The following is a 111,016-nucleotide window of genomic DNA, read 5'->3' as shown; positions in this document are numbered from 1 at the left end:
CGCCGCGGTGCAGGCGCTGTCCGACTCCACCGAAGACTTCGCCGCCCGGCGCATGGATCGCAGTATCCGCAAGGCGCTGGCCGGCCGTAAACTGGACGAAATCGCCTGACCGCATCATGCCCAAGCTGACCGTATTGCCTCACCCCGACGTCTGCCCCGAGGGCGCAGTCATCGAAGACGCGCCCAAGGGCGTATCCATCTGCCGCGTGCTGCTGGACAACCACATCGATATCGAGCACGCGTGCGAGTTGTCCTGTGCCTGCACGACGTGCCATGTGGTCGTGCGGCAGGGCTTTTCATCGCTCGAAGACGCTTCCGACAGCGAAGAAGACCTGCTGGACCGCGCCTGGGGCCTGACCTCCACGTCGCGGCTGTCCTGCCAGGCGAAGATCGCCGACCAGGACCTGACGGTCGAGATTCCGAAGTACACCATCAATCACGCCAAAGAGGCGCACTGAGATGAAGTGGACCGACACCTACGACATCGCCGCGGCCTTGGCCGATGCGCATCCCGAGGTCGACCCCAAGACCCTGCGCTTCACGCAACTGCGTGAGTGGGTGATGGCGCTGCCGGGATTCGACGACGAGCCCTCGCGCAGCGGCGAGAAGATTCTCGAGGCCATCCAGATGGCATGGATCGAGGAAGCGGACTAGACGCACGTGTTGCCGTGGGGCGTGTCGCCGCATCGAGTCGGCACGCAACCCTGGCCCATCCGTGCGATGCGCGGCGATTACGATTGGCCCGAACCGGATACCGGTTCGGGCCTTAATGAGATGGTCAGCCCGATCCCCACGAAGCGGTACGCTGAGTGGGGATTGTTCTTTCTGGGAGACCCTCATGAACGACGTCACGCTGATTGGCATTGATCTGGGTAAGCACAGTTTTCACCTGCACGGCCAGGATGGTTCAGGCAGGATGGTGTTTCGCAAGAAGCTCACGCGCAGCCAGATGTTTACGCTGTTGGGCAACACGCCGGCCTGCGCGGTGGTGATGGAAGCCTGCGCCGGGGCGCACTGGGTGGCGCGTCGGGTCCAGGCACTGGGCCATCATGCCAAGCTGATCTCTCCGCAGTTCGTCAAACCCTTTTTGCAAGGCAACAAGAACGACTTTGCCGACGCGCAGGCGATCTGTGAGGCGGCCAGCCGTCCGAGCATGCGGTTCGTGAGTCCGCGCAACGAGGCTCAGCCGCTTGCAAAAATCGGGCTGACCATAGATTGCTTTGCGCGTACGGAATGTGATCGCTGTCGGGCGATCCACCGCGCTAATATCGTTCGCAATTCCCTTTCGCCATTCTTTCCTCCCGGGCCTACGCCATGACTGCTCGCCTGCGTTTCGGACTTGCCGTGAACCGCCTGCACCACGAGACGGCCGACGCCGCGCTGTTCGACTGGCTGCGCGCCAGCGGCGCCGGCATCCGTGAACTGGGCATGGAGCTGCACACGGTGGGACGTACCTTCGACGCCATCCAGCGCGAACAGATGCTGCAGGGCTATCGCGGGCTGATCCGCTATCCCTATGGCCGCGAGGGCGGGTTGATGAAGCTGGTGGCCCGCGTGACAGAAGGGCGGGACGGCGCCGAACCTTTCGATGGGGCCATCTACCTCATCGATCCCGTCGATCCTTCGTCCATATTCCCCGAGGCCCTGGCGTTGAAGCGCCAGTGCATCACGCACGGCCGGCCGTTCGTGTCGACGTTGGCGGGCGCCATCGAATGGGTGGAGGTGGAGCGCGTGCTGGCCGGACTGACGCCAGATCCCGCCGTGTCGCGCCATTTCGACTTCGGCCGCCAGACGCTGGCGCTGATCGCGCACGACGCGCTGAAGGACGAGATGGTGGCGTTCGCCGCCGACCATTTCGACCTGCTGTCGCGCTTTTCGCGGCGCGTGGCGACGGGCACCACCGGCGGCCTGCTGAACGACCTGGCGTGGTCGCGCGGCTGGCCCGCCGACCGGCCGTGGGTACATCGCTATCTGAGCGGGCCCCTGGGCGGCGATGCGCAGATAGCCGAACTGGTGCTGGAGCAGCAGTGCCAGCGCGTGGTGTTTTTCGAGGACCCGCACGTGGCGCGGCAGCACGAGGCCGACATCCAGCTGCTGGAGCGCGCCGTGCGCGTGGTCACGGCGCAGGCCACGTGCGCGACCTCGCCCGCGGTGGCCAGGCGCTGGGCTGTCGCCGCGGCGCAGCGTGCCGCCAGCCATGGATAGCGTCTTCAGGTCCCGGTGAAGCGCGCCGGGCGCTTCTCGCGGAAGGCGCGCACGCCTTCTGCGAAATCGTCGCGCTGCACCGTCCGCAGGAACGTGGACGTTTCGTCGGCCAGTTGCGTTTCCAGGCTGGCGTGTGCGGCATGCCGCAACAGCGACTTGGCCGCGGCGATGCCATGGGGCGCGTGCGCGGCAAGCTCCCGCGCATAAGCCTCGGCCGATGCGCGCCCCTGGCCCGTGGGGGCCAGGCGGGTCAGCAGGCCCCAGTCCAACGCCTCGCGGGCAGAGAAGGGTTCGGTCCGCAGCAGCAGGTCGAGCGCGCGCCGCGGTCCCAGTGCCTGCATCAGGCTATGCGTCATACCCGCATCGGGCGTGGCGCCCAGCTTCAGGTAGGCGGTCATGAAACGGGTGTCGTCATCCGCGATGGCCAGGTCGCATGCCAGCACCAGCGACAGACCCGCGCCCGCGGCCATGCCGTGTGCGTCGGCAAGCCAGAGCTTGTCCATGCGTGCGATGCGGGCGATGAAATCGTTGAGCGGCGTGAACAGATCGAGCAGCGTGGCGCGTACCTCGGCGGGCTCGTGCTGGAACATGGCGATGTCGCCGCCCGCGCAGAATGCCCGGCCCGCGCCGCGCACCACGACCACGCGCAGCTCGGGTTGCGTTTCGATGAATTGCGCGGCGCGCTGCAGGTCTTGCGCCATCGCCACGTTCACCGCGTTCATCGACTCGGCGCGATTCAGCGTGAGCGTGGCGATGGCGCCGTCGGACTCGAACAGCAGTGTGTGGCAGGCCGGAAAAGCAGGGATCATGGCTGTCTCCGTTTATCGGGTAAGTACCATCTGTCGATCCAAAAAAGCCGATGCTAAGGTTTGGACCGAGCGCTTGCTTGGTTTCTCTTTTGCTGCGGCAACCCTGGCAGAAGCGCCTTCGCGATGGCATACGCGGGGGCGATCCCACCGGCAAAGCGTAACGCATAGAACGATTGTCCGGCGCTGCACTGGCGTAGGTAAAGACAGGTTCGTTGCATCCACCTGCCCAGCGGGTTCGCCAGGACGACGAAGCTTCGCATCACCGTGCGAGGAGACGACAGGTGGATCAGTCCGACACGCCTTCCCTGTTGGAGGTGGAGGGGGTCACGCTGGCGTTCGGCGGCGTCAAGGCGCTGACCGACGTGGGATTTCGCGTCGACGCCGGCACCATCACCACGGTCATCGGCCCCAATGGCGCGGGCAAGACGTCGCTGTTCAACACCATATCGGGCTTCTACCGGCCCGCCGCGGGGCGCGTCCGCTTCATGGGGCAGGACATCACCCGCCTGCACGCGCCGCAGCGCGCGCGGCTGGGCCTGGCGCGCAGCTTCCAGAACATCGCGCTGTTCCGCGGCATGACCGTGCTGGACAACATCAAGCTGGGACGGCATGCGCACCTGCGCTGCAACGTGTTCGATGCCCTGCTGTACGTGGGGCGTGCACGGCGCGAAGAAATGGCGCTGCGCGCGGACATCGAAGAGCGCATCATCGACTTCCTCGAGATAGACCACATCCGACATGCGCCGGTCGCCGCGCTGTCGTATGGCCTGCAGAAGCGTGTGGAGCTGGCCCGCGCGCTGGCCATGCAGCCCAAGGTGCTGATGCTGGACGAGCCGGTGGCCGGCATGAACCGCGAGGAAACCGAGGACATGGCGCGCTTCATCCTGGATGCGCGGGCGGAGTGGGGCCTGACCGTGCTGATGGTGGAGCACGACATGGGCATGGTGATGGACCTGTCCGACCACGTGGTGGTGCTGAACTTCGGACAGGTCATAGCCGACGGCACGCCGGCGCAGGTGCAGGCTGATCCGGAAGTCATCAAGGCCTACCTGGGAGCGGGCGATGTCGGCGAACTGCGACGGCGCCTGCGGGAGGCGGCCTGATGGACCTGCTGTTCCTGCTCGAAGTCACGCTGGCAGGCCTGGGCAGCGGCGGCCTGTACGCGCTGGCGGCGCTGGCCTTCGTCATCGTCTACAAGGCCACGCGAGTGGTGAACATCGCCATCGGCGAGTTCCTGATGCTGGGGGCCTACATTTTCTATGCCTTCGCGGCCAGCATGGAATGGCCCTTCTGGGCCGCCATCCTGGGCGCCGTGGCGCTGTCGGGCGTGCTGGGCGCGGTGGTCGAGCGCCTGGCCATCCGCCCCATGCTCGGAGAGCCGCCGATATCGGTGTTCATGGTGACTGTCGGCCTGGCCTCCATCCTGGTGGGCGCCGTGGAACTGATCTGGACGGCGGACCAGCGGCGGCTGCCCGAATTCATGCCGCGCTCCCCCGTGATGGTGGGCGAGGCCTTCGTCGCGCCCAAGGTCTTCTACGGCTTCTGGGTGGCGGTGGCGCTGGTGCTGCTGGTGCTGGCTGTGTTTCGCTGGTGGCGGGGCGGCGTGGCGCTGCGCGCCACCGCATCCGACCAGGGCGCGGCCTATGCCATGGGCATCAATGTGCCGCGCGTGTTCTCGCTGTCCTGGGTGGCGGCCGGCGCGATGGCCGCCGTCTCGGGCGTGATCGTGGGCGCCATCGGCGGCATCTCCTCGTCCATGGGCGTGTTCGGGCTGTCCGTGCTGGTGGTGGTGATCGTGGGCGGGCTCGACAGCGTGGCCGGCGCGCTGGTGGGCGGCGTCTTCATCGGCTTGCTCGAGGCGTGGGCTGGCGCCTACCTGGGCGGCGAATACAAACTGCTGGCCACATTCCTGGTGCTGGTGGCGGTGCTGATGCTGCGGCCGTACGGGCTGTTCGGCACGCGCGAAATCGAGAGGCTCTGACCATGCGCATCGCGACCGCGAAGCAGACCTACCTGGCCGACGAGGCGCTGTTCGACACACGCACCCAGCACGTATGGCTGGCGCTGCTCGTGGCCGGCCTGGTGCTGTTTCCGTTCTTCGCCAATGCGTACTGGCTATACCTGGCTTGCCTGGTCTCCATCAACGTCGCCAGCGCGACGGGGCTGAACATCCTGACGGGTTATACCGGGCTGGTCAGCCTGGGACAGGCCGCCTTCATGGGGCTGGGCGCGTACACCGTCGCGGTGCTGGAGACGCGGCTGGGCACGCCGCTGCTGCTGAACCTGCTGGCCGCCGGTGCGGTGGCCATGGGGGGCGGGCTGCTGGTGGGCATACCGTCGCTGCGCGTGAAGGGACTGTATCTGGCCATCGCCACCATCGCGGCCTCGTTCATCGCGCACTTCATCTTCGCCAACTGGGAATTCACCGGCGGCACCAACGGGCTGCAGGTGCCGCCCGCACGGGTGCTGGGCGTGCCCCTGGACACGTCGTTCCGGATCTATTGGCTGATCGTGCCCGTGACGGCGCTGATGGTGCTGGGCGCCGCCAACCTGTTCCGCACGCGCGTGGGCCGGGCCTTCATCGCGATTCGCGACCGGGACATCTCGGCCGAGGTGCTGGGCATACGGCTGCTGCGCTACAAGCTGCTGTCCTTCGGGCTGTCGTCGTTCTATGCCGGGGTGGCGGGCGGGATGTGGGCGTATTTCTTCCGCGTGGTCACGCCGGAGAGCTTCCCGCTGATCATGTCGATCTTCTTCCTGGCGGCCATCATCGTGGGCGGCATGGGCTCCATCCTGGGCGGGATACTGGGCGCGGTCTTCATGACCATGGTGCCCGAGTTCCTGAAGCTGGTGGTGGACTGGCTGCCCGTGGGCGGCGATGCGCTGCGGCTGATATCGCCGATCCGCACCATCGTGTTCGGCCTGTTGATCGTGGTCTTTCTGATCTTCGAGCCGCATGGGCTCGCGGAAATGTGGCGGCGCACGCGCCGCTATTTTCACCTCTGGCCATTTCGCACTTAGCGATGACGCGCGGCCGGCAACGATAACCAGGAGACAAACCATGAAGCGCATCCGGGCAGGTAGCGGTGTATCGAGGTTGCTGGCCGCGCTGGGGATGGCGGCCGCGCTGGCGGCGCCGGCCGCCTACGCGCAGTCGCAGGCGCAGGCGCAGGAACTTGTGCTGGGCGGCTCCATTCCGATGAGCGGCGTGTTCGCGTTCGCGGGACAGGGCATCCACGCGGGCATCACCGACTACGTCAAGGTGATCAACGAGCAGGGCGGGATCAAGGGCCGCAAGCTGCGCTACGTGCCCGAGGACACGGCCTACAAGGTGGACGCGTCGGTGGCGGCCTTCAAGAAGATCACCAGCCAGAACAAGGTGGACTTCTACTACGGCGATTCCACCGGGTTCTCGAAGACGATCAATGCCGAGCTGAACCGGGCCGGCACCATCCTGATGACGGGCGCCTCGTTCGCCACCGAGCTGAACGATCCCGCCAAATATCCGGCGCAGTTCATGCTGGGTCCCGACTACACCGAGATGTTCGGCATCCTGCTGCGCTACATCGCCAAGGAGCAGCCGGGCGCCAAGGTGGCGTTCGTCTATTCCGATACCGAGTTCGGCCGCGACCCCATCGCCAGTTCCCGCGCCGTGGCCGAGAAGCTCGGGCTGAAGGTGGCCGCCGAGATCATGACGCCGCCGGGCAGCGTGGACGTATCCACCGAGGTGATCAAGCTGCGCCGGGTGGATCCCGACTACACCATCTTCCACGGCTACGTGCTGGCGCCCATCCCGGAGTTCGTGGGGCAGGGCAAGCGCATGGGATTGAAGACGCGCTACATGGGCACGTTCTGGACCATGGACAACTCCACCGTGATGCAGATGGGCGAGGATGCGGAAGGGTTCATGGGCGTGATGCCTTATCGCTATTACTACGACGAGGCCGCCGATGCGCCCATGCTGAAGAAGATCCGCGAGTTGCGGCCACAGTACCAGAGCACGGGCTATATGCAGGGCTTCCTGGCGGCGATGCTGTTCTCGGAGGTCGCCAAGCGCACGCTGGACGCCGGCAAGGAACTGAACGCGGCCAACATGAAGGCGGCTTTGGAAGGCATCAAGGACTTCGACACGGGCGGGCTGATCGGCGTGCCGATCTCCATCAAGGGCAATTCCATTCCGGTGGGGCGCGTGTATCGGGCCGACGCAAAGCAGAAGAAGATGGTGCCCGCCTCCGACTGGATCGTGCTGCGGTGAGGCGCCCGTGAACACGCATGCGGCGGGCGAAAAGGCGGTCGGGGTTCCGGCGGCCGGCGGTCCGGGGGCCGGCCATCCGGCGGCCGGTGATTCGGCCGGCGTACGGGCCGGCGCGCCGCCGGTGCTCGACATCAACAACATCGAGGTGGTCTACAACAAGGCGGTGCAGGTGCTGCGCGGCCTGTCGCTGGCGGTGCCGGCCGGCAGCATCGTGGCGCTGCTGGGCAGCAACGGCGCCGGCAAGTCCACCACGCTGAAGGCTGTGTCGCGCCTGCTCGAACTCGAGGACGGCGAACTGGTGCGCGGCGCCATCCGCTTCGACGGGCGCGACACCGCGGGCGCCCGACCGCAGAACCTGGTGCGCGCGGGCCTGGCGCACGTGATGGAGGGCCGCAGGGTGTTCGAGGACCTGACGGTGGAAGAGAACCTGATCGCCGCCACCTATGCGCTCGCCGGACGGTCCGCGGCGCCGGCGGATTTCGACGTGGTCTACGGCTACTTTCCGCGACTGCACGAGCGACGCCGCGGCCTGGCGGGCTACCTGTCGGGCGGCGAGCAGCAGATGCTGGCCATCGGCCGCGCGCTGGTCGCCCAGCCCAAGCTGATGCTGCTGGACGAGCCCTCGCTGGGGCTGTCGCCCATGCTGGTCGAGAGCATTTTCTCCATCATCGCCCGCATCAACGCGGAGCAGGGCGTGTCGATGCTGCTGGTGGAACAGAACGCGTCGGTGGCGCTGGCCGTGGCGCACTACGGCTACATCATGGAGACCGGCAAGGTGGTGATCGACGGCAGCGCGCAACGGCTGGCCGCCGATCCGGACGTGCGCGAGTTCTACCTGGGCGTGGGCGGAGCCGGCGAGGCGCGCGGCTATCGCGACATCAAGCACTACAAGCGGCGCAAGCGGTGGCTGTCATGAAACAGCCAGCCGAGAGCGCCGCCGGGCAGGGCTGGCCCGCGCTTACGCTGGTGCAGATGCTGCGCGAGCAGGCAAGGCGCCGGCCGGCCGCCATTGCCATCCGGCAGAAGGACTTCGGCATCTGGCAGCCGCTTACCTGGGATGGCTACTGGACGCGTGCACGCCGCGTGGGGCTGGGCCTGGCGGCGCTGGGGCTGGCGCCCGGAGGCCGGGTCGCCATCATCTCGGAAAACCGCGTCGAGTGGCTGCTGGCGCAGATGGGGGCGGGCGCCGTGGGCGCCGTGCCGGTCGGGGTGTACTCGACCAGCCCGGCGGCCGAGATGGGCTACGTGCTGGAACATGCCGACGTGGAGCTGGCGGTGTGCGAGGATCAGGAGCAGACCGACAAGGTACTGCAGGTGGCGGCGCGCCTGCCTCGGCTGCGCAGGATCGTGGTGATGGAAACCAAGGGACTGCGCTCGTATCCGTCGCAGCAGCGCGCGCTGCTGGTCACCTACGCCGAACTCGAGGCCGAGGGCGCGCGGCGCGAGGCCGCGCAACTGGCTGCCCTGGACGCCGCCCTCGACGCGCAGTCGCTGGATGAGGTGGGCTTGATGATCTATACCTCGGGGTCGACCGGCAAGCCCAAGGGCGCCATGATCACTTATCGCAACATGCGCGGCGTCGCGCCGGGCATCGCCGAGCGCCTGGACATGGACGCGGCCACCGTGCACCTGTCGTACCTGCCGTTGTGCCACGTGGCCGAGCAGATGCTGTCGACCTTCGTGCCCGTGTACCTGGGCTCGCAGGTCAATTTCGGCGAATCGATACGCACCGTGCAGGAGGACCTGCGCGAGGTCGCGCCCACGGTATTCCTGGGCGTGCCGCGCATCTGGGAGAAGCTGCATGCCGCCATCTCGATCAAGATGCAGGAGGCGGGCAGGCCGCAGCAGTGGCTGTACCGGCGCTGCATGGCGGCCTGCGCGCCTTTCCACGAGAAGTCGCCGCGCCAGCGCAGCCTGCGCGAGCGCCTGGTGTATGCCTGCTGCTACTGGGTGATGCTGAGGGCGCTGCAGAACTTCATCGGTCTGCGACGCGTGCGCACCGCCATGACCGGAGCCGCGCCCATTTCCCCAGAGGTGGTGCGCTACTTCCGCACGCTGGGGGTGCCGCTGCTCGAGGTGTACGGCCTGACCGAGTCCACCGGCATGGTGTTCGGACAGCATCCCGACCGCGTGAAGGTGGGGACGGTGGGCGAGTCCATCGCGGGGGTGCAGTGGCGCGTGGGCGCGAAGGGCGAATTGCAGATACGCGGCGACATGGTGTTCGCCGGCTATTACAAGAATCCGGAGGCGAGCGCCGATACGGTGCGCGGCGGGTGGCTGCATACGGGCGACGTCGTGGCCGAGCAGGACGGACGGGTGCGCATCGTCGACCGCCTGAAGGACATCATGATCACCGCGGGAGGCAAGAACCTGACGCCGTCGGAGATCGAGAACGCGGTCAAGGGCAGTCCGTATATCAAGGAGTGCATCGTCATCGCCGATGGGCGGCGCTACGTCACGGCGCTGATCCAGCTGGAGTACGACACGGTGGGCAAATGGGCCGAATCGCGCGGCATCGCTTTCACCCATTTCCGGTCGCTGGCCGAGCATGCGCGCGTGCGCGAGCTGGTGCAGGACGAAGTGGCGCGCGCCAACGCGGGGCTGGCGCCCGTGGCGCAGATCAAGCGTTTCCACCTGCTGACCAAGGAGCTGGACCACGACGACGGTGAGGTCACGGCGACGATGAAGGTGCGCCGCGCCAGCATCTACCAGGCCTATGCGACGGAGATCGAGTCGCTTTATCGGGAGGCGGCGGCATGAACCGGGGCGTCCGCCATGGCATAGCCGCTCTCGCCTCGACCCACGGGCTGTAGCGGCATGGTCAGGCACGAGGCGGACATGGATGTGCTGGCCGGCCGCGACGACGGCGCCGACTCGCAGCGCAGGATCGAGGTGATCCTGACCGCGGGCCGGCTGTTTCGCGCGTACGGCTACGAGCGCACCACGGTGCGCGAACTGGGCCGCGCCGTGGGACTGCAATCGGGCAGCCTGTTCCATCATTTCCGCAGCAAGGAAGAGATACTGGTGGCCGTGATGAACAACGGCATCCAGGAGGTGCTGGACTGCGGCGAGCAGGCGCTGGCCCGCTATGCCGCGCCGGCCGACCGCCTGGCGGCGCTGTTCAGGGTGCACATGTGGAGCATGCTGCACGGCGCGGGCGGCGACGCCATGAACGCGCTGGTGTACGAATGGCGCAGCCTGTCGGCGCCCAGCCAGGCGGCGGTGAAGCGGCTGAGCGACCGCTATGAGGCGATGTGGCAGCAGGTGGTGGGCGCGGCCGTCGACGCCGGCCTGCTGAAAGGCGATTCGCGCGTCATCAAGCGCTGCGTGCTGGGGGCGATGAACCTGACCGTGCAGTGGTATCGCGCGGATGGGCGCCTGGCGCCAGGGGAGTTCATCGACGCCATGCTGCAGGCCGCGCTGCCATCGCTGCCGCCGGGGGCGGGCAAATGGCCGGTGGGCTGATCGCCGTGGCGCTGGCCGGCCTCTAGCCGCGCCGTTTCAGCAGCGCGGCGCCGCCGCAGGCCAGGGACAGCGCCAACAATACGCCGGCCACCGGCAGCAGGGTGCTGCGTTCCTGGCCGCCCGACGACAGTTCGCCCAGCCAGAAGGCCACGCAGGCGCACGCGGCCACCAGCAGGCCCACGGCCGCCAGCAGCAGGATCACGTAGGCGCGCTGCTGCGCGCCTGGCGAGGCGGCCAGGGGGCCGCGCCGCGGCAGCACCACGTACATCAGCAGCACCAGGAACGCGACGATGACGAGCAGCTTGCCGATCATGGCGATGCGTCAGTCTTCGCGGCGCAGGTGCGGGAACAGGATGACGTCGCGGATGCTGGGGCTGTCCGTCAGCAGCATGACCAGGCGGTCGATGCCGATGCCGCAGCCGCCGGTGGGCGGCATGCCGTATTCCAGCGCCCGGATGTAGTCCGCGTCGTAGTACATCGCCTCTTCGTCGCCGGCGTCCTTGGCCTCGACCTGGGCGCGGAAGCGCTCGGCCTGGTCCTCGGGGTCGTTCAGCTCGGAGAAGCCGTTGGCGATCTCGCGGCCCGTCATGAAGAGTTCGAAGCGCTCGGTGATGCCTTCACGCGTGTCGGATGCGCGCGCCAGCGGCGAGACCTCGATGGGATAGTCGATGATGTACGTGGGATTCCACAGCTTGGCCTCGGCCGTCTCTTCGAACAGCGCCAGCTGCAGCGCGCCCAGGCCGGCGCGCGACAGCACGGCGCCGTCCACGTCGGCGCCCAGCTTCTTCAGCTCGGCGCGCACGAAGGCCGGGTCGTCCAGCTGCTGCTGGGTGTAGCCGGGCGCGTACTTGAGGATCGCTTCGCAGATGGTCAGGCGGTCGAACGGCTTGGACAGGTCCAGCTCGCGGTCCTGGTAGGTGAGCACGGCGCTGCCGGTCGCGGCGATGGCGGCGCGGCGGATCAGCTCTTCGGTGAAGTCCATCAGCCAGCGGTAGTCCGCATAGGCCGCGTAGAACTCCATCATCGTGAATTCGGGGTTGTGCCGCGGGCTGACGCCCTCGTTGCGGAAGTTGCGGTTGACCTCGAACACGCGCTCGAAGCCGCCGACGATCAGGCGCTTCAGGTAGAGCTCGGGCGCGATGCGCAGGAACATCTCCATGTCCAGCGCGTTGTGATGCGTGCGGAACGGCTTGGCCGCGGCGCCGCCCGGAATGGGGTGCAGCATGGGCGTCTCGACTTCGAGAAAGCCCGCCTCGAGCATGAACTGGCGGATGCTGCCCACGGCCTTGCTGCGCGCCTCGAAGGTGCGTCGCGTGGCGTCGGTCATGATGAGATCGACGTAGCGCTGGCGGTAGCGCAGCTCCTGGTCGGACACGCCGTGGAACTTGTCCGGCAGCGGACGCAGCGACTTGGACAGCAGCCGCGCGCTGGCGGCATGCACCGACAGTTCGCCCTTGTTGGTCTTGAAGACCTTGCCCTCGATGGCGATGATGTCGCCGATGTCCCACTGCTTGAAGGCCGCGTAGACCTCTTCGCCCAGCGCGCCGCGTTCCAGGTAGATCTGGATGCGGCCGCTGCCGTCCTGCAGCGTGGCGAAGCTGGCCTTGCCCATGACGCGCTTGAGCATCATGCGGCCAGCCACCTTGACCTGCGCGGCGGTGGCTTCCAGGGCGGGCTGGTCCAGCTCGTCGTACTTGGCGTGCAGGTCGGCGGCGCGGGCGTCGGGTACGAAGTCGTTCGGATAGGCGACACCGGCCTCGCGCAGTTTGGCCAGCTTGGCGCGCCGTTCGGCGATCAAGCGGTTCTCGTCCTGGGCGGAGGCGTCGGGCGTGTGGTCGGTCATGGCGGGTTCAGCGGTAATTGCGGATGTCGTCGATTTCGGTGGCGCCGAAGTCGTCGCGGTCGAGGTAGGCAAGGATGCGGGCGGCGACGTCGCCGGGCGCGGCGAGTTGGCCGGCCGTCTTGAATTCCTGGAACCTGGCCAGCGCCGGGAAGCTGGCCGGGTCGCTGCCGCGGATGGCTTCCTGCATGTCGGTATCGACGATGCCCGGCGCCAGCGATACGGCGCGCACGCCGTCGCCGCCTTGCTCCGCCTTCAGCACGCGGGTGTACATGTCGAGCGCGGCCTTGGTCGCGCAGTACACGCCCCAGCCGGCGCTGGGATTGCGGCCCGCGCCCGACGAGATGTTGAGCACGCGGCGGTCGGCCTGCAGGCCTTGCACGGCCTGCACGAAGCGCGCGGTCAGCAGCATGACGGCGCTGACGTTGAGATTGAAGGCGGCGCTGATGGCGGCGGGGTCGGTCAGCCCCGCGCACGGGGCCACAGGCTGCACCGTACCCGCGTTGTTGATCAGCAGGTAGCGGCGCGCGTCGCGCGGCAGCGACGCGGCGATGCGGGCGCCCGCGGCGTCGGCCGCGGCCAGGTCGGACAAGTCGACCTTGATCTGCTCCAGTTCGGCGCCCTGCGCGTTGGCATGGGCCGCAAGATCGGCGTCGTCGCGCCGCGCCAGCGTGACCAGGCGCACGCCCGGACGGGCCAGGCCGCGCGCCAGCGCGGCGCCGATGCCGCGCGATGCGCCGGTAAGAATGGCTATGGTGTCGGTCATGCAGGGGCCTCTGTGGGGCAGGGGTTAGACGCCTTGCTTCAGGCTTGCCTGGATGAAGGGATCCAGGTCGCCGTCCAGCACTTTCTGCGTGTTGGAGATTTCGACGTTGGTGCGCAGGTCCTTGATGCGGCTCTGGTCCAGCACGTACGAGCGGATCTGGTGGCCCCAGCCCACGTCGGTCTTGGAGTCTTCCAGCTTCTGCTGCTCGGCCATGCGGTTGCGCATCTCCAGCTCGTACAGGCGCGACTTCAGCATCTGCATGGCTTCGGCGCGGTTGCGGTGCTGCGAACGGTCGTTCTGGCACTGCACCACGATGCCGGACGGCATGTGCGTGATGCGCACGGCCGAGTCGGTCTTGTTGATGTGCTGGCCGCCCGCGCCGCTGGCGCGGTAGGTGTCCACGCGCAGGTCGGCCGGGTTGATCTCGATCTCGAACGAATCGTCGACCTCGGGATACACGAACACGCTGGCGAACGAGGTGTGGCGGCCGCCGGACGAGTCGAAGGGGCTCTTGCGCACCAGGCGGTGCACGCCGGTCTCGGTGCGCAGGTAGCCGAACGCGTATTCGCCTTCGAGCTTGATGGTGGCCGACTTGATGCCCGCCACTTCGCCCTCGGATTCTTCCAGCACCTCGGCCTTGAAGCCCTTGCGCTCGGCATACTTCAGGTACTGGCGCAGCAGCATGGAGGCCCAGTCTTGAGCCTCGGTACCGCCGGCGCCGGCCTGGATGTCCAGGAAGCAGTTCAGCGGATCGGCCGGGTTGGCGAACATGCGGCGGAATTCCAGCGCTTCCAGGCGTTCCTGGAAGGCGTCGGCGTCTTTCTCGATGGCTTCGAGGGTGGCGTCGTCATCGTCGGCCGCCGCCAGCTCGAACAGCTCGCGCGCATCGGCCACGCCATTGCCCAGTTCGGTCAGCGTGCTTACGACGTCTTCGAGGGATTTCTTCTCACGGCCCAGGTCCTGGGCGTGCTTGGGGTCGTTCCAGACGGCCGGATCTTCGAGTTCGGCGTTTACGACCTGCAGGCGTTCGGCTTTGGCATCGTAGTCAAAGATACCCCCGTAACGCCAGCTCGCGCTGCGCGTAGTCGGCAAGGCGGGCGGCGATCTGGTTCTGGCGTTCGGCTTCCATGGCGATCCTTGATGACTTTTATGCGAAACCGGGCATTTTACCGTGTCCTGCAGGTGCTGTTCTCTGGCGTTGGGTGCGGCTTGGGTCTTTGTGGGGTCCGGGTGTGGTGCTTGAGTGGAAGATGCTGGTTGCGTGGAGGGTGATGCGGCGGTTTGGGTTCTTATGGCGCCGCGTGCGTATCTGCGAAGTCCCGTCCTCGCGCTGCCACGCTGCGGGCGCGACTTCTCCGACACGCACGCGGGTCACATGTACCTAATTCGGCGATTTACCCCTCTGCTCATTCGGCGGGTTCCGCTGTTGTTCCGGGGCCTGCCGCTGGCGTTGACGAGCATCAGGCGGTCATTGCAGCGGGCGATGCGCTGGTCGTCCTGCCACACGACCGCCCATTGCCGATGACAGGGGTTTGCAATGTGGGCGCCGCGACGGCTTGAGCCTGGGGCATGGCGGAGGGTTCGCGCCCGCAGCGCGGAGCGCGAGGACGAGAATCCGCAGTCATGGCCCAGGCGCTCAAGAACCCGGATCCCACCCATATCACGCCCCGCCTTATCAAAGGGAAGAACTACCGCAGCTTGGATGTTCAGGAAAACGTCAACATTCACCGTCTAGGCTGACAGAGCGACCGGCGGCATGGCCGGGAAGCGAGACAACAACGAGGAGACAGAGATGGAGAATGCAATGGCCTCCGGCGCCGGATCGTCCGTATCGGCCAGCGAAGAGGACCGCGTCTATCGCAAGATCGGCTGGCGCATCGTGCCGTTCCTGGTGCTGTGCTACGTGGTGGCCTATCTGGATCGCGTGAACGTGGGCTTCGCCAAGCTGCAGATGCTGCAGGACCTGAGCCTGAGCGATACGGTGTATGGGCTGGGGGCCGGCATATTCTTCATCGGTTACTTCATCTTCGAGATACCCAGCAACATCATCCTGCACCGCGTGGGCGCCAAGGTGTGGATCGCCCGCATCATGATCACCTGGGGCGTCATCTCGGCGGCCATGATGTTCACCAACTCGGCCACCATGTTCTACGTGCTCCGCTTCCTGCTGGGCGTGGCCGAGGCGGGGTTCTTTCCAGGCATCATCCTGTACCTCACCTATTGGTATCCCAACGCGCGGCGCGGGCGCATCACCACGTTCTTCATGATGGCGCTGCCATTGTCGGGGCTGATCGGCGGGCCGGTGTCTGGCTGGATCATGGATACCTTCCATGGCCAGCACGGCCTGAGCGGCTGGCAGTGGCTGTTCCTGCTGGAAGGCATCCCCTCGGTGGTGGTGGGGATCCTGGTGCTGTTCCTGCTGGACGACCGCATCGACAAGGCCCGGTGGCTGACCGACAGCGAGAAAGCCCTGCTGACTCGCAACATCCAGGCCGAGGAACGCGTGAAAGAAGACCCGCCGATCCGTGCCGCGCTGGCCAAGCCGCGCGTGTGGGCGATGGCGCTGACGTACTTCTCGTTCGTGATGGGGCTGTACGGCGTGGGGTTCTGGATGCCCACGCTGATCAAGGGCACGGGCGTGCAGAGCCCGCTGATGATAGGCCTGCTCACCGCCATTCCCAACCTGTTCGCGGTGATCGGCATGTTCTTGATCTCGCGCAATTCGGACCGCACCCGCGAACGCCGCTGGCACATCGCCGTCCCGGCCCTGTGCGGCGCGGCCGGCCTGGTCATGTCCGCGGTGTGGGGCGGCAATACCGCGCTGGCCATGCTGGCGCTGACCGTCGCCAACATCGGCATCTGCACCATCCTGCCCCTGTTCTGGAGCCAGCCCACGGCGGTACTGGGCGGCACCGCCGCCGCGGCCGGCATCGCGCTGATCAACTCGGTGGGCAATCTGGCGGGCTTCGTCAGTCCCTACCTGGTGGGCTGGCTGAAGGACCTGACCGGCACCACCAACACCGGCCTGTATGTTCTGGCCGCCAGCCTGACGCTGGGCGCCCTCATCGCACTATCGCAGCCGGGACGACTGGTGAACAAGTGAAACCGGCCAGCTCATGGTGAGCGCACGGCGACATGTGCGGACGTCGCGCGCCGCGATCGCCGCATTGCGTTGCCCTGAGCCGCATCGGCCCCGGAGAAGTCTCGCCCGGAGCGCGGCCAGCGCGAGGACGAGACTTCGCAGGGACCGATGCGGCGCCAGAAGAACTCAACCCGACGCACGCATCGACCACCAGCCCCGACACCGCTCTATTCAGCGTGCTCGACTACCAATTGCACTGACACCATCCCGTTCCAGACATTCTGCTCGAGTCGATAAGCCACCTGCACCTGCTCCGGCAGCGGCTGATCCCGCCCGAACCAGATGGCGTCGAAGCGCTGGTGTCCGCGCTCCAGCGACAGTTTCAGGTGCTTCTCGCCTACCAGGCGCTGCGCGCGCACGTGGAACTCGTCCAGGAACAGCGGGGCGGCGAAGCCGGCGCCCCATACCTGTTGCTGCAGCAGGCCGGCCACTTCGGCGTTCGCATACCCCGATTCGAGCGCGCCATCGGTTTCCAGCTGCGGCTCGAAGCGGTCGCGGCCGGTCAGTTCCCGCACGGCCGCGTCGAACGCCGGCGCGAAGGCCGCGAAGTCGTCGCGGCCCAGCGTCAGGCCCGCCGCCATGGCGTGGCCGCCGAACTTGCGGATCAGGTTGGGATGGCGCTTGGAGACCAGGTCGAGCGCGTCGCGCAGATGCACGTCGGGGATCGAGCGGCCCGAGCCGCGGATCTCGTCGTCGCCGGCCGGCGCGAAGGCGAGGGTGGGGCGCCAGAATTTCTCTTTCAGGCGCGAGGCCACCAGCCCCACCACGCCCTGGTGCCAGCCCGGGTCGAACACGCAGACGGTCGCGCCGGGCGCGGCCTGCGGGTCGGCCATGGCGGCCAGCGCCTGCTCGCGCATCTCGGCCTCGATGGTGCGGCGCTCGCGATTGATCTGGTCCAGCTGGCGCGCCATGTCCAGGGCCTCGGCCTCGTCGTCCGTAGTCAGGCAGGCGATGCCCAGGCTCATGTCGGCCAGGCGGCCGGCGGCATTGATGCGCGGCCCCAGCGCGAAGCCCAGGTCGAAGCCGCTGGCGGTGCGCGGCTCGCGCCCGGCAACCGCGAACAGCGCGCGCAGGCCCGGCTGCATGCGGCCGGCGCGCATGCGCTGCAGCCCTTGCGTGACCAGCAGGCGGTTGTTGGCGTCCAGCTTCACCACGTCGGCCACCGTGCCCAGGGCCACCAGGTCCGACAGCGCGTCCAGCCGCGGGCCGCCATCGGCAGGGTATACGCCGCGGCGGCGCAGTTCGGCGCGCAGCGCCAGCATCATGTAGAAGATCACGCCCACGCCCGCCAGGTTCTTGGACGGGAAGCCGCAGCCCGGCTGGTTGGGATTGACGATGGCCAGCGCGTCCGGCAGCGTGTCGCCGGGCAGGTGATGGTCGGTGACCACGACCCCGATGCCGGCGGCGTTCGCGGCGGCCACGCCGTCCACGCTGGCGATGCCGTTGTCCACCGTGATGATGATGTCGGGTTTGCCGCTGCGATGCCGGCAGGCCAGTTCGATGACGGCCGGCGACAGGCCATAGCCCGTCTCGAAGCGGTTGGGCACCAGGAAGTCGACGTCGGCGCCCATGGCGGCCAGCGCGCGCAGGCCCACTGCGCAGGCCGTGGCGCCGTCGCAGTCGTAGTCGGCGACGATCAGCAGCTTCTTGCGCTGCTGGATGGCGTCGGCCAGCACGGCGGCCGCGTGGCCGGATTGCGTGAGGTGCGCGGGCGGCAGCAGCGAAGGCCACACCAGGCGCGTCTGGTCGGGATGCGAGACGCCGCGCGCCGCCCACAGGCGGCACAGCAGGGGATGGATGCCCGCGGCTTCCAGCAGCTTGCAGGCTGCGGCGTCGGTCGGGCGTACGGTCAGACGGGGCGAGACCACCAGGTATTCCAGTCGTGCTTGGGCGCCGGCAGCCATTTCAGCAGGCCGGCGCGCGGTTTCAGGGTGAGCCGGACGCGGCGATCCTCGCCCAGCAACAGCAGTTCGGCAGGCCGGGCGGGCAGGCCGGACTTGCCCGTGGCCAATGGCTCGATGTGCGCGGCATCCAGGCGGGCCAGGGCATCCAGCCAGCTTGCCCAGTCGCCGGCGCGATGCGCGCCGTTCAGCTCGGTGGCCACGTGCACGTCCGGGGCCGCCGGCTGCACCGGCCAGGGCTCCGCGCCGCCGTACAGCCACAGGCCGTTCACCGGGGGGACGCCGCGCGCGGCGCGGGCCTCGTTCACCGGGTGTTCGTGCCAGGCCATCTGGATCTCGTTGAGCAGACGGCGCCAGGGGCGCATGGCCGCGTCCTGCGGCCACCAACTGTTCAGGCTGTGGCCCGCCACGGCGTGCGGGCTGCCAGTGTGCGGGCGCAGCCCCGGGGGCAGGTGCACGCGCCAACGCTGAGGGGACAGCGGTTCCGCGGCGAAGTCCGTGCCTTCGAACAGCGGCGCCACCTCGGCATACAGCGCTTCGGCTTCCTCGGCGTGCAGGTCCATCTGGTCCGGATCCAGCATCGCGGCCTGGTCGGTGCCCAGGCCCAGATGGACCAGTTCGGCCAGCCAGACGCCCGGCGATTGCGCACCGGCGGCTGCCGAGGCGCCGCCGCTTTCCAGTCCGTCAGGGCGGGCATGGGATTGCGGCAGGGCCAGCAGCGGACCCAGCCCCGCGCCGCGCGGCAGGCCCGGCTGGTCTTGATAGCCCGCCTGTTCCAGCTGCCAGGCCTCGTAGGGCGTGCAGCCGTGGGCGTGCACGTCGAAGGCCTGCGCATGCGCATGGCCGGCCTGCAGCCAGGCATGCAGGGCCGGCGCCTGTTGCGGCAGGCGCTTGGCCAGTTCGGCGGCAACAGTGGCGGGGGGCAGTGCGCCGGGAATCACGATCAGCATGGGCGGCATTGTAGTGCGGCGCTTCTGGCGCCGGAAACGATGCGGAGCGATGCGCCGATGGCAGCGCCGCGACGTTTGGTTACGCGCCGTCGGGTAGGGGGCCCGATTTGCGGGCATACTGCGCGTGGCTCCCGGGGGAACCTGCAAGGCGCGACTCGGGACCAACGGATTAAAAGTCCGCTGTCCTCCTTCGCAAGCTGTCCTCACACTTGATGCAATAATCCGCTCGTGCTGAAAACACCCTATGAACTCTGGGTAGGCGCCCGCTACGCGGGCATGGCCTCCATGCGCGGGCGGCGCGGCCGCCGCGATCGCTTCATTTCGTTCATCGCCGCGTCGTCCATGGCCGGCATCGCGCTGGGCGTGGCCGCGCTGATCGTGGTGCTGTCGGTGATGAACGGCTTCCAGAAGGAAGTGCGCGACCGCATGCTGTCGGTGCTGCCGCACATCGAACTCTACATCCCGGGCGCGGCGCCCGAGCGCGTGCTGGCGCAGTGGCAGCGGTTCGCCGGCGACGCGCGCGCCAACCCCTCCGTGACGGGACAGGCGCCGTTCGTGGCCGCGCAGGGGATGCTGGTGCGCGGCCAGACGGTGCGGGGCGTGCAGGTGCGCGGCATCGATCCGGCGGGCGAAGGGGCGGTGTCCGACATTCCGCGCCAGATGATCAGCGGCAAGCTGGATGCGCTGGCGCCCGGCAGCTATGGCGTGGTGCTGGGCGCAGAACTGGCCAAGGGCATGGGCGTGAAGGTGGGCGATACGGTGCTGATGCTCGCGCCGCAAAGCAGTACGGGCGCCGCGCCCGTGCGTCCCGATGCGAACGCGAATGCCGCCGCGCCCCTGGGCGGCTTCGCCCCGCGCATGCGGCAGTTCACCGTGGCCGGCATCTTCTCTTCGGGCCATTTCGAATACGACTCCGGGCTGGTGTTCGTCAACGACCGCGATGCGGCGGTGGTGTTCGCCGACAGCGGCACGGCCGGCGTGCGGCTGCGCGTGACGGACATGCAGCGCGCGCCGCAGGTCGCGGCCGAGCTGCGCAAGACGCTGCCGCCCTACGTCATGGCAAGCGACTGGACGCGCAACAACCGCACCTGGTTCGCCGCCGTGCAGACCCAGAAGCGCATGATGTTCCTGATCCTGGCGCTGATCGTGGCCGTGGCTGCCTTCAACCTGCTGGCGTCTCTGGTGATGGCCGTGAAGGACAAGCGCTCGGACGTCGCCATCCTGCGCACGCTGGGCGCGCGGCCAGGCGAGATCGCCCGCATCTTCCTGGTGCAGGGCGCATTGATCGGCGTGATCGGCACCTTCACGGGCGTGGCGGGCGGCATGGCCATCGCCTACAACATCGACGTCATCGTGCCGTTCCTCGAACGCCTGCTGGGCATCCATTTCCTGGCGCGCGAGGTCTATTTCATCAACGAGCTGCCGTCCGATCCGCAAGTGGGCGACATCGTCGCCATCGGCGTCACGGCGCTGGCGCTGTCGCTGCTGGCCACGCTCTACCCCAGCTGGCGCGCCTCGCGCCTGCAGCCTGCCCAGGTGCTGCGCCAGGACTGATTCCATGGATGCCATAATTTCGCCGTGCTGAAAATTCCCTACGAATTCTGGATCGGCGCCCGCTATGCGGGACTGGCCTCGATGCGTGGCCGGCGCGGACGCCGCGATCGCTTCGTCTCCTTCATCGCCGGCTCTTCCATGGTGGGCATCGCGCTGGGCGTGGCCGCGCTGATCGTGGTGCTGTCCGTGATGAACGGCTTCCAGAAAGACGTTCGCGACCGCATGCTGTCCGTGCTGCCGCACATCGAGCTCTCCGTCCCGGGCGAGGCCTCGGAGGGCGTGCTGGCGCAGTGGCGGCAACTGGCCGACCAGGCACGCGAGAATCCCGCCGTCGTCGGCCAGGCGCCCTTCGTGGCCGCGCAGGGCATGCTGGTGCGCGGCCAGGGGCTGCGCGGCGTGCAGGTGCGCGGCATCGATCCGGCCAGCGAAGGTTCCGTGTCCGACGTGCCTCGGCAGATGACGCGCGGCAGGCTGGATGCGCTGACGCCCGGCAGCTATGGCGTCGTGCTGGGCGACGAACTGGCCAACGGGCTGGGCGTGGATGTCGGCGATACGGTGCTGATGCTGGCACCGCAAGGCTCCATCAGCCCGGCCGGCTTCACCCCGCGCATGCGGCAGTTCACCGTGGTGGGCGTGTTCGCTTCGGGCCACTACGAATACGATTCCGCGCTGGCCTTCGTCAACACCGAGGACGCGGCCCGCCTGTTCCGCGACAGCGGCACGGCAGGGGTCCGGCTGCGCGTGAACGACATGCAGCGCGCGCCCGAGATCGCGGCCCAGCTGAAGCAGGCGCTGCCCCAGGGCGTCGTGGCCAGCGACTGGACCCAGAGCAACCGCACCTGGTTCGCGGCCGTGCAGACCGAGAAGCTGATGATGTTCCTGATCCTGACGCTGATCGTGGCAGTGGCCGCCTTCAACCTGCTGTCCTCGCTGGTGATGGCGGTGAAGGACAAGCAATCGGACATCGCCATCCTGCGCACACTGGGCGCTGGTCCCGGCGAGGTGGCCCGCGTCTTTCTCGTGCAGGGCGCGCTGATCGGCGTGATCGGCACCTGCGTGGGCGTGGCGGGCGGAATCCTCATCGCGTACAACATCGACGCCATCGTGCCGTTCATCGAGCGCCTGCTGGGCTTCCAGCTCATGCCCAGCGAGATCTACCTCATCAGCGCGCTGCCGTCCGATCCCCAGGCCGGCGACATCGTCACCATCGGCATCACGTCGTTGGTGCTGTCGCTGCTTGCCACGCTCTATCCCAGCTGGCGCGCCTCGCGCCTGCAACCGGCACAGGTGTTGCGCCATGACTGACAGCAAGAATTCCTCCCACGCCGACAAGACCACGCCTGCCCTGCATGCCGAGAATCTGGCCAAGGTCTACGACGAGGGCCCGGCCCGCATCGAGGTGCTGGGCGGCGTGTCGCTGACCGTGCAGCGGGGCGAGATGGTCGCCATCGTCGGCGCCTCGGGCTCGGGCAAGAGCACGCTGCTGCACATCCTGGGCCTGCTCGACGTGCCGACCAGCGGCAGCATCACGGTCGATGGCGTGGCCGCGGCGGGCCTCAGCGAAAGCGCCAAGAGCCAGCTGCGCAACCGCAGCCTGGGCTTCGTGTATCAGTTCCATCATCTGCTGCCCGAGTTCTCGGCGCTGGACAACGTGGCCATGCCGCTCATCGTGCGTCGCGAATCGCGCGACTCGGCGCGCCTGGCCGCGCGCGAGGTGCTGGCCCAGGTGGGCCTGGCCCAGCGCGAGGGACATTTCCCCGGGCAGCTGTCCGGCGGCGAGCGCCAGCGCGTGGCGCTGGCGCGCGCGTTGGTGTCGCGGCCGGCCTGCGTGCTGGCCGACGAGCCCACAGGCAATCTCGACCGCCACACCGCGCATGGCATGTTCGACCTGCTGGCGCGCGTGAACCGCGAATCGGGCACCGCCTTCGTCATCGTGACGCACGACCGCGAGCTGGCAGCGCGGGCCGACCGGCAGCTGCACATGGAACGCGGTAAGCTGGTGCTGGACCGCGCTCCCGGCTGACCATGCCGCACGGCGGTCCGACCTGACTGGCCCCGGCAGGGGCGCAACTCCTTTCGTATGCTTGCCGGGAGCGCGCATGCCATGCTGATCGACACGCACTGCCATCTGGACGCGTCGGAATTCGACCAGGACCGCGACGACGTCGCGCGCCAGGCCTGCCAGGCCGGCGTGCGGGCCATCGTCATTCCCGCCATCGCCAGGTTCAACTTCGACACCGTGCGCAATCTGGCGCACGGCATCGAGGGCGGGGCCTATGCGCTGGGCATCCATCCGCTGTTCGTGCGCCAGTCGCGCGACGAAGACCTGGACGCGCTGCGCCGGGCGGTGGCGGCGGCCATGGACGATCCGCGCTTCGTGGCCATCGGCGAGATCGGGCTGGACTTCTTCGTGCAGGACATCGCCAGCGGCGCGGCCCGTGAACGCCAGGAACACTTCTACGCCGCCCAGCTCGACCTGGCCGCCGATTTCGATCTGCCGGTGCTGCTGCACGTACGCCGTTCGCAGGACATCGTGCTGAAGCACCTGCGCCGCAAGACCAGGCTGCGCGGCGGCATCGCCCATGCCTTCAATGGCAGCGCGCAGCAGGCCCAGGGCTTCATCGACCAGGGGTGTGCGCTGGGCATCGGCGGGGCAATGACGTTCCCGCGTGCGTTGCAGATACGGCGCCATGCCGCCGATCTGGCGCTGGAGCACCTCGTGCTGGAAACCGATGCGCCCGACATCCCGCCCGCGTGGCTGCGCGAGCCGGACCGGCGCAACGCGCCGCACCAGATCGAGCGCATCGCGCGGACGCTCGCCGAACTGCGGGGCGACTCCACGGAGCAGGTGCGGGCCGGGACGAGCGCGACGGCTTTGCGCGTATTGCCGCGCCTGGCGGCGGTGGCGCACGGCAGGGGCTGACGTCCCCCGGTATGGAAGTGGAAGCGGGCCGCGCGTCGCCAGGCGCGCGCTGACGAGGCCGGGCCGCGCCCCGCGGCGCTTCTGGTCGCCGCCTCAGGCGCCTTGGTCAGGCGCCTTGGTCAGCCGCTTCGGCCCCGCCGATTGCGGCAGTTCGATGCGTACCAGCAGGCCGCGCGGCTTGCGGTTCTCCGCGCCGATCGTGCCGCCGTGCGCCGCCACGGCGGCGCGCGCGATGCTCAATCCCAGGCCCGCGCCTTGCCCGCGCGGCGAACCGGGCACGCGGAAGAACGGCTCGAACAGATTGCCGATCTGGTCGGGCGGCACGCCGGGACCGTTGTCTTCGACATCCAGGCGCAGCCGGCCGTCCTGCGCCGTCAGCGAGACATGGATGGCGGCGGCTGGGCCGGCGTAGCGCAGGGCGTTGCGCAACACATTGTCGACCGCGCTGGTCAGGCTGCGCGGGTCGGCGGCTAGCCATAGCGGCCCGGGCGCCGTCCACGCGATGCCGATGCGCAGCTCGCCGGCCTCGAAGCGCGCGTCTTCGACCACCGCGTCCACCACGCGGGTGAGGTCTACCCGTTCGATGGGCGCGGCCATCGCCGCCATGCGCGCCAGTTGCAGCGTGTGCCCCACCAGGCCGTCCAGCCGTTCGCATTCGCGTTCGATGCGGTCCAGCTGCAGCGCCAGGCTGTCGTCCCGGCGGCGCGCCAGTTCGGTGGCCAGCCGCAGCCTGGCCAGCGGCGAGCGCAACTCGTGCGCCACGGTATGCAGCAACTGCTCGCGCGTATCGACCAGCGACTGCAGCCGGGCGGCCATGCCGTTGAAGTCGCGCGCCAGCAGCCCGAGTTCATCGCGGCGTCGTCCCAGTTCCGGCGGCGTGCGCGATTCGAGGCGCCCATGCGCCAGCGACTGCGAGGTCTGACGCAAGGCCCGCAGCGGACGCGTGATGTGCCGGGTGAGCGCCCAGCACAGCGGCGCGGTCACCGCCAGCGCGAAGGCCAGCAGGGCCACGACGACCGGCGTGAAGTTCAGCAGCTCCCAGTGCGAGGAGTCGAAGGGCAGGTACAGCATCAGCAGGGGCGCGCCGTCAGGCAGCCTGAGCCATTGCGGGTCCCACCACGAGGCCCGCACGCTGGTCTGCTCGCGCGCCTGCTGCTGTTCCTCCCAATGCGCTACGCCGTCCTGCGAGGCGCGGTAGGCCCGCAGCCAGTCGTCCAGCCTGCGGGGCAGGGCGCGCCCCAGGATGTCGTGGTTCCGCTCGTCCACCACGTAGATCGCCAGCGCGGAATAGCTGGCTTCCATGGCCGTAATCCAGCGCTCCATGCCGGCCGCGCCCTGAGTCCTGGCCACCTGCTGGGCCTCCAGCGCCAGGCCGCCCGGACTCAGCCCGTCCAGCGAGTTGACGCGGTACCAGGCGGCGGCCGCGGTGAGCATCATGCCGCACGCGACGATGACCGCCATCGCGCCCCACACCGTCAGGAAGGCGCGCCAGAACAGCGAGCGAACGATGAACGGCCCCACTCAGGCGACGCTCGCCAGGATGTAGCCGACCCCGCGCATGTTGCGGATCGCCGGCGCGCCGGGATGGCTGTCCAGGCGCAGCTTCTTGCGCAATGTGCTGATGTGCGTGTCGATGCTGCGGTCATAGCGGTCGGGCGTGCGGCCCAGCGCGTACTGGCCGATCTGCTCGCGGCTGGTGACCTGGCCGGGCGCGCGCATCAGCACCTCGAGAATGCGCTGCTCGGCGCCCGTCAGCGTCACCACTTCGTCGCCGATGCGGGCCGCGCCGCTGGCGAGATCCAGCGACAGCGGGCCCAACACCAGCGTCACGGCGGCGACGGCGGGCGTCTCCTGGAAGCGCCGCAGGACGGCCGTCATGCGCGCCTGCAGCTCGCGCGGGCTGAAGGGTTTGGCCAGATAGTCGTCGGCGCCGAGTTCCAGCCCCAGCACGCGGTCGGTTTCGCCGCCGTGGGCGGTGAACATGATGACCGGGCGACGCGAATTCGCGCGGTATTGCCGCAGCAGGTCGAGTCCGCTGCCATCGGGCAGCATCAGGTCGAGCAGGGTCAGGTCGAAGTCGTCTCGCGCCAGCAGCGGCAGCGCCTGCGCGCCGGTGTGGGCGAACGCCAACTGATAGCGGTTGGGTTCCAGGTATTCGCGCAGCATCTGCGCCAGTTCGACATCGTCGTCAATGAGCAGGATGCGGCGCATCGGGACGGGAGGGGGAAAGGCCATCGCGTGATACGTCGTGCGGCCGCCAGTGTGTGCCAAGGCGGCGCGGCAGTGTGTGAAGAAGTGCAAAGAAGATAAAAGTTGCGGAAAGCCCGTTGCCGGTCCCCGCCTAGCCAAATTCTAATATGAGAATCGTTTTCATTAATAACTGCATTATCACGGGGATCCGCTCGACGCGAGGCGCGCGGACCGATGCAACGGGAGAAGAAGGAAATGAGCAGCAAGAATACGGCCCGGCGCCAGTACACGCGCCTGGCCGCCGCCCTGTGCGCCGCGGGCTTCGGCGCGGGGGCGGGCGCCGCCTGGGCGCAAGACGCCGCCGCCACGCAGACCATGGAGACGGTGGTGGTGACGGCCACCGGCTATGAGCAGCAGATCCAGGATGCTCCGGCCTCCATCAGCGTGATCACTCGCGAGGACCTGGAAAAGAAGTTTTACCGCGACGTGACGGACGCGCTGCTCGAAGTGCCGGGCGTGGTGATCACGGGCGGCGGCGACAGCCAGGACATCAGCCTGCGCGGCATGGGCGCCAAGTACACGCTGATCCTGATCGACGGCAAGCGCCAGAACTCCCGCGAGACCCGCACGAACTCGGATTCTTCCGGCGTCGAGAACGGCTGGACGCCGCCGATCTCCGCCATCGAGCGCATCGAGGTCGTGCGCGGCCCGATGTCTTCGCTGTATGGCTCGGACGCCATGGGCGGCGTGGTCAACATTATCACCCGTAAGGTGCCGCAGGCCTGGGGCGGCGAGATCCGGATGGACACGACCATCCAGGAGAGCAGCAAGTCGGGCGACATCTACCAGGGCAACTTCTACCTGGCCGGCCCCATCAAGAACGACCTGCTGGGCCTGCAGATCTATGGGCAGGCATCGCAGCGCGACGAGGACGACATCTACAACGGTTTCCGCCAGCGCAACGCCAACACGGTGACCGCCAAGCTGGCGCTGACGCCGAACCGCAATCACGACATCATCGTCGAAGCCACCAGCTCGCGGCAGAAGCGCGAGAACACGCTGGGCAAGACAGTGGAACCGCTGGCGCCCGGCGAAAGCTGCGCCCGCACCGGCTGCCCGGCCTCGTCCGAGACCGACTACCGCAGCAACAAGTGGGCGCTGTCGCACACCGGCCGCTGGGGCTGGGGCGTGTCGGATTCGTATGTGCAGCAGGAAGAATTCGACAACCGCTCGCGCCAGATGAAGATCAAGAACCTGGACCTGCAGAGCACGTGGACGCTGCCGCTGGGCAGCCACATGCTGACGGTGGGCGGCGCCTTCCTGGAGCAGCGCCTGAACGATCAGACGGGCAACCAGCTGGCCGGCGGCCCGAACAAGGTAGAGCGCTATCAATGGGCGCTGTTCGCCGAGGACGAATGGCGCCTGACGGAGAGCTTTGCCCTGACCGGCGGGCTGCGCATGGACAAGGACGAGAACTTCGGCGACCACTTCAGCCCGCGCCTGTACGGCGTGTGGCATATGGCCGAGCGCTGGACCTTGAAGGGCGGCGTGTCCACGGGTTTCCGCGCGCCGGACCTGCGCCAGACCGTGGCGGGCTGGGGCCAGGTCAGCCGCGGCGGGAACATGTACGGCAATCCGGACCTGACGCCCGAGAAGTCGATCACCGAGGAACTGGGCCTCATCTATGATGACGGCCAGGGCTTCAACGCGGGCCTGACGCTGTTCAACAACGACTTCAAGGACAAGATCACGCGAGTGCCTTGCCCGATCTCGCAGTGCACCGAAGGGCCCAACCAGTTCGGCTCCGATCCCACGACCTACATGAACGTGGACGAGGCGGTCTCGCGCGGGGTCGAGGCCAGCATGCGGCTGCCGATCAACCGCGCGTGGTCGCTCACCGCCAGCTACACCTACACGAAGTCCGAGCAGAAGTCGGGCCAGTACAAGGGCCAGCCGCTGAACCAGCTGCCCAAGCACCTGTTCACCACCACGGTGAACTGGCAGGCATCCGATGCCCTCGAAGCCTGGGCGCGCCTGAACTTCCGCGGCCGGGAAAGCCAGCCCATCACCGGGCCGTCGTCCACGTCGGTTGTGGCGCCGTCCTATACGTTCTTCGACCTGGGCGGGTCGTACCAGGCCACCAAGAATGTGTCCGTGTACGCGGGCATCTACAACCTATTCGACAAGACCGTGGGCTATGACGACTACGGCTACGTGGAAGACGGCCGCCGCTACTGGCTGGGCGTGGGAGTGAAATTCTGATGTTCCAAGGAGATGATTCGATGACGATGCATGCACGCCGCTGGCTGGCCGGGGCAGGGGTTGCGATGGGGCTGGCGCTGGCGCCGGCCATCGCGGCGGCCCAGGCCACGGTGCCGGTCAAGCACGCACGCGGCGACACCGCCGTGCCGGCCAATCCCGCCAAGACCGTGGTGCTGGACCTGGCCTTGCTGGACACCCTGCACGAGCTTGGCGTGGAGGTGGCGGGCGTGCCCGCCGCCGCCAAGCTGCCTCCGCAGCTGGCGCAATACGCTGACAAGCGCTACCTGAAAGTGGGCTCGATGTTCGAGCCCAACTACGAGGCGATCCACGCGGCCGCGCCGCAGGTCATCCTGGTGGCCGGCCGCTCCGCGCCCAAGTATGACCAGCTGGCCAGGCTGGCGCCCACGCTCGACCTGACGGTCGATCCCAAGGACCTGCTGGGCAGCGTGGTGCGCAACACCGAGCTGCTGGGCGGGCTCTACGGCAAGCAGGACCAGGCGGCGCAGAAGGTGACGGCGCTGCGCGACGCCGTCGAGGCCTTGAAGACCAAGGCGGCCGGCGCGGGCACCGGCCTGGTCATCCTGACCACCGGCGGCAAGATGAGCGCCTACGGTCCGGGTTCGCGCTTCGGCGTGATCCACGATGCCTTCGGCATCAAGCCGGCCGTGCCGGACCTCAACGTGTCCAACCACGGCCAGGCCGTGTCGTTCGAGTTCATCGCGAAGACCGACCCGGACTGGCTTTTCGTCATCGACCGCGACGCGGCCATCGGCCGCGAGGGCGTTTCGGCGCAGCGCATGCTGGACAACGAACTGGTGCGTTCGACCAAGGCCTGGCGTACCGGGCACGTGGTGTACCTTAACGCCTACAACTGGTATCTGCTGGGCAGCGCGGGCCTGACCGCCATGCAGCAGAACGTGGATCAGTTGGCAGAGGCACTGGCCAAGGGACTGTAGTTCGATGATGGCGGTAGCAAGGAGGGGCCGGTGACGTTGCGGTCCTGGTTGCAAGGGTGGGGCGGGCTGGCGCTGGTGTCGGTGGTGCTCGTGGTTCTGTGCGTGGTCAGCATCGGGCTGGGCGCGATCGAGTTCTCGTACGGCGCGCTGTTGGGCGGGCCGGACGCCGCACGCACGTGGAAGCTGCTGTTGGTCAGCCGCCTGCCCCGCACGCTGGCGCTGCTGCTGGCCGGCATGTCGCTGGCGGTGGCGGGCCTCATCATCCAGATGCTGGTGCGCAACCGCTACGTCGAACCCTCTACCGCGGGCACCATGGAGTCCGCGACGCTCGGCATCCTGTTCGTCACGCTGGTGATGCCGGACATTCCCGTCTTTGCCAAGATGCTGGTGGCCACGGTGTTCGCGTTGGGCGGCACGCTGCTGTTCCTGGCGCTGCTGCGCCGCGTACCGCTGCGCACGCCGTTCATCGTCCCGCTGATCGGCCTGGTGCTGGGTGGCGTGATCCATGCGGCCACCACCTTCGTGGCCTATCGCTATGACCTGCTGCAGTCGCTGCACGCCTGGACCATCGCGGACTTTTCCAGCGTGCTGCGCGGCCGCTATGAACTGTTGTGGCTGGGATTCGCGCTGACGTGCGCGGCCTGGCTGGCGGCCGACCGCTACACCGTGGCCGGCATGGGCCGCGCCGTCGCGTCCAACCTGGGCCTGAACCATGCCCGGCTGACGTTGACCGGCCTGCTCATCGTGTCGGCCATCTCGTCGATGACGGTCGTGACGGCGGGCACCATTCCCTTCCTGGGCCTGATCGTGCCCAATGCCGTCAGCCTGCTGATGGGCGACAACATGCGGCGCGCGATCCCGTGGGTGGCCGCGCTGGGCGGCGCGTTCGTGCTGGCCTGCGACATCATCGGTCGCCTGGTGCTGTACCCGTACGAGGTGCCCATAGGCACCGTGGTCGGCGTGATCGGCAGCGCGCTGTTCCTGTGCCTGCTGCGCGGCAGGAAGACCCGCTTTGCCTGACATGCTAAGAATCCTTACTCCCAAGGCGCGCGTGGCCTGGCTGGGCGCGCTGGCGCTGGCCTGCTGCGTGGCCTTCATGACGCTGGGCGCCAACGGCCAGTGGTCCTTCGTCATTCCGTTTCGCGGCGGCAAGCTGCTGACCATGCTGCTGGTCGCATACTGCGTGGCCATGTCGTCGGTGCTGTTCCAGACCATCACGCACAACCGCATCCTCACCCCGGCCATCATGGGTTTCGATGCGCTGTATGTGCTGATCCAGACCTTGATCGTGTATGGCTTCGGGCTGTCGGCCATGGCCACGGACGATCCGCTGTGGAAGTTCCTGCTGGAGGCGGGCGCCATGACGGCCTTCGCGTGCCTGCTGTTCCGCTGGCTGTTCTCCGGCGCGGTGCGCAGCCTGCATTTGATGATGCTGGTGGGCATCGTGTTCGGGTTGTTGTTCCGCAGCCTGTCGGGCTTCGCGATCCGGCTGATCGACCCCAACGAATTCCTGGTGCTGCAGGACCGCATGTTCGCCAGCTTCAACACGGCGCGCACCGGCCTCTTGCCCATCGCGGCGGCGACGGCGCTGTGCGTCACGCTGGCGCTGTGGCACATGCGGCGGCGCTACGACGTGCTGGCCCTGGGCCGCGACATGGCCATCAACCTGGGCGTGGACTATCGGCGCACGCTGATGGCCACGCTGGCCTGCATCGCGGTGCTGGTGGCCGTGTCCACCGCGCTGGTGGGCCCGGTCACGTTCTTCGGCCTGCTGGTCAGCAACCTGGCCTACCACGCCATGGGCAGCGACCGGCACCGGCACACCGTACCCGCCGCGGTGCTGCTGGGCGTGCTGTTTCTGGTCGGCGGGCAGGCGCTGCTGGAGCGCGTGCTGCAGCTGAATACCACGGTCAGCGTGGTCATCGAATTCCTGGGCGGCCTGATGTTCCTGTTCCTCGTTCTGCGCAGGGGGCGCCGATGATAGAGATCCAAGCAGTCAGCAAGCGCTACGAAGACACGGTGGTGGTGGACGACGTCACGTTGAGCCTGCCCGCCGGCGGCGTCACCGCCATCATCGGGCCCAACGGGGCGGGCAAGTCCACGCTGCTGTCCATGGCAAGCCGCCTGCTGGCGCCCTCGTCGGGGCAGGTGCTGGTGGACGGACTGGACGTGGCGCGCGCGGACAGCCGCGAGCTGGCGCGCCGCCTGGCCATCCTGCGCCAGGACAACCACCTGCCGCTGCGCCTGACCGTGCGCGACCTGGTGGCGTTCGGCCGATATCCGTACACCGGCGGGCGGCCGACGCTGGACGACAAGGCGCACATCGACCGGGCGATCTCGTACCTGGCGCTGGAGCCGCTGGCGGAACGCTACCTGGACGAACTCTCGGGCGGCCAGCGCCAGCGCGCCTTCGTGGCCATGGTGCTGTGCCAGGACACGCGCTATCTGCTGCTGGACGAGCCGCTGAACAGCCTGGACATGAAGCACGCCGTGGCGATGATGGGCATCTTGCGGCGCGCCGCCGACGAACTGGGCAAGACCGTGGTGCTGGTGCTGCACGACATCAATTTCGCCTCCAGCTACGCCGACCGCATCGTGGCGCTGAAGGATGGGCGGGTGGCGTATCACGGCACGCCGCAGGAGATCATCCGGCCGGACGTGCTGGAGGCGCTGTACGAGCTGCCGATCCAGGTGCACGAGCTGGACGGACGGAGGGTCTGCACGTATTACCGGTAGAATCGGGCGGCGCTCGATCCACCGGAATACGCATGTCCCTCATCGAATTCACGCTCGCCCAAGGCAGCTCCTACATCGAAGTCAACCAGTTGCTGAAGGCCACCGGAGTCTGCGACAGCGGCGGCGCCGGCAAGGCGCTGGTGGCGCAGGGCCTGGTCCGCGTGGGAGGCGTGGTGGAAACGCGCAAGACGGCCAAGATCCGCGGCGGGCAGATCGTCACCTGCGGCGACGTGCGCATCGTCGTGCGCCAGGCCGAGGGCGACGAAGCCTGATCCGATCGCTTCGATCACTTCGATCGCGCACCGCAACCAGCGAGCCACCGCCATGAAACTCAAGATGTCCCGGAACTCCGTCTTCGCCGTGCTGCTGCGCTCGCCGTGGTGGATGAGCGCCGGCGTGGCGGTGCTGCTGTGCGGCGGCGCGGTGGCGGCGCTGCCCAAGGATATGGTCTGGTTCGGCGTGTTCGGGGCGGTGCCGTTCGCGGTCATTTCCATCATCGCCGCGTACCGGCAGTTGACGCGGCCTTCCGAGGCGCGGGTGCAGGCCGTGGCCGAAGCTACCAGCGCGATGTCGTGGGCGGAGTTCGCCGGCACGGTCGAGGCCGGCTTCAAGAGCGATGGATGCGAGGTCCAGCGGCTGAATCTGCCGGGCATCGATTTTTCATTGACCAAGGACGGCAACGTGGCGCTGGTCAGCGCCAAGCGGTGGAAGGCCGCGCGCATCGGCGTCGAGCCCTTGCGCGAACTGCAGGCCGCGCGCGGGCAGCGCGGCGCGCGCGAGGCGATTTTCATCGCGCTGGGCCAGGTGTCGGACAACGCCTGGCAGTATGCCAAGGCGCAAGGGATGTCGGTGATGGGCGCGGCGGAGCTGGCGAAGCTGTTGCGGCGGCAGAAGCTCTAGCATCGCCTGGCCGCCGCGTCCCATGCGTATTTACGGAATGAGCCCACGGTCGACCGCAATCGCGATTTTTCCTCGAATGCCGTTGTTGGGACTTTCCAGCCGGGCATGGGCGAGCGGAATATCGGCAAGCGAATAGACGGCGCCGACGTGTGGCCGCAGCTGACCGCGCTCTATCAGTGCACGCAGCTCATCGAGCTTGCCGCGGTGTTGTCTTGTGAAGACGAAGTGATAACTGGCGTTCTTGCCCCAGGCCTGGATGAGGTTCTGCGGCTTTGCAATGTCCACGATCGTGACGACGCGGCCCAGTTGCGCGAGCGCGTCGGGACTGCGCGACAATGTGTCTCCGCCGATGGTGTCGAACACGACATCGACGCCGCGGCCACCCGTTTCCCGCATGATGGCGTCGACATAATCCTCTTTTTCGTAGTCGATGGGCACATCGGCCCCCAGGCTGCGTGCGAACTCGAAGTTTGCTTCGCGCACGGTCGTGAACACTCTTGCTCCCATGGCTTTTGCCAGCTGGATCGCCACATGACCGACGCCTCCCGCGCCGCCGTGCACCAGAATGCTTTCGCCGACTCTCAGCGCCGCGCGTACGATCAGTGCTTCCCACACCGTCCCGCCAACCAAGCTCAGGCTTGCCGCTTCGAGATGGCTCAGCGAGGCAGGTTTCTTGCCGATAATGCTTTCGGCGGCGACGTGGTATTCGGCATAACTTCCCGATCCGTCGAATATCTGCGGGGTATACCAGACTTCGTCTCCCGGGGAGAAGGACGTCACACCCGGCCCGACTGCTTCGACGACGCCGGATACGTCGTGCCCGGTAATGGCCGGCAGTTGCACCAGCTCGGGATAATCGCCGCGTCGAACCTGGTAATCCAATGGATTGATGGACGTGGCATGTACCCGGACCAGAATCTGGCCGGCATGCGGCACCGGCTTGGGTACCTCGGAAAGTTCGAACGATTCCGGGCCGCCGAATGACTTGAGAACTATCGCTTTCATTGCATTCCTCGTTTCTAGAAAAAGGGATATCGGGAATTACCGATATTTTAGGGCAAAAAAATTACAGCTCTTTCCCGATGCGTGCGGCAAGCGCCTTGATGGCTGCTTCGTTCCGCTTGTAGTAGGTCCATTGGCCGATGCGCCTGGCTTCGACCAGGCCCGCTCGTTGCAGCGTTGCCAGGTAGTCAGAAACCGTCGACTGGGACAGCCCCACGCCTTCTTGAATGCTGCTGACGCACACGCCCACCGTATGAACGTCCCCTTCATCCTGCGGGGGGAAGTTCTTGGCCGGATCCTTCAAACCCTTAAGGATTTCAAGGCGGGTCCGGTTCGACAGGGCTTTGAATATTTCGAGCAGGTCCATGGCGACACTATATCGAGGTTTTCCGATATGTCAATACGGGGGCGATCGCTGTAGCGGCGATCTGCTTCCACAGTTTGCCAGTCACGCTGTCCGCGGGGAGGCGGCTGCGGAGACAGACGTTCTGGCTTATCGGCAGGGATCGAATCGTCCCGGTCCTTGCCCGAGGCCGCGATTGCTCCGATAAGCTGCCTGGCTTTCGGAGCCTTGCCATCATCGCCGGCCGTCTCTTCCTTGTCGCTTTCATGCTGGGCAGCGCGGCCATCCACACCTTGGCGCGGCTGCCGGCCTGCGCGTGGCTGTGGGCTGCGGCATCGGCGGCCCTGGTTTCAATCGCCGGGGCCTTCGTCTGGCGCCATCGCGCCGGCCGTCTCTCCTGCGTCGCGGCCGCGGGGCTGCTGGCGGGCATGGCCAACGCGGGCCTTCAGGCCCAGGCCAGGCTGCACGACGCACTGGCCGACGCGCACAACGACCAGGTCACCCGGCTTACCGTGTTGGTGGTCAGCCTGCCGCGCGACGATGCCGGCCAGCGCCGCTTCGTGGCCGAGGCCGATGCCAGCCGGCCCGCGGGCGTTCCCGCGCGGCTGCGCGTCACCTGGAATGGTCCGCCCGGCGAGGTCGATCGCCTGCCGGAAGTCCTGCCCGGGCAGCGCTGGCGCATGGCCCTGGTGCTGCGCCGCCCCTATGGCCCTTCGAACCCGCATGCCTGGGATGCCGAGCTGCGAGACTTCGCCGAAGGCGTGCGCGCCGTCGGCACGGTGCGCGGACGTCCGCAACTGGTGGAGGACGATCCATGGGCCACGCCCGGCGTAGCCATCGAGCGGCTGCGCCAGCACATACGAACCGGCATGCGCGAGGCGATGCAAGGTCATCGCTACGGCCCGGTGCTGATCGCGCTGGCCATCGGCGACCAGGCCGGCGTGGCGCGGGAAGACTGGCAGGTCTTCAATCGCACCGGCATCACGCATCTGGTCTCGATCAGCGGCATGCACGTCACCATGATGGCCGCGGCGGGCGGGCTGCTGGCCACCTGGCTATGGCGGCGGGTGCGCTGGCGCGGCGTCGGACTGGCCGAATACCTGCCCGCCCAACTGGCCGGCGGCGTCGCCGCGCTGGTGGTGGCGCTGGCCTATTGCCTGCTGGCGGGCTGGGGCGTGCCGGCGCGCCGTACATTCTTCATGCTGGCAGTGGTGGCGCTGGCGGGCCTGTCGCGGCTGCCGCTGGGCGCGTCGCGCGTGCTGCTGCTGGCGGGCGGCTGCGTGGTGGCACTGGATCCGTGGGCGCTGCTGGCGCCGGGCTTCTGGCTGTCGTTCGGCGCGGTGGCGGTGCTGATGCGCGTGGCCGAGAACCACAGGCCGCCGCCGCGCGGCCCGCGCGAGCGGGTGAGGGCGACACTGCGCGAGTTCGTGCGGGTGCAAGGGGCCATCACCCTGGCCTTGACGCCGCTGCTGGCGTTCCTGATGCACCAGGTGTCGCTGGCTTCGCCGCTTGCCAATGCCATCGCCATCCCCATCGTGGGCACGGTGGTCACGCAGCTGGCCCTGCTGTGCGGCGCGCTGGCCGCGATACCGGGCGCGCAGCCGGCGGCGTGGCTGGCGGGATGGATAGGGCATGCGTTGTTCGCCGCGGTGATGGTGCCCGTGGCCTGGATCGGGCAGGCCGACTGGGCTGCGCTGGACGTGGCCGCCGCGCCATGGCCTCTGATGATGCTGGCGCTGGCGGGATGCGTGTGGGCGCTGCAGGCGCCGGGCTGGCCGCTGCGGCACCTGGGCTGGCTGTGCGCGCTGCCCCTGCTGTGCTGGCGTCCCGAGCGGCCGCCGCCCGGCGACTGGCGCATGACGGCGCTGGACGTGGGGCAGGGCACCGCCATCGTCGTCGAGACCGCCACGCGCGTGCTGGTGTACGACGCTGGGCCGCGCCGCCACGACGGCACCGATGCCGCCGAGCGCGTACTGGTGCCGTACCTGCATGCGCGCGGCGTGCGCGCGTTGGACGCCTTGGTCATCTCGCATGCCGACCTGGACCATGCCGGCGGCTTGCGCAGCGTGCTGGCCGCCATGCCGGTGGCCGTGTCGTATGCCTCGTTCGACATCAGCGCGCACCTGCGGCGCGAGGGCGCGAAGCGGCCCGACGGCTGGAATGAGGCGCCACCCATGCCGCATGACATGCAAGCCTGCGAAGCCGGCATGGAATGGAAAGTCGATGAAGTGACGTTCCGCTTCGTGCATCCGCCCGCGGCCGGCGGTCGCGGCGGTGTCCGCGCCGCTGCCCGCGCCAGCGACGACAACGCCCGCAGCTGCGTGCTGCTGGTCCAGGGACGCACGCACGCCATGCTGCTGCCGGGCGACGCCGGCACGGCGCAAGAGGCGTTGTATGCGGCCGAGCTGCCGTCGCTGGACCTGGTGGCGGCGCCGCATCACGGATCGAACACGTCTTCCGGCAATGCGCTGGTGCGGGCGGCCGAGGGCGCGCACGTCATCGTGCAGGCGGGGCACCTGAATCGCTTCCGACATCCGGCCGCGGCGGTCGTGGCGCGCTGGCGCGCGGCCGGCGCGACGTTGTGGCGCACGGATCTGCAGGGCGCGATCCTGGCCCGGTCGTCGCCCGACGGCCTGCGCGTGTGGGCGCAGCGCGACGCCGCGCGGCGCTACTGGCATGCGCCGCTTGACGAGCGCGCAGAGGCTAGCGCAGGTCCGCCTGGATGAGACCGACCACCTGCGCCGCGGTCGCGCCCGACAGGGTCCAGCCCAGGTGGCCGTGCCCGGTGTTGTAGTACACGCCCGGCCTGCGCCCGCGGCGCACGCGCGGCATCATGTCGGGCATCATGGGGCGCAGCCCCGCCCACGGCACCACGCGCGAGGTGTCGATGGAAAAGTTCGCGCGCGCCCAGCGCACCAGCGGGGCGATGCGGTCGGCGCGGATGTCCAGGTTGTGGCCATTGAACTCCGCGGTGCCCGCGACGCGGAACCGGTCCTCGCCCAGCCGTGACGTGACGATTTTCGCGCGTTCGTCCAGCAGGCTGGTCCAGGGTGCGTCGTGCACGCTCTGCGCGTCGTTCAGGTGCACCGTGATCGAATAGCCCTTGACTGGGTACACATTCAGCCGATCGCCGGCCATGGCCGCCAGGCCACGACTGCCGACGCCGCCGCAGATGACCACGGCATCGGCGTCCAGGCGTTCGGCATCCCCCGCCGGCTGGTCGGTGCCGGCGTCCAGCGGCAAGACGTCGACCTGCACGCCTCGGCCGGCGAAGCGCAGGGCATGGGTCTCGTGGCCATACAGGAAGCGCACGCCATGCCGCTTGCACGCATCGGCCAGGCCGCGCGTGAACTTGTGGATGTCGCCGGTGGCATCGGACGGCGTGTAGTAGCCGCCGAAGTACGTCCCGGTCAATGCCGGTTCGATCCGCCGAATCTCGTCGGGCGTGACCGCGCGCCGCTCCAGCCCGCCTTGGCTGAGCAGCGTATTGCCCCGGCCCGCTGCTTCGAAGCTCTCTCGGTCATGATAGAAATGCAGGATGCCGCGCCTCTCCAGGTCGAAGGCGATGCCTTCCTGCTCGGCCATGGCGAACAGGTGGCGGCGCGCCTCGATAGCCATCTGCGCGGTCGCGATCGTGTTGTGACGATACTTCCGCATGGCCCACAGGAACTCGGCGAGCCAGCTGTACTTGTGCCAGGATGGCGTGGGGTTCAGCAGCAGGGGCGCGTCCTTGCGGAACATCCAGCGCAGGCCCTTGGCCAACGTGGCGGGGTGGTTCCAGACTTCGGCGTTGCAGGCCGACAGCTGGCCGCCATTGGCGAACGATGTGTCCATGGCGGCGTACAGGCGGCGGTCGATGACGCTGACATCGTGGCCTGCCTGCCGGAGCAGATAGGCGGTCGTGACGCCGGTGATGCCGGCGCCGATCACGGCGATATGGGACATTTCTGTACCTTGACGAAAAGAAGGGCGGTGGCCCGTTGGCCATCGCGCCCCATCTGTCTTGGTACCTGAGAGCTTGAACCGCGTCGCGCGGTATCCCCTTCGGTGGACGCGATGCGTCTCTCTCCAGATCGTCTGGCCCGCGCAGTCCTTTTGCCTGAGAGTTTCCGGGGCGGTTGCTCCGTCGGCGCCAGCGGCATCGCTGGACTCTTCTGCGCGGCCTTGATACGACCCGTGCAGCATATCGAAAGGGCTTGGAGCGCGGCAAGTCTTTTCTGCCACGGCGCATGCGCAAGCGCGTGCGGATTGATGAGGAAAACTCAATGCTGGTCTATGAAAACCTCGTCTTGCCCCGCGCGCGCCGACGCTACCATTTCATGCATGGCACGGTCCCGTGCGGCCACTTCGAAGCGTGGACGGCCCCGCCCGAATTCCCCCATGCCCAGCCTCTTATCCATGCAACCCAGAGCCCGGGCGTACCGGGTCGAACCAAGGTGAAATCATGCTCGACAAGTACCTGCCCAACAGGCTGATGCGCGCCGGCGCGCTGCCCGCCCTGTTGCTCATCGCCGCGTTCGCGTCCCAGGCGGCCGCCCAGCCGGCGGCATTTCCCGCGCCCGGCCGCCCGATCCACCTCGTGTCGCCCAGCCCGCCCGGCGGCGGCACGGACACCACGGCCCGGCTGCTGGCCGCCAAGGTGTCGCAATCCACGGGCTGGCAGTTCGTGATCGAGAACCGGCCCGGCGCCGGCAACATGATCGGCCTGGTCTATGGCGCGCGCGCCGCGCCCGACGGCCACACGATAGTCCTGGGCGAGACGAGCAACCTGGTGTCCGCGAAGTACCTGTACAGCAAGCTGCAGATCGACCCCGAAACCGACGTGGCGCCCGTCGCCCTGGTCGGCACCGGAACGCTGGCGTTGGTGGTGTCCACCAGCAAGCCCTACCAGTCCATCGCGGATGTCGTGGCGGCCGCCCGGCAGTCCGAGTTGACGTATGCGACCTCGGGCAACGGAACGGTGGGCCACCTGGTGTCGGCCAGCTGGGCCAGGCAGAGCGGCGCGAAGCTGGTGCACGTGCCGTACAAGGGCGCCGGTCCGGCCATGACAGACCTGCTCGGCGGCCAGGTCGACATCTACTTTTCGTCGCTGTCGGCGGCCGCGCCGCTGATCAAATCCGGCAAGCTGCGCGCGCTGGCCGTGACTTCCGCCCAACGCAACGCCGATTTTCCGCAGGTGCCCACGCTGGCCGAGGCCGGGTTCCCGGGGCTGGACTACTACGTGTTCTACGGTGTCGTCGCGCCGGCCGGGACGCCGCCCGAGACCATCGGCACGTTGAATCGCGAGATCAACCGGACGCTTGCGACGCCGGAGATGAAAAAGGAACTGGCGGACAAGGGCGTGGAAGTGCGGATCACCGGCACGCCGGCCGAGTTCGATGCCTTCCTGGCCGCGGAGCGCGCGAAGTGGCGCAAGGTCATCCAGGAGACGGGCGTCACCATCGACTGACGCGGCGCGGCGGATCAGGCGTCGGAGCGGCAGGTGGCGACGAAGGCGTCCATGACGGCCGAGATCCTGCGGTTGCCTTCGTCCGTCCGCCGCCATGCCAGTGCGATCTGCCGGTGCGGCGCGTGCCTGCCCAGGTCGACTTCCTGGACGCCGTAGGCTGCCGCCAGCGGCCGGCGTGGCCGAGGGATGACCGTGACGCCCATGCCCAACGACACCAGCGACACCAGGGCGTCCATGGACCTCAGCTCCATGCGGAACGCCGCGCCGGGCACGATGCTGCGCACGTGGCGCGCCGCGACTTGGCCGCCGGGCAGGCCGGTATCGTAGGCGACCCAGCCGTGGGCCTTGACCAGGGCCTGCGGGCTGCGTTCCGCGGCGCCGGGAGGCGCGAGCATGACGTAGGGTTGCCGCACGAGGTCGCCCCAGGCCAGGCGGCTGGAGCCGCCGCCGCCGGGACGCACCACGAGCGCGACGTCGATCCTGCCGGCCCGCAGTTCCTTGAGGATTTCGTTGGTGTCGTTCAGCGGAGGAATCTTGACGTCGAGCTTGGGATGCCGTTGTTGCAGCGTCAGCAGCGCCTGGGGCAGCAGGTCGCTCTGCATGCTGGTGATGGCGCCCAGCCGCAGCCTGCCTTCGATGGCGATCGAGGGCCGCGTGCGCAGCGAGGCGATCGTGTCCGCAAACTCGTCGGCCGCGGCGGCGATCTGCAGCGCGAAGGGCGTGGGCTTGATGACGCGTGTGCTGCGGTCGAACAGCGGCTGTCCGAAGAACTGCTCGAGCTGCTTGACCTGCAGGCTGACGGCGCTGGGGCTGCATCCCACCGCTTCGCCGGCGGCGGTGAAGCTGCCGTGGACGAGGATGGCGCGCAGCGTCTCGAGGGATCGCAGATTCATGGAAGCACCGGAGCAGGAACATGGAGACGGGGCGCCGATAAGGTACCCCAGGAGCCATGCGTACGCATAGCAGGCCGCAGGCACAGCGCAATTCGCGGCCCGCGCGGACTTTCAGCAGGGGCCCGTGCCCCGCATACTTGGCGGTCCGGCTGGACAGGACCGCACCACGACAGGCAGCCACAATGAACCAGAACACGAACGTACCGAACCACGCCATCGACCTGCGCAGCGATACCGTCACGCTGCCCACCGCAGACATGTACGAGGCGATCGCGACGGCCCGGCTGGGCGACGACGGGCTCGACGCAGACCCCACCGCCCGCGAACTCGAGGCGGCCACGGCAGAGCTGCTGGGCAAGGAAGATGGCGTGTACTTTCCAAGCTGCACCATGGCCAACCTGGCCACGATCATGGTGCAGGCGGCCCGCCAGGACATCGTGCTGGCGCAGGAGGATTCGCACATCTACGGGGCGGAGCGCGGCGGCGCCGTGCTGACGGGAGCCTTTTACCAACCCATCCGCGGCGAGTGCGGCGCGATGGACCTGGACCTGTTGTCCGACGCCCTGGACTCGCGGCGCAGCAAGCTGCGCACCGCGCTGGTGTGCCTGGAGAACACGCACAATAGCGCCGGCGGCACGGTGCTGCCGGTCGAGTACATGCGCGACGTCGCCGCCCTGGCGCGCGCGGCGGGCGCCGCCGTGCACCTGGACGGCGCGCGCATGTTCAACGCGGCCGCGTATCTGGGGGTGCCCGCCTCGGCGCTGGCCGAGCATGCCGACACGGTGGCCGTGTGCCTGTCCAAGGGACTGGGCGCGCCGATGGGCGCGGTGCTGGCCTGCCCCGCCGCACTGGCCGGCAGGATCCGCACCATGCGCCGCGCGTTGGGCGGCGGCCAGCGCCAGGTGGGCATCGCGGCCGCCGCCGGCCTGGTCGCTATACGGTCCATGGTGGCGCGACTGGGCGAGGATCACGAGACCGCCGCGCGCCTGAGCGCGCAATTGCGTGAGCAGGCGCCGGCGCTGCGCGTCAGCGTGCCGCAGACCAATATCGTCATGGTGGATACGTCGCAGACCGGCCGTCCGGCCCAGCAATGGGCGGCCGATCTCGCGCAGTCGGGCGTGCTGGTGCGGCCGTGGAGCCGCAACGTCCTGCGCTGCGTCACGCACCGGCACATCGTGTCGACGGACGTCGACCAGGCCTGCCAGGTCTTCGCTGCGCTGGCAGTTCAGGGGCGATAGGCGCGCCTTCGGTGTTCAGGGCGGCGGGTGCAGCACGCCTTCCGCGTCGCGCGCCTCGCGGCGGATTTGCGCCAACGCCACGCGTTCCGCCTCGAGGACCGGCCGGCTCAGCTTGCGCAAAATGCCGATCTGCCGGTAAGGCTTGGGTTCGCCGATGGGCCGGTAGGCGACCTTGCGCATGTTCAGCGACGGCAGCGACAGGGCCGGCAGTATCGTGATGCCCAGGCGCGCAGAAGCCATGTTGATGGCCGTGACCATGCTGACCACTTCGTGGACCGGCTGGCGCGGCATGCCGGTGACGAGGATCGAGGCCTCGACCAGTCGGCGCACGCTGGATTTCTGCGGCAGCAGGATCAGCGGATGCGCGGCCAACTCCGCCCATTCGACCTGCCGGCTCTTGCGCAGCGCATGACCGGCCGCGAAGACCGCGACCAGCTCGTCCACGAACAGTGGCTCGAACGAGAGGTCGTCGCTGGCGTGGGTGAACATGCCGACCCCGAAGTCGACCTCCCGGTTCATCACGCGCTCGACGAGCACGTCGTTCTGGTCCTCGATCATCTGCACCGAAATGCTGGCGTGGCGCTCGCGCAGCGCGGCCAGCGCCCGCGTGCCGATGCCGAAGGCGAGCGAATGCAGGATAGAGAAGGCCACCCGTCCGCGGTGGCCGAGCGCCAGGGCACGCATCTCTTCATGGGCATGGTCCAGGTCCTGCAACGGCCGGCGCACGCTGTGCAACAACTGCTGGCCGGCCGGCGTGAGGTCGACGCGGCGGGTGGTGCGGTCGAACAGCGCCACCCCCAGCGTGGCCTCGAGTTCGCGTATGGCCTGCGAAAAGGCCGGTGGACTCATCGCCATGTGCGAAGCCGCGAGGGCGAAGGATCCCAGGTCGGCAGCGGCGACGAAACCCTCGAGCTGACGCAGCTTCAGTTTATTAGGCATTTCTTAATAATAGCTTCGAAAATTCCAATAGTCATGAGATGCCTTTCGTCGCAAGATGGCGGCTCGCCTGTGGGCCGCCGTCAAACGGTGTCCCGAACCTGGAACAACGGGAATCATGGAAAAGTATTGGATAGGCATCGACACGGGGGGGACGTTCACCGACCTGGTGCTGCGCGACACCGATAGCAGCGTGTGCGTGTACCACAAGGTGCCGACGCGTACGCAGGACCCGGCGCAGGGCATCCTGGACGGCATACGCGAACTGCTGGAACTGGGCCGCGTGGCCCCGGCCGATGTCGATTTCGTCGTGCTGGGTACGACGCTCGCCACGAACGCAGTGCTGGAGGGCACCTGGGCGCGCACCGGCATGCTGACCACGCGCGGCTTCGCCGACGTGCTGGACATTGCGCGCCAGCGCCGGCCCCACTACTTCAATCTGGACATACCCAAGCCCGTGCCGCCGTCGGCCCGGGTCGACCGCTTCGAAGTGACGGAGCGCCTGGGCTGCGACGGCCAGGCCCTCGCCGCCCTGGACGAAGACGCGGTGCGGCGGGCCGTCGCGGCGCTGAAGGAACGCGACGTCGGCGCGGTGGCGGTGTGCTTCATGCATGCCTATGCCAACCCCGAACATGAGCAGCGCGCGCTGGCCATCGTGCGCGAGCAGTGGCCGCAGGCCTATGTGTGCGCGTCGGCGGACGTGCTGCCCGAACTGCGCGAGTACGAACGCTTCGTCACCACCGCGGTGAACGCGAGCCTGATGCCCGTGATGGACCGCTACCTGGAGCGCTTCGAACTCGGCGTCAAGGAGATCGGCGTGCAGCGTGCGGCGCGCGTCATGCAGTCCAATGGCGGCGCGGTCACCACGCGCACCGTCCGCAAGCTGCCCATCAATACGTTCTTCTCCGGCCCGGCCGGCGGCGTGATGGCGACGGTGGCCACCGGCGCAGACGTCGGGGAACGCGGCCTGATCGCGTTCGACATGGGCGGGACCAGCACCGACGTATGCCTGGTGAAGGACCTGGCCCCCGCCATGAAGAGCGAGCGCCCCATGCGCGGCCTGCCGGTCCGTGCCCCGACATTCGACATCCACACGATCGGGGCCGGCGGCGGCAGTCTGGCATGGCTGGATGCCGGGGGCATGTTGAAAGTGGGACCGAAGAGTGCGGGCGCGTATCCCGGCCCGGCCGCCTACGGACGCGGCGGCACGCTGCCGACGGTGACCGATGCCAACGTGCTGCTGGGCAGGCTCAGTCCCGTGTCGCTGCTGGACGGCCGCATGGACGTGTTCCCCGCGAATGCCGAGACCGCGATCCGCGAGATCGTGGCCGAGCCGCTGGGCATGACCGTGGCGGACGCCGCGGTCGGCATCCTGAAAATCGCCACTGTGCACATGACGGGCGCCGTGCGCGTGATTTCGGTGGAGCAGGGCGAGGACCCGCGCGAGTACGCGCTGGTGGCCTTCGGCGGCGCGGGGCCGCTGCACGCGGCCGAGGTGGCCCTGTCCGCGGGCATGTCGCGCGTCATCGTGCCTCCCCGTCCCGGCCTGCTGTCCGCGCAGGGGCTGCTGCAATCGGACCAGCGCGGCGACTTCTGCATGACGTGCCTCGTCGCGGCGGAGCCGGCGCAGCTCGGCCGCGTGAACGCCGGCTTCGAGGCGCTGCAGGCGCGGATGCAGGCGTGGCTGCAGGACGAGTCGGCTGGGGAGGGCGCCCAGGTGCAGCGCACCTGGCAGATCGACATGCGCTATGCCGGGCAGAGCTCGGAACTGACGCTGCCGTTGTCCACACCTGTGGTCGATGCGCAGATGCTGGATGGATTGCGCCAGATCTTCCACGACCGGCACGAGGCGATGCTGGGCTACAAGCTGCCCACCCACGACGTCCAGATCGTCAATGTGCGGGGGGCGGTGGTCATCCGCTCGGACAAGCCCGCCACCGCCGGCATCGCCGGAGACGGCGAGCTGCAGGCGGCCATCTCGGGGCACCGGTCGGTGTGGTTCGAGGCCACCGGCTTTGTCCGCACGCCGATCATCAAGCGCGACCGGCTGTTCGCGGGCGCCGCGTTCACCGGCCCGGCCGTGGTCGAGCAGATGGACACGACGACGGTGGTGCCGCCCGGCGCGCGGGCCAGCGTCGACCGGTACGGCTATCTGCACCTTGACCTTTCCGACATCATCAACACGCAAGGATTCCAGGCATGAACAAGCCCATCGATCCGATCCGCGCCGAGGTCGTCGCGCGCTACCTGCTTGGCGTCACCGAAGAGATGGGCGCGGCCCTGACGCGCGCCGCGTTCTCGCCCAACATCAAGGAGCGCCATGACTGCTCCACCGCCGTGTTCGATGCGGACGGCAACATCATCGCGCTGCCGCAGCGCGTGCCGATCCACCTGGGCTCGATGGTCGGCGTAGTGGACGCGATCCTGCAGAAGGTGTCGCGCAGCGACATACGGCCTGGGGACATGTTCATCGCGAACGACCCGTATCACGGCGGCGGCTCGCACCTGCCGGACATCAACATGATCGCGCCGGTGTTCCACGAGGGCGCCATCGTGGCCTTCGTGGCCAACATCGCGCACCATGCGGACGTCGGCGGCATGGTGCCCGGTTCCGAGGCGGCGGTCTGCACCTCTATTTTCCAGGAAGGTCTGCGCATTCCGCCCGTGCGGCTGGTGTCGGGCGGTGCGCTCAACGGCGACATCCTGGACATCCTGCTGCTGAACACCCGCACGCCCGAAGAGCGTTCGGGCGACATTCGCGCGCAGATCGCCGCGAACACGGTGGGCATCCGCTCGGTGCAGGCCTTGTTCGAGCGCTACGGCACGCAGGAACTGCAGGATACGATCCGCGGCTATCTCGATTTCACCGAGCGCCGCTTCACCCGCGCAATCCAGGAGCTGCCCGAGGGCACATACGTGTCCAGCGATTTCCTGGACGGCAACGAAGAGGGCGAGACGGCCGAGATCAAGCTGGCGCTGACCGTCGGGCGCGGCCGGCTGGTGCTGGATTTCGCAGGGTCGGCACCGCAGCTGCAGTCGGCGCGCAACATCCCGTACCGGGCGCTGATCGCCACCGTCTATACGGTGCTCAAGAGCATGCTCGACCCGGAGATCGCGGCCAACGCCGGGTACTTCCGCACCATCGAGGTCCGGATTCCGGAAGGCACCGTCGTCGGCCCGGTGGCGCCGGCCGCCATCGGGGCGCGCGCGATCTCGTGCGCCGTGCTCGGCGACGTCATTGCCACGGCGCTGTCGCAGGCCATGCCGGGCAAGGCGCTCGCCCGCAGCGGGCCGCACCAGCTTATCGTGCTGGCCGGCGACGACCCGCGCACCGGCAAGTACTTCGTGAACTACGAGACGCTGGCCGGCGGCATGGGCGCGCGCTCGTACCGCGACGGCATGGACGCGGTGCGGGTGCATGCGTCCGGGTCGTCCAACTTGCCGGTCGAGGCGCTGGAACAGGCCTATCCGTTTCTCATCGAACGCTACGAGATCAACGCGGACAGCGCGGGCGCCGGGCGGTACCGTGGCGGCGCGGGCATCCTGCGCGATTACCGCATCCTGGGCGAGAACGTCGTGCTGAGCCTGTCTTCCGAACGCCAGCATGTGGCGGCGGCCGGCAGCGAGCATGGCGGCGATGGCGGCCTGGGCCGCTTCATCCTCGATCCGGACACGCCGCAGGAACGAAGGCTGCCTTCCGCGGCGGCCGAGATCCGGCTGCGTGCCGGCCAAGTGCTGCGCGTCTGCACGCCGGGCGGAGGCGGCTACGGCGCGCAGGGCTGATCCCCGGAGAGGGGCGGCAGGAGACAGACATCCAGACAAGGGGAAAACAATGAAGACTTGCATATATGAACTCATGCTTCGCATGCGCTGGGCCGGACTGGCCCTGGCGCTGGCTTGTGCGGGCGTCCAGGCTCAGGTGGACTATCCGTCCCGGCCCATCCGGATCATCGTGCCGTTTTCGGCCGGCGGAGGGGTCGATCTGACGGCCCGCGAGTTGGCCCACCGGCTGGCCGCGCCACTGGGCCAGTCCATCGTGGTCGAGAACAAGCCCGGCGCGGGCGGGGCGCTGGGCGTGCGCACCTTGATCGCGGCCGAGCCCGACGGCTATACGCTGCTGCTGGGCACCGCGGGCGAGGTGGCGATCACGCCGCTGGTCAATCCGGCCGTCAACTACGACGCCCGCAAGGATCTGAGCCCGGTGGCGCTGGTCGTCAAGGCGCCGAACGTACTGGTCGTGCATCCGGACGTGCCCGCTCAGGACCTGAAGGGGCTGATCGACCATGCCAGGGCCAACCCGAAGTCGGTGACGTACGCGACCAGCGGCGTCGGCACGGCCCAGCATCTCGCCGGCGAACTGTTCAACAGGATGGCGGGCGTGCAGGCCCAGCACATTCCGTACAAGGGTTCGTCGCAGCAGGTGCTCGACGTGGTCGCCAAGCGCATCACCATGACCTACGCCAGTCCGGCAGCGGTACGATCGTTCGTGGAGAAAGGCCAGCTTCGCGCCCTGGGCGTGACCACGGCCGAACGCATCCCCACCATGCCCACCGTGCCCGCGATCGGCGAGGTCGTGCCCGGTTACGGCCTGCAGAGCTGGTTCGCGCTGTTCGCCCCGGCGGGCACCGATCCGCGGATCGTGCAGAAGCTGAACGCCGAAGTCTCGAAGGTGCTGCGGGATCCGGCCGTCATCAAGACGCTGCGCGAATCCGTGGGCGAGCCGGCCTATGATGCGCCGGCCGAAGTCGCGGCCTTCATCGCCCAGGACATCGGCCGGTTCGAGAAGATCGTGCGCGAGGCGGACATCACGCTGCGCGAGTAGGCTGCGGCCCGCTAGGGCGGGCAGGGGTAAGATGGACGCCTCGCGCACCCGTCCACGGAGCCCCGACACCATGCAGCAACCCCGCCTCGATTACGTCACCTGCGCCAGTCCTGCCGGCCTGCATCGCATGGCCTATTGGGAGTGGGGCGATCCGTCCAACCGCGACGTGCTGGTATGCGTGCATGGCCTTACCCGCACCGGCCGCGATTTCGACGAGCTGGCACGACGCCTGTGCGAACGGTATCGCGTGGTGTGCCCCGACGTGGTCGGGCGTGGCGCGTCGGACTGGCTGGTGAACCCGGCCTTCTACACGATCCCGCAGTACGTGTCCGACATGGTCACGCTGCTGGCGCGGCTGCGGCCCGGCCGGCTGCTCTGGACTGGCACGTCCATGGGCGGCCTGATCGGACTGGCGCTGTCGGGCTCTGCCGCCATGGCGCGCGCCATGCGCGCGGGGGGCGCCTACACCGGCGGCCATCCGCAGGCCTTGCCCGAGAATGGCGGCATCCGCTTCGATCGGCTGGTCCTGAACGACGTGGGGCCGCGCCTCGAGACCGTGGCGCTGCGTCGCATCGGCGAATACGTGGGTGAACCGCGCGAGTACGCCTCGTTCGCCGAGGCGGTGCGCGGCATGCGCGAAGTGTCGGCCAGTTTCGGCTCGCATACCGATGAGCAATGGGAGACCCTGGCCCGCCACGTGTACCGCGAGCGCGACGGGCGCTGGATCAAGCACTACGACCTGGGACTGGCCGCGCCGATGGCGGCCCAGACGCCCGAGGTCTACGAGGCCGGCGAACGTTTGCTGTGGCAGGCTTACGACGCGCTGGACTGCCCGGTGCTCATCGTGCGGGGCGCGGAATCCGATCTGCTGACGGCCGCCACGGTGGCCGAGATGCAGTCGCGCAATCCGCGCGCCCAGGCCGTCGAATTTCCCGACGTGGGGCATGCGCCCACGCTGATGACCTGCGAGCAGCTCGATCCCGTCGCCGCCTTCCTGCTGGGTTGAGGGGTACGACCCCGCCATCTGGAGGGCGGGCCTGGGCCCCCAACGCCTCTACAATACGGGCATGCAAACCGCCATGCTCAACTTCGACCTGCACTGCCATTCCACCGTGTCCGACGGCGCCTTGCCGCCGGCGGAGGTGGCAAGGCGCGCGCATGCCAACGGCGTGGACGTGTGGGCGCTGACCGATCACGATGAGGTCGGCGGCCTGGCCGAGGCGGCCCGTGAGGCCGGCGAGCTTGGATTGCGTTTCGTCACCGGGACCGAAATCTCGGTCACCTGGGCCAGGCAGACGGTGCATATCGTGGGCCTGCAGTTCGATCCCGCCAATGCCGAACTGGTGCAGGGCCTGCGCAAGACGCGCTCGGGCCGCGCCGCACGCGCGCAGCGCATCGGCGAGCGTCTTGCGGCCATGGGCATGCCGGGCGCCTACGAAGGCGCGCTGCCCTTTGCCGGCAACCCCGAGCTGATCAGCCGCACGCACTTCGCGCGTTACCTGGTCGAGGCGGGCTACTGCCCCGACGTGCAGACCGTATTCAACAAGTACCTGGGCGACGACTGCCCGGGCCACGAGCCCATGCAGTGGGCCACGCTGGCCGAGGCCGTGGGCTGGATCCGCGGCGCCGGCGGGCGCGCCGTCATCGCCCATCCAGGCCGCTACAAGTACACGCGCACGCAGTTCGCGGCGCTGTTCGATGAGTTCCTGCAACTGGGCGGCGAGGGCATCGAGGTGGTCACGGGCAGCCATACGCCCGACGAGGCGCGCCAGTACGCCGAGGTGGCGCGCCGCTACGGCATGCTGGCCTCGCGCGGTTCCGACTTCCACAGCCAGTACGAAAGCAAGGCGGACCTGGGCATGCTGCCCATGTTGCCGCCGGACCTGAAGCCGGTGTGGCACGACTGGATCTGAAAGCGCCCCGGGCCGCCGCCCGCGGTATGGGTCGGGCCTGTTCGCCTACTGATATGCTGTTTCCATGAACAAGGCTTTCGTCAAAGAATCCGACCGCGACGACGAGGACGAGCTCCCCGAGGCCGCGGCATTGCCGGCCGGCACGCGCAACTACATGACGCCGCAGGGCTACGCGCGGCTGCGTGAAGAGCTCACGCAGCTGATGAACGTCGAGCGCCCGGCCGTGGTGCAGGTGGTCTCGTGGGCCGCCTCGAATGGCGACCGTTCCGAGAACGGCGACTATCTGTACGGCAAGAAGCGCCTGCGCGAAATCGACCGCCGTATGCGCTTTCTTACCAAGCGCCTGGACATCGCCGAGGTGGTCGACCCGGCCTTGCAGCCGAACCGCGACCAGGTGTTCTTCGGAGCCACGGTGGTGTATCTGGACAAGGCGGGCGAGGAGCACACCGTCACCATCGTCGGGGTGGACGAGGCCGAGCCGCTGGCCGGCCGCATCAGCTGGATATCGCCGGTAGCGCGCGCGCTGATCAAGTCGCGCGAAGGCGATACCGTGGTGCTGCGCACGCCGGGCGGGGTGGACGAACTGGAAATCCTCGAGGTTCGCTACCCGTCTTAGGGCGCCTCAAGGCGCTGCAGAAGATGCCGCGTCCACGAATGCCGACAGGTCGCGATTGAACCGCCCGGACTCTTCCATGAACGGCGCGTGGCCGGATTGTGCGTAGACGACGCTGCGCGCGCGCGGGTTCAAGGCCTGCGCGCGGTCCAGGGAAGGCCCGGGCTTGACCAGCGCGTCGCGCTCTCCGTAGACCAGCAGCAGAGGCTTGCGCAGCGCGCCCAGTCCGGCCGGTGCGTCCACCGTCATCGAATGCACCGCGTGCTGCATTCGCGCCGAGGCCAGGGCGGCATTGGCCAGCAACCGCTGGAACGTGACGGCGTCCGGTTGGGTCGCGAAGCACAGGGCCAGGAAGGCGCGCTCCGCATCCAGGTGGGTCTTCAGGTCTTCCGACGCCAGATCGTGATAGACCTGGGGCTGCGCGGCAATCTGTTGCGGCGTCAGCTCGATCACGCCCCCCACATAGACGGCGCCCGCGATGACGCCATCGCCATGGGAAGCCAGATAGTTCGTGATGACCGCCGCGCCGAGCGACCATCCCACCAGCACCGGCCTGCGTGCGCCGGTTGCGGCGATGACGCTGGCCAGGTCGTCCGCCCAGCGGCGGCCGTCGGTGTACGCGGCGGCATCATCGGGCATGCCGGACTGGCCATGACCGCGCAGGTCGTAGGTGATCAGCCGGTAGCGCTGCAGCAGCGGGCTGTCCACCTGTGCCTGCCAACTCAGGCGGCTGCCCAACAGGCCATGCACGAACACGATGGCGGGGCCGTCGGGGTTGCCGGATTCCTGCACGGCCAGCGTGACGCCGTCCGGCGCCGTGACGGTATGGCGGATGGTGGCGGCGGACGCGGCTGCCGAGGCGGCCGCCAGGACGACGAGCGAGATCAGGCGGACTACCCAGAGAGGGAGATGACGAGACATGGAGGAACTCCTGTAGGAACACAGGCGCCAGTTTCAACCCTCACATCAATGTGAGGGTCAAGCGTCGGCGTGCTACGCTGGCCCGATGGCGAAGATCGATACCCCCGAACTGATGTCGATAGGCGCGCTGGCCAAAGCCGCCGGCGTCAGTATCCGTTCGCTGCGGCACTACGACGGCCATGGCCTGCTGGCGAGCGTGCGCGCGTCCAATGGCTATCGCATGTTTCCGGCCCAGGCGGTCACGCAGGTGAGGCAGATCCAGCGGCTGATGGCCGCCGGCTTCAGTCTGGCGGAGATCCGCGGGTTCCCCGACTGCATGCTGCTCGTCGAGGGAGCGGCCGCCTGCCCCGAAACGTCCGCCGTGCAGCGCAAGCGGCTGGCCGAGGTGGAGCGCCAGATCGCCGACCTGGAACGGCGCCGCGCGCGCCTGCGCAGCATGCTCGCCGAGGGCGCGGCGCCGCCGCAGGAATCGGGGGCGAGGCCGTCCATTACGCCCAGTACGCACAGGCGTGCATGAACGCAGGCCGCCCCCGCGCGGCGGCAAAAAGAAAGCGGATGCCGGCTTTTGACCGGCACCCGCCGATGGGCAGGACTCTACGTTCCATGCCCGTGATGGGCAGCGCCGCGCGCCGCCATCTCCCCTGGGCTGCTGCTTATTTCTGGCGTGCGGCGATCGACTTCTCGGCCATGTTGACCAAGTCTTCGCCGATCTGTTTCTTCCACTTGTCGTAGACGGGCTTGGTGGCGGCCACGAACTCGGCATGCTGGGCGGCATCGAGCGAGGTGACGGTCACGCCGTGGCCCGCGATCTCTTTCAGCAGCGACGAGTCCTGGGGCGTGACGCCCTTGCGCGCGATGACGATCTGCTGCTTGCCGGCATCCAGCGCGGCCTGGCGGACGATCTCGCGGTCTTTTTCGGTCCACGAGTTCCACACTTCGCGGTTGACCACGAAGATGAGCGGGTCGGCCACGTAGTTCCACAAGGTCAGGTACTTCTGGCCCACGTTGTACAGCTTTGAACCGGTGTAGATCGACAGGGGGTTTTCCTGGCCGTCGACCGCGCCGCTGGCCAGCGCCGGCTGCGCGTCGGCCCAGCTCATCTGCGTGGGATTGGCGCCCAGTGCCGTGAAGGTGTCGATGTACAGCGGCGACCCTACCACGCGCAGCTTCAGGCCTTTCATGTCGGCCGGCTTGGCGATGGCATGCTTCGAGTTGCTGAGCTGCCGGTAGCCGTTCTCGCCCCAGGCGAGCGGCACCACGCCGGCCTTCTCGACCAGCTTGAAGATCTCCTTGCCCACGTCGCCCTGCACCAGGGCGTCGATGGCGGCGTAGTCGGGCATCAGGAAGGGCAGCGAGAACAGGTTCAGCTGGCGCACCTGCGGCGACCAGTTGATGGTCGACCCCACCGCCATGTCGATCACGCCCTGGCGGATCGCGGTGAACTCGCGGGTCTGGTCGCCCTGGACCAGCGACGTGCCCGGATAGACCTTGATGTTGATACGGCCCTGCGTGCGCTCGCGCACCAGGTTCGACCAGATCTCGGCGCCCTGGCCCCACGGGAAAGTGGTGCCCACCACGATGGACAGCTTGTATTCCGACTTGTAGTTCTGCGCCTGCGCGGGCATCACGCCCAACGCCGCCGCGGCGCAAAGCGCGGCGCCCAGCAATTGCTTCAGTTTCATGGTCGTTCTCCTCTCTCGTCGTTTCGCGGCGGCTTCGTGCCGGCCGTCCTTTTGCCCGTTCTTCGCTAGTACCCCAGCCGGTGCGGCAGCCACAGCGCCAGCTGCGGATACACCAGCACCGCGATCAGCACCAGGAACATCGATCCCAGCATCCACACCACCCAGCGCACCGTCGATTCCATGGGCACGCGCGCGATGCGGCAAGACACCATCAGGTTCACCGCCAGCGGCGGCGTGAACTGGCCCAGCGCGACCTTCAGCGTGAGGATCACGCCGAACCATACGGGGTCCCAGCCGTAGGCATTGGCGATGGGCATCAACAGCGGCACGAAGATCAGGAAGATCGAGATGCCATCCAGGAACATGCCCACCGTCATGAGCAGCAGCACGATCAGCGCCAGCACGCCCCATTCGCCCAGGCCCGAGTTCACGATGGCGCGGGTGATGGGATCGATGACGCTGAGCGTGGACAGCGCCCATGCGAAGATGCCGGCCAGCGTCACCACCATCATGATGACGGCCGACAGTTCGGCGGCCTCGCGCAGGATGGGGAACAGGTCGCGGACCTTGATGGTGCGATGGACGCACATGCCCACGAACAGGCCGTAGAACACCGCCACCACCGCGGCCTCGGTGGGCGTGAACCAGCCCATGCGCATGCCGCCCAGGATCAGCACCGGCGCCGCCAGCCCCCACGAGGCCTCGCGCAGGCTGGCCCAGAAAGGCGGGCGGGGCAGGTGCGACTCCAGCGCGCCCAGCTTGTGCCGGCGCGCCAGCCAGACGGCCGGCACGATCAGCGCCAGGCCGGTCAGGATGCCGGGCACCATGCCGGCGGCAAACAGCGCGGGCACCGAGGCGCCGGGCACCAGCACCGAATAGATGATGAAGGCGACCGACGGCGGAATCAGGATGTCGGTGGCCGCGCCGGCTGCCACCACGGACGCCGAGAACGAGCCCGGATAGCCCGCCCGCGACATGGCAGCGATCATCACGGCGCCCACCGCGGCAGCGCAGGCCGGGCCGGAGCCCGAGATGCCGCCCAGGAACATCGCGACCATGATCGCCACCATCGGCAGCATGCCGGGCCCGCGGCCGACGATGGCGATGGCGAAGTCCACCAGTCGCTTGGCCACGCCCGACCGGTCGAAGATGGATCCCACGAGCACGAACATGGGGATGGCCAGCAGCGGGTACTTTGCCAAGCCGGCATAGAAGTTCTGCGGCACGGCCAAGAGGCCGAACCAGTTCACGTCCAGGTTGGACAGCACGATGGCGGCAGTGCCGGCCAGTCCCAGCGCCACGCCCACGGGCGTGCCGATCACCATCAGTGCGACGAACAGCGCGAACAGCAGGGCCGCGATCATGAGGGGCGCTTGTCCAGCAGCAGCCGGCGCAGCATGCCCAGCACGCGCAGCGAGATGGCCGCTGCCATCACGGGCAGCCAGGCCGAGTACCACCAGGTCGGCACGCCGATGGCGGGCGAGGTTTCTTCGTACCGGAATTCGTCGTAGACCAGCCGCGCCGACAGCACGGTAAGCAGCACGAAGAAGAACAGCACGCAGCCATGCGAGGCCAGGCCCATCAGCCGCCGGCGCCGAGCCGAACCGCCGTCGGCGAACAGTTCGATGCGGATGTGATGGTTGCGCACGAAGGCCGATGCGCCGCCCGCCATGGTCAGCACGATCAGCAGGAAGATGGAGATCTCCTCGGTCCAGGCGAAGGACTGGCTGGTGAAATAGCGCACCAGCACGTTGGCCAGGGTGATCAGCGCCAGGGCCGCCAGCACGAGCACGGCCAGCCAGTCCTCGATGGCCAGCGGCACCTTGACCGCGGGATCCGGCTCCGGAGTAAGAATGGGCTCGACCGGTTCTGCCGGCTCTTCAGGGCGTTGCATCGAGGGACTGCGTAGGAATGGACTAGGCGCGGCGCGCCAAAAACGACAGACGCTGCATCCTAACGGTGCGCCGCGCACGCTGTTACTTCGTACTTTCCCGTGGGTAGTGCATGTTGCGGAGCAATATCGAAAGGTGCGTTTGTGCGGGTCTGCGGCATGGAATTGCTGGTTCTGAAAGGTAGTTGCAACGTTATGGCGGCGCAGCATGCTGTCGCGCGAAGGGCGCGGATTTTTTGTAACGGGGCGCGGGCAGGCTGGCGGGACGTCGTCTGGGTTCTTCTGGACGCCGCATCCGTACCTGCGAAGTCTCGTCCTCGCGCTGAAGCGCTGCGGGCGCGACTTCTCCGGCACGGCTGCGGCTCGGAACGATCCAGATAGACGGACACAGCCTTCACGCTTACAAGCGTTGCCGGTGGCCTGTCGTGTATGGTCTTCCTTCGCCCAAGGTGTCGTTTCGAGCCAGATGCCAGAGGGCGTCAATATCGAGCTGGTTTGAGCCTGGTCCATGGCGGAGGATTCGCGCCCGCAGCGCTTCAGCGCGAGGACGAGAATCCGCAGTCATGGACCAGGCGCTAAAGAACCCAATATTCCCCCACTACCAAAGAACCGACCACCTACCATTTCTGGTAGTCGATGTGGGCGCTGGCGAGCAGGTAAAATCGCGTTTTGACCTCTACAGCGCCCGCCCCATCGTGTCCCTCGTCCAGCATCTGCCCGGTTCTTCCGCCCTGTCAGCCTTTCGCCGCGAACGCCTGCTGGCCCAGTTGAAGGCGGCCGGCCTGCCGGTTGCCGACCTCTCGGCCCGGTACGAGCACTTCATCAGCCTGGATGCCGAACTCGATGCCGACGCGCAGCGCCGGCTTGGCGAACTGCTGGACTACGGCACGCCCGAGGCGGCCGACGGCGCCAAGGCCGCCAAGGGGCAGCTCGAACTGCTGGTCATCCCGCGACCGGGCACCGTGTCGCCCTGGGCCAGCAAGGCCACCGACATCGTCCATAACTGCGGCCTGTCGGCCGTGCACCGCGTCGAGCGCGGCATCCGCTACGTGCTGACGCCCGAGCGTGGGCTGCTGGGCGCCAAGTCGTTCGATGCCGATGTGCTGGCGCGCGCCGCGGCCTGTCTGCACGACCGCATGACCGAAACGGTGGTGGACGGCGCCTTCGACGGCCAGGCGCTGTTCACGCCGCTCGAGGGCAAGCCCATGGCCACCGTGCCGGTGGGCGCGCAGGGCCGCGCCGCGCTGGTCGAGGCCAACACGGCCCTGGGCCTGGCGCTGTCAGAGGACGAAATCGATTACCTGGCCGAGTCCTTCGGCGCGCTCAAGCGCGACCCGACCGACGTCGAGCTGATGATGTTCGCGCAGGCCAACAGCGAGCACTGCCGCCACAAGATCTTCAACGCCCAGTGGGTCATCGACGGCCAGCCGCAGTCCGAAACCTTGTTCGGCATGATCCGCGCCACGCACAAGGCGCAGCCGCTGGGTACGGTGGTGGCGTATTCCGACAACGCCGCCGTCATGGAAGGCGGTTCGGCCCAGCGCTTCGAGGCCGGCGTGCCGGCCGACGGCGCCGCTTCGGGCGCTGCGGGCGCTTCAGGCGCTGACGCGGCCGCCTACCGTCGCCGCGCCGCCACCATGCACACGCTGATGAAGGTGGAAACTCACAACCACCCCACAGCCATCGCTCCGTTTCCGGGCGCGGCCACCGGCGCGGGCGGCGAGATCCGCGACGAAGGCGCCACCGGCCGGGGCTCCAAGCCCAAGGCCGGCCTCACGGGCTTTACCGTGTCGCACCTGCGTTTCCCCGACGCCGGCCAACCCTGGGAGGCCGACCATCACGGCCTGCCGGACCGCATCGCCTCGCCCCTGTCCATCATGATCGACGGCCCCATCGGCGGGGCGGCGTTCAACAATGAATTCGGCCGGCCCAACCTGCTGGGCTACTTCCGCAGCTTCGAACAGACCGCTGGCGGCACGCGCTGGGGCTATCACAAGCCCATCATGATCGCGGGCGGCCTGGGCAGCATCGACGCCGGCCTCACGAGCAAAGAAGTCATCCCGCCCGGCGCGCTGCTGATCCAGCTTGGCGGCCCGGGCTTTCGCATCGGCATGGGCGGCGGCGCCGCGTCCAGCATGGCGGTGGGCAGCAATTCGGCCGACCTCGATTTCGACTCCGTGCAGCGCGGCAACCCCGAGCTCGAGCGCCGTGCGCAGGAAGTCATCGACCGCTGCTGGCAGCAAGGCGCGGGCAACCCCATCCTCGCCATCCATGACGTGGGGGCGGGCGGGCTGTCCAATGCCTTCCCCGAACTGGTCAACGACGCCGGCCGCGGCGCGGTGTTCGACCTGAAGCGCGTGCCGGTCGAAGAATCGGGCCTGTCGCCCGCCGAGATCTGGAGCAACGAGTCGCAAGAGCGCTACGTGCTGTCGGTGCTGCCCCAAGACCTGGATCGCTTCGACGCCATCGCGCGGCGCGAGCGCTGCCCCTACGCGGTGGTGGGCGTGGCCACCGAAGAGCGCCAGCTGCGCGTGGTCGACGGCGAGGGCCTGCCTGGCGTCGACGCGGGCCGTCCGCAGGGTGTAGGCGAGGTGCGTCCGGTGGACGTGCCCATCGACGTCATCCTGGGCAAGCCGCCGCGCATGACGCGCGACGTGCAGCGCCTGCCCGGCGCCACCGGCGCGCTCGACCTGGCCGGCATCGACCTGACCGAAGCCGCCTATCGCGTGCTGCGCCACCCCACCGTGGCCAACAAGACCTTCCTCATCACCATCGGCGACCGCACCGTGGGCGGGCTGTCCAGCCGCGACCAGATGGTCGGGCCGTGGCAGGTGCCGGTGGCCGACTGCGCCGTCACGCTGGCCGACTACGAGGGTTTCCGCGGCGAGGCCATGTCCATGGGCGAGCGCACGCCGCTGGCCGTCATCGACGCACCCGCCTCGGGCCGCATGGCCGTGGCCGAGGCGCTGACCAATCTGGCCGCCGCCGACGTGGCGCGCCTGGAAGACATCAAGCTGTCCGCCAACTGGATGGCCGCCTGCGGCACGCCAGGCCAGGACGCCGCGCTGTACGACACCGTCTCCGCGGTCAGCCAGCTATGCCAAGAGGTTGGTCTTTCCATTCCGGTCGGCAAGGACTCGCTGTCCATGAAGACCACCTGGCAGCAGGACGGCGAGACCCGGCAGGTGGTGGCGCCGGTCTCGCTGATCATCACCGCCTTCGCGCCGGTGGCCGACGTGCGCGGCAGCCTCACGCCGCAGCTGCGCTCCGATGCCGGCGATACCGTGCTCATCCTCATCGACCTGGGCCGCGGCCGGCATCGCATGGGTGGTTCGATCCTGGCGCAGGCCTATGGCCAGGTCGGCGAACAGGTACCCGACATCGATCACCCGCAAGACCTGCGTACGTTCTTCATCACCATCCGCACGCTGGCCGAGGCCGGCATCGTGCTGGCCTACCACGACCGCTCCGACGGCGGGCTGTTCGCCACGCTTGCCGAAATGGCTTTCGCGGGCCACACCGGCATCTCGGTCAACCTGGACATGCTCACCTTCGATCCCTCGTCGGCCGATTGGGGGGACTACAAGATCCGGCCCGAGCAGGTGGCCGTGCAGCGCGAGGAGCTGACGCTGAAGGCGCTGTTTTCCGAAGAGGCGGGCGCCGTCATCCAGGTGCCGGCCTCGCAGCGCGACGCCGTCATGCAGGTGCTGCGCGGGGCCGGCCTGTCGGCCCATTCGCACGTCATCGGCGGCCTGAACGGCGCCGACGAAATCGAATTCTTCCGCGATGGCCGCAAGGTCTGGGGCGCCCCGCGCGCCGAGCTGGGCCGCGCCTGGAGCGAGGTTAGCTACAACATCATGGCGCGCCGCGACAACCCGGCCTGCGCGCAGGCCGAGCTCGACATGTGGAAAGACGCGGCGGATCCGGGCTTCTCGCCCCGCGTCACCTACGATCCCCAGGAGGACGTGGCCGCGCCGTTCATCACCACCGGCCGCCGTCCGCGCGTGGCGATTCTGCGCGAGCAGGGCTGCAACAGCCAGGTGGAAACGGCCTGGGCCTTCGACACCGCGGGTTTCGAAGCCGTCGACGTGCACATGACCGATCTGCTGTCCGGCCGCATCGACCTGTCGGGCATGCATGGCCTGGTGGCCGTGGGCGGCTTCAGCTACGGCGACGTGCTGGGAGCCGGCGAAGGCTGGGCGCGCACCATCCGGTTCAACAGCCGCCTGTACGACCAGTTCGCCGAGTACTTCGCGCGGCCGGACACCTTCGCGCTGGGCGTGTGCAACGGCTGCCAGATGATGGCCGCGCTTGCGCCCATGATTCCGGGCGCACAGCATTGGCCGCGTTTCACGCACAACCAGTCGGCCAAGTACGAGGCGCGGCTGTCGATGGTGGAAGTGGCCGATTCCCCGTCCATCTTCTTCACCGGCATGGCGGGCTCGCGCATGCCGGTGGCGGTGGCGCACGGCGAGGGCTATGCCAACTTCGCCCAGCAGGGCGATGCCTCGCAGGTGCTGGCCGCCATGCGCTACGTCGACAATCGCGGAGCCGTCACCGAAAAGTATCCGTTCAACCCCAACGGCAGCCCGGGCGGCCTGACCGGCGTCACCACCGCCGATGGCCGCTTCACCGTGCTGATGCCGCACGCCGAACGCGTCACGCGCAACGTGATGATGTCGTGGGCGCCGCAAAGCTGGGGCGAGGCCGACACGGGTGGCGCGTACAGCCCCTGGATGCGGATGTTCCGCAACGCCCGGGTCTGGCTGCGTTGATGCCCCGGGGCTGCTCGATGCCGGGCGCTTTCTCGCCCGGCATCGTCCCCTCCCTGGTTTGCGCCGCCGATGCGGAAGGGCACTCCGCCAAGAGCAGCACCAGCCAGCAAAGCCGTCTCGTCCGCTAAAGTTCGCTCCGCCAGTGTCGTAGCTGCATAAGTAACGCACTGACGTTGGAGCGGCACGCATGGCGATGGATACGCGTCCTCAGTGGTGGGAAAAAACGGTCGAATACGCGTTCGTTCTTCAGTTCATCAAGGACGGGGGCAACGCGTTTCCTTTGGCAGGCGATCCGGAAACGGCGTTCGGTGACCTGCTTCACCAGGCCCATGCCACGTTCCGCCTCATCGAGTTCAAGGCGCGGGCAGCCAACATTCAGGACGAGAAGCGCAAGTGGGGCTTCGGCGATCCGGATACATCGGGCAAACGCTGGCAGGCGTGGCCGGGGTCCTTCCAAGAGATGCTTGCCTGCCATTGTCCGGTCATAGTCGCGGCGGCTGGGCATGCCGCCCATTGGCTCGTATACGGGCGGCCCCATGCGTCCGGCTTCGACCTGGCCGCCCAGGGCTACTCGCAGGCCAGCGAGGTGTGGCCGCTTGCCGGCCCCGGGTCCTTCGATGCCTTGGCCAGTGTCTGCTGCGAGGATATGGTTGCCTACCTGTCACTGTTGGAAGCGGTGCGGGGTGACGCGGGGGTGTCCGGCCAGGGACTGCTCCTGGCAGGCGTGGCAGGCGGCAAGTCGATCGTATTGACCACGGCCGAATTCCGTCGGCACGCCGACCCGCACTACGTGCCGGCGCATCGCGCCACCCATGCCGCAGCGCCCGTTCCCAAGCCGGCCGCAGCGTCCAACAAGCCTCGAATCTAACCGTAGGGCAGCACCGCGGCATGCCGCGCCGGTCATCGGAATGCGATCACGGCAACACCTCGAACGCCAGCAGCAGCGTCTGCTGCGCCGGGTTGAAGTTGTCGTCCGACACCAGCACCAGCGTGTCGTTGCCGTTGGCCAGCTTCGGGCCCCATGTCAGCCCTTCGAGGTTGTCCAGGCGCGCCAGGCCCAGCGTGTTCAGATCCAGCACCAGCCGCTTGGTGGTCGGTTGTATCGTCGCGTCCGCCAAAGACGCCAGGCTGGCCACATCGGTGGCCTGCGTCAGGTCCGCCACGTACAGGCGCACGTAGTTGGCGAACCTGCCGTCGGCGGCCTGCACCGCGGAGCGTTCCAACACAAGCAGCCGGGTAGCATCCAGGGCCAGTATTTCCGACACGCCATTGTCCGCATGCTTGCCCGCTCCCGGCGTGGCTGGAATCGGGTCGATGGGGTAGGCCACCTGCCGCAGCAGGTTGCCGCCGCGGTCGTACTGGGTGAATCGCGCCAGCGCGCCGGCCTCGGGTGTGGGAGGCTCTCCGTCCTGCACCAGCGGTCCTTCCATGGCGACCCACAACGAGTGCCCGTCCGCGGCAAAGGTAAGTCCTTCGTAGGACAGGTTGTTGCGCGGCCCCTGGTGGCCAAACAGGCGAACCTGGAACATCGGTGACGTCGGCACTTCGCCCAACAGGCGGCCGTCTTTCGCGGTCTGCCGAACGACCGGATCCAGCGTCAATACCCGGTCGCCTTCGCTGGCGTACCACACGCTGCCGTCCAGCGGATCGATGCGCACCGTTTCCGCATCGGGCACGCGACCGCCGCGCAGCCGACTGGAATAGGGCGCGCCATCGGCCTGGCGCACGGACGTCATGCCCGTCAGCGTGACTGCGGCGAAGCGCTGCCCGTCATATTCCAGCCTGGCGGTGTACCAGCGCGCCGGCCCGTGGTCGGAACGGTCATCGCTGATCAATAGCCACTGGCCCGTGCGCGGGTCGTAGTCGATGCCGGACAGGCCGCCCACCGTGGTCTGCTGGAACGCTTGCGCATGGGGAATGCTTTGCGTGCCGATGAGGCGCAGTGATCCAAGCGCACGCGCCGCGTCGGATTGCGCAACGGCCGGGTAAGAAAACGGGGCTGCCAGCATGACGGCGAGCAGGGCTGCCATGCCGCGGGCGTACGCACAGGCACGCAACGTCGAACCGCAAGACAAGAACATGGCGCAAGACCACCAGATGCGAAACCGCTGATGATAGGGCAGACACGTGATGCCGACACGCATGCGGTCGACGACTAGGACTCGGCCGACTCGCTGCATGCCATGGCGCGGCCGCTGGCGCGCGAACCGTGGACCCGTGTGTAAGCCTATGCCGGATAGGGGTCGTCCGCGGAATACCCGGCCGGGGCGCCTGCTCCACCGTCTGTACCGCCCCGGACTTCGCACGCGTAGTAATAAAATTGCCTTTTGCCCGCCCTCCGGAGCCTCCCATGAACGCCCGCATCCCCGACGACGCCTTGCCGCTGCCTCTGGATCCGCAGTCCCTGCAGACCTTCGTGGACGAGATGTGGGACAGCCAGATCATCCCGGCGCTGACCGACTACATCGCCATCCCCGCCAAGAGCCCGGCCTTCGACGCCGACTGGGAAAAGAACGCCTACATCGAGCGCGTGGTGCGCGATGCGGCGCAATGGATCGAGGCCCAGAAGGTGCATGGCCTGAAGCTGGAGGTCGTGCGCCTGCCGGGCCGCACGCCCGTCATCTTCTTCGACGCGCCGGCCACACGCGCCGACAACGGCGACACCATCCTGCTGTACGGCCACCTGGACAAGCAGCCCGAGTTCTCGGGCTGGCGCCACGACCTGGGCCCGTGGACGCCCAAGTACGAGAACGGCAAGCTGTACGGCCGCGGCGGGGCGGACGACGGCTACGCGGTGTATGCCTCGCTTACCGCCATCATGGCGCTGGACAGGCAGAAAGTGCCGCGCCCGCGCTGCGTGGGCATCATCGAGACCTGTGAGGAATCGGGCAGCTACGACCTGCTTCCTTATATCGACGCGCTGCGCGACCGCCTGGGCAACGTCGCCCTGGTGGTGTGCCTGGACTCCGGCGCGGGCAACTACGACCAGCTGTGGATGACGACCTCGCTGCGCGGCATGGTGTCGGGCACGCTGGAGGTGCAGGTGCTGGACGAGGGCGTGCATTCCGGCGATTCCAGCGGCGTGGTGCCGTCGTCGTTCCGCATCCTGCGGCACCTGCTGGACCGCCTGGAAGACAGCGGCACCGGCCGCCTGTTGCCGCAAAGCCTGCACTGCGAGATTCCCACCGACCGCATCGAGCAGGTGCGCGCCACGGCGCAGATCCTGGGCGACGAAGTGTGGCGCCGCTTTCCCTGGAGCTGCGGCGCCGAGGGCGGCTTCGTGCTGCCCATGACCACCGAACCCGAAGAGGCGCTGCTGAACCGCACCTGGCGGCCCACGCTGTCCGTCACGGGCGCCGAGGGCCTGCCGCCGCTGTCCTCCGCGGGCAACGTGCTGCGGCCGCGCACCGCCTTCAAGCTGTCGCTGCGCCTGCCGCCGCTGATCGACGCCGTGGCGGCCGCTCAGGAAATCAAATCGCTGCTCGAAGACGACGCGCCGTACAACGCCAAGGTCATCTTCCATGCCAACGAGGGCGCCGCCACCGGCTGGAACGCGCCCACGTCCGCGCCGTGGCTGTCGGCCGCGCTGGACCGTGCCTCGCAGCAATACTACGGCGCGCCGTGCGGCTACATCGGGCAGGGCGGCACCATTCCGCTGATGAGCATGCTGCAGAAGGGTTTTCCGAAGGCGCAGTTCATGGTCTGCGGCGTGCTGGGTCCGCGCTCGAACGCGCACGGCCCCAACGAGTTCCTGCACGTGCCCTATGGCAAGAAGCTGACCGCGGCCGTGGCGCAGACCATGGCTGCCATGCCGGCCTGAACGCCGTGCGAGCAAGGTATCGATAAATGATTCTGCCCCCCGACGACGCCACCGCCATTGATGTGACCGAGGCCACGCGGCATTGGCTGGAACAGGCCGTCATCGGCCTGAACCTCTGTCCGTTCGCCAAGGCCGTGTACGTGAAAGACCAGGTGCGCTATGCGGTCAGCGACGCCATCGACGCCGAAGGCGTGCTGACCGACCTGGAAGACGAGCTGTTGCGCCTGCACGAAACCGATCCCGAACAGGTCGACACCACGCTGCTGATCCTGCCCGATGCGCTGGACGACTTCTACGAGTTCAACGACTTCGAAGACCTGTCGGATCGCCTGCTCAAGCGCATGCGCCTGGTAGGCACGCTGCAGGTGGCCACGTTCCATCCCAAGTTCCAGTTCGCCGAAACGGACGTGGACGATATCGAGAACTACACCAACCGGTCGCCGCATCCCATCCTGCACCTGCTGCGCGAAGACAGTGTCGAGCGCGCGGTCGAGGCCTTTCCCGAGGCCGAAGCGATCTACGAGAAGAACATCGAAACCATGCAGCAGCTCGGCCTGGAAGGCTGGCGGCGGCTGATGGCGCGGCCCTCGGGCACGACGGACGCATGAAGCCGCAGGCGGCGCTGCAGCGCGCAGCTCGCCGCGCAGATGGTCGACCACGCGCGCGTCCAGCGCCGCGAGCGCGTGCTACCCCGGGCTCGCTGCGCGACCCGTCGATGCGCCACGCCCTTCAATATCCTCGCTGACAATCGTAGATCAGCTCCAGCGTTTCCCCGCGCTCCCAGCGCTCGATGATGTCCACCGCCTTGCGGGCGCGCTCGCGCCGGTCGGGCGTGGCGCCACAATGCGGGGTGATGACGATGCCCGGATGCGACCACAGCGGCGACTCGACCGGCAGCGGTTCCGTGTCGAACACGTCGAGCACCGCGCCCTTCAGCTGGCCGGCATCCAGTGCCTGCAACAGGTCTGCCTGCACAAGGTGGCTGCCGCGTCCCACGTTGATGATGCCGGCGCCGCGCGGCAGCTGCGCGAACGTGCGGGCGCCCAGGATGCCGCGCGTGGCGTCGGTGCCCGGCAGCAGGCAGACCAGGATGTCGGTACGCGCCAGGAACGGCGCGAACTCTTCCTGCCCGGCAAAGCATGCCACGCCGGGTAGTGCGGCGCGCGAGCGAGACCACCCCGCCACGTCGAAGCCCACGTGGGCAAGGCGTTGCGCCGTATGCGCGCCCAATTGACCCAGGCCCATCACACCCACGCGCACCTGCGCCAACGCCGGCGGATTGTCGCGCGTGCGCCAGCGGCGTTCGGCCTGGTCCAGCGCCATCGCGCGCACGTCGCGCATCAGCATCAGCGCGGCCGTCAGCACATAGTCGCCCATCACCGTGGCGGTGCTGTCGGTGATCATGCGCGCGATGGGCAGCGTGGGCGGCAGCAGGGGATCGGCGAGGATGCCGTCCACGCCCGCGCCGGCGCTGATCACCAGCTTCAGGTCGGGCAGGGCGGCCAGCCGGCCGGCTTCGGGCGCCCATACCAGGGCATATCCGATGCCGGCGGGATGGGCCCGTGCCGCATCCCAGCCCACCACCTCGATGGCGGGATTGAAGTCGCGGAAATGGCCGCGCCACTCGTCCAGCGCCTGCGGTCCGCCCGAGTTGATGGTGATGCGCATGTTCAGACCGTGTAGTTCAGGGCCAGCCGGCCGCCGTCCACGAACAGGGTCTCGCCGGTGATGTAGCTCGACGCGTCGCTGAGCAGATACGCCACCGCGTCGGCCACTTCCGACGGTTCGCCCAGGCGCCGCATGGGGGTGCGGCTCATCAGGCGGGCGCGGGCGGCCTCGTCGGCCATGACGGCCTTCTGGGCCAGCTCGGTGGCGATGGTGCCCGGCGCCACCGCGTTCACGCGCACGCGCTGGTCGATCAAGGCCAGCGACATGACGCGCGTCAGCTGCGCGATGCCGCCCTTGCTGACGTTGTAGGTGGCGATGGAGGGTATGGCCATCACGGCGTTCACCGAACTCATGTGCACGATGGCGCCGCCGCCCTGGGCGACCATGGCGCGCGCCACGGCCTGGCCAACCAGGAACGCGCCCTTGAGGTTGATGCCGATCACCTCGTCCCATTCGGCCTCGGTGATGTCCAGGAAGTTGTTGGGGCGCACGATGCCGGCGTTGTTCACCAGCTGGTCCACCCGCCCGAAGCGCGCCAGCGTGTCGGCCAGAGCCGCGTCCACCGAGGCCTTGCTGCTGACGTCGCAGCGAACGAACTGGGCGCGTTCGCCCAGTTCGGCGGCCAGAGCCTGGCCGCGTGCGGCGTCGACGTCCCAGATGGACACCGAGGCGCCGTCCTGCGCCAGGCGCCGAACGCAGGCCGCGCCGATGCCTTGCGCGCCACCGGTGACGACGGCCACCTTGTCCTGGAAATCGAATCTGGCGGTGCTCATGTGGATCTCCTCATATCGTTGAAGCATGCGGCGTCATGCGGGCACCGGCCTGCGCGGCGCAGGCCCGCCTTGCAAGACCCGGGGCCATGACCCGCAGCAGTCCATGGCCGTGCGATGGTGCACGCTCGATCAACGTTCCACCGTGCGGTTCCAGCGCGCGTTGAACGCGGGGCGAGTGGCGTTGACGACGTCCCAGTCCAGTATCTTGGCATTGTCCATGTAGCCCTGGAATTGCTTCAGCACGGCCTCGTTCTGCGCCGTGGCCTGCACCTTGCGGTTGGACGGGAAGTGGCCGCCGTATTCCAGCGCCGCGGCCTGCGCCTCGGGCGACAGCAGGTAATGCGCCAGCTTCTGCGACAGCTCGGGTTCGGTGTTCCTGGCGATCACGCATTCGCCCACCATCAGGATCACCGAGCCCTCCTTGGGCTGGGCATATTCCACGGGAATGTCGCGCTTCTTCAGGCGCGCGATGGCGGTGGGCGTCAGCGGGAAGATGGCCGCCTCGCCGCTCTGGATCATCTCGGCCAGCTTGGCCGAGTTGGGAATGTACTCGAGCACGTTGGGGCCGATGGACGTGGGCCACTTCTTGAAGCCGGGCTCGGTGTTCTTGTCGTCGCCGCCCTCGATGCGGTTGAACATCAGGAAGGCATGCAGGCCGAAGGTGCTGCCGGCGGCGGACTGGAACACCACCTTGCCTTTGTACTTGGGGTCGGCCAGATCGGTCCAGGACGTCGGCGGCGCCCAGCCTTTCTCCTTGAAGATGCGCGTGTTGTAGCCCAGGCCCGTCATGCCGATGTCGATGCCGGCGGCCATGCGATCCTTCATCACGGCCGAGGGATACAGGTCTTTCAGGCCCGGGTCGTCGGTCAGCTGCTGGCACAGTCCCATGGAAATGGCGCGCGCCATCACCCCGTCGTCCAGGAACATCACGTGCATCTGCGGGTTGTCTTTATACGCCTGCGCCTTGGCCAGGATGTCGGTGGAGGTGCCGGGCACCACCACGATCTTGACGTTGTTGGCTTTTTCGAACGCGGGGAACACGTGCTGCGTGAAGGCGCGTTCCATGTCTCCGCCGTTCATGCCGACATACAGCGTCTTCTGGGCGTGCGCGCCCGTGGCCGATGCCGCCAGCACCAGCGCGCCGGCGACCCATTTCCCCAGTGTGGCGCGAGCGCCGTGTTTCTGTTTATGCATGTTCACTCCGACGTATGCTCACGTGAAGACCAGGCACGAGGCGCGGCGCCATGAGCGGATGCCGCGTATCGCTCGATGCGGAATGCATCGATGGGCACGGACGTCTTGCCGTCCGCCACCAATTGGGACAGGACCTCGCCGATGGCGGGCCCGATCTGGAATCCGGCGCCCGACAGGCCGAACGCATGGAACAGGCCGGGCGTGGTGCTGCTGGCGCCCAGCACGGGATTGTGGTCGGGCATGCTGCCCTCCACGCCGGTCCAGAAGCGGATCACCTGCGCGCCGCGCAGCGGGGGCAGCAGGGCGGCCGCCTTGGCCAGCAGCGTGGGAAGCTCCTGGCGCGAGGGGCGCGCATAGCCATCGGACTGCAGGGCACCGCGTCCGCCGCCGATCACGCAGTTGCCGCGCGCCACCTGGCGCGCATATATGCCGCCTCCCTGCATGCCCAGGCTCACGTCCATGAACGGCGGCAGCGGCTCGGTCACCATCATCAGCGGATGGATGGACGTCTCGGGCACGGGCTCGTCGAAGCCGGCGGCAATCTCGCCGGCCCAGGCCCCCGCGCAATTGATCAGGAAGTGCGCGCGGATCTCGGCTCCCGATTGGGTACACACCACGAAGCCCCGGCCGTCGTGATGGGCCGACACCACGCGCTGCTGCTCGCGCACGTCGGCGCCCGCGTCCGCGGCGGCGCGCGCAAAGGCTGGCGACACCAGGCGCGGGTTGGCATGGCCGTCTTCCGGGCACAGCGAGCCGCCGGCCAGTTGCGGATCCAGCCAGGCGTAACGACGGCGCAGCTCGGCGCCGTCCAGTATCCGCAGGTCCATGTCCCAGCCCTCGGTGCGCGCGCGGTAGTCTTCCAGCGCCTGCAGATCCTCGGGCGTGCGCGCCAGCTTCAGATGGCCGCTGCGCACGTATTCGCCATCGATGCCGATCAGGTCGGGCAGCTGCGCCCATAGTTCATGAGCGCGCGCCGACAAGGGCAGTTGCTCGGGCGCGCGGCCTTGGCGCCGCACGCCGCCATAATTCACGCCGCTGGCGCAGGCGCCGCAGGCGCCCTTGTCCAGCACGATGACCGACAGGCCGCGTCGGCGCAGGAACAGGGCGGCGCTGGCGCCGACGATGCCGCCGCCGACGATGGCGACGTCGGCCTCGGCGTTCACGCGCAGGCCTTGACGGCGCCTGCCGGGGCCGGGCTCGTCGCGGCTCGACGGTTCCGTCGACACGCCAAACGGCTGCGCGCTTCCGTAGTCGCCGCTAGCCGGGCTCATCGCCGCGCCTCCTTGGCCAGCGCCAGCTGGATCGGGATGGGCTTGACCGGAGGCTGGCTGCGCAGGCGCCCGACGGCCTGCGGCGCCACGCCCAGGGCCTGCGACATCACCTCGGCGGCCGCCGCGCCGCACACGCGGCCCTGGCAGCGGCCCATGCCCACGCGGGTCAGCGCCTTGGCGCGATTCAATTCGGTGGCCGCGCCAGAGCGCGCCACCTCGCGCAGCGCGCCCGCGGTGATCTCTTCGCAGCGGCACAGCATCGTGTCGTCGGCAATGCTCCAGTCGGCGGGGAAGGGAAAGGCGCGCTCCAGCGCGTCGCGCACGCGGTCGATGCGTATCATGCGGTCCTCCAGCCGCTGGGCGCGGGCCTGGTCGGACGGCAGGCGCGCATCCTGCAGCAGCGCCAGGGCCGCGCGCTCGCCGGCCAGCTCCGCCGCGTCCGCGCCGGCGATGCCGGCGCCGTCGCCGGCCAGGTAGACGCCAGGCACCGAACTGCGCCCGGCCGCGTCGCGCCGCGGCAGCCAATTGCGGTCGCGCGCGTCGAAGGCGAACTCGCAGCCGGCCAGGCTGGCCAACTGAGTCTCGGAGCGCAGCGCCAGCCCGTAGCCCACCGCATCGCAGTCCAACTGCTTCTCGCGGCCCGCGCCGTTGCGATAGCGCAGGCCGGTGACGCGCTCAGTACCCTGCACCTCGAGCGGCCGCACGCCGGTCTCGATGGGTACGCCGCGCGCGCGCAGCCACGCCATGTAGTACACGCCGCGCGCCAGCAGCGCCGGCGCGGTCAGCATGCCGGGCAGGGCGGCCAACTGGTCGGCGAAGCGCGAGGTGTCCAGCACGGCCGCCACGCGCGCGCCGGCGCGCGCATACTGGTATGCCACCAGGTACAGCAGCGGCCCAGTGCCTAGAAATACGGTGTGGGCGCCGATGACGCAGCCCTGGTACTTCAGCGCCACCTGCGCGCCGCCCAGCGTGTACACGCCCGGCGTCAGCCAGCCCGGAAAAGGCAGCACGCGGTCCGCCGCGCCGGTCGCCAGTATCAGGTGGCTGAACGGCACGCTGTCGGCCACGCCGTCGCGCACGACGTCCAGCACGCCGCCCTCGCAGTTCCACACCAGGGATCCCGGCCGGTAGTCGACCTTGTCGGCCAGCAGGTCCATGGCGCGGTGGATGGCGTCGGCCTTGCGATGCTCCGACCCGTACAGCTTGGCCTTGCCGCGCGTGAAGCCGGCGGGCGGCTGCCGATAGATCTGTCCGCCGGCGCGCGGCGCCTCGTCCAGCACGACGGGCCGCACGCCCGCGGCGGCCAGCGCCTGGGCGGCTCGCACGCCGGCGGGGCCCGCGCCCACGATCACGGGTTGCAGCGTCATGCCGAACCCTCCGGCGCGATCGGAAGCCTGGCCGGCAATGTGCGCACCTTCATGCCCGCTTCCACGAACGTGCCGCACGCGCGTACGCGGCGGCCGTCCTCCAACTGCACCCAGCAGTCCTGGCACGCGCCCATCATGCAGAAGCCGGCGCGCGGCGCACCGCTGAATTCCGAGACGCGCAGTCGTTCCGCCTGTGTCAGCACGGCGGTCAGCAGCGTGTCGCCGGCCAGCGCGGTCGCCACGCGGCCATCCAGGGTGAAAGTCAGCGTGGGCCGGTCCGTCTCGGCCACGCGGTTGAGCAAAGGCACGATGTTCTCCGCCTGGTTACTTCTGGCCCACCAGCACGCGGTCCAGCCCATAGACGCGATCCAGCAGCAGCATGGTCACCCCCGTCAACGCGATCACCAGGGCCGACACCGCGGCCATCATGGGATCGATGGATTCGGTGGCGTACATGTACATGCGCACGGGCAGCGTCACCGTGCTGGGCGCGGTGATGAAGACCGACATGGTCAGTTCGTCGAAGCTGTTGATGAAGGCCAGCAGCCAGCCGCCGGACACGCCCGGCAGGATCATGGGCAGCGTCACCTTGCAGAACACCGTGGCGCGGCTCGCGCCCAGCGACTGCGCGGCATGCTCCACCGACAGGTCGAATCCCACCAGCGCGCCGATGACCAGTCGCATCACGTACGGGGTGATCACCACCACGTGCGCCAGCACCAGCCAGGTGAAGCTGCCGGTGGTGTTCATCATCGCGAAGAAGCGCAGCAGCGCCACGCCCAGCACCAGGTGCGGAATCATCAGCGGCGACAGGAACAGCCCGTTCAGCGCGTCGCGGCCCGGAAAGCGGTAGCGCGTGATGGCGATGGCGGCGGGCACGGCCAGCAGCGACGCGATGGTGGCCGAGCAGAAGGCCAGCCACAGGCTGTTGCGAAAGGCCTGCATGAAGTCGGCGTGTGCGAACACGGCCTTGAACCAGCGCAGCGAGAAGTCGGTGGTCGGAATGCTGAGCGTCGACCCGGGCGTGAAGGCCACCAGGCACACGATGACCAGCGGCGCCAGCACGAACGCGACCACCAGCAGGTTGAAGGCGAGCGCGAGAAATCCGTTTTTCTGCATGGCCGTTCAACCCAGGCTGCGGCGGTAGGAGCGCTCTACCACACGGTTGTAGCTCAGCATGATGGCCAGGTTGGCCACCAGCAGCAGCACGGCGATGGCCGCGCCGAGCGGCCAGTTCAGTTCGGTCAGGAATTCGTCGTACACAATGGTGGCCACCATCTTCAGCCGGCGTCCGCCCAGCAGGGCCGGAATGGCGAACGAGCTGGCCGACAGGCCGAACACGATCAGGCTGCCCGACAGAATGCCCGGCATCGTCTGCGGCAGGATCACGCGCCACAGCGTCTGCGCGCGCGAGGCGCTCAGCGAATACGACGCCTGCTCCACCGCGGGGTCCAGCTTCTGCAGCGAGGTCCACACCGGAATCACCATGAAGGGCAGCATCACATGGACCAGGCCGATGATGGTGGCCGTGGGGGTGTACAGCAGCGATCCCAGGCCCAGCGCTTGCGCCGCGCCGCCCACCGGACCATTCGGCCCCAGCAGCAGGCTCCAGCCGAAGGCGCGCACCACCAGCGAGATCAGCAGGGGCGACAGCACCACCAGCAGGAACAGCGTACGCCAGGGCTTGCGCATGCGCGACAGCACATAGGCCTCGGGCGCGCCGATCAGCACGCAGATCAGCGTGGTGAGGCCCGCGATCCAGAAGGTGCGCCAGAAGATCTCGAGGAAATACGAGTCGGTCAGCACCAGCAGATAGTGCTCGAGCGTGTAGCCGGGCTGGATGCCGGTGTTGTAGTCGAACTGGGCGAAGGACAGCAGCAGCGTCAGCGCCAGCGGCGTCAGCACCAATGTGAGGAACAGCAGGGTAAGCGGCAGCGAGCCGAGTATGGCCGGCAGGCCCTCGGTGCGCGGCTTGGCTGTGGCGGCGACGGCGGTGCTCATCATGCCTCCGCGCGCAGTACGCGCAGCGTGTCGCCGGACCAGTCCAGTCCCACGACCTGGCCGTCGGCCAGCGGCGCGCGGCCATCGTTGGGCGAGACCATGGTCAACTGGCCCAGCGCGGTGTCCAGCTCGTACTGCCACTGGCTGCCCAGGAAGTAGCGAGTGGCCACGCGGCCGTCCAGCTTGCCCTGGCCCTCGGCCACCGGCAGCAGTTTCTCGGGGCGCAGCGACAGGTGCACCGTATCGCCGGCGCGCAGGCCATCCGCGTCGACCTGCACCGCAAGACTGCCGCTGCTGACTTCGGCGCGCGGACCCGCGCGCGTGACCGTGCCGGGCAGCATGTTGGTCTTGCCCACGAAGCGCGAGATGAACTGCGTCTGCGGATGCTCGTACATGCGATAGGGCGCGTCCACCTGCGTGGCGCGGCCGTCCTGCATGACGACCACGCGGTCGCTGATGGACAGCGCCTCGGCCTGGTCGTGCGTGACCATGATGGTGGTGGTGCCGGTCTGGCGCTGGATGGCGCGCAGCTCGAACTGCATTTCCTCGCGCAGCTGCGCGTCCAGGTTCGAAAGCGGTTCGTCCAGCAGCAGCACGGGCGGGCGGATCACCAGCGCGCGCGCCAGGGCCACGCGCTGGCGCTGGCCGCCCGACAGCTCGCGCGGATAGCGGTCGGCGTACTTGTCCAGCTTCACCAGCGCCAGCGCCTCGCGCGTGCGGCGCTCGCGTTCGCCGCGCTCGACCTTGCGCATCGCCAGCCCGAACGCCACGTTGTCGCGCACGGTCATGTGCGGGAAGAGCGCATAGCTCTGGAACACGATGCCCAGCCCGCGCGTGTTCGGCTTGGTATGGGTGATGTCGCGGCCGTCCAGCGTGATGCGCCCGCGCGTCACGTCCGCGAAGCCGGCGATCATCTGCAGGGTGGTGGTCTTGCCGCAGCCGGAGGGACCGAGCAGCGAGATGAATTCGCCTTGTTCCACGGACAGGTCCATGTTGGACACCACGCACAGGTCGCCGTAGTACTTGGAGACTTGCTCCAGCCGCAGGAACGCCATTTTTCCGCCTTGTGTGGCCGCCATGTCGCGGCATCGTGTGGCGTCAGCAGCCCCGCTTCGGACTCGTGACGCCAGGTTTGGATGGAAGCCAGTCTAGGAAGCCGCCATGGGGCGAGCCATTAGTGTTTTTCCGTAGAAAGCAAAATTTCTTCGAAAAATTCCGGTGGATGAAATTAGAATTTCGGCAAAGACGGAGAAATTCCAATGAAAGGGAAGTTGGGTAAAGAAGCCGAGAAAGAAACCGCCGAGTCCGGCAGTCAGGGTGTGCTGCAGCGCGCCTTCGCGGTGCTGCGCGTGCTGGCCGAGGCCCAGGGCGAGCGCCTGCGGCTGACCGACATCGCGGCGCGTACCGGCCAGGCGCCCGCCACAGCGCACCGGGTGCTGCAATCCCTCATCCAGGAAAACGTGGTCGAACAGCCGCCCAACAGCAAGACCTACCAGCTCAGCGTGGCCTTCTTCGCCATGGCGGCGAGCGCGGGCAATCGGCATTCCACGCTGCGCGACATCTGTCGGCCAGCGTTGCTGCGACTGAGCGGCATGTTGAACGACACGGTCTTCCTGCTGGTGCGCCATGGCTTCGACGCCGTGTGCCTGGACCGCATCGACGGGCCGTTTCCCGTGCGCTCGCATACGGGCGACATCGGCGGCAAGGTGCCGCTGGGCCTGGGCCAGGCAGGGCTGATTCTGCTGGCGCGCCTGCCCGAGGCCGAGCGCGAAGAGATCATCCGCTTCAACATTCCGCGCCTGCGCCACCTGGGCTTCATGGACGAGATCTCGATGCGCGTGCGCCTGAAAGAATGCCAGGAACTGGACTACGCGCTGTCATCCGGCCCGGCGCTGTATCCGGGCACCATGGGCCTGGCCGTGCCCATCGCGGACCGCAACGGCACGGTGGTGGCCGCGCTCAGCATGGCCGCGCCGTCCGAGCGCATCAACGCCGAGCGCCTGCCCATGCTGGTGGAAATGCTGCGCAGGGAAGCCTCGCAGATCGGCGCGCAGATCAATCCGTTCGATCCCTCGCTGCGCCGTCCCAATCAGTTCCTGGGGCAGGGCGGCAGCGTGGAGAGTTGAGCGCGGGCTAGGCAGGTTCCGGTACGAAGAACCGGTCCCGCAATTCCTGCAACCCGATGCGATCCAGGATTTCGTTCAGCCGCTCGGCAGGCTTGCGGCGCGGACGGTCCTTGTACTGGGCCACGATCAGCTCGTTCTTCATCGAGTGCTCCCAGCCCACCAGCTCGGTCACCGTGACCTGGTAGCCATGCGCTTCCAGTTGCAGGCAGCGCAGCACGTTGGTGATCTGGCTGCCGAACTCGCGCGTGTGCAGCGGATGGCGCCAGATCTCGGCCAGCGGATCGGCCAGGGCTTGCTGCTTGTGCCGGCGCAGCACGCCCGCCACTTCGGCCTGGCAGCAGGGCACCACGACGATGTGCCGCGCGCGCTTCTGCAGCGCGAAGCGCAGGGCGTCGTCCGTGGCCGTGTCGCACGCGTGCAGCGCGGTCACCACGTCCACGGTCGGTGGCAACGCATCCGATTCGATGGACTCGGCCACCGACAAATTCAGGAACGACATCCCCGTGAACCCCAGCCGCGTAGCCAGTTCGCGCGAGCGCTGCACCAGTTCGTCGCGCGTCTCGATGCCGTAGATGTGCGAATCGTCGTGCAGATCCTTGAAGAACAGGTCGTACAGGATGAAGCCCAGGTACGACTTGCCGGCGCCGTGATCGACCAGCGTGACGCGGCCACGCGAGTCCTTTACGTCTTTCAACAGCGGTTCGATGAACTGGAACAGGTGATACACCTGCTTGAGCTTGCGGCGGCTGTCCTGGTTCATCTTGCCGTCGCGCGTCAGGATGTGCAGCGCCTTCAGCAGTTCGACGGACTGGCCGGGGCGAATTTCGTGGGTGTCGGACATCGGAGCAAACGCGTGCGCCGAGAAGAGGCGCGTGGTCTTTCATTATGCCGCAGACGTAGGGCGGTCGTTTTGCCAGGCCCCGGCGTGGTCCGCCAGCTTCTTCAAGCCTCGAACGCGAGCCGCGCCGCATAGTCGCGCACGTCTTGCGGCCACGACGCCGTGTGCTCGCCGAAGCGCCGCGCATCCTGGGCGAACAACGCGCGTGTCGCTTCCTCGAACCCCGGCAGATCGCCCGCTTGCGAAGACATGTAGCGGTACGCCGCTTCTTGCCGTTGCCGCAGATCGTCCTTCGTGGCATGGGCGCGGCGCGCCTCTTCCACCAACTTGCGCAACGCCACCGAAGCGCCGCCGGGTTGCGCCGACAGCCATTCCCAATGGCGCGGCAACAGGGTGACCTCGCGCGCGACCACGCCCAGACGCGGCCGGCCGCGACCGCGCACGGCATCGCCTGCGGGCTTGTCGCCGACCTTGTCGGCGGCGGCCTCCGCACCTGACGCGATGTCCGGCGGCAGACTGGCGGCCAGCCGCGCCAGGATTTCGGCGTCACTGCCGCGCAGATCCAGGTCGACGATGCGGCCCGTGGCATCGTCATAGACCAGCACGCCGGAATGGGGATCGTCAGCCAGCGCGGCACGGACCCGCAGCGCCACGTCGGGCAACGGACCCGCGGCCAGGCGGCGATGGCCTGCGAACGCGGTGCAGGAAGGGTAGGGGGATGAGGTGGACGTCATGCCGTGCTCCATCGGATTGGACGACTCGGGACAGTCAAATTAGACCCGGGTATAAATCAGTGGACGAATATTGCCCGGATTTAAATCGCTCGTCAATATGCCCGGGTAAAAATATTTCGCAGGTCCGCGCACGTGCAACCTTGCCCAATCCAAGGCCGGCCCTAGGGACAACACCTAGGAAAATCACTGTAGCGGCGTATAATCCTGCTTTGCGCCCGGAGTTCCCAATGCGTCTCGTCCAACAAGCGCTCACCTTCGACGATGTGTTGCTGGTGCCTGCGTACTCCGAGGTGTTGCCGCGCGACACCTCGCTTGCCACCCGCCTCACCCGCAACATCACCCTCAATATTCCGCTCGTGTCCGCCGCCATGGACACCGTCACCGAGTCGCGCCTGGCCATCGCCATGGCGCAAGAGGGCGGCATCGGGATCATCCACAAGAACCTGTCGGCCGACGCCCAGGCCAAGGAAGTCTCCCGCGTCAAGCGCCACGAGTTCGGCATCGTCATCGATCCGGTCACCGTGTCGCCCGACATGAAGGTGCGCGACGCCATCGCGCTGCAGCGCCAGCACGGTTTCTCGGGCCTGCCGGTGGTCGAGGGCAAGAAGCTGGTCGGCATCGTCACCAACCGCGACCTGCGCTTCGAAGACCGCCTCGACCAGCCGCTGCGCAACATCATGACGCCGCAAGACCGTCTGGTCACCATGAAGGAAGGCGCCACGCTGACCGAAGCCCAGGCCCTGATGCACAAGCACCGCCTCGAGCGGGTGCTCATCGTCAACGACGCCTTCGAGCTGCGCGGCCTGGCCACCGTCAAGGACATCGTCAAGAACACCGAACATCCCATCGCCAACAAGGATGCGCTGGGCCAGCTGCGCGTCGGCGCCGCGGTCGGCGTGGGCGAGGGCACCGAAGAACGCGTGGAGAAGCTGGTCGCCGCGGGCGTGGACGTCATCGTGGTCGACACCGCGCACGGCCACTCCAAGGGCGTGCTCGACCGCGTGCGCTGGGTCAAGAAGAACTTCCCCAACGTTGAAGTCATCGGCGGCAACATCGCCACGGCCGAGGCCGCGCGCGCCCTGGTCGAGCACGGCGCCGACGGCGTCAAGGTCGGCATCGGCCCCGGCTCCATCTGCACCACCCGCGTCGTCGCCGGCGTGGGCGTGCCGCAGATCACCGCCATCTCCGACGTGGCCGCCGCCCTCGAAGGCACGGGCGTGCCCCTCATCGCCGACGGCGGCATCCGCTACTCGGGCGACATCGCCAAGGCCCTGTCGGCCGGCGCCTTCAGCTGCATGATGGGCGGCATGTTCGCCGGCACCGAAGAGGCGCCGGGCGAAGTCGTGCTGTACCAGGGCCGCTCGTACAAGTCGTACCGCGGCATGGGCAGCCTGGGCGCCATGACCGAAGGCTCGGCCGACCGCTACTTCCAGGACCCGGCCAACAACGCCGACAAGCTGGTCCCCGAAGGTATCGAAGGCCGCGTCCCCTACAAGGGCAGCGTGCTGGCCATCATCTTCCAGCTGGTCGGCGGCATCCGCGCCTCCATGGGCTACTGCGGCTGCGCCAGCATCGACGAGATGCGCACCCAGACGCAGTTCGTGCAGATCACCTCGGCGGGCTTCCGCGAGTCCCACGTCCACGACGTGCAGATCACCAAGGAAGCGCCCAACTACCGCGCCGACTGATCCCGCAGTCGATCCTCATGCAATACCCACGCACCGGCAGAACCTCCGTTCTGGCCGGTGCGCTTCATTTACAACCGGCAGAGTCACCATGCACCAGCGCATCCTCATCCTGGACTACGGTTCGCAAGTCACCCAGCTGATCGCCCGTCGCGTACGCGAGGCCGGCGTCTATTCCGAGATCCATCCCGGCGACGTGGATGACGACTTCGTCCGCGCCCAGAAAGCCGCCGGCGTGCGCGGCGTGATCCTGTCGGGCAGCCACGCCTCGGCCTATGCCGAAGGCTCGCTGCGGGTACCCGCAGCCGTGTTCGAACTGGGCGTGCCGGTGCTGGGCATCTGCTATGGCATGCAGTCCATGGCGCACCAGCTGGGCGGCGTGGTCAGCTATTCCGACCACCGCGAATTCGGCTACGCCGAAGTCCGCGCCCACGGCCACACCAAGCTGCTGAACGGCCTGGCCGACTTCACCACGCCCGAAGGCCACGGCATGCTGAAGGTCTGGATGAGCCACGGCGACAAGGTCACCGAATTGCCGCCTGGCTTCAAGCTGATGGCCTCCACGCCCTCGTGTCCCATCGCCGGCATGGCCGACGAAGAGCGCGGCTTCTACGCCGTGCAGTTCCACCCCGAAGTCACCCACACCGTGCAGGGCAAGGCCATGCTGGGCCGCTTCGTGCACGAGATCTGCGGCTGCACCGGCGACTGGAACATGCCCGACTACGTGGAAGAGGCCGTGGCCCGCATCCGCGAACAGGTCGGCAACGACGAAGTCATCCTGGGCCTGTCGGGCGGCGTGGATTCGTCCGTGGCCGCCGCGCTGATCCACAAGGCCATCGGCGACCAGCTGACCTGCGTGTTCGTCGACCACGGCCTGCTGCGCCTGGACGAGGGCAAGCAGGTCATGCAGACCTTCGCCGAGAACATGGGCGTGAAGATCATCCACGTCGACGCCACCGAGCAGTTCATGGGCAAGCTGGCGGGGCAGGCGGATCCCGAAGCCAAGCGCAAGATCATCGGGCGCGAGTTCGTCGAAGTGTTCCAGGCCGAAGCCGGCAAGCTGAAGAGCGCCAAGTGGCTGGCCCAGGGCACCATCTATCCGGACGTGATCGAATCGGCCGGCGCCAAGACCGGCAAGGCCACTTCGATCAAGTCGCACCACAACGTGGGCGGCCTGCCGGATACGCTGAACCTGAAGCTGCTAGAGCCGCTGCGCGAACTGTTCAAGGACGAGGTTCGCGAGCTGGGCGTGGCGCTGGGCCTGCCGCCGGCGATGGTGTATCGGCATCCATTCCCTGGGCCGGGGTTGGGGGTGCGGATTCTGGGCGAGGTGAAGAAGGAGTTTGCGGATCTGCTGCGTCGGGCCGATGCGATCTTCATCGAAGAGCTGCGCAGCACCATCGACGAGGTCAGCGGCAAGAGCTGGTACGAGATGACGTCGCAGGCCTTCGCCGTGTTCCTGCCGGTGAAGTCGGTGGGGGTGATGGGGGATGGGCGGACTTATGAGTACGTGGTTGCGCTGCGTGCCGTGCAGACGTTCGATTTCATGACGGCCGATTGGGCGCCGTTGCCGCATGCGCTGCTGGCGCGGGTTTCTTCGCGGATTATCAATGAGGTGCGGGGGATCAATCGGGTGGTTTATGACGTGAGTAGCAAGCCGCCGGCGACGATTGAGTGGGAGTAATCGAATAGCAAGGGCGCCTGATGGCGCCCTTGTCAGTTGCGTGCGGCTGTCCAAGTTGAAATGCGCGCCAAAACAGGCACCATACGCGCTGCGGCAGCAACTGATCCGACGGTGCAGTCTTGATTCCGACGCGAGGCACTCCTCCCCCTGTACAAGCAAAGTCATATGGACTGGAACGATCTAAGGTACTTCCTGTGCGTGGCGCGCACCGGCAGCCTGACGCAGGCCGCCGGCGATCTGAACGTAAGCCAGTCCACGGTCAGCCGCCGCATCGGAGAGCTCGAGGCGAGCCTGGGCATGAGCCTCTTCGCAAGAAGCCAGACAGGCTATTTCCTGACGGACGAAGGCCGCGAGGTGCTGCGACATGCCGAACGTGTCGAAGACAGCGTCATGGCCCTGGAACGCGGTGCGGCGGGCATCGATGACAGCCCTGTGGGAACGGTCAGGCTGGCGACATCGGAGAACCTTGCGACGGACTTGGTCGTCCCGGCCATGCCCGCGTTCCGGGCCCGATACCCGGGCATCTGCGTCGAGATCATCACCAGCACGGCCACAGCCGAACTCGGCCGCCGGGAGGCCGACATCGCGCTGCGCGTGGTCCGGCCCACGCGAGGAAACCTGACGGTCAGGCGCATTGGCCATATGACTTATTCGGTGTACGGCAGCCGCCAGTACCTCGAGGAAAATCCCGCCTTGCCGGGAAAGCCCTTCGAGGGCCGCCACGTCATCACCTGGGACGACAGCCATGCGCACCTGCCTGCCGCGACATGGCTGGCTCGCCAGCATCTGGATTGTTCCATCGCGCTGGTGGCAAGCAGCCTGCCTGTACAGATCGCCGCGGTGCGTGCGGGCTTGGGGCTGGCGGTCATTCCGGATTTTCTCGCTGTCGGCGATGACTTCGTTCGCGTCGTTCCTTCGGACCAGGTGTTCAGCAACGAGCTTTGGCTGGTGACGCACGCCGACCTCGTTGCGTCGGCGAGGATCCGCGCGCTCAGCGACTTTCTGGCGGAACACGTCGTGGCGGCGAACCCGGTGTTGTCGGGTTTGCCGCCGCGGCCGCAGCGGACCACAAAGGTCCGCGAAAGATGATGGGGCGCGGCGAGGTTTCGCATCCCGGACGTTGCACAGGCGTCACTGCGGCTGGAAGGACCGCCAGAGCGCGTAAGAGTCTTCGAGGAAGTTGTACGCGCTGACCTTGCCATCCCTCACCGAGCAGATCGCCGCGAAGTCGCTTTCGAACACGCGCCCCGTGTCCACGATGCGGTGTTTGAAGTGTCCGGTCATCACCACCTGGTCGCCGTTCTCGAAGGTGCGGGCTATGTGGAATTCGAGCGGCTCGAAATGGGCGGGAAACAGCGCCATCCACGCGCGGACCTCTTCCTTGCCATGCCGTACGCCGACGGTCGGCACGTCGGCGGCGCCCTGGACCTTCCATATGACGTCGTCGGTGAGGCATTCGAGCGTCTTGTCGACGTCCTTGCTGAAGAAGGTGTCGAGGTAATGCCGGACGACCTCTCCGGCGTTCATGTCGGTTGTCGTTGCCATGTCGATGCTCCTTGCCGCCCGATGGCGGCATGCGTAAGGGGATCAGCGGTGTCCGCCCGAAAGAACGATGAATTCGCCGGTGCTCCAGCTGGACTCGTCCGACGCCAGATAGACGACGGCGGGTGCGATGTCGTCGACCTCCCCAAGGCGCCGCAGCGGCGTCCTGGCCGTGGTGGTGTGCCCGAATTCCGATGCCAGGAACCCGCCGGCATGGACGCCCTCGGTGGCGACCACGCCGGGTTTGACCGCGTTGACGCGTATCCTGCGCGGCGCCAGCTCGTTCGACAGCGCACGGGTCAGGCCGTCGATGGCACCTTTGGTGGCGGTATAGACCGAGGCGTTCTCGGGACCGAATAGGGTCACGGTGGAACTCATGTTGACGATGCTGCCGCCGCCTTCAGGCATGTACTTGACGGCCTCCTTGATGGCGAGCAGGTAGCCGAAGACGTTCAGCTCGAAGTGCTGGCGGAACAGATCGTACGTAAGGTTCTCCAGCGGTTGAAAGTCATAGACTCCGGCATTGTTCACGAGCACGTCCACCCGGCCGTACGTCCGGTTGGCTTGCGCGAAGAGCTGCGCCACCTGCGCCGGGTCTCTCATGTCGGCCTGGACGGCGATGGCCGTGCCGCCGGCCTGGACGATATCGCTCACGACGCCGTCGGCAGCGCTTTTGCTGCTGGCATAGTTCACCACCACGGACGCGCCTTCGATGCCGAAGCGTCGCGCGATCGCGGCGCCCAGCCCCTTCGATGCGCCGGTGATGACGGCGACCTTTCCCTGCAATCGTTGACTCATGATCGTTGTCCTGTCTGTTGCGCCGTGGGCGCTGGCCCACGGGCGTCAAGGGATCCTGCGACGCGATCAGGATGCGGCGGACATCCTGCCGTTCCACAGGTCGATGGGGCCGAAACGGTCGGCGCCCTGGGTCGCGAGCATCCAGCCCGGATATTCGGGAGGCAGTTCGCTGATCGCGTCGAGCTGGCGGATCTCTTCATCGCTGAGCGTGATGTCGACCGCGGCGATGTTGTCCTCGAGCTGATCGAGACGCTTGGCGCCGACCAGCACCGAGGTCACGACCGGCTTGGAAAGCAGCCAGGCCAGCGCGATCCGTGCCGGGCTGCAGCCATGAGCGGCCGCGATCGGGTGCATCGCGTCGATCACGTTCCAGGCGCGCTCCTTATCGACGATGGGGAAGTCGAATGCCGAACGCCGCGATCCTTCGGGCGATTGGTTCTCACGGCTGAACTTGCCGGACAGCAGGCCGCCGGCCAGCGGGCTCCAGACGAGCAGGCCGAGCTTCTCCGCTTCCAGCAGCGGGCCAAGTTCGCGCTCGAGATCGCGGCCCGCGATCGAGTAATAGGCCTGCAGCGTGTTGAACCTGGCCAGATTGAGCCGGGCCGAAATGCCCAGCGCGGTCGCGATGCGCCACGCCTGCCAGTTGGATACGCCGATGTAGCGGACCTTGCCTTGCCGGACCAAGTCGTCCAGGGCGCGCAGCGTTTCCTCCATCGGGGTAAGCGTGTCCGTGGCATGGACCTGATACAGGTCGATGTGGTCGGTCTGCAACCGCTTCAGGCTTGCCTCGACGGCATCCATGATGTGGCCGCGCGACGCGCCGACGTCGTTGCGGCCTTGGCCCATGCGGCTGTATACCTTGGTCGCCAGCACATAGTCCTTGCGCGCGATGCCGAGGTTCTTGAAAGACTGGCCCAGCGTGCTTTCGCTTTCGCCGGCCGAGTAGACGTCGGCGGTATCGAAGAAGTTGATGCCTGTGTCGATGCTGGCCTTGACCAGTTCATCGGCGCCCGCCTGGTCCACGTTGCCGATGTGCTTGTAGACGCCATTGCCGCCGCTGAACGTCATCGTTCCGAGGCACAGCTGCGACACCAGCAGGCCGGTGTATCCCAAAGGCTTGTACTTCATGGTGTTCTCCTTGAGGCCGAGATGAAACCGATGTGAAAGCGGCGACAGGCGCAGGGGGCCTGTTCGCTTTCGCCTTAAGGAGCATTCTGGTCGTTCTCTAAATAGAAAAGAAGGGTGAAAAATGGATAACGGTTTTGCGTTGATAGAAAATATCTGCCGGGCAAAGCCGGCCATGATCCGACCATCCCAGCCGGAGATTAAGGGAGATAGAGAGCGGTACGGCTACTGGGCGATGTAGAGTCCTTGGAAACCCTTGAACCATGCCACTTCCGAGCCAATGAACGCGGACCCTTCACTCTCGCCCGGCGTAGTCCGGCTGCGGCCCGCAACCCTTGCCGACGTGCCGACGCTGCACGCATGGGATCGCGAGCCGCACGTGATCGCCTGCTCCAGCGATCAGCCCAGCCTCGAAGTCGCCTTCGGCGGCATCGACTGGTCTGTGGAACTGGCCGAATCGTCGGACGTGAGCTTCTACCAGATCGGCGAGGTGGCCGAGGGCGAGCTCTGGCGGCCTGTCGGCGTGATGCAGGTGATCGACCCTCACCTCGATCCGACGCATTATTGGGGTGAGATCGAACCCAACCTGCGTGCCATCGACATCTGGATCGGCCCGCCCGCTGCCCTCAACAAGGGCTATGGCACTCAGATGATGACGCTGGCCATCGACGCCGCCTTCTCCGATCCCAAAGTGACCGCCATCGTCATCGACCCGCTGAACAGCAACGTGCGCGCTCATCGCTTCTACGGCCGACTCGGCTTCCAGGCCGTCGGCCGCCGGGTTTTCAACGATGAAGACGATTGCCTGATCATGCGCCTGGAACGCGCGGTGTGGAAGATGCGCCGCTAGAAACTCCAGCTCTGGAGACCCACGTCATTAGTGGCGTTCCTGGCTTCCGAGGAAGGCCGTTGGGTGACCGGCCAGGCGATCGAGGCGAGCGGTGGCTACAGGCTCTGACCGCCCAGGCGGCGACTTCGCTAGCGATGACCTTCGGACGCCGGTGTCGATGCGAAGTCCGTCCCTATCGATGCCCGCGTCCGGGCCCAAGCCGCAATACCGTTTCGAGCACGGCTGAACTGCCCATTCAAAGGACAACCCACGGCGGCGCCGCCAGCCTTTCGCTGATCCAATTGGAGAAGGCGCGCGTCTTGGATGGCGTGCCGCCCGCCGCAGGCGTGACCACGTACACGGCGCCGCGATCCAGCAGGGCCCAGTCTGGAAGTATTTCGACCAGCCGGCCCGCGGCCAGATCGCGGCTGACATACCAGTCGGACGTGTACAGAATGCCCAGGCCGCTGATGGCGGCTTCGAGCAGCAGTTCCGCGTCGTCGGACGCCAGCGGGCCCGATACGGTGACGCCCAGCGTACCGCCGCCAGGTTTGATGAAGTTCCATCGATAGGGGTCGTGCCGCCCCGTGAAACAGAGGCATGGATGGTTCGCCAGGTCTTGCGGCGTCTGGATGGCCGGAGACTTCGCGAGGAAGTCCGGCGATGCACAGATCAGCCGGCGCCGCTCCGCGACCTTGCGGGCGACCAGGCGCGAATCGGGAAGCTCGCCCAGGCGGATGGCAAGGTCGAAACGTTCGCCGATCAGGTCGACGAAACGATTGCTGGTATCCGCCTCGATGGTGACCCGCGGATGACTGCGCAGGAACTCCACGATCAGCGGCGTCAGCCACAGGCGGCCGAAATTGCCCGGCAAGGTGATGCGCAGGTGGCCGCGGGCCTCACCGTCCGCAAAGGCTACCGCTTCGCGTCCGGCTGCCTGCAGGTCGTGAAGCAGCGGTCGGATCCGCGCGAGATAGGTTCGGCCGGCCTCGGTCAAAGCGACCTTGCGGGTGCTGCGCTCGGCCAGTCTGACACCGAGTCGCGACTCCATCGCGGTCAAGCGGCGAGAGATCGCGGTGGGATCACGTCCGAGCTGACGGCCGGCCGCGGCGAACGACCCCGTATCGGCCAGTGCCACGAAGGCCGCAAGTTCGTTCAGATCGGAGAATAGTGATTGCTGCATATTTAGCAGGTATGAACTGTGATTCGTCCATATTCTATTTAAAAGAGCAGCAATTTACAGTGACCTACCTTTTGGAGAACGCGCCATGCAATCCATTCAGATCACTGCGCCTACGCTCGACGCATTCCGTCGGGTAGAGCTGCCCGAACCGGCCGCACCTGGCAAGGGGCGCATCCTTGTCCGCATGAAGGCCGGCAGCCTCAATTTCGCCGATCTCGCCGTGGCCTCCGGACAGTACCCCGGTGCGCCGTACCCCAACATTGCCTTGTCCGACGGTGTGGGCGAGGTCATCGCCGTCGGCGAGGATGTCTGGCAAGTGGCCGTCGGCGATCGCGTCGCCGTTCACATCAAGGCGCACTGGATCGCCGGCCGCCCCAGCGCGGAACTGGCCAACCCGATGCGGGGCGCGACGCTGCCCGGCTCGCTGGTCGAGTTTGCCGATCTCGACGCGGCCAGCGTCGTGAAGATTCCCGACTACCTGGGCTGGGAAGCCGCAGGCACCTTGCCCATTGCCGCGATGACGGCATGGCGGACGCTGGAGACAGCACAGGTGGGCGCGGCATCCACCGTGGCGGTCCTTGGCACGGGCGGTGTGGCGATCTTTGCGCTGCAGCTGGCAAAGGCGCGCGGGGCCCGAGTCATCGTCACCTCCTCGTCCGATGAGAAGCTGGCCCGCGCCCGCGCCCTGGGTGCCGACGAAGTCGTCAATTACCGCAAGGATGCCGCCTGGGAAGCCTTCGTACTCCAACATACCGGCGGCGTGGGCGCGGATCTGGTCATTGATCCCGTGGGCGGGGAAGGAATCAACCGCTCGGTGGCCGCCGTGCGACACGGAGGCAGCGTGGCCGCCATCGGGTTTCTTGGAGGTGGGGCTACGCCACTGGACCTGCTGCAGGTGATCTTCAAGGAAGTCCGCGTGCAGGGCAGCAATGGCGGATCGGTGGCCGACCTGGCTGGCGCGGTGGCGGCCATGGCCGCACATCGTATCCAGCCGGTCGTCGATCGCACCTTCGGTCTCGATGAACTGGCGAACGCCTACGAGCTGATGGCGCAAGGCGGCCACTTCGGAAAAATCGCGATCCGGTTCGACTGGTAAGTCTTCGAAGCAACACGGATATCTCAACAAGGAGCTAGAAATGAACAAGCCTTCCACCGGGGCCGAACTGTCCGGCATCTTCAATATCGGCGATATGGAAGTCAATCGGCTTGGCTATGGCGCCATGCGCATCACCGGCGCCGGCATCTGGGGACCTCCGGGCAATCATGTGGAGGCCATCGAGACGCTCAAGGCCTTGCCCGGTCTTGGAATCAACCTGATCGATACGGCCGACTCGTATGGTCCGGACGTCTCGGAGCAACTGATCAAAGAGGCGCTGTATCCCTATGTCGAAGGGCTCGTCATCGCCACCAAAGGCGGATTGACGCGGCATGGTCCCGACAGCTGGCATCCCGTGGGCAGACCGGAATATCTCATCCAACAAGTCCATAAGAGCCTGCGCAATCTCGGGGTCGAACAGATCGACCTGTGGCAACTGCATCGGATCGATCCCAAAGTGCCGGCCAGGGAGCAGTTCGATACGATCAAGTGGCTGATCGACGAGGAGCTTATCCGCCATGCCGGACTGAGCGAGGTGTCCGTTGCCGAGATCCAGGAGGCATCGACATTCTTCAAGGTGGCGACGGTTCAGAACCGCTACAACCTTGTCGATCGAACCAGCGAACAGGTCCTGGATTATTGCTCGGCCCACGGCATCGGCTTTATTCCGTGGTTCCCGCTGGCCGCGGGCGACCTCGCCAGGCCCGGCTCGCTGCTCGACGACCTGGCTCGGCGGTACCAAGCCACGCCCGGACAGATCGCGCTGGCATGGCTCTTGAAGCGAAGCCACATCATGCTGCCGATCCCGGGCACGTCGAAGGTCGGGCATCTGGAGCAGAACGTTGCCGCTGCCGCGATCGCGCTGTCGGATGACGATTTCCGCGCCCTGGACGAAGAAGGGCGGAAGGCGTCACGCGACACCTCCGCGTGATCAGCCATCGCCGCCGGCCATGGCCGGCGGACTATTGAAAACAGGGAAGGGGAACCACGAGGCGGGCGGCTACTCCACCACTTCCCCCGCCGTCTCCGGAGACCGCTCGAAATACTCGATCAACAGCTCCGTCAGCACCCGTACCTTCTTTGCCGGATGCGGACTCGGCGGACGCACCACATACGCGCCAGCCTGGGGAGGGGGGTGGCGATTCATGATGGGCACGAGCGCGCCGGACGCCACATGCTCCTGGACGAGGCAATCCGGCAGATAGGCGATACCGAGCCCCGCAAGGGCGGCAGTGACCAGCGCGATGCCGTTGTCGGCCTTGAATCGCCCCTGTGGGCGAACCGAGACGATCTGGTCGCCGTCCATGAAGTGCCACGCTTCGGTGCCCTGCATGAGCGCCTGATGGCCGAGGATGTCTTCCGGCGACTCGGGCGCTCCATGCGCCTCGATGTAGCCGGGGCTGGCCACGAGTTTTCCGTAGATCGGCCCGATGCGCCTGGCGATGAGGTTCGAATCCTGCAAGTAGCCGACGCGGATCGCGCAGTCGTACCCCTCCGCGATCAGGTCGACGAAGCGATCGCTGTAGCAGGTCTGGATGTGCAGCCGGGGATAGCGTCGGGCCATTTCCGCCAGCATGGGGGCGAAGTGGGTCGGGCCGAAGGTGAGCGGCGCGGCGATGCGCAAGCGGCCGCGCAGGTCGCCCGAGGGCAGGATGGCTTCCCTGGCCGTGTCGACCTCGGCGCAGACGCGGGCCGCATGGTCCCGGAACGTGGCGCCGGCTTCGGTAAGCGCCGCTCCGCGCGTGGACCGTGCCAGCAGTTGCACGCCCAGCTCGCTTTCCAGCCGGGCAAGCCGGCGGCTGACGATGGACTTCGCCACGCCCAGGCGCAGCGCCGCGGGCGATATGCCCCCCGCATCGGCGACTTCCACGAATGTCCGCAGCTCTTCGATGTCCAATTCGGCGTTCCTTGTCTGGCAACGTAGTTCGTCGGCGGATGGTACTACCGTATCGAGCAACGGCGGCGTTCCTGTTTGTGCGACACAGTTCGCCGCGGGACACGACTACCGGCTGGAAGACGTGGACAGCAGAATGCCGCTTTCGGGCACGTTTGCGTAGGCGCGCAGGCCCGGAAAGCCAATCCGTTCACATCAGCAGAGGATGCACACATGACCTTCCGCAATGGCCTTGACTCGCTCCTTCGTCCCGAGGACTCGGTACTCGTCCTGATCGACCACCAGCCTTTCCAGCTCACGAACCTCAACAGCCACGACCCCCACATGGTGGTGAACAATACGGCGGGCCTGGCCAAGGCCGCGAAGGCGTTCGGCGTGCCCACCATCCTGACGAGCGTGATCGCCGAACGCGGCGGTTATATCTTCCCGCAGATCACTGACGTGTTTCCCGGCCAGGAGATCATCGACCGGACCTACATCAACACCTGGGAAGACAAGAAGGCGGTGGATGCGGTCAAGGCCACGGGCCGCAAGCAGCTGATCATCGCGGGTCTCTGGACCGAGGTCTGCGTCGCGATGCCGGCGATCCAGGCCCTGGGCGAAGGCTGGGACGTGACGGTCGTCACGGACGCCTGCGGCGGCGTTTCCGTCGAGGCCCACGAGATGGCCATCAAGCGCATGATCGGGGCGGGCGCCAACATGATGACCTGGCTGGCGGTGGCCTGCGAATGGCAGCGCGATTGGGCTCGCGTCGAAACGGCGGGCGCCCTGACCGATATCCTCAAGGACCATGCCGCCGGCAGCGGCATCGCGTATCTGTGGGAGCAGCAGCTGCTCAACACGCCGGTTCCCAAGACCAAGTGATGAGCTGAGCGGGCAGGGGCCTGGAAGGACCGCAACACGCGGCGTTCCGGATCTGCCGCCAGGCCACGTGCCCACTGTCCTGCGGACAGTGGGCATTTCGCGTGTTGGCATCGGCACGGAATTCGCCGGCGGGCCGGCGCGAGCCGCCTCGCCGGCCGCGATTACTTAACCCAGCTTATCAAGCTGTTCAGCCTATTCCGTCTAGTCTTTGCATGGCGGGCTACCTAACATGGTTCTCGACACACAACGTTCGAGACCAACCATGCAACGACGCGATATCCTGCGGCTCGCCGCGGCTTTGACTGCGCTTCCCCTGGCCCGTAATGCCCTGGCACAAGCGGCCGCAGGGGGCATGCACTGGACCACGGCGGCCCCGCCGTCGCTGGCGCGCCAGGAACTCTATCCCGAGGTGTTGAATGGGCGCATCTACGTAGCCGGCGGGCTGCTTGCGCCAAACACGGGCTATTCGGCGCATTTCGAATCCTACGACCCCGCCGAAGACAAATGGACGCGCCTGGCGACGCTGCCCGAGGCACGCCACCACATCGCGCTTGCCGCCGCCGGCGACCGTATCTACGGCGTGGGCGGCTTCAGCGGCGGCTTTCCGAATTGGCGCGCCCAGGCGTCGACCTACGTGTATGACCCCGTCGCGAACCGCTGGAGCGACGGCGTGCCGCTGCCTTATCCTTCGGCAGAGGGCGTATGCGCCGCCATCGGCGATCGGGTCTATCTGGTTGGAGGACGCACACGAGAACACGAGGCCGCGCGCCACTTCAACCAGCACGTGGATACCGCGCAGGGCCTGGTATTCGATCCGGCGCAGGGGCGCTGGTCCGCGATCGCACAGGCGCCCACCGCGCGCAACAGCGCGGCGGCCGCGGTGATCGACGGACGCCTGTTCGTCGTGGGCGGGCGCCAGGCGTTGAAGCAGCCCGACGGATCGCTGCGCCAGGTGAACGTGGCCTCGCTCGAGGTCTACGATCCACAGACCGATCGCTGGACCACGCGCGCGCCGATGCCGCAGGCGCAAGGCGGCCTGGCCGCGGCGGCTTACCGCGGGCGCCTGTACGTGTTCGGCGGCGAGCAGTGGGTGCCCGAGCAGAAGGTGTACGCGGATGCGTGGGTCTACGATCCGGCAAGCGACCGCTGGAGCATGCTGCCGCCCCTGCCCACGCCCCGGCACGGCCTCGGAGCGGCCACCGTGGGCGACCGGATCCACGTCTTCGGAGGCGGCACGCGCGTCGGGGGCGACCATGCCAGCGCGGTGCACGAGGTGCTTGTGCTGGCAGGGGCCTAAGGCCACTGGTAGTCGCGGATGTAGTCCAGGAAGGCGCGCATGGCCGCGCCGGTGTGCCGCCGGCTGGGGTAGTACAGATACCAACTGGGCAGCTTCTGCTTCCAATCGGCAAGGACTTCGACCAGCCGGCCATGTTGCACATGTTCTTGCACGTAGTCCTGCAGCAGATGCGCGATACCCGCGCCAGCAAGCGCGGCCTGACGCTCCTGGTGTGCCGAACTCAGGGTCAACCGGCCCTTCGGCATGATCTCGTGGTCGTCGCCGTCCTTCGCGAACTTCCAGGTCACGATGGTGCCGCCGGGGAAGCGGCGGCGGATGCATTCGTGCCGGTCGAGTTCGCCGGGAGACGCGGGGGCGGGGTGCCGCCGCAGATAATCGGGCGAGGCCACGATGGCGTACTGCAGCGACGGTCCCAAGGGCACGGCGATCATGTCCTGTGCCAGCTGGTTGCCGAATCGGACGCCCGCATCGAAGCCCTGCTCGACGATGTCCACGATGGCCGCATCACTCACGATGTCGATATTCACGTCCGGGTGCATCTGCATGAACGCCAACGCCAGCGGAAGCAGCACATGATCCACCGCCGGTCCGGGCGCGTTGATCCGAACGGTGCCGGAAGGATTCTCGCGGAATTGATTCAGGTGGTCGAGGGCGACCCGGATGTCGTGCAGGGCCGGGGTAAGCAATTCCAGGAGACGCTCGCCCGCCTCGGTGGGCGCCACGCTGCGCGTGGTCCTGTGCAGCAGGCGGATGCCCAGTGCCTCTTCGAGGGCGTTGATGGATTGGCTGATGGCCGACGACGACACCCCACGGCTGACCGCGGCCGCGCGGAAACCGCCATGCCGTACGACGTCTTGGAAGATTTCCAGGCTGTCCAGGCGTAGAGAGGGCATTGCGTTATCCCGCGGCCAGCGCATCGTTCTGTTCGGCCCACCGCAACAGCCCGTCCAGCGCGGGACACAGCGCCTGGCCCCATTCCGTCAACCGGTACTCGACCCTGGGCGGCACTTCCGGATACACCGTGCGTACCACGATGCCATCGCCTTCCAGTTGCCGCAGCTGCTGCGCCAGCATCTTCTGCGAGATGCCGGGTATCAGCTTCTCCAGGTCGGAATAGCGCTGCACCTGCCCCCCGAACAGGTGGAACAGAATGAGCAGCTTCCACCGGCCTTCGAGCAGCCGGATCACCTGTTCCACGTCGCGCGCCGCGCTCTCGGGTGTGTATTGCTTTCTCATCTGTCAGTCACTAACTTTTTCGTGCGTTCTTGTCGAGCGGATAGCCGATGCGCAAAATTATCGCACCGCAACCCAGCCATCGAGGACGCATGCCAGTTTCTCTGCCTGCCCCCATCGCGACTTATTTCGAGGCCTGCCGCCAGGCCGATATCCCGGGCCTTGCCCATTGCTTCGCATCGGATGCGACCGTCCGGGACGAAGGCCGCACGCATCGCGGCCATGATGCCATCATGGCCTGGCAGACCGAAGCGCAGAGCGCATTCGAATACACCGTGGAACCGCTGGGCGTCTCGCACGACGGCGACCAGGTCACCGTCGCGACGCGAGTCGTCGGCAATTTTCCCGGCAGTCCCGTACAGCTCGACCACGTCTTTGTGCTGAAGGGCGGCAGGATTCAATCCCTGGAGATCGGCTGATGGCCATGGACCTGGAATTGAAGGGCAAGCGCGTGTTGATCACGGCCGGCACGAAGGGACTGGGCAGGGCGGTGGTCGACCTGTTTACCGAACTCGGGGCACAGGTGCTGGCGACCGCGCGGCACGTGCCCGCGGACCGGCCCGGCGTCATGTTCATCGCTGCCGACCTGACCACGGTGCATGGGTGCGATGAAGTGGTGCACGCCGTGGCGTCGAAGCTCGGCGGCGTGGACATCATCGTGCACGTGCTCGGCGGATCTTCCGCGCCGGGCGGAGGCTTCGCCGCGCTGGGGGAAGACGAGTGGCAGCAGGAGCTCGCGCTCAATCTGCTTCCGGCCGTGCGGCTGGATCGTGCCTTGCTGCCCGCAATGCTGGCGCAAGGCCAGGGCGTGATCGTGCATGTCACGTCCATCCAGCGCGCGCTGCCGCTGCCGGAAGCCACCACCGCCTATGCCGCGGCCAAGGCGGCGCTTTCCACTTACAGCAAGAGCCTGTCGAAGGAGGTCGCGTCCAAGGGCGTGCGCGTGGTGCGCGTGGCGCCCGGGTGGATCGAAACCGAAGCGTCCGTGGCGCTGGCCGAGCGGCTGGCCAAAGAGGCGGGCACCGACTACGAGGGCGGCAAGCGCATCATCATGGAGTCGCTGGGCGGCATTCCCTTGGGACGGCCGGCCAAACCAATGGAAGTGGCCAACCTCATTGCCTTCCTGGCGTCTTCGCGCGCGGCCGCCATCACGGGAACGGAGCATGTGGTGGATGGTGGGACGATTCCCACGGCTTAGTCGCTGCGATGGCGAAGCCCGACCCGCCGCGTGCCTGGCAGGTACAGGAGCATCCGATCAAATGCGCGGCCCTGCCGGCGCCGCCAGCCCGTGCGCCCGCCGGATCATATCGGACGCCCGCTCCCCGATCACGACGCATGGCGCCATCAGGTTGCCCACCGTGGTCCGCGGCATGATCGACGCGTCCACGATGCGCAGGTTGTCGATTCCGTATACGCGCAGTTCCGCGTCCACCACCGACATGGCGTCGCGTCCCATCTTGGCGGTGCCCGACTGGTGCCAGAACGTGACGGCCGAATCCCTGATGAACTGCTCCATCTGCCGCCGGTCGCGATAGCCGGGCACGACCTCGCGCGTCACGAGGCCGCTCAACGCCGCATGGTTGCCCATCTCCCTGCACAGGTCGATCGTGGCGAGCGCGGCGGCCATGTCTTCCGGATCGCTGAGTGCGTTGGGATCGATCAATAGGGGATCCCGGTGGCCAGGCCCGGAAAGCCGTATGCGGCCACGGCTTTTGGGGCGGGCCAGTCCGGCGAACATGGTCCAGCCGTGTTCTGGCGGCCGCACGCCCACCTCGGGCGGCGAGGGCACCGCGAACTCGAGCTGGCAATGCAGCAGGTCGGGCGCATCGAGACGGGAATCGCTCTTCCAGTACAGCGTGGATTCGCATCCGCCGGCGCCCACGGCCTGGGGTTCGGCATACTGCCAGGTGCAGCCGAAGGCGATGTGGTCGTGGAAGTTGCGACCGACTCCGGGAAGGTGCTGGACGACGTCTATACCGTGCGCGCGCAGTTCTTCTCGCGGCCCGATGCCCGACTGCAGCAGCACCTTGGGCGTGTGGATGGCGCCCATCGACAACACCACCTCGCAGTGCGCGCGGATGCTGTGCAGCCTGCCGTCTATCAGCGCCTCGACGCCTGTCGCGCGCCTGCCCTCGAACAGCAGCTTGGTCACCATGGCATGGGTCACCACGGTGAGATTGGGTTGATGCAGCCGCGGATGCACGTACGACCGATACACGGATTGCCGCTTGCCGTCGCGTATGCGCAAGTCGGCGATCGCGGCGCCGCCGGGGCCTTCCATCATTTCGCCGTTGGGATTGTCGAAGCAGGGCACACCCACCATTTCGGCCGCCCGCAGCGTGGCCAGCGCCAGCGGCTGCGGCGCGACGGCCGGCGCCACGTGGACGGGCCCTCCGACGCCACGACGCAGCGCGTCCGGGCGGCCCTGCCAGTCTTCTATCCGGCGATAGCAGGCAAGCACGGATTCATAGCCCCACGCCGCATCTCCCGATTCCGCAGCGTAGTGATCCCAATCGCTTCGGTGTCCACGCGCCCAGACCATGACGTTGATGCTGGATCCGCCTCCCAGTCCCTTGCCCATGTTCAAGGCCAGGCGCCGGCCGTTCAGGCCCGCGTTGGGCACACTCTCGAATGCCCAGTCATGGCGGGATCCCAGATTGGCGGGCCAGCGGGCGGGATCGGAGACGTTCTCCCCCGTATCGTCGCCGCCCGCCTCCAGCAGCAGCACATGGGCATCGTGCTGCTCGGACAGGCGGGCGGCAACCACGCTGCCCGCCGTGCCCGCTCCGCAGACGATGAAGTCATAGCTCGATCTCAGCCCGCGGGGCCTCGATCCTTCGGTATCGCTTTCGTGCTGTCTGGCCGATTCATGATTCATTCTTGGTTTCCGGTCAATTGCGAGGAAGTCGTGGCTGGCCCGCATGGACAGCGGGCCCGGATCAGCGCGACGTGCTGCGCGCGGCACGATCGATGACGTCGGCAACGGCCTTGGGCTGGGTGACGAACGGCACGTGGCTGGCCTGCACCTCGGTGACCTGCGCGCCGATCCGCTTGGCCATGTGCCGCAGCAGCTTCGGATCGATGGCCTTGTCTTCGGTCGCCACAATGGCCCAGTTCGGCTTGTTCCTCCAGGCGGCCTGGGTGACCTTGGTTTCGAAGATGGACATGTTGATCGGCACCTGGGAGTCGCGCAGGAATGCGGCGTCGGCGTCGCTCAGGTCACCGGCAAAGCCGATCTTGAACTTCTCCAGGCTGACGAAGCCGAAGCCGTCCTTCTGCGTCTCGATGACGAATTCCTTGGGAGGAGGGATGTCCTTGAACTGCGAGCCCGTGGATTCGCCGGCATCGGGCGACAGCGCGGATACGTAGACCAGGCCGGCTACCTTCGCGTCGACGCCGGCCTCGGTGATGACCGTGCCGCCGTAGGAGTGCCCGACGAGAATCGTCGGACCGGCCTGGCGGTCGAGCACCCGCTTGGTGGCGGCGACGTCATCGGCAAGGGAAGTCAGCGGGTTCTGGACGATGGTCACGCGGTAGCCGCGGCCCGTCAGTTCGTCGTATACGCCGCGCCAGCCCGAGCCGTCGGCGAAGGCGCCGTGCACCAGCACGACATTGCGGACGGCCTGGCCTTCGGGGATGCGGTCGGCGGAATGGGCCAGCGAGGCGGCGGTGATGCCGGCGGTTGCCGCGATGGCGGCCATCAGGGTCTTCAGTTTCATGGTGGATCTCCCTTGGTTTGTCGCGACAACAATTATCGCGATAAGTGAAATGCTAGGAGGCCCTCATTCGAGTGTCAAGCAATATTTTTTATCGCGATATATATTTGTGCTGCGTGCTACCCTGAAGCACGACAGGAGTAGAGCCATGACAAAAAAGAAGGGAAGCCCGCCACCTCCTTTGGACGACCAGCTTTGCTACGCCATTTATTCGGCGGGCATCGCCATCCAGCGCATCTACAAGCCGCTGCTGGACGAGATGGGGCTGACCTATCCCCAGTACCTGGTCATGAACGTCCTGTGGCGCGAGGACAATCAGACGGTCGGCGGCATCGCCGAGAAGCTTGCCCTCGAACCCAGTACGCTCACGCCCTTGCTCAAGCGGCTCGAGTCCATGGGCTTTGTTGGGCGTACCCGGAATCCTCACAACGAACGCCAGGTCGTGGTCGCGCTGACCGAGCAAGGCCGCCGGCTTCGCGACAATGCGGGTTGCCTGGGCGAGTCGCTGCTGGTGGCGTCCGGGCAGACGCCCGCGGAACTGGCGGAGGTGAACAGGCAGGTTCGGCAGCTTCGCGACGCGGTGTATTCGCATCTGGGACAGTGGAAACTGCCGGCGTAGCCGGTCGCGGGTGAGCGCCTGGCGCATCCGAACAAGGTTCGGGCACGGCTGCGCGCCTACCGGAGATAGCAATGTCCGATACGGACCGCAACAAGGCCAACGTCGTCGCCTTCTACGAGCTGATGCAGAGACGGCGAATGCCAACGGAATGTTGAGCGGAACCTTGGCGATGAAGATGGCCCAGAACATATCGTTGCATCAGGAAAATTGTGCTGCCTATGCCCGGATCGCGCCACGATAAGATGGACCGGTCTACACCAGCAGTGCAAGGAGCGGTCGCATGCGTGGTTCGAGTTCTGCAAGCAAGCGTCCCGGCGCGGGAAGTTCTTCGAGGCTTGTCATCGGTCTTCCTCTCATTGCGCTGACGCTTGCGCTGGCGGCTTGTTCGCCTGGTGGGGAGCCATCGGAAGGCAACGCCCGCCAAGGCGCCAGCGCGGTAGGCCGGGGCAGTGAGACCACCGCCGGCACGCCGGGTGCGGCCGGAACGCCGCCGATACCCGCCGCCTCTTCGGATTCCTCCCGCGCCGCGAACGGCCTCACGCTCCAAGGCCTGCGCGATCTGCGCATAGGGGAAGCCGTGCCCAAAAACGGAAATTGGGCAGAGCGCGGAGCCCAGATCAGCGATGCCTGCCGCACGGTCAGCTCGCTCGATTATCCGGGCGTTTATGCCATCGTCACCGACGGCAAGGTGCAGCGCATCACCATCGGCCAGCGCTCGGACCTGACGGCGCAAGGCGTGCGTATCGGCGCAAGCGAACAAGAGGTGAAGAACCGCTTCACGGGTCTGGTCGAAGCGCTGCACAAGTACGAGGCGCCTCCGGCCAAGTACCTCACGTCGGCCGACGCCTCTGCCAGCAGTCCCGCATTCCGTTTCGAGATAGGGCAGGATGGCAAGGTGAAGCTCATCCATGCGGGCCTGATGCCCGTGCTGGCCTATGTGGAAGGCTGCGCGTGAGGGACATGCTGGTGGGGACCGCGGGCTGGTCGATCTCGGCTAAGGTCGCGAGCGTGTTTCCTGCGCCGGGCACGCACCTCGAGCGCTACGGCCAGGTGTTCCCTTGCGTGGAAATCAACTCGTCTTTCTATCGGCCGCACCAACCCAAGACGTATGCGCGCTGGGCCGACAGCGTGCCGGCCGCTTTCCGCTTCAGCGTGAAGATGCCGCGCGCCATCACGCACGAACGGCGCCTGAAAGAGTGCGAACCACCGATGCGCAGCTTCTTCGAAGAAGTGGCGCCCCTGGGTAGCAAGCTGGGCTGTGTGCTGGTGCAGCTGCCGCCCAGTCTCGCGTTCGATGCGGGCGAGGGCGCTCGCTTTTTCTCGTTGCTGCGCAGGTTCACGCGGGGCCCCATTGTTTGCGAGCCCCGGCATGAAAGCTGGTTCACGGAGGCGGGGGCCGACTTGCTGGACCAGCATGGCATCGCGTACGTGTTGGCACACCCGTCGCCGGTTCCGGGCATCGAGCGTTGGTGCCAGTCGAAGCTGCTTTATATCCGCCTGCATGGCGCGCCCCGGATGTACTACTCGGCGTATGACGAGGCATTCATTGAAGCCGTCGCAGTGCAGATGCGGCTGGCGAACGAGCAGGGCAGGACGGTTTGGTGCATCTTCGACAACACGGCACAGGGAGAGGCCGTGCCCAACGCGATGGCGTTGATGAAGCGACTGGGCGGGGGGCCTGAAGCGCACTAGGCGTGCAGCAGGCCGCCCGCCGTCCATGCATCGCGCGGGCAGCAGGCCGTTCAGGCCTGCAGCAGCCGGCGCGGCGCGTAGTGCGAGACCCATCCCGCGAGGGACCCCATGGCGCTGGCGCCGGCCAGTTGCGCGACATGGTCCAGCGCGGGCTCCAGGTGCGCGGCGAACCATGCCACCAACCCCAGGAAGTAGCCCAGCAGATTGTTGAACGCCGGCAGACCGCGCAGCGCCACCACGATCAGCGCGACCACGAACACGACCACGGGCAGGGCGACGGCCATGCCCAGTTGCGGGGCCAGCATGCCGGCGGCCGTCGCGGCCAGCGCGCCGATCGCCAGCCCCAGCCATACGCAGCCCAGGTTCTCCAGGGCCGAGCGGGTGGTAAGCCCGCGCGTGTAGAAGGCGATCCATCCGATGAACATGGCCCAGACCGGCAGGCCGACCGCCAGGGCGCTGGCCGCGGCCAGCGCCGCCGTGGCGGCGGCTACCACCGTGATGATCACGTAGCCGCCGGAGGGAGTGGGGGAGTGGCTCATGGTGTTCTCCGATAGTGGAGGCGCGTCAGGCCAGGCCGCCATTGGCGCGCAGCACCTGGCCGTTGACCCAGCCGCCGTCCTTGCCGGCCAGGAAGGCCACGGCGCCGGCGATGTCCTCGGGTTCGCCCAGCCGCTCCAGCGGCGGCATCTTGGCGAAGTTCTGGATCTGCTCTTCGGTCTTGCCGCTGAAGAACAGGTCGGTGGCCACCGGACCGGGGGCCACGGCGTTCACGGTGATGCGCCGGCCGCGCAGTTCCTTGGCGAACACGCGGGTGAAGGCCTCGACCGCCGCCTTGGTGCCGTTGTAGATGGCGTAGCCGGGCAGGTTCAGCGCCAGCGTGGTGCTCGACAGGTTGATGATGCGGCCGCCATCGTTGACGCGCGTGGCGGCCTCGCGCAGGGTATTGAATACGCCCTGGGTATTGATGCCGAAGGTCTGGGCATACAGCTCGTCGCTGGTCTGCGCCAACGGCTGGGTCTTCAGGATGCCGGCGTTGTTGACCAGCACGTCGATCTTGCCCAGCTGATCTTCCACGGCCCCGAACATGGCCTTCACCTGGTCGGGCCTGGAGACATCGGCCTTGACTGCGATGGCGCGGGCGCCGCCGCGCGTCAGTTCGTCCGCCAGGGCATCGGCCTCCTTGGCGTTGCTGGCATAGTTGATGGCGACGGCGAAGCCGTCCTGCGACAGGCGGCGGGCGATGGCGGCGCCGATGCCGCGCGAGGCGCCGGTGACGAGAGCGATCTTGGAGAGAGTCATAGCTGGGGTCCTTGTTGAAGAGTTCATGGAAACCATTGTGGACTGTTCCGTTTCGCAGATAATCAGCGCTTCTTGAAGTTCATAATTTCATTTGCTTCAATAAACCGCTCGCGCCGGCCTGGCTGCATCCCGCTCCTGTGGCCGCTCCGAGCCTCGTGCGCCCACCACCAAGCCAACGACTTCCGTCATGGACCGCTTCCAGGAAATGCAGGTTTTCGTGCGCGTCGCGGATCGCCGCAGCTTCACGCTGGCGGCCGACGATCTCCAGATTCCGCGCGCGACGGTGACCAACCTGATCAAGCGCCTGGAGGCGCGCATCGGCGCTCGGCTGCTCGAGCGCACCACGCGCCAGGTGCGGCTGACGCATGAAGGCGAGGACTATTACCGCCGCTGCGTGCGGCTGCTGGCCGACCTGGAGGAAACCGAGAGCGCCTTTCGCAACGCGCCGCCGAAGGGGCTGCTGCGGGTGAACCTGCAGGGCACCCTGGCCAGGTATTTCGTGGTGCCGAACCTGGGCGGCTTTCTGGACGCCTATCCCGATATCGTCCTGCACGTGGGCGAGGACGACAGGCTGGTCGACCTGGTGCGAGAGGGCGTGGATTGCGTGCTGCGCGCCGGCGCCCTGCAGGACTCTACGCTGATAGGCAGGCAGGTCGCGTCACTCGAACAGGTGACGGTGGCCAGTCCGCGATACGTGGAGCGGCATGGCGTGCCGCACAGCCTGGAAGACCTCGAGAACCACTATGCGGTGGACTATGTGTCCAGCGCCACGGGGCGCCCGGTGCCGCTGGACTTTCGCGTGGGCGAGGACGTCGTGGAGCGGCGGCTGAAGGCCAGTATCGTGGTGAACGGCGCCGACCTGTACACTGGCGCGGCCTTGTCGGGCCTGGGCATCGTGCAGGTGCCGCGCTATCGCATCGAGCGTGAACTGGACAATGGCCTGCTGCGGGAGCTATTGCCCGACCATCCGCCGCCGCCCATGCCGGTGTCGGTGCTGTATCCGCAGAACAGGCAGCTGTCGGCGCGCGTGCGCGTGTTCACGCAATGGCTGGCGGAGCAGTTCGAGCCGTTGCGCAGCAAGGGGCGGCAGGCGGGTTGAGCGTTACCCGCCTGATGCGGCTTGATGGTGCCGCTCATGCGTTTCCGAGTTGCGCGCCCTCGGCTTTCCCGAGCAGTTGCGCGATATCGTCGTAGCCCAGCCGCAGCGCCAGCTGCCGGGGCGTCAGGCCGGCGTGGGACTTCAGGTCCAGGCGTGCGCCGGCCTGCACCAGAGCCCGCGCCGCCTCCAGATGGCCGCGCCAGACGGCGTCGTGCAGGGCGGTGTAGCCGTTGTAGGCGCCTTGCGCATCGATCTCCAATGTCGCCGGGCCGGCCTGCGCCGCATGCGCCGTCAAGCTGCGCAGCGCATCGGCATGTCCCGCATAGGCGGCTTCGTGGCCGGGCGTGGCCCGCATCAGTCCGTTCACGCGCCGCGGATCGGCGCCCGCTGCAAGCAACAGCGTGAGCACGTCGGCATGGCCCTCACGCGCGGCGATGCCGAGCGCCGTGTAATCATCGTCGACGTCGCCCACCATCGGTGCGCGGTCATCCAGATCGCATCCCGACGCGATCAGGCGTTCGACCTGCGCGGCATCGCCCGCCTTGGCGGCGTCCAGCAGCGCACAGGCCTGCCGTGCATCGGCGAGCGCACTGTCCGCATGCTGGATGAGCGCCGAGATGTCTGTCAGGCCATCGCGGCGCGCCAGGTCCAGCGCCGTCATGCAGTAGTGGTTTCTCAGGGTGGTCTTGGCGCCGCGTCGCAGCAGCAGCCGTACCGCCGCGGCGTGCCTGTGCTCCACGGCATCCATCAGCGCAGTGTTGCCGACGATGGGCGACTGCTGGTCGATGAACGCGCCGTGGTCAAGCAGCAGGACGATGACGTCGGTACTGCCGGACAGCGCGGCCTTGTGCAGCGCCGTCGCGCCCATGCGCGGCTCCACGGCCAGCACATCGGCTTTCGCCGTCAACAGCAGCTCTGCCATCTGCGGCTGGCCCCGGCCCGAGGCGACCATCAGCGGCGTGAGGCCTTCGGGATCGCGGCGATCGGGATCTGCGCCGGCGCGCAGCGATGCGTACGCCTGCGCGAGATCGCCTGCGCGCACCGCCGCTTGCAGCGCCATGTCGTCACGTGAGTCGGCGGAGTCGGTCAGGGGCGCGGACTCAGCCACGGCCGCCTCCTTCGCTGGGCGGGCCGATCGCATCCAGGAAGGCGACCAATTCCGCATTCACCCGATCGGCGGCCTCGTGCTGGATCCAATGGCCGACGTTCTCCAGCCTGATGCAGTCGACCAGACCCGGCGCCGCGCGCCGCAGTTCGGCCAGCGCGGGAGGCGTGGGATGAAAGACGTCGGCAAGCCCGTCTGCGGCCCCGTAGATGTACAGACAGGGCTGCCGGATGACCATATTCTTGAACGCCGGCATCAGGTCGAAGGTGGCCTGCGCGGCACGATAGTAGTTGAGCCCGCCGCGAAAGCCGCTCGCCTCGAATGCTTTGATGTTGTGGGCTACGTAGCCGGGATCGGCCCAGCCGGGCACGGCAACCGGAGCGGGACGCAGCATGTGCAGCGCCGGGTCGACGGGGTTCCATCGCGCGCCGGCCGGTGCGCTGGCGGACAGCCAATACAGGATGCCGGGTATGGTCTGCCCGGCCGGCTCGAAACGACGTTCCGCGTCCGGCTTCATCATGTCGAAGGCGTAGTAGCGTTCGCCCAGGCCCTGCTCGCGCAGCTGTTCCCAGTGGCTCAGTTCGCCACGCGGCGCATAGGGAATGCTGAGACTGACCATTGCGCGGAACCGGTCCGGCCTCATCAGCATGGCGCGCCAGCCGTGTTCGGCGCCCCAGTCGTGGCCGACGATGACGGCCGACGGGATGGTCAATGCGTCCAGCAGGCCGACCAGATCGCCGGCGATATGCGGAGCGCTGTAGAGATCCGCCTCTGCTGGCGCGTGGCTGCCCCCGTAGCCGCGCATGTCCAGCGCCACCGCTCGGTATCCCGCCGCGGCCACTGCATGCATCTGGCTGCGCCACGTTTCGGCCGTATCCGGAAAGCCATGACAGAACAGCACGGCGGGGCCCTGGCCCTGCTCGAGCACACGGAACGCAGCGCCATTGACCTGGACCTGCGAGGACCGGATGCCCGCCAGCCTGGAACCGGCCGCACGGGTAGCGGTGACTGTCGCCATTGCCACGCCTCCTTTGCCTAAGGACGTGCAACCAGCCTACCATTGGTAGGTATGATTTACTACCGTTGGTAGGTAGGCAACGGTGACAAAATGAAGGGCGATATGAAAGGATCGGCGGCGCAGAAAACAGCAGCGCCAGGCAGGCTTTCCAAGGCGGAAAGGCGGCGCCAGCTGCTGGACACCGCGCTGCTGATCATCCGGGAAGAGGGCGCGGACAGGCTCACGCTGGGCCATCTGGCCATGCGCGCGGGGGTGTCCAAGCCGGTGGCGTATGACCACTTCGGCACCCGGTCGGCCCTCTTGATCGAGCTGTATCGGTCCATCGACATGGAGCGCGTGAAAGTGTTCCAGGAAGCGATGGCGGCGCGGGAGCACAGCCTGGAGGGCGCCGCCCACGTCCTGGCGGCGGCGTACGTCGATTGCGCGGCCGACATGACGGACGAGTTCCATGCGGTGGGCGCGGCCCTGGCGGGGAACGAGGAAAAGGCCGCGGTGTTCCAGGAATTGCTGGACAACTGCGTGCAGATGTTCGTGTCGGTGCTGCGCCCGCACGTCGAATTGCCGCCCGCCGAACTGAAGCGGCGCTGCATCGCCCTGGTGGGCGCCGGGGAGGCGCTGTCGGCGGCGCTGGTGCGCGGCAAGGCCCGCAGGAGCGACGTGGTGCGTACGTACGCCTCGCTGATACAGGGCGGCCTGCAGGCGCCGGGGCAATGACCGGGCGCGGGACCACGCCCTGAGTCAGAGTTCCGATTTCAACCGTTCGAAGGCATCGCGAAGGAATCGGCCCGCCGGCTTGCGCGCGCCGGCCTGTTCGCTCCATGCCTGCATGGCCACCCTCATCGTCCCGATGGACACCATGGCCACCATCCGGAGCGCGGGGCGGCGCTCGGGCTGGCGCCAGACCTCGCACAGCGTATCGAACAGCATGCGCTCCTGTTCGGCATAGAAGGCCTGCTTGCGCGCCGCCAGCGATGCGCTGGAGCGCATCAGCTTGTCGATGGCGGTCATCTCCTCGGTGGTGTAGCGCGAGATGTGCTTGACCATGACGTCCAGCACCGCATCGAGGGGCGACAGGTCTGGCGACATCTTCAGCAGGTCGGCCTGCATGCTGGCCCAGCCCGCGTACTGCCAGTAGATGAGAATGTCGTCCTTGGATTTGAAGTACGAGAAGAAGGTGCGGCGAGAGATGCCCGCTACGCTGGCGATCGCGTCCAGCGTGGTGCCATCGTAGCCGTCCGCCAGAAACAGGCGGAGTCCGGTTTCGGCGATGCGCTGACGTGTTTCGCGGCGCTTGCGGTCGCGCAGGCCTTCTTCGGACGTGGCGGTGGCGGTAGAGGGGGATTCCGGCATCGGGTGGTCTGTTGCATACTTGCACCGAGTGCATTAAAGTTTGCACTCAGTGCTGATTCATATGCACTTCAAATTCTTCCACGCATTGTAAGGCACGGGCCATGGCCAACTGGACAGCTTCCGACATTCCTGCTCAACGCGGCCGCACCGCGGTCGTCACCGGGACCGGCGGACTTGGTTTCGAGGACGCAATGGCGCTGGCCCGCGCGGGCGCAACCGTGATCATCGCGGGCCGCAACCCTTACAAGGGCGCGGCCGCCGTCGACAGGATTCGCCGGCAGGCGCCTGGCGCGGCCGTCAGCTTCGAATTGCTCGACCTTGCCAGCCTCGAATCCATCGACGCATTCGGCGAGAGGCTGTGGGAATCGCTGGCGTGCCTGGACCTGCTGATCAACAACGCGGCCGTGATGACGCCGCCAAAGCGACAGACGACTGCCGACGGATTCGAGCTGCAGTTCGGCACGAACTATCTGGGCCACTTCGCGCTGACGGCGCAGCTGCTGCCCTTGCTGCGCAAGGCGCATGCCCCGCGCGTCATCAATCTTTCCAGCGTCGCGGCCCGGGACGGCGAGATCCGTTTCGACGACCTGCAGTCGCAGCACGACTACAGGCCCATGGCGGCGTATGCCCAGTCGAAGCTTGCGTGCCTGATGTTCGCCTTCGAACTGCAGCGCCGCAGCGCTGCGGCGGGTTGGGGCATCCAGAGCATCGCCGCCCATCCGGGCGTCGCGCGCACAGACTTGCTGCCCAATGGCGCCGGCGCGTCGAGCGCCGCGGGCGTGGTCCGCCGGTACCTGTGGTTCCTGTTTCAGCCAGCGTGGCAAGGCGCATTGCCCACGCTGTACGCCGCCACCTCGCCGCAGGCAAAAGCCGGCGGCTACTACGGCCCGCACAGGCTCGCCGAAACGCGAGGCTATCCCGCCGTCGCCAAGGCGCCGCCGCAGGCGCTGGACATCGAGGTGGCGGCCAGGCTGTGGACCGAGTCGGAGCGGCTGACCGGCGCCGTGTTCCCGGCAATCGGACCGGCCGACCTGGCCGCACATACCGCCGCACCGGTTTGAGCGCCGCGCCGGGCCGACTCAACGCCATAGGCTGTCATGGCGGGATAGGAATAGGCAATGTCGTCATAGGAATGCATCTGGCCCGCCGCGGACAGCATGCTTAGTATGGATGCCGGGTCGACGCAGGCTTGTACGCGTCGGCCGCCATGATCGAACTCATGACCCGACTAAGGAGCACTCCATGACCGAACATCAGACCTTTGTGCAAGATGCGCCCTTGTCCGGCCGCGTTGCCATCGTGACGGGCGCGGCCAGCGGCATAGGCCGGGCGACCACGGAACTGCTGCATCGCCAGGGCGCGCGGGTAGTGGCCGTCAGCCTGGGCGACGACGTGCATGCGCTGGCTCGCGACGGCATCGTGCCCCTGGTGGCCGACGTCGCGCGCGAGGACAGCGCCGCGCTGGCCGTGAAGACGGCCCTCGACCAGTTCGGGCGGCTGGACATTCTGGTCAACAATGCCGGCATCATCACCGTCAAGCCGCTGGTCGAGACGAGCCTGGACGACTGGAACCGCGTGATGGCCGTCAACGCGACGGGCCCGTTCCTGTTCTCGCGCGAGGTCATGCGCCACATGATGGGCGCGGGTTCCGGCACCATCGTCAATGTGGGCTCGTATGCCTGCTTCCAGGCGTTTCCCGGCATTTCGTCGTATGCGGCCTCGAAGGGCGCGCTGGCGCAGCTGACCCGCTCGCTGGCCCTGGAAGCCATTCCGCATGGCATCCGCGTCAATGCGGTCGGGTCGGGCGACACGGTGACCAACATCGTCAACCACATCCGTTCCGACGGACCGGAGTTCCTGGCCGAGCACGGCCGCGGATCGCCCATAGGCCGCGCGGCGCAGCCCGAGGAGATCGCGGAAGTGATCTCCTTCCTGGCATCGGATCGCGCCAGCTACGTGGTGGGCTCGGTGGTCATGGCCGATGGCGGCATGAGCGTGGCCATCCAGTGACCCGACCAAGGCAATGAAGCGCGCGGCGCGTGGACTGCGCCCGCGCGCCGGCCGCGCATCAGCCGTTTGGGCGGCACCCCGGGCGGTACCGCCTGGCAGCCTTTTGGTCATCTTGCCGTCTGTCTGGCCGACGATATCATGGGTAAAAATTCCGACGTAGGCCGACTGGCCTACAGAGAAATCCGGACAGGCGAGCGTTGGGCCGACGGCAGGCATTAACCACAGCGGCTGATGCAAGGGGCGGACATGATCAGGCTGATACGCAGGATGCTTAAGCGGAACCGGGCGCTCTATTCCTTTTCCGCGACTGTCTATCACTCGGGGCAGAATTTCATCAATCACATGATGCTGGTGCCCAAGGGAGTGCGGTACCTGAAGCCCGTGGAGCTGGGCGGAAGATACGCCTCGCAATACGGGCAGGACTACTATCTGGAGAAGTTCGGATTGATCTCCCCGGGCGGCTTTTTCGTCGAAGTCGGGTGCAATCACCCGAGGTTCAATTCGAATTCGTATTTCCTCGAGAACGAGTATGGATTCACGGGGATATCGATCGACGCCATCGACTACAGCGAGGCGTTCCGCGTTCAGCGCCCGAACACGCAGTTCATCAGGGGCCTGGTCGACACGGATGCCGGGGTGAAGGATTTCTACCAGGTCATCGATGAGGATGGCTGGGAGAACCAGGTGAGCTCGGTCTACAAAGAGACGCTGTCGATGGGCAAGGGCTTCGAGGCGAACGTGGTCAAGGTCGAAAGCATGCCGCTGCGCGCCGTGCTGAAGGACCGGCATGACGTGGACCTGCTGCTGGTGGACGTCGAGGGGCACGAGTTCGCCGTGCTCGATTCACTGGATTGGGAAACGACGAAGCCCAAGGTGATTCTGGTGGAGAACAGCGGCGAGTTCTATCCGCGCACGCGAATGGAGAACTACATGGCTCGCAAGGGATATGAGTTCTTTGCGCGCATCGGTTCGTCGGATGACATCTACCGGCTGAAGACGCCGACGGAGGCGTAAGGCAGCATGCGCCACCGCCCGGTCGGTCGCCGCGACGGCAGCGTTGGCCCGTTGCGCGAGTGCGCTGGCCGGGCCGCCTGCGCATCAGGCGTGGTCGCCCCGATGCACGATGTGCACCTTGTTGCCGTCGGGGTCTCGCATGTACGCGCCGTAGTACCCCGGCGCGTAGTGCCGCCGTTCGCCAGGAGGTCCTTCGTCGCTGCCGCCGGCGGCCATGCCGGCCGCATAGGCCTGGTCCACCTGCTTCGGCGAGGCCGCCCGAAACGCCACCATGCAGCCATTGCCCACCGTGGCCGGCTCGCCATTGAAGGGCATATGCGCATAGAAGCAGGGCAGCGGCTGTCCGGGCACGATCCAGCAGATGGCGTCCGCAAAACCATCCGGCTCGACGTGCCGACGTACCAGGCCGAGAGGGAACAGGATGGCATCGTAAAACCGGCCCGCCCGTTCCAGATCGTCGGTTCCAACGGTGATGTGGCTGAACATTGCGTCCTCCGTTTCTGGCCCGGACGTCGCGCCGCCTTCCATCCGCACGCAGCGCCGCCCGGTCCGCGTTGATCCAGCTGTTCGTTGTAGCACGGGCGGGCCGCGCAACGGCGCCACGCCGGGTCACGGGGCGATCGCGGTGGGCACTTGCGCGAAGTACCGCCGCAGGGCCTGCACCGCCAGGCGCACCTTGGCCGGTTCGCCGTCGCGCCGCGGCGTCACCACGCTGACCGGCAGCGGGTCATAGCGCCACTGCGCAAGCACGTGCACCAGCGCGCCGCTCGCCAGCGCGGGTCGGATGTCCACGTACGCCAGCCGCGCGAGGCCCAGGCCGTGTTCGCACATCTGCTGCACCGCCATCTGGTTGTTGCTGGCGTAGCGCACCGGCACGGGTATGCGCTGACGTTCGCCACCCGTGCCATGCAGGTCCAGGGTCATGTGCGGCGAGCCGTGGTCCGCCGCGTCGTGCCGATAGGCGCACCAGTGGTGGTTGGAAAGGTCTTGCGGAGACTCGGGCCGGCCGTGCCGCTGCAGGTACGCCGGCGCGGCGCACATGAGGGAGTCCACGTCGCACAGGCGGCGCGCCACCCACGTCGAGTCGGCCAGTTGCCCGATGCGGATGGCCAGGTCGATGCGCGCGTCGACGAGGTCGATCATCGCGTCGTCGACCAGCAGGCGCAGGCTGAGCTGCGGCGCCTGTGCCAGCAAGGGAGCCAGGGCGGGCGCGATGTGGGCCGCGAAGCCCACGGGCGCCGCCACCCGCAGTTCGCCGGACGGGACATCGCGCGCCTGCAACAGCGAATCGGACGCGGCCTGGGCGGCCTCGAGCAGGCGCACGCAGTGCGGATAACAACGCGCGCCCGCCTCGGTAAGGGTCAGCTTGCGGGTGGAGCGGTGCAGCAGCACCACGCCCACCTGGACCTCGAGCGCACGCAGGGTCTGGCTGACCGCCGAGGCGCTCATGCCCAGCCGTCGCGCGGCCGCGCTCATGGAGCCGGCGGCAACGGTTTCCGCGAACACGGCATAAGGTCTGAGATCGCGCATCATGAAGCCAGGCTTAAAGGTGATAGCGATTCTAGCCCCGTTATCGCGCGATCCTGAAGTGAATACGATGTCCGCGTCAACTCACTCTACCGGACATGCATATGAACATCGCGCTTATCGGTGCCACGGGATTCGTCGGCGCCGCCGTCCTGGCCGAACTGCTGCAACGCGGCCATCGGGTCACCGCGCTGGCCCGCAACGCATCCAGGCTGGACCCGCGGGCCGGCCTGACATTGGCGCACGCCGACGTGCAGGACGCCGAACAGGTGGCGCGCGCCGTGGCCGGCCACGACGCCGTGATCTCGGCATTCAATCCCGGCTGGAACGCGCCCGACCTGTACGACGCCTTCATGCGCGGCAGCGCCGCGATCGAGCGCGGCGTGGCGGCGGGCGGCGTCAAGCGGCTGCTGGTCGTCGGCGGCGCGGGAAGCCTGTACGTGGCGCCCGGCGTGCAGCTCGTCGATACGCCCGAGTTCGCCAGCCACGTGCCCGCCAACGTGGTGCCCGGCGCGCGCGCCGCGCGCGATGCGCTGGCGGCGTTGCGCCACAACATCGCGCTGGACTGGACCTTCCTCAGCCCGCCCGCGATGCTGGCGCCGGGCGCCCGCACCGGCAGTTATCGCCTCGGCGGCGAGGATCTGCTGATGGATGGCGATCGGCCCGCCGGCATCTCGGTGGCAGACCTGGCCGTCGCCATCGTCGACGAGATAGAGCAACCGCGACACGTGCGCGCGCGCTTCACGGTCGCCGCGCAGCAATGAACGCGGCCTGGCGTCGCGCGCCCGCTGGCAGCCGAGCGGCGTAGCCAGGGCGCCGCCGCTGGCCTGCGCGCCGCGCCGGCGGCCGCCCTCGGCCTTGCGCAGGTCTTAGATGGCCGACAGCGTGGCGCGCAGTTCGCCGTCCGCGTAACGTGCGCGCAGCGCGACGCCGCTGCCTTGCGCCACGTCGAAGGGCCGCGCCACGGCGCCCGCCGTGACGATCTCGCCCTGGCGCAGGGTGATGCCGCGTTCGCGCGCATGGTCGAACAGATAGCCCAGCGACACGATGGGATGGGGCAGGTCGTCACCCGACTGGCCCTGCGCGTGTTCGACCCCGTCGACGTCGACGCGCGCGCTGGCGATGACCTCGTCGATGCGGGCGGGCGCGATCTCGGCGCCCAGCACGAAAGCTCCGAAGCCGACGGTGTCGCCGACGAAGCTGGGAATGCCCACGGTGCGGCGGTCGAGGAACCGCGACTGCACCAGTTCGAAGGCCACGTGGGTGGCGGCCACCGCGTCCAGGACATCGGACGGCGCCTCGCCGGGCGCGACGTCGCGGCCCATCACGAACGCGATCTCGAACTCCACCGTGACGGGCGCGTTGGGCTGCGCCAGGCGCAGCGTGGCGCCCGCGGGGTGGCAGCGCGATTGCAGCAGGCGGCCCACCAGGGGCCGCTGCAGGTTGGCGGCGCGCATCATGTTGGGACTGCCCATGCCCAGCTTCCAGCCCGCCGTGGGCGTGCCCATGACGGCGATCAGGCGGTCCTGCAGCGCGTAGCCTTGCGCCAGCGTGGCGGGGCGGCATTCGGCGGGCAGTTCCTGCAGGCTCGCGCCGTGATGCCAGGCGGAGGCCAGCAGTTCGGCGGCGGCAGTGGGGTCGTAGGTCGTGTTCAAGCTCGTGCTTCCGGAAAGGTAGGCGCCCACCGCGCAGTGGGGGGCGGTTCAGGTTTGCTGATGGACCGCGACGGCGCGGCCGAAGCGCCGTTCGGCCAGGGGCATCAGGAATACGCTCTATTTGCCGCGCCCATTGCCGGCTTGCGCGAGGTTGCGCTGTTGCTGGTTGCGCAGCACGTGGCGGATCTTGCGGGCCAGGGTCTCGCGAGTGTAGGGCTTGCTGAGCAGTTCGATGCCGGGATCGAGCCTGCCCGAATGGACGATGGCATTCTCGGTATACCCCGAGGTGAACAGCACGGCCACGCCGGGCAGTCGCTCGCGGGTCTGGCGCGCCAGTTCCGGGCTGCGCAGCGGGCCGGGCATCACTACGTCGGTGAACAGCAGGTCGATGGCAGCGCCGCTTTCCACGATCGCCAGCGCGCTCAGCGCGTCCTTGGCCTTGAGAATGCCGTAGCCCAGGTCGGACAGCATGGCCACCACGGTATCGCGTACCTGTTCGTCGTCCTCGACCACCAGGATGTTCTCGGTGCCGCCCACCACGGGGCCCAGTTCGATCTCGGCTGCCGGCTCTTCTTCCTGGCGCACGCGCGGCAGGTAGATGCGTACGGTGGTGCCTTCACCGGGCTCGCTGTAGATCTTGATGTGGCCGTTGGACTGCTTGACGAAGCCATACACCATGCTCAGGCCCAGGCCGGTGCCCTGGCCTTCGGGCTTGGTGGTGAAGAAGGGTTCGAAGGCGTGTTCCAGCACCTCGGGCGGCATGCCCGGACCGGTATCGGAGATGGCCAGCATCGCGTATTCGCCGGGCTCGATGTCGGAGTGGCGGGCTGCGTACGCGTCGGTGAGGGCGGCGTTGCCCGCCTCGATGGTGAGCTTGCCATGGCCCGCCATCGCATCGCGCGCGTTGATCGCCAGGTTCAGCACGGCGTTCTCGATCTGCGACGTGTCGACCAGAGCGTTCCACAGGCCCGCGGCGGCCACGGTCTCCAGTTCGATGCCTTCGCCCAGGGCGCGGCGCAGCATGTCGTCCATGCCGCGTATGAAACGGCCCAGGTTCACCACGGTGGGCGCCAGCGGCTGGCGGCGGCCGAAGGACAGCAGCTGCGACGCCAGCTTGGAGCCGCGCGACACGCCGCCCAGCGCGTTGCGCAGGCGCAGCTGCGCGCGTTCGTTGCCGCTGGCCGCGACGTCCTTGGCAAGCAGTTGCAGGTTGCCGCCGATGACTTGCAGCAGGTTGTTGAAATCGTGGGCCACGCCGCCCGTGAGCTTGCCGATGGCCTCCATTTTCTGCGACTGGCGCAGCGCGAACTCCATGTGGGCGCGTTCGTGCGCCTCGTTGCGCAGCCGCTCGTTGGCCGCCTCGAGATCGGCCGTGCGCTCGGCGACCATGGCTTCCAGCGATTGATTCAACTGCGCCTGCCGCTCGATGACCAGCTGCAGCACCCGCAGCGTGTTCTCCGGGTCGGCATCGACGGGAACCGGAGAGCCGGGCAGCGCCAGTTCCTTGAGGCGGGCCAGCGCGTCGCGCTGGCGATTGATCTCGCGTTCGTGCGCCTTCTGCCCGGCGATGTCGCGCGCCTCGACGACGAGCAGACGCACCTTGCCGTTGTCGTCGCGCACCGGGGTGAGGGAAGCGTGCACGTCGCGCAGCGCGCTGCCGCTCGACTGTACACATAGCTGCGTGTCCCATTGCACGGTCTCGCCGCGCGCGGCCCGCTGGATGGCGCCGCGCCAGTTCTCGCGCGCGTCTTCCGAATTCTCCCACCAGCATGTCGTCCAGAAAGGGCGGCCCACGATGTCATGCGCCGTGATGCCGGCGTCGCTGACCGCGGCGGGATTGATGTCGAGGACGTTGCCGTCGGCGTCCAGCAGCCCGATGAAGTGCGTGACGGCGTCCAGCGCGATGCGGGCGAACTTCTGCCGACGCTGCTCAGGACTGTCGTCGTTGCGCAGCGTGACGCCGCGCACGGTGACTGAAGGAACGGGCATGGACAAAGCGACCTCGGGGCGAAAGCGGGAAGGGGGGCATTACACCCCGTTGTGCCGTGCCATGCATCAAGGATGGAATCCGGTTGTGGCAAAACGTCACGGCAGGCAACCGCTGCATGATGCCTCGGCCGCGACGAATACGCTAGCAAGCGATGTGCCGCGGCGCGGGGCCGCGGCTCGTGGTCAATGGCCGGTGTCCGGATAGTTGGGACCGGGGTCGCTGAAGCCGCCGTCGCTGTAGGGATTGACGGCGCCGGGATGCGGTGGACCGGGGCGGGAGAAGTCGTGGCCGGCGCAGCCGGCCAGCAGGGCGGCCAGAGCCATGGCGCAAACGGTCAGCAGTCGCGCGATCATGTGGGTCTCCTGAGTGGCGGGGATTTCATTGTGGACCTATCCGGCGGACGGTGAAAGCGGTCGTCACGATGAAGCGCCCGCGCGGGCGCCAGCCAGTCGGCATGCCGCCCGGGCGGATACGGGCGGGAACCCCGCCGTCCGTGCCGGCGGGAAGGACTGTGCAATTCGTTCATCGGGCGTGTAAAGAAGGCACGTCCTGCGGTGGGTATCTTGCG

Annotated in this window: 106 protein-coding genes, 1 pseudogene and 2 riboswitches (1 of these 109 only partly in view); of the genes and pseudogenes, 58 read left to right on the top strand and 49 right to left on the bottom strand. The window is 67.6% G+C overall.

All coding sequences use genetic code 11. The features are described 5' to 3' along the window. The 5 genes and pseudogenes from hscA to CAL15_RS09410 form a co-directional block, all read left to right on the top strand. A protein-coding gene (gene hscA / locus CAL15_RS09430) for a Fe-S protein assembly chaperone HscA (RefSeq protein WP_086078352.1) crosses the window boundary here: on the top strand, positions 1 to 109 show its 3' portion. 1,829 nt of this gene lie to the left of the window's left edge; 109 of the gene's 1,938 nt are visible here — the last part of the coding sequence; the start codon falls outside the window, past its left edge; the stop codon is at positions 107 to 109. A gap of 7 nt (positions 110 to 116) precedes the next feature. After that, a complete protein-coding gene (gene fdx, locus CAL15_RS09425; protein WP_086078351.1) occupies positions 117 to 458 on the top strand; it encodes an ISC system 2Fe-2S type ferredoxin in 342 nt (113 codons plus the stop codon). A gap of 1 nt (position 459) precedes the next feature. Further along, the gene (iscX, locus tag CAL15_RS09420) at positions 460 to 654 is read left to right on the top strand and encodes a Fe-S cluster assembly protein IscX (protein ID WP_086078350.1); all 195 of its coding nucleotides are present in this window, start codon (positions 460 to 462) and stop codon (positions 652 to 654) included. 184 nt (positions 655 to 838) lie between these two features. Continuing rightward, positions 839 to 1,186, top strand: a pseudogene (locus tag CAL15_RS09415) (IS110 family transposase); the annotation flags it as partial. Positions 1,187 to 1,314: 128 nt separating this feature from the next. After that, a complete protein-coding gene (locus tag CAL15_RS09410; protein WP_086078349.1) occupies positions 1,315 to 2,205 on the top strand; it encodes a methylglyoxal synthase in 891 nt (296 codons plus the stop codon). Between the two features lie 5 nt (positions 2,206 to 2,210). Here CAL15_RS09410 and CAL15_RS09405 read toward each other — a convergent pair whose 3' ends face one another. Then, positions 2,211 to 3,014 carry an enoyl-CoA hydratase/isomerase family protein gene (locus tag CAL15_RS09405; RefSeq protein WP_086078348.1) on the bottom strand — a complete coding sequence of 268 codons (804 nt, stop codon included), beginning with the start codon at positions 3,012 to 3,014 and terminating at the stop codon, positions 2,211 to 2,213. A 305-nt stretch (positions 3,015 to 3,319) separates the two neighbouring features. On the opposite strand from CAL15_RS09405, the gene CAL15_RS09400 reads away from it, so the two are divergent. The 7 genes from CAL15_RS09400 to CAL15_RS09370 all read left to right on the top strand — a co-directional run bounded on the left by CAL15_RS09400 (position 3,320) and on the right by CAL15_RS09370 (position 10,734). Continuing rightward, on the top strand, positions 3,320 to 4,117 hold the full coding sequence (locus CAL15_RS09400; RefSeq protein ID WP_198299246.1) for an ABC transporter ATP-binding protein: 798 nt from the start codon (positions 3,320 to 3,322) through the stop codon (positions 4,115 to 4,117). Continuing rightward, on the top strand, positions 4,117 to 4,995 hold the full coding sequence (locus tag CAL15_RS09395) for a branched-chain amino acid ABC transporter permease (RefSeq protein WP_086078346.1): 879 nt from the start codon (positions 4,117 to 4,119) through the stop codon (positions 4,993 to 4,995). The genes CAL15_RS09400 and CAL15_RS09395 overlap by 1 nt, the downstream gene beginning before the upstream one ends. Positions 4,996 to 4,997: 2 nt before the next feature. Then, positions 4,998 to 6,035, top strand: coding sequence for a branched-chain amino acid ABC transporter permease (locus tag CAL15_RS09390; protein ID WP_086078345.1), 1,038 nt, complete (start codon positions 4,998 to 5,000; stop codon positions 6,033 to 6,035). Between the two features lie 40 nt (positions 6,036 to 6,075). Next, positions 6,076 to 7,269: an ABC transporter substrate-binding protein gene (locus CAL15_RS09385; RefSeq protein ID WP_086078344.1), complete on the top strand. Its 1,194-nt coding sequence runs from the start codon at positions 6,076 to 6,078 to the stop codon at positions 7,267 to 7,269. 121 nt (positions 7,270 to 7,390) lie between these two features. Next, positions 7,391 to 8,185, top strand: coding sequence for an ABC transporter ATP-binding protein (locus CAL15_RS09380; protein WP_086081017.1), 795 nt, complete (start codon positions 7,391 to 7,393; stop codon positions 8,183 to 8,185). After that, positions 8,182 to 10,029: an AMP-dependent synthetase/ligase gene (locus tag CAL15_RS09375; protein WP_086078343.1), complete on the top strand. Its 1,848-nt coding sequence runs from the start codon at positions 8,182 to 8,184 to the stop codon at positions 10,027 to 10,029. Before CAL15_RS09380 ends, CAL15_RS09375 begins: the two co-directional genes overlap by 4 nt. Before the next feature lie 78 nt (positions 10,030 to 10,107). Then, positions 10,108 to 10,734: a TetR/AcrR family transcriptional regulator gene (locus tag CAL15_RS09370; protein ID WP_198299193.1), complete on the top strand. Its 627-nt coding sequence runs from the start codon at positions 10,108 to 10,110 to the stop codon at positions 10,732 to 10,734. 22 nt (positions 10,735 to 10,756) lie between these two features. On the opposite strand, the gene CAL15_RS09365 is transcribed toward CAL15_RS09370, so the two are convergent. The 4 genes from CAL15_RS09365 to prfB form a co-directional block, all read right to left on the bottom strand. Next, positions 10,757 to 11,047 (bottom strand): hypothetical protein, encoded by a 291-nt coding sequence (locus CAL15_RS09365; RefSeq protein ID WP_086078341.1) that lies wholly within the window; start codon positions 11,045 to 11,047, stop codon positions 10,757 to 10,759. A 9-nt stretch (positions 11,048 to 11,056) separates the two neighbouring features. Further along, entirely contained in the window at positions 11,057 to 12,577 is a 1,521-nt protein-coding gene (gene lysS, locus CAL15_RS09360; protein WP_086078340.1) for a lysine--tRNA ligase, read from the bottom strand. Positions 12,578 to 12,584: 7 nt separating this feature from the next. After that, the gene (locus CAL15_RS09355; protein WP_086078339.1) at positions 12,585 to 13,340 is read right to left on the bottom strand and encodes an SDR family oxidoreductase; all 756 of its coding nucleotides are present in this window, start codon (positions 13,338 to 13,340) and stop codon (positions 12,585 to 12,587) included. 24 nt (positions 13,341 to 13,364) lie between these two features. After that, positions 13,365 to 14,469, bottom strand: a protein-coding gene (prfB, locus tag CAL15_RS09350) for a peptide chain release factor 2 (RefSeq protein WP_157666632.1) whose coding sequence is annotated in 2 segments (ribosomal slippage) — positions 13,365 to 14,387 and positions 14,389 to 14,469 — 1,104 coding nt in all. Because the reading frame shifts where the segments join, the coding sequence is not laid out codon by codon here. A 663-nt stretch (positions 14,470 to 15,132) separates the two neighbouring features. On the opposite strand from prfB, the gene CAL15_RS09345 reads away from it, so the two are divergent. Then, entirely contained in the window at positions 15,133 to 16,443 is a 1,311-nt protein-coding gene (locus tag CAL15_RS09345) for an MFS transporter (protein ID WP_086078338.1), read from the top strand. 206 nt (positions 16,444 to 16,649) lie between these two features. On the opposite strand, the gene recJ is transcribed toward CAL15_RS09345, so the two are convergent. Both recJ and CAL15_RS09335 read right to left on the bottom strand, forming a co-directional pair. Next, positions 16,650 to 18,350 carry a single-stranded-DNA-specific exonuclease RecJ gene (gene recJ, locus CAL15_RS09340; protein WP_086078337.1) on the bottom strand — a complete coding sequence of 567 codons (1,701 nt, stop codon included), beginning with the start codon at positions 18,348 to 18,350 and terminating at the stop codon, positions 16,650 to 16,652. Then, a complete protein-coding gene (locus tag CAL15_RS09335; protein WP_086081016.1) occupies positions 18,332 to 19,333 on the bottom strand; it encodes a hypothetical protein in 1,002 nt (333 codons plus the stop codon). The genes recJ and CAL15_RS09335 overlap by 19 nt, the downstream gene beginning before the upstream one ends. A gap of 276 nt (positions 19,334 to 19,609) precedes the next feature. Here CAL15_RS09335 and CAL15_RS09330 point away from each other — a divergent pair, with 276 nt between their 5' ends. From CAL15_RS09330 to CAL15_RS09315, 4 genes are all read left to right on the top strand, one after another. After that, positions 19,610 to 20,887, top strand: a complete 1,278-nt coding sequence (locus CAL15_RS09330) for a lipoprotein-releasing ABC transporter permease subunit (RefSeq protein ID WP_232468221.1) — start codon at positions 19,610 to 19,612, stop codon at positions 20,885 to 20,887. Between the two features lie 72 nt (positions 20,888 to 20,959). Beyond that, positions 20,960 to 22,192, top strand: a complete 1,233-nt coding sequence (locus CAL15_RS09325) for a lipoprotein-releasing ABC transporter permease subunit (protein ID WP_232468220.1) — start codon at positions 20,960 to 20,962, stop codon at positions 22,190 to 22,192. Next, entirely contained in the window at positions 22,185 to 22,910 is a 726-nt protein-coding gene (locus CAL15_RS09320) for an ABC transporter ATP-binding protein (RefSeq protein ID WP_086078334.1), read from the top strand. The genes CAL15_RS09325 and CAL15_RS09320 overlap by 8 nt, the downstream gene beginning before the upstream one ends. 81 nt (positions 22,911 to 22,991) lie before the next feature. Continuing rightward, on the top strand, positions 22,992 to 23,810 hold the full coding sequence (locus CAL15_RS09315; RefSeq protein WP_086078333.1) for a TatD family hydrolase: 819 nt from the start codon (positions 22,992 to 22,994) through the stop codon (positions 23,808 to 23,810). A gap of 93 nt (positions 23,811 to 23,903) precedes the next feature. On the opposite strand, the gene CAL15_RS09310 is transcribed toward CAL15_RS09315, so the two are convergent. Together CAL15_RS09310 and CAL15_RS09305 are read right to left on the bottom strand one after the other, a co-directional pair. Beyond that, complete coding sequence (locus CAL15_RS09310; RefSeq protein WP_332455556.1) at positions 23,904 to 25,331, bottom strand: sensor histidine kinase; 1,428 nt, start codon at positions 25,329 to 25,331, stop codon at positions 23,904 to 23,906. Then, positions 25,332 to 26,045, bottom strand: a complete 714-nt coding sequence (locus tag CAL15_RS09305; protein WP_086078332.1) for a response regulator transcription factor — start codon at positions 26,043 to 26,045, stop codon at positions 25,332 to 25,334. It lies immediately after the preceding gene. A gap of 210 nt (positions 26,046 to 26,255) precedes the next feature. Between CAL15_RS09305 and CAL15_RS09300 the strand changes: the two genes are divergently transcribed. The 7 genes from CAL15_RS09300 to CAL15_RS09270 are packed head-to-tail and all read left to right on the top strand — an operon-like array spanning position 26,256 to position 32,854. Beyond that, complete coding sequence (locus tag CAL15_RS09300; protein ID WP_086081014.1) at positions 26,256 to 28,262, top strand: ligand-gated channel protein; 2,007 nt, start codon at positions 26,256 to 26,258, stop codon at positions 28,260 to 28,262. A 20-nt stretch (positions 28,263 to 28,282) separates the two neighbouring features. Next, positions 28,283 to 29,218 carry a siderophore ABC transporter substrate-binding protein gene (locus CAL15_RS09295; protein ID WP_086078331.1) on the top strand — a complete coding sequence of 312 codons (936 nt, stop codon included), beginning with the start codon at positions 28,283 to 28,285 and terminating at the stop codon, positions 29,216 to 29,218. A 30-nt stretch (positions 29,219 to 29,248) separates the two neighbouring features. Further along, entirely contained in the window at positions 29,249 to 30,238 is a 990-nt protein-coding gene (locus CAL15_RS09290; protein WP_086078330.1) for an ABC transporter permease, read from the top strand. Position 30,239: 1 nt separating this feature from the next. Next, on the top strand, positions 30,240 to 31,199 hold the full coding sequence (locus CAL15_RS09285; RefSeq protein ID WP_198299192.1) for an iron chelate uptake ABC transporter family permease subunit: 960 nt from the start codon (positions 30,240 to 30,242) through the stop codon (positions 31,197 to 31,199). Beyond that, positions 31,196 to 31,954, top strand: a complete 759-nt coding sequence (locus CAL15_RS09280) for an iron ABC transporter ATP-binding protein (RefSeq protein WP_086078329.1) — start codon at positions 31,196 to 31,198, stop codon at positions 31,952 to 31,954. The genes CAL15_RS09285 and CAL15_RS09280 overlap by 4 nt, the downstream gene beginning before the upstream one ends. A 32-nt stretch (positions 31,955 to 31,986) precedes the next feature. Beyond that, positions 31,987 to 32,226, top strand: coding sequence for an RNA-binding S4 domain-containing protein (locus CAL15_RS09275; protein WP_086078328.1), 240 nt, complete (start codon positions 31,987 to 31,989; stop codon positions 32,224 to 32,226). Positions 32,227 to 32,278: 52 nt separating this feature from the next. Beyond that, positions 32,279 to 32,854, top strand: a complete 576-nt coding sequence (locus CAL15_RS09270) for a restriction endonuclease (protein ID WP_086078327.1) — start codon at positions 32,279 to 32,281, stop codon at positions 32,852 to 32,854. Between the two features lie 30 nt (positions 32,855 to 32,884). On the opposite strand, the gene CAL15_RS09265 is transcribed toward CAL15_RS09270, so the two are convergent. Further along, complete coding sequence (locus CAL15_RS09265) at positions 32,885 to 33,859, bottom strand: zinc-dependent alcohol dehydrogenase family protein (protein WP_086078326.1); 975 nt, start codon at positions 33,857 to 33,859, stop codon at positions 32,885 to 32,887. 61 nt (positions 33,860 to 33,920) lie between these two features. Continuing rightward, a complete protein-coding gene (locus CAL15_RS09260; protein WP_086078325.1) occupies positions 33,921 to 34,223 on the bottom strand; it encodes an ArsR/SmtB family transcription factor in 303 nt (100 codons plus the stop codon). A gap of 242 nt (positions 34,224 to 34,465) precedes the next feature. On the opposite strand from CAL15_RS09260, the gene CAL15_RS09255 reads away from it, so the two are divergent. Then, positions 34,466 to 36,925: a DNA internalization-related competence protein ComEC/Rec2 gene (locus CAL15_RS09255; protein WP_086078324.1), complete on the top strand. Its 2,460-nt coding sequence runs from the start codon at positions 34,466 to 34,468 to the stop codon at positions 36,923 to 36,925. Here CAL15_RS09255 and CAL15_RS09250 read toward each other — a convergent pair. After that, entirely contained in the window at positions 36,903 to 38,144 is a 1,242-nt protein-coding gene (locus tag CAL15_RS09250) for a D-amino acid dehydrogenase (protein WP_086078323.1), read from the bottom strand. The two genes, CAL15_RS09255 and CAL15_RS09250, sit on opposite strands and share 23 nt — an antisense overlap. 51 nt (positions 38,145 to 38,195) lie before the next feature. Then, positions 38,196 to 38,273, bottom strand: a riboswitch (glycine riboswitch). 3 nt (positions 38,274 to 38,276) lie between these two features. Next, positions 38,277 to 38,366, bottom strand: a riboswitch (glycine riboswitch). Between the two features lie 277 nt (positions 38,367 to 38,643). Between CAL15_RS09250 and CAL15_RS09245 the strand changes: the two genes are divergently transcribed. Further along, positions 38,644 to 39,648, top strand: coding sequence for a Bug family tripartite tricarboxylate transporter substrate binding protein (locus CAL15_RS09245; protein WP_086078322.1), 1,005 nt, complete (start codon positions 38,644 to 38,646; stop codon positions 39,646 to 39,648). Positions 39,649 to 39,662: 14 nt separating this feature from the next. Here CAL15_RS09245 and CAL15_RS09240 read toward each other — a convergent pair whose 3' ends face one another. After that, on the bottom strand, positions 39,663 to 40,541 hold the full coding sequence (locus tag CAL15_RS09240; protein WP_086078321.1) for a LysR family transcriptional regulator: 879 nt from the start codon (positions 40,539 to 40,541) through the stop codon (positions 39,663 to 39,665). Between the two features lie 182 nt (positions 40,542 to 40,723). On the opposite strand from CAL15_RS09240, the gene CAL15_RS09235 reads away from it, so the two are divergent. Next, positions 40,724 to 41,779 carry a threonine aldolase family protein gene (locus CAL15_RS09235; protein WP_086078320.1) on the top strand — a complete coding sequence of 352 codons (1,056 nt, stop codon included), beginning with the start codon at positions 40,724 to 40,726 and terminating at the stop codon, positions 41,777 to 41,779. Between the two features lie 15 nt (positions 41,780 to 41,794). On the opposite strand, the gene CAL15_RS09230 is transcribed toward CAL15_RS09235, so the two are convergent. Beyond that, on the bottom strand, positions 41,795 to 42,718 hold the full coding sequence (locus tag CAL15_RS09230) for a LysR family transcriptional regulator (protein ID WP_086078319.1): 924 nt from the start codon (positions 42,716 to 42,718) through the stop codon (positions 41,795 to 41,797). A gap of 115 nt (positions 42,719 to 42,833) precedes the next feature. Between CAL15_RS09230 and CAL15_RS09225 the strand changes: the two genes are divergently transcribed. The 6 genes from CAL15_RS09225 to greB all read left to right on the top strand — a co-directional run bounded on the left by CAL15_RS09225 (position 42,834) and on the right by greB (position 50,066). After that, a complete protein-coding gene (locus CAL15_RS09225) occupies positions 42,834 to 44,918 on the top strand; it encodes a hydantoinase/oxoprolinase family protein (RefSeq protein ID WP_198299191.1) in 2,085 nt (694 codons plus the stop codon). Next, the gene (locus tag CAL15_RS09220; RefSeq protein ID WP_086078317.1) at positions 44,915 to 46,498 is read left to right on the top strand and encodes a hydantoinase B/oxoprolinase family protein; all 1,584 of its coding nucleotides are present in this window, start codon (positions 44,915 to 44,917) and stop codon (positions 46,496 to 46,498) included. Before CAL15_RS09225 ends, CAL15_RS09220 begins: the two co-directional genes overlap by 4 nt. 49 nt (positions 46,499 to 46,547) lie before the next feature. Beyond that, entirely contained in the window at positions 46,548 to 47,537 is a 990-nt protein-coding gene (locus CAL15_RS09215) for a Bug family tripartite tricarboxylate transporter substrate binding protein (protein ID WP_232468167.1), read from the top strand. 70 nt (positions 47,538 to 47,607) lie between these two features. Further along, positions 47,608 to 48,543, top strand: coding sequence for an alpha/beta fold hydrolase (locus CAL15_RS09210; RefSeq protein WP_086078316.1), 936 nt, complete (start codon positions 47,608 to 47,610; stop codon positions 48,541 to 48,543). Between the two features lie 61 nt (positions 48,544 to 48,604). Further along, positions 48,605 to 49,450, top strand: a complete 846-nt coding sequence (locus CAL15_RS09205; protein ID WP_086078315.1) for a 3',5'-nucleoside bisphosphate phosphatase — start codon at positions 48,605 to 48,607, stop codon at positions 49,448 to 49,450. Between the two features lie 64 nt (positions 49,451 to 49,514). Continuing rightward, positions 49,515 to 50,066 (top strand): transcription elongation factor GreB, encoded by a 552-nt coding sequence (gene greB, locus CAL15_RS09200; RefSeq protein ID WP_086078314.1) that lies wholly within the window; start codon positions 49,515 to 49,517, stop codon positions 50,064 to 50,066. A 6-nt stretch (positions 50,067 to 50,072) separates the two neighbouring features. Here the strand turns inward: greB and CAL15_RS09195 are convergent, their stop codons facing one another. Further along, positions 50,073 to 50,984 carry an alpha/beta fold hydrolase gene (locus CAL15_RS09195; RefSeq protein WP_086078313.1) on the bottom strand — a complete coding sequence of 304 codons (912 nt, stop codon included), beginning with the start codon at positions 50,982 to 50,984 and terminating at the stop codon, positions 50,073 to 50,075. An 85-nt stretch (positions 50,985 to 51,069) separates the two neighbouring features. On the opposite strand from CAL15_RS09195, the gene CAL15_RS09190 reads away from it, so the two are divergent. Then, positions 51,070 to 51,501: a MerR family transcriptional regulator gene (locus tag CAL15_RS09190; RefSeq protein WP_086078312.1), complete on the top strand. Its 432-nt coding sequence runs from the start codon at positions 51,070 to 51,072 to the stop codon at positions 51,499 to 51,501. 136 nt (positions 51,502 to 51,637) lie between these two features. On the opposite strand, the gene CAL15_RS09185 is transcribed toward CAL15_RS09190, so the two are convergent. The 3 genes from CAL15_RS09185 to CAL15_RS09175 form a co-directional block, all read right to left on the bottom strand. After that, the gene (locus CAL15_RS09185; RefSeq protein WP_086078311.1) at positions 51,638 to 52,666 is read right to left on the bottom strand and encodes a DctP family TRAP transporter solute-binding subunit; all 1,029 of its coding nucleotides are present in this window, start codon (positions 52,664 to 52,666) and stop codon (positions 51,638 to 51,640) included. Positions 52,667 to 52,731: 65 nt separating this feature from the next. After that, the gene (locus tag CAL15_RS09180) at positions 52,732 to 54,030 is read right to left on the bottom strand and encodes a TRAP transporter large permease (protein ID WP_086078310.1); all 1,299 of its coding nucleotides are present in this window, start codon (positions 54,028 to 54,030) and stop codon (positions 52,732 to 52,734) included. Further along, the gene (locus CAL15_RS09175) at positions 54,027 to 54,560 is read right to left on the bottom strand and encodes a TRAP transporter small permease (RefSeq protein WP_086078309.1); all 534 of its coding nucleotides are present in this window, start codon (positions 54,558 to 54,560) and stop codon (positions 54,027 to 54,029) included. The genes CAL15_RS09180 and CAL15_RS09175 overlap by 4 nt, the downstream gene beginning before the upstream one ends. Positions 54,561 to 55,252: 692 nt before the next feature. Here CAL15_RS09175 and purL point away from each other — a divergent pair. Both purL and CAL15_RS09165 read left to right on the top strand, forming a co-directional pair. Beyond that, positions 55,253 to 59,332 carry a phosphoribosylformylglycinamidine synthase gene (purL, locus tag CAL15_RS09170; protein ID WP_086081011.1) on the top strand — a complete coding sequence of 1,360 codons (4,080 nt, stop codon included), beginning with the start codon at positions 55,253 to 55,255 and terminating at the stop codon, positions 59,330 to 59,332. A 187-nt stretch (positions 59,333 to 59,519) separates the two neighbouring features. Beyond that, positions 59,520 to 60,200: a hypothetical protein gene (locus CAL15_RS09165; RefSeq protein WP_086078308.1), complete on the top strand. Its 681-nt coding sequence runs from the start codon at positions 59,520 to 59,522 to the stop codon at positions 60,198 to 60,200. Positions 60,201 to 60,246: 46 nt separating this feature from the next. Here the strand turns inward: CAL15_RS09165 and CAL15_RS09160 are convergent, their stop codons facing one another. Further along, entirely contained in the window at positions 60,247 to 61,362 is a 1,116-nt protein-coding gene (locus CAL15_RS09160; RefSeq protein WP_086078307.1) for an esterase-like activity of phytase family protein, read from the bottom strand. Between the two features lie 320 nt (positions 61,363 to 61,682). Between CAL15_RS09160 and CAL15_RS09155 the strand changes: the two genes are divergently transcribed. Both CAL15_RS09155 and CAL15_RS09150 read left to right on the top strand, forming a co-directional pair. Beyond that, positions 61,683 to 63,152 (top strand): M20 family metallopeptidase, encoded by a 1,470-nt coding sequence (locus CAL15_RS09155; RefSeq protein WP_086078306.1) that lies wholly within the window; start codon positions 61,683 to 61,685, stop codon positions 63,150 to 63,152. A gap of 26 nt (positions 63,153 to 63,178) precedes the next feature. Continuing rightward, positions 63,179 to 63,760 carry a DUF1415 domain-containing protein gene (locus CAL15_RS09150; RefSeq protein WP_086078305.1) on the top strand — a complete coding sequence of 194 codons (582 nt, stop codon included), beginning with the start codon at positions 63,179 to 63,181 and terminating at the stop codon, positions 63,758 to 63,760. 121 nt (positions 63,761 to 63,881) lie between these two features. Here the strand turns inward: CAL15_RS09150 and CAL15_RS09145 are convergent, their stop codons facing one another. The 9 genes from CAL15_RS09145 to CAL15_RS09105 all read right to left on the bottom strand — a co-directional run bounded on the left by CAL15_RS09145 (position 63,882) and on the right by CAL15_RS09105 (position 72,481). Then, positions 63,882 to 64,820, bottom strand: a complete 939-nt coding sequence (locus CAL15_RS09145; protein ID WP_086078304.1) for a 2-hydroxyacid dehydrogenase — start codon at positions 64,818 to 64,820, stop codon at positions 63,882 to 63,884. A gap of 2 nt (positions 64,821 to 64,822) precedes the next feature. Continuing rightward, positions 64,823 to 65,593 (bottom strand): SDR family NAD(P)-dependent oxidoreductase, encoded by a 771-nt coding sequence (locus CAL15_RS09140; RefSeq protein ID WP_086078303.1) that lies wholly within the window; start codon positions 65,591 to 65,593, stop codon positions 64,823 to 64,825. A gap of 129 nt (positions 65,594 to 65,722) precedes the next feature. Then, positions 65,723 to 66,787, bottom strand: a complete 1,065-nt coding sequence (locus CAL15_RS09135; protein ID WP_086078302.1) for an ABC transporter substrate-binding protein — start codon at positions 66,785 to 66,787, stop codon at positions 65,723 to 65,725. Positions 66,788 to 66,789: 2 nt separating this feature from the next. Further along, on the bottom strand, positions 66,790 to 67,956 hold the full coding sequence (locus CAL15_RS09130) for an NAD(P)/FAD-dependent oxidoreductase (protein WP_420042554.1): 1,167 nt from the start codon (positions 67,954 to 67,956) through the stop codon (positions 66,790 to 66,792). A gap of 98 nt (positions 67,957 to 68,054) precedes the next feature. Beyond that, positions 68,055 to 69,425, bottom strand: a complete 1,371-nt coding sequence (locus CAL15_RS09125; RefSeq protein ID WP_086078300.1) for an FAD/NAD(P)-dependent oxidoreductase — start codon at positions 69,423 to 69,425, stop codon at positions 68,055 to 68,057. Further along, complete coding sequence (locus tag CAL15_RS09120) at positions 69,422 to 69,733, bottom strand: (2Fe-2S)-binding protein (protein WP_086078299.1); 312 nt, start codon at positions 69,731 to 69,733, stop codon at positions 69,422 to 69,424. Before CAL15_RS09120 ends, CAL15_RS09125 begins: the two co-directional genes overlap by 4 nt. Positions 69,734 to 69,749: 16 nt before the next feature. Further along, positions 69,750 to 70,544 carry an ABC transporter permease gene (locus CAL15_RS09115; protein WP_086078298.1) on the bottom strand — a complete coding sequence of 265 codons (795 nt, stop codon included), beginning with the start codon at positions 70,542 to 70,544 and terminating at the stop codon, positions 69,750 to 69,752. A 6-nt stretch (positions 70,545 to 70,550) separates the two neighbouring features. Continuing rightward, a complete protein-coding gene (locus CAL15_RS09110; RefSeq protein ID WP_198299188.1) occupies positions 70,551 to 71,429 on the bottom strand; it encodes an ABC transporter permease in 879 nt (292 codons plus the stop codon). Continuing rightward, positions 71,426 to 72,481: an ABC transporter ATP-binding protein gene (locus CAL15_RS09105; RefSeq protein WP_086078296.1), complete on the bottom strand. Its 1,056-nt coding sequence runs from the start codon at positions 72,479 to 72,481 to the stop codon at positions 71,426 to 71,428. The genes CAL15_RS09110 and CAL15_RS09105 overlap by 4 nt, the downstream gene beginning before the upstream one ends. A gap of 204 nt (positions 72,482 to 72,685) precedes the next feature. Here CAL15_RS09105 and CAL15_RS09100 point away from each other — a divergent pair, with 204 nt between their 5' ends. Next, a complete protein-coding gene (locus CAL15_RS09100; protein WP_086078295.1) occupies positions 72,686 to 73,552 on the top strand; it encodes an IclR family transcriptional regulator in 867 nt (288 codons plus the stop codon). A gap of 7 nt (positions 73,553 to 73,559) precedes the next feature. On the opposite strand, the gene CAL15_RS09095 is transcribed toward CAL15_RS09100, so the two are convergent. Further along, a complete protein-coding gene (locus CAL15_RS09095) occupies positions 73,560 to 74,393 on the bottom strand; it encodes a class I SAM-dependent methyltransferase (protein WP_086078294.1) in 834 nt (277 codons plus the stop codon). Positions 74,394 to 74,494: 101 nt separating this feature from the next. Beyond that, positions 74,495 to 75,124, bottom strand: a complete 630-nt coding sequence (locus tag CAL15_RS09090; protein WP_086078293.1) for a DUF2239 family protein — start codon at positions 75,122 to 75,124, stop codon at positions 74,495 to 74,497. 227 nt (positions 75,125 to 75,351) lie between these two features. Between CAL15_RS09090 and guaB the strand changes: the two genes are divergently transcribed. From guaB to CAL15_RS09075, 3 genes are all read left to right on the top strand, one after another. Continuing rightward, the gene (gene guaB / locus CAL15_RS09085; RefSeq protein WP_086078292.1) at positions 75,352 to 76,812 is read left to right on the top strand and encodes an IMP dehydrogenase; all 1,461 of its coding nucleotides are present in this window, start codon (positions 75,352 to 75,354) and stop codon (positions 76,810 to 76,812) included. A gap of 88 nt (positions 76,813 to 76,900) precedes the next feature. After that, positions 76,901 to 78,493 carry a glutamine-hydrolyzing GMP synthase gene (guaA, locus tag CAL15_RS09080; RefSeq protein ID WP_086078291.1) on the top strand — a complete coding sequence of 531 codons (1,593 nt, stop codon included), beginning with the start codon at positions 76,901 to 76,903 and terminating at the stop codon, positions 78,491 to 78,493. A 165-nt stretch (positions 78,494 to 78,658) separates the two neighbouring features. Beyond that, positions 78,659 to 79,582, top strand: a complete 924-nt coding sequence (locus tag CAL15_RS09075) for a LysR family transcriptional regulator (RefSeq protein WP_086078290.1) — start codon at positions 78,659 to 78,661, stop codon at positions 79,580 to 79,582. A 42-nt stretch (positions 79,583 to 79,624) separates the two neighbouring features. On the opposite strand, the gene CAL15_RS09070 is transcribed toward CAL15_RS09075, so the two are convergent. From CAL15_RS09070 to CAL15_RS09060, 3 genes are all read right to left on the bottom strand, one after another. Further along, positions 79,625 to 80,038, bottom strand: coding sequence for a nuclear transport factor 2 family protein (locus CAL15_RS09070; protein WP_086078289.1), 414 nt, complete (start codon positions 80,036 to 80,038; stop codon positions 79,625 to 79,627). A gap of 42 nt (positions 80,039 to 80,080) precedes the next feature. Further along, positions 80,081 to 80,833 (bottom strand): SDR family NAD(P)-dependent oxidoreductase, encoded by a 753-nt coding sequence (locus CAL15_RS09065; protein ID WP_086078288.1) that lies wholly within the window; start codon positions 80,831 to 80,833, stop codon positions 80,081 to 80,083. Positions 80,834 to 80,899: 66 nt separating this feature from the next. Next, the gene (locus CAL15_RS09060) at positions 80,900 to 81,961 is read right to left on the bottom strand and encodes an aldo/keto reductase (protein WP_086078287.1); all 1,062 of its coding nucleotides are present in this window, start codon (positions 81,959 to 81,961) and stop codon (positions 80,900 to 80,902) included. A 253-nt stretch (positions 81,962 to 82,214) separates the two neighbouring features. Between CAL15_RS09060 and CAL15_RS09055 the strand changes: the two genes are divergently transcribed. Then, positions 82,215 to 82,808 carry a GNAT family N-acetyltransferase gene (locus tag CAL15_RS09055; protein ID WP_198299187.1) on the top strand — a complete coding sequence of 198 codons (594 nt, stop codon included), beginning with the start codon at positions 82,215 to 82,217 and terminating at the stop codon, positions 82,806 to 82,808. 235 nt (positions 82,809 to 83,043) lie between these two features. On the opposite strand, the gene CAL15_RS09050 is transcribed toward CAL15_RS09055, so the two are convergent. Further along, positions 83,044 to 83,925, bottom strand: coding sequence for a LysR family transcriptional regulator (locus tag CAL15_RS09050; RefSeq protein WP_232468166.1), 882 nt, complete (start codon positions 83,923 to 83,925; stop codon positions 83,044 to 83,046). A 130-nt stretch (positions 83,926 to 84,055) separates the two neighbouring features. Here CAL15_RS09050 and CAL15_RS09045 point away from each other — a divergent pair, with 130 nt between their 5' ends. Together CAL15_RS09045 and CAL15_RS09040 are read left to right on the top strand one after the other, a co-directional pair. Then, positions 84,056 to 85,066 (top strand): zinc-dependent alcohol dehydrogenase family protein, encoded by a 1,011-nt coding sequence (locus tag CAL15_RS09045; protein ID WP_086078284.1) that lies wholly within the window; start codon positions 84,056 to 84,058, stop codon positions 85,064 to 85,066. Between the two features lie 40 nt (positions 85,067 to 85,106). Then, entirely contained in the window at positions 85,107 to 85,997 is an 891-nt protein-coding gene (locus CAL15_RS09040; RefSeq protein ID WP_086078283.1) for an aldo/keto reductase, read from the top strand. Between the two features lie 69 nt (positions 85,998 to 86,066). Here the strand turns inward: CAL15_RS09040 and CAL15_RS09035 are convergent, their stop codons facing one another. Then, the gene (locus CAL15_RS09035; RefSeq protein ID WP_086078282.1) at positions 86,067 to 86,963 is read right to left on the bottom strand and encodes a LysR family transcriptional regulator; all 897 of its coding nucleotides are present in this window, start codon (positions 86,961 to 86,963) and stop codon (positions 86,067 to 86,069) included. Positions 86,964 to 87,173: 210 nt separating this feature from the next. On the opposite strand from CAL15_RS09035, the gene CAL15_RS09030 reads away from it, so the two are divergent. Together CAL15_RS09030 and CAL15_RS09025 are read left to right on the top strand one after the other, a co-directional pair. Continuing rightward, on the top strand, positions 87,174 to 87,824 hold the full coding sequence (locus tag CAL15_RS09030) for a hydrolase (protein ID WP_086078281.1): 651 nt from the start codon (positions 87,174 to 87,176) through the stop codon (positions 87,822 to 87,824). A gap of 262 nt (positions 87,825 to 88,086) precedes the next feature. Beyond that, a complete protein-coding gene (locus CAL15_RS09025) occupies positions 88,087 to 89,121 on the top strand; it encodes a Kelch repeat-containing protein (protein WP_086078280.1) in 1,035 nt (344 codons plus the stop codon). Here CAL15_RS09025 and CAL15_RS09020 read toward each other — a convergent pair. Together CAL15_RS09020 and CAL15_RS09015 are read right to left on the bottom strand one after the other, a co-directional pair. Continuing rightward, complete coding sequence (locus tag CAL15_RS09020; protein ID WP_086078279.1) at positions 89,118 to 90,014, bottom strand: LysR family transcriptional regulator; 897 nt, start codon at positions 90,012 to 90,014, stop codon at positions 89,118 to 89,120. The genes CAL15_RS09025 and CAL15_RS09020 overlap by 4 nt on opposite strands. 4 nt (positions 90,015 to 90,018) lie before the next feature. Then, positions 90,019 to 90,357, bottom strand: coding sequence for a winged helix-turn-helix transcriptional regulator (locus CAL15_RS09015; RefSeq protein WP_086078278.1), 339 nt, complete (start codon positions 90,355 to 90,357; stop codon positions 90,019 to 90,021). Positions 90,358 to 90,404: 47 nt separating this feature from the next. Here CAL15_RS09015 and CAL15_RS09010 point away from each other — a divergent pair, with 47 nt between their 5' ends. Both CAL15_RS09010 and CAL15_RS09005 read left to right on the top strand, forming a co-directional pair. Beyond that, the gene (locus CAL15_RS09010) at positions 90,405 to 90,773 is read left to right on the top strand and encodes a nuclear transport factor 2 family protein (RefSeq protein ID WP_232468165.1); all 369 of its coding nucleotides are present in this window, start codon (positions 90,405 to 90,407) and stop codon (positions 90,771 to 90,773) included. Further along, positions 90,773 to 91,552, top strand: a complete 780-nt coding sequence (locus tag CAL15_RS09005; protein WP_086078276.1) for an SDR family oxidoreductase — start codon at positions 90,773 to 90,775, stop codon at positions 91,550 to 91,552. Before CAL15_RS09010 ends, CAL15_RS09005 begins: the two co-directional genes overlap by 1 nt. Before the next feature lie 57 nt (positions 91,553 to 91,609). On the opposite strand, the gene CAL15_RS09000 is transcribed toward CAL15_RS09005, so the two are convergent. Then, positions 91,610 to 93,232 (bottom strand): GMC family oxidoreductase, encoded by a 1,623-nt coding sequence (locus CAL15_RS09000; RefSeq protein ID WP_086078275.1) that lies wholly within the window; start codon positions 93,230 to 93,232, stop codon positions 91,610 to 91,612. Between the two features lie 61 nt (positions 93,233 to 93,293). Further along, entirely contained in the window at positions 93,294 to 94,073 is a 780-nt protein-coding gene (locus CAL15_RS08995) for an alpha/beta fold hydrolase (protein WP_086078274.1), read from the bottom strand. 145 nt (positions 94,074 to 94,218) lie between these two features. Between CAL15_RS08995 and CAL15_RS08990 the strand changes: the two genes are divergently transcribed. The 3 genes from CAL15_RS08990 to CAL15_RS08980 all read left to right on the top strand — a co-directional run bounded on the left by CAL15_RS08990 (position 94,219) and on the right by CAL15_RS08980 (position 96,381). Beyond that, positions 94,219 to 94,689: a MarR family winged helix-turn-helix transcriptional regulator gene (locus CAL15_RS08990; RefSeq protein WP_086078273.1), complete on the top strand. Its 471-nt coding sequence runs from the start codon at positions 94,219 to 94,221 to the stop codon at positions 94,687 to 94,689. 577 nt (positions 94,690 to 95,266) lie between these two features. Beyond that, complete coding sequence (locus tag CAL15_RS24635) at positions 95,267 to 95,644, top strand: hypothetical protein (protein WP_232468164.1); 378 nt, start codon at positions 95,267 to 95,269, stop codon at positions 95,642 to 95,644. A gap of 5 nt (positions 95,645 to 95,649) precedes the next feature. After that, positions 95,650 to 96,381: a DUF72 domain-containing protein gene (locus CAL15_RS08980; protein WP_086078272.1), complete on the top strand. Its 732-nt coding sequence runs from the start codon at positions 95,650 to 95,652 to the stop codon at positions 96,379 to 96,381. Positions 96,382 to 96,431: 50 nt separating this feature from the next. Here CAL15_RS08980 and CAL15_RS08975 read toward each other — a convergent pair whose 3' ends face one another. Together CAL15_RS08975 and CAL15_RS08970 are read right to left on the bottom strand one after the other, a co-directional pair. Continuing rightward, positions 96,432 to 96,920 (bottom strand): DUF1097 domain-containing protein, encoded by a 489-nt coding sequence (locus tag CAL15_RS08975; protein WP_086078271.1) that lies wholly within the window; start codon positions 96,918 to 96,920, stop codon positions 96,432 to 96,434. A gap of 25 nt (positions 96,921 to 96,945) precedes the next feature. After that, positions 96,946 to 97,680, bottom strand: a complete 735-nt coding sequence (locus CAL15_RS08970) for an SDR family oxidoreductase (protein WP_086078270.1) — start codon at positions 97,678 to 97,680, stop codon at positions 96,946 to 96,948. 187 nt (positions 97,681 to 97,867) lie between these two features. Between CAL15_RS08970 and CAL15_RS08965 the strand changes: the two genes are divergently transcribed. After that, positions 97,868 to 98,779 carry a LysR family transcriptional regulator gene (locus CAL15_RS08965; RefSeq protein ID WP_086078269.1) on the top strand — a complete coding sequence of 304 codons (912 nt, stop codon included), beginning with the start codon at positions 97,868 to 97,870 and terminating at the stop codon, positions 98,777 to 98,779. 34 nt (positions 98,780 to 98,813) lie between these two features. On the opposite strand, the gene CAL15_RS08960 is transcribed toward CAL15_RS08965, so the two are convergent. Beyond that, entirely contained in the window at positions 98,814 to 99,887 is a 1,074-nt protein-coding gene (locus tag CAL15_RS08960) for an ankyrin repeat domain-containing protein (RefSeq protein ID WP_198299185.1), read from the bottom strand. Next, on the bottom strand, positions 99,880 to 100,902 hold the full coding sequence (locus tag CAL15_RS08955) for an alpha/beta fold hydrolase (RefSeq protein WP_086078268.1): 1,023 nt from the start codon (positions 100,900 to 100,902) through the stop codon (positions 99,880 to 99,882). Before CAL15_RS08955 ends, CAL15_RS08960 begins: the two co-directional genes overlap by 8 nt. A 102-nt stretch (positions 100,903 to 101,004) precedes the next feature. Here CAL15_RS08955 and CAL15_RS08950 point away from each other — a divergent pair, with 102 nt between their 5' ends. Next, positions 101,005 to 101,616: a TetR/AcrR family transcriptional regulator gene (locus CAL15_RS08950; protein WP_232468163.1), complete on the top strand. Its 612-nt coding sequence runs from the start codon at positions 101,005 to 101,007 to the stop codon at positions 101,614 to 101,616. 24 nt (positions 101,617 to 101,640) lie between these two features. Here CAL15_RS08950 and CAL15_RS08945 read toward each other — a convergent pair whose 3' ends face one another. Then, positions 101,641 to 102,252 carry a TetR/AcrR family transcriptional regulator gene (locus tag CAL15_RS08945; RefSeq protein WP_086078267.1) on the bottom strand — a complete coding sequence of 204 codons (612 nt, stop codon included), beginning with the start codon at positions 102,250 to 102,252 and terminating at the stop codon, positions 101,641 to 101,643. Between the two features lie 101 nt (positions 102,253 to 102,353). Here CAL15_RS08945 and CAL15_RS08940 point away from each other — a divergent pair, with 101 nt between their 5' ends. The 3 genes from CAL15_RS08940 to CAL15_RS08930 all read left to right on the top strand — a co-directional run bounded on the left by CAL15_RS08940 (position 102,354) and on the right by CAL15_RS08930 (position 105,276). Then, positions 102,354 to 103,313 (top strand): SDR family oxidoreductase, encoded by a 960-nt coding sequence (locus CAL15_RS08940; RefSeq protein WP_086078266.1) that lies wholly within the window; start codon positions 102,354 to 102,356, stop codon positions 103,311 to 103,313. A gap of 181 nt (positions 103,314 to 103,494) precedes the next feature. Next, entirely contained in the window at positions 103,495 to 104,262 is a 768-nt protein-coding gene (locus tag CAL15_RS08935) for an SDR family NAD(P)-dependent oxidoreductase (RefSeq protein ID WP_086078265.1), read from the top strand. A 267-nt stretch (positions 104,263 to 104,529) separates the two neighbouring features. After that, the gene (locus tag CAL15_RS08930; protein ID WP_157666631.1) at positions 104,530 to 105,276 is read left to right on the top strand and encodes an FkbM family methyltransferase; all 747 of its coding nucleotides are present in this window, start codon (positions 104,530 to 104,532) and stop codon (positions 105,274 to 105,276) included. Between the two features lie 84 nt (positions 105,277 to 105,360). Here the strand turns inward: CAL15_RS08930 and CAL15_RS08925 are convergent, their stop codons facing one another. Next, entirely contained in the window at positions 105,361 to 105,762 is a 402-nt protein-coding gene (locus CAL15_RS08925; RefSeq protein WP_086078263.1) for a VOC family protein, read from the bottom strand. A 123-nt stretch (positions 105,763 to 105,885) separates the two neighbouring features. Then, positions 105,886 to 106,809: a LysR family transcriptional regulator gene (locus tag CAL15_RS08920; RefSeq protein WP_232468162.1), complete on the bottom strand. Its 924-nt coding sequence runs from the start codon at positions 106,807 to 106,809 to the stop codon at positions 105,886 to 105,888. A gap of 98 nt (positions 106,810 to 106,907) precedes the next feature. On the opposite strand from CAL15_RS08920, the gene CAL15_RS08915 reads away from it, so the two are divergent. After that, a complete protein-coding gene (locus tag CAL15_RS08915) occupies positions 106,908 to 107,567 on the top strand; it encodes an NAD(P)-dependent oxidoreductase (protein WP_086078261.1) in 660 nt (219 codons plus the stop codon). A 105-nt stretch (positions 107,568 to 107,672) separates the two neighbouring features. Here the strand turns inward: CAL15_RS08915 and CAL15_RS08910 are convergent, their stop codons facing one another. The 3 genes from CAL15_RS08910 to CAL15_RS24510 all read right to left on the bottom strand — a co-directional run bounded on the left by CAL15_RS08910 (position 107,673) and on the right by CAL15_RS24510 (position 110,801). Continuing rightward, the gene (locus CAL15_RS08910; RefSeq protein ID WP_086078260.1) at positions 107,673 to 108,458 is read right to left on the bottom strand and encodes a 2-keto-4-pentenoate hydratase; all 786 of its coding nucleotides are present in this window, start codon (positions 108,456 to 108,458) and stop codon (positions 107,673 to 107,675) included. A 117-nt stretch (positions 108,459 to 108,575) separates the two neighbouring features. Further along, positions 108,576 to 110,447, bottom strand: coding sequence for a PAS domain-containing sensor histidine kinase (locus CAL15_RS08905; RefSeq protein ID WP_086081007.1), 1,872 nt, complete (start codon positions 110,445 to 110,447; stop codon positions 108,576 to 108,578). A gap of 183 nt (positions 110,448 to 110,630) precedes the next feature. After that, positions 110,631 to 110,801: a hypothetical protein gene (locus tag CAL15_RS24510; protein ID WP_086078259.1), complete on the bottom strand. Its 171-nt coding sequence runs from the start codon at positions 110,799 to 110,801 to the stop codon at positions 110,631 to 110,633. Positions 110,802 to 111,016 lie beyond the last annotated feature (215 nt).

The organism is Bordetella genomosp. 13 (assembly GCF_002119665.1).
GTDB lineage: Bacteria > Pseudomonadota > Gammaproteobacteria > Burkholderiales > Burkholderiaceae_B > Bordetella.
The sequence above is the reverse complement of the archived record's forward strand: the minus strand, read 5'-3'. Positions and strand labels throughout refer to the sequence as shown.

Excerpts from the sequence above, each read along its gene's own strand:
- CAL15_RS09355 (WP_086078339.1), bottom strand. The coding sequence starts at position 13,340 with ATGACCGACACCATAGCCATTCTTACCGGCGCATCGCGCGGCATCGGC.
- CAL15_RS08955 (WP_086078268.1), bottom strand. The coding sequence starts at position 100,902 with ATGGCGACAGTCACCGCTACCCGTGCGGCCGGTTCCAGGCTGGCGGGC.
- CAL15_RS09115 (WP_086078298.1), bottom strand. The coding sequence starts at position 70,544 with ATGCAGAAAAACGGATTTCTCGCGCTCGCCTTCAACCTGCTGGTGGTC.
- CAL15_RS09000 (WP_086078275.1), bottom strand. The coding sequence starts at position 93,232 with ATGAATCATGAATCGGCCAGACAGCACGAAAGCGATACCGAAGGATCG.
- guaB (WP_086078292.1), top strand. The coding sequence starts at position 75,352 with ATGCGTCTCGTCCAACAAGCGCTCACCTTCGACGATGTGTTGCTGGTG.
- CAL15_RS24510 (WP_086078259.1), bottom strand. The coding sequence starts at position 110,801 with ATGATCGCGCGACTGCTGACCGTTTGCGCCATGGCTCTGGCCGCCCTG.
- CAL15_RS09025 (WP_086078280.1), top strand. The coding sequence starts at position 88,087 with ATGCAACGACGCGATATCCTGCGGCTCGCCGCGGCTTTGACTGCGCTT.
- CAL15_RS09205 (WP_086078315.1), top strand. The coding sequence starts at position 48,605 with ATGCAAACCGCCATGCTCAACTTCGACCTGCACTGCCATTCCACCGTG.
- CAL15_RS09250 (WP_086078323.1), bottom strand. The coding sequence starts at position 38,144 with ATGTCCCATATCGCCGTGATCGGCGCCGGCATCACCGGCGTCACGACC.
- CAL15_RS08950 (WP_232468163.1), top strand. The coding sequence starts at position 101,005 with ATGAAAGGATCGGCGGCGCAGAAAACAGCAGCGCCAGGCAGGCTTTCC.
- CAL15_RS09305 (WP_086078332.1), bottom strand. The coding sequence starts at position 26,045 with ATGGCCTTTCCCCCTCCCGTCCCGATGCGCCGCATCCTGCTCATTGAC.
- lysS (WP_086078340.1), bottom strand. The coding sequence starts at position 12,577 with ATGACCGACCACACGCCCGACGCCTCCGCCCAGGACGAGAACCGCTTG.
- CAL15_RS09005 (WP_086078276.1), top strand. The coding sequence starts at position 90,773 with ATGGCCATGGACCTGGAATTGAAGGGCAAGCGCGTGTTGATCACGGCC.
- CAL15_RS09275 (WP_086078328.1), top strand. The coding sequence starts at position 31,987 with ATGTCCCTCATCGAATTCACGCTCGCCCAAGGCAGCTCCTACATCGAA.
- CAL15_RS09320 (WP_086078334.1), top strand. The coding sequence starts at position 22,185 with ATGACTGACAGCAAGAATTCCTCCCACGCCGACAAGACCACGCCTGCC.
- CAL15_RS08925 (WP_086078263.1), bottom strand. The coding sequence starts at position 105,762 with ATGTTCAGCCACATCACCGTTGGAACCGACGATCTGGAACGGGCGGGC.
- CAL15_RS09255 (WP_086078324.1), top strand. The coding sequence starts at position 34,466 with ATGCTGGGCAGCGCGGCCATCCACACCTTGGCGCGGCTGCCGGCCTGC.
- CAL15_RS09160 (WP_086078307.1), bottom strand. The coding sequence starts at position 61,362 with ATGGCAGCCCTGCTCGCCGTCATGCTGGCAGCCCCGTTTTCTTACCCG.
- CAL15_RS09060 (WP_086078287.1), bottom strand. The coding sequence starts at position 81,961 with ATGAAGTACAAGCCTTTGGGATACACCGGCCTGCTGGTGTCGCAGCTG.
- CAL15_RS08980 (WP_086078272.1), top strand. The coding sequence starts at position 95,650 with ATGCTGGTGGGGACCGCGGGCTGGTCGATCTCGGCTAAGGTCGCGAGC.
- CAL15_RS08905 (WP_086081007.1), bottom strand. The coding sequence starts at position 110,447 with ATGCCCGTTCCTTCAGTCACCGTGCGCGGCGTCACGCTGCGCAACGAC.
- CAL15_RS09030 (WP_086078281.1), top strand. The coding sequence starts at position 87,174 with ATGACCTTCCGCAATGGCCTTGACTCGCTCCTTCGTCCCGAGGACTCG.
- CAL15_RS08970 (WP_086078270.1), bottom strand. The coding sequence starts at position 97,680 with ATGACTCTCTCCAAGATCGCTCTCGTCACCGGCGCCTCGCGCGGCATC.
- CAL15_RS09045 (WP_086078284.1), top strand. The coding sequence starts at position 84,056 with ATGCAATCCATTCAGATCACTGCGCCTACGCTCGACGCATTCCGTCGG.
- CAL15_RS09230 (WP_086078319.1), bottom strand. The coding sequence starts at position 42,718 with ATGCCTAATAAACTGAAGCTGCGTCAGCTCGAGGGTTTCGTCGCCGCT.
- CAL15_RS09375 (WP_086078343.1), top strand. The coding sequence starts at position 8,182 with ATGAAACAGCCAGCCGAGAGCGCCGCCGGGCAGGGCTGGCCCGCGCTT.
- CAL15_RS09270 (WP_086078327.1), top strand. The coding sequence starts at position 32,279 with ATGAAACTCAAGATGTCCCGGAACTCCGTCTTCGCCGTGCTGCTGCGC.
- greB (WP_086078314.1), top strand. The coding sequence starts at position 49,515 with ATGAACAAGGCTTTCGTCAAAGAATCCGACCGCGACGACGAGGACGAG.
- CAL15_RS09015 (WP_086078278.1), bottom strand. The coding sequence starts at position 90,357 with ATGAGAAAGCAATACACACCCGAGAGCGCGGCGCGCGACGTGGAACAG.
- CAL15_RS09285 (WP_198299192.1), top strand. The coding sequence starts at position 30,240 with ATGCTAAGAATCCTTACTCCCAAGGCGCGCGTGGCCTGGCTGGGCGCG.
- CAL15_RS09070 (WP_086078289.1), bottom strand. The coding sequence starts at position 80,038 with ATGGCAACGACAACCGACATGAACGCCGGAGAGGTCGTCCGGCATTAC.
- CAL15_RS09100 (WP_086078295.1), top strand. The coding sequence starts at position 72,686 with ATGAAAGGGAAGTTGGGTAAAGAAGCCGAGAAAGAAACCGCCGAGTCC.
- CAL15_RS09220 (WP_086078317.1), top strand. The coding sequence starts at position 44,915 with ATGAACAAGCCCATCGATCCGATCCGCGCCGAGGTCGTCGCGCGCTAC.
- CAL15_RS09300 (WP_086081014.1), top strand. The coding sequence starts at position 26,256 with ATGAGCAGCAAGAATACGGCCCGGCGCCAGTACACGCGCCTGGCCGCC.
- CAL15_RS09075 (WP_086078290.1), top strand. The coding sequence starts at position 78,659 with ATGGACTGGAACGATCTAAGGTACTTCCTGTGCGTGGCGCGCACCGGC.
- CAL15_RS09190 (WP_086078312.1), top strand. The coding sequence starts at position 51,070 with ATGGCGAAGATCGATACCCCCGAACTGATGTCGATAGGCGCGCTGGCC.
- CAL15_RS09395 (WP_086078346.1), top strand. The coding sequence starts at position 4,117 with ATGGACCTGCTGTTCCTGCTCGAAGTCACGCTGGCAGGCCTGGGCAGC.
- CAL15_RS09280 (WP_086078329.1), top strand. The coding sequence starts at position 31,196 with ATGATAGAGATCCAAGCAGTCAGCAAGCGCTACGAAGACACGGTGGTG.
- CAL15_RS08930 (WP_157666631.1), top strand. The coding sequence starts at position 104,530 with ATGCTTAAGCGGAACCGGGCGCTCTATTCCTTTTCCGCGACTGTCTAT.
- fdx (WP_086078351.1), top strand. The coding sequence starts at position 117 with ATGCCCAAGCTGACCGTATTGCCTCACCCCGACGTCTGCCCCGAGGGC.
- CAL15_RS09370 (WP_198299193.1), top strand. The coding sequence starts at position 10,108 with ATGGATGTGCTGGCCGGCCGCGACGACGGCGCCGACTCGCAGCGCAGG.
- CAL15_RS09020 (WP_086078279.1), bottom strand. The coding sequence starts at position 90,014 with ATGCCCTCTCTACGCCTGGACAGCCTGGAAATCTTCCAAGACGTCGTA.
- CAL15_RS09345 (WP_086078338.1), top strand. The coding sequence starts at position 15,133 with ATGGAGAATGCAATGGCCTCCGGCGCCGGATCGTCCGTATCGGCCAGC.
- CAL15_RS09180 (WP_086078310.1), bottom strand. The coding sequence starts at position 54,030 with ATGATCGCGGCCCTGCTGTTCGCGCTGTTCGTCGCACTGATGGTGATC.
- CAL15_RS09145 (WP_086078304.1), bottom strand. The coding sequence starts at position 64,820 with ATGCGCATCACCATCAACTCGGGCGGACCGCAGGCGCTGGACGAGTGG.
- CAL15_RS09405 (WP_086078348.1), bottom strand. The coding sequence starts at position 3,014 with ATGATCCCTGCTTTTCCGGCCTGCCACACACTGCTGTTCGAGTCCGAC.
- guaA (WP_086078291.1), top strand. The coding sequence starts at position 76,901 with ATGCACCAGCGCATCCTCATCCTGGACTACGGTTCGCAAGTCACCCAG.
- CAL15_RS09315 (WP_086078333.1), top strand. The coding sequence starts at position 22,992 with ATGCTGATCGACACGCACTGCCATCTGGACGCGTCGGAATTCGACCAG.
- CAL15_RS09010 (WP_232468165.1), top strand. The coding sequence starts at position 90,405 with ATGCGCAAAATTATCGCACCGCAACCCAGCCATCGAGGACGCATGCCA.
- CAL15_RS09330 (WP_232468221.1), top strand. The coding sequence starts at position 19,610 with ATGGCCTCCATGCGCGGGCGGCGCGGCCGCCGCGATCGCTTCATTTCG.
- CAL15_RS08915 (WP_086078261.1), top strand. The coding sequence starts at position 106,908 with ATGAACATCGCGCTTATCGGTGCCACGGGATTCGTCGGCGCCGCCGTC.
- CAL15_RS09185 (WP_086078311.1), bottom strand. The coding sequence starts at position 52,666 with ATGAAACTGAAGCAATTGCTGGGCGCCGCGCTTTGCGCCGCGGCGGCG.
- CAL15_RS09225 (WP_198299191.1), top strand. The coding sequence starts at position 42,834 with ATGGAAAAGTATTGGATAGGCATCGACACGGGGGGGACGTTCACCGAC.
- CAL15_RS08940 (WP_086078266.1), top strand. The coding sequence starts at position 102,354 with ATGGCCAACTGGACAGCTTCCGACATTCCTGCTCAACGCGGCCGCACC.
- CAL15_RS08935 (WP_086078265.1), top strand. The coding sequence starts at position 103,495 with ATGACCGAACATCAGACCTTTGTGCAAGATGCGCCCTTGTCCGGCCGC.
- CAL15_RS09155 (WP_086078306.1), top strand. The coding sequence starts at position 61,683 with ATGAACGCCCGCATCCCCGACGACGCCTTGCCGCTGCCTCTGGATCCG.
- CAL15_RS09295 (WP_086078331.1), top strand. The coding sequence starts at position 28,283 with ATGACGATGCATGCACGCCGCTGGCTGGCCGGGGCAGGGGTTGCGATG.
- CAL15_RS09365 (WP_086078341.1), bottom strand. The coding sequence starts at position 11,047 with ATGATCGGCAAGCTGCTCGTCATCGTCGCGTTCCTGGTGCTGCTGATG.
- CAL15_RS09240 (WP_086078321.1), bottom strand. The coding sequence starts at position 40,541 with ATGAATCTGCGATCCCTCGAGACGCTGCGCGCCATCCTCGTCCACGGC.
- CAL15_RS09065 (WP_086078288.1), bottom strand. The coding sequence starts at position 80,833 with ATGAGTCAACGATTGCAGGGAAAGGTCGCCGTCATCACCGGCGCATCG.
- CAL15_RS09090 (WP_086078293.1), bottom strand. The coding sequence starts at position 75,124 with ATGACGTCCACCTCATCCCCCTACCCTTCCTGCACCGCGTTCGCAGGC.
- CAL15_RS09385 (WP_086078344.1), top strand. The coding sequence starts at position 6,076 with ATGAAGCGCATCCGGGCAGGTAGCGGTGTATCGAGGTTGCTGGCCGCG.
- CAL15_RS08920 (WP_232468162.1), bottom strand. The coding sequence starts at position 106,809 with ATGATGCGCGATCTCAGACCTTATGCCGTGTTCGCGGAAACCGTTGCC.
- CAL15_RS09110 (WP_198299188.1), bottom strand. The coding sequence starts at position 71,429 with ATGATGAGCACCGCCGTCGCCGCCACAGCCAAGCCGCGCACCGAGGGC.
- CAL15_RS09140 (WP_086078303.1), bottom strand. The coding sequence starts at position 65,593 with ATGAGCACCGCCAGATTCGATTTCCAGGACAAGGTGGCCGTCGTCACC.
- CAL15_RS09040 (WP_086078283.1), top strand. The coding sequence starts at position 85,107 with ATGAACAAGCCTTCCACCGGGGCCGAACTGTCCGGCATCTTCAATATC.
- iscX (WP_086078350.1), top strand. The coding sequence starts at position 460 with ATGAAGTGGACCGACACCTACGACATCGCCGCGGCCTTGGCCGATGCG.
- CAL15_RS09165 (WP_086078308.1), top strand. The coding sequence starts at position 59,520 with ATGGCGATGGATACGCGTCCTCAGTGGTGGGAAAAAACGGTCGAATAC.
- CAL15_RS09125 (WP_086078300.1), bottom strand. The coding sequence starts at position 69,425 with ATGACGCTGCAACCCGTGATCGTGGGCGCGGGCCCCGCCGGCGTGCGA.
- CAL15_RS08965 (WP_086078269.1), top strand. The coding sequence starts at position 97,868 with ATGGACCGCTTCCAGGAAATGCAGGTTTTCGTGCGCGTCGCGGATCGC.
- CAL15_RS09135 (WP_086078302.1), bottom strand. The coding sequence starts at position 66,787 with ATGCATAAACAGAAACACGGCGCTCGCGCCACACTGGGGAAATGGGTC.
- CAL15_RS09210 (WP_086078316.1), top strand. The coding sequence starts at position 47,608 with ATGCAGCAACCCCGCCTCGATTACGTCACCTGCGCCAGTCCTGCCGGC.
- CAL15_RS09245 (WP_086078322.1), top strand. The coding sequence starts at position 38,644 with ATGCTCGACAAGTACCTGCCCAACAGGCTGATGCGCGCCGGCGCGCTG.
- CAL15_RS09265 (WP_086078326.1), bottom strand. The coding sequence starts at position 33,859 with ATGAAAGCGATAGTTCTCAAGTCATTCGGCGGCCCGGAATCGTTCGAA.
- CAL15_RS09095 (WP_086078294.1), bottom strand. The coding sequence starts at position 74,393 with ATGTCCGACACCCACGAAATTCGCCCCGGCCAGTCCGTCGAACTGCTG.
- CAL15_RS09175 (WP_086078309.1), bottom strand. The coding sequence starts at position 54,560 with ATGCAACGCCCTGAAGAGCCGGCAGAACCGGTCGAGCCCATTCTTACT.
- CAL15_RS09335 (WP_086081016.1), bottom strand. The coding sequence starts at position 19,333 with ATGCTGATCGTGATTCCCGGCGCACTGCCCCCCGCCACTGTTGCCGCC.
- CAL15_RS08945 (WP_086078267.1), bottom strand. The coding sequence starts at position 102,252 with ATGCCGGAATCCCCCTCTACCGCCACCGCCACGTCCGAAGAAGGCCTG.
- CAL15_RS09390 (WP_086078345.1), top strand. The coding sequence starts at position 4,998 with ATGCGCATCGCGACCGCGAAGCAGACCTACCTGGCCGACGAGGCGCTG.
- CAL15_RS08995 (WP_086078274.1), bottom strand. The coding sequence starts at position 94,073 with ATGAAACTGAAGACCCTGATGGCCGCCATCGCGGCAACCGCCGGCATC.
- CAL15_RS08975 (WP_086078271.1), bottom strand. The coding sequence starts at position 96,920 with ATGAGCCACTCCCCCACTCCCTCCGGCGGCTACGTGATCATCACGGTG.
- CAL15_RS09215 (WP_232468167.1), top strand. The coding sequence starts at position 46,548 with ATGAAGACTTGCATATATGAACTCATGCTTCGCATGCGCTGGGCCGGA.
- CAL15_RS09260 (WP_086078325.1), bottom strand. The coding sequence starts at position 34,223 with ATGGACCTGCTCGAAATATTCAAAGCCCTGTCGAACCGGACCCGCCTT.
- CAL15_RS09235 (WP_086078320.1), top strand. The coding sequence starts at position 40,724 with ATGAACCAGAACACGAACGTACCGAACCACGCCATCGACCTGCGCAGC.
- CAL15_RS09105 (WP_086078296.1), bottom strand. The coding sequence starts at position 72,481 with ATGGCGTTCCTGCGGCTGGAGCAAGTCTCCAAGTACTACGGCGACCTG.
- CAL15_RS09195 (WP_086078313.1), bottom strand. The coding sequence starts at position 50,984 with ATGTCTCGTCATCTCCCTCTCTGGGTAGTCCGCCTGATCTCGCTCGTC.
- CAL15_RS08990 (WP_086078273.1), top strand. The coding sequence starts at position 94,219 with ATGACAAAAAAGAAGGGAAGCCCGCCACCTCCTTTGGACGACCAGCTT.
- CAL15_RS09410 (WP_086078349.1), top strand. The coding sequence starts at position 1,315 with ATGACTGCTCGCCTGCGTTTCGGACTTGCCGTGAACCGCCTGCACCAC.
- CAL15_RS09150 (WP_086078305.1), top strand. The coding sequence starts at position 63,179 with ATGATTCTGCCCCCCGACGACGCCACCGCCATTGATGTGACCGAGGCC.